The following is a 114,960-nucleotide window of genomic DNA, read 5'->3' as shown; positions in this document are numbered from 1 at the left end:
TTGCCTTTGTCGCCTCGATCACACCAGGCCCTACCAATATCCTGGTGCTGAGTAACAGCGCGCAGTATGGCTTGAGAGCCGCGTTGCCCATTATTTTCGGCGCCTGCGCCGGGGCTGCCGGCCTTGTATTGCTAGTGGGAACCGGCATGGGCCAATCCCTGGTGCATTTGCCCAAGGTGCAAACGGCCATGCAATTGACCGGCGTCGCCTGGCTGAGCTACTTGGCCTGGCAGATCTTCAGAGCACCCGCTCAAGCCATCGAAGTGAATACCCGCGAAAAGCCCCTCGGCCTGATTGGCGCAGCCAGCCTGCAATTGATCAACCCGAAAACCTGGATGATGGCGCTCGCGGTGGTGAGTATATTTGCCGGTCAGGGTGCCGAGCGCCAAAGCCAGGTGGTGCAGTTGTCCCTGGTGTTTTTCCTGATATCGATACCTTGCCTGGGCACTTGGGCGCTGATAGGGGCCGGCGCCTCACGGGTGTTTCGTTCGGCCACGGCCATGCAACGTTTCAACCAGTGTATGGCCCTGCTGCTATTGGCCGCGACCTGGTTGGGTGTGCTGGTCTGAACGTACCGATCATCTGGCCTTGCCCTGCATCTTCTTGACGACTTTGCTGGTTTAGTGTTTTCTTGAAACCGGTTTCAGTCATTCCAATAAGAAAAGAAGGTCGATGACCGTGAACAACTTTTCCGCCGCCCAGCGCAGCCGCGTGACCATGCTCGACGTGGCCCAACACGCCGGCGTCTCCAAAGCCAGCGTCTCGCGCTTTATCGGCGACGACCGTGCCCTGCTCTCCGATGCCATCGCCCTGCGCATCGAACAGGCCATTGACGAACTCGGCTACCACCCCAACCAGATGGCCCGCGGCTTGAAACGCGGGCGCACGCGCCTGATCGGCATGCTGGTGGCCGATATCCGCAACCCCTATTCCATTGCCGTGATGCACGGTGTCGAAACCGCTTGCCGTCAACACGGCTACAGCCTGGTGGTATGCAACACCGACCGTGACGACGAGCAAGAACGCCAGCACTTGGCAGCGTTGCGTTCGTACAACATCGAAGGGCTGATCGTGAACACCCTCGGCCATCACTTGGACCAGTTGCTGGAACTGCAACGGGAAATGCCGCTGGTGCTGGTGGACCGCAAGGTCGAGCCGCTGCGCAGCGACCTGGTTGGCCTGGACAACCCGGCGGCGGTGCGTATGGCTGTAGAACATCTGGAGCGACAGGGTTACCGCGATGTGCTGATGGTCAGTGAAGCCACCGATGGCACCAGTTCGCGCCTGGAGCGCCTGGACAGTTTCAAGGCTGAAATCGCCAGCCGCCCGGCATTGACCGGCGCTGTGCTGGCGTTGGATGAAACACTGCAACAACACCTGCACACCTTTCTTGCCAAACCTGGCCCCAAGGCACTGTTCTGTGCCAACGGCGTCGCGGCGCTGGCCTGCACCCGTGCATTGAAGAACCTGGGTTGCAACCTGTTCGACGACATCGGCCTGATCGCCCTGGATGACCTGGACTGGTACCCGCTGGTAGGCACGGGTATTACCGCCCTCGCCCAGCCGACCGCATCCATCGGTGCAACGGCATTCGATTGCCTGCTTAAGCGCTTGCGCGGCGATACCGAGCCAACACGTACCCTGGATTTCCTGCCCGAGCTGATCGTCCGTGGCTCGACCCGGCACCTCTAAAAAATTTTGAACAAAAATGAAACCGGTTTCAGAGGTAAACAACAATGCATAAATACCCCGTCTCCATCAGCCTTTCCAGCTACGGCGCCGAGCTGGTACGTCAGCAGGGCCAGCTTAGTTTCGTCGAAGTCCTCGCCGCCGCCGGCGCCCAGTGCATCGAGTGGCGCGAAGAGCTTTTAACGGACGAACAGCCCACCGAACTGGCCCAGGCAGCAGCGCAACAGGATTTGAAGTCGGTGTTCTCATCGCCTTTGGAACTGTGGGTCGCCGGCCGCGCCCAAGCGAATGCCGAACTCGCGGCCACCCTGGATCGGGCGCAGGCGTTTGGCTCACGCTGGCTGAAAGTCTCCCTCGGCTACTTCACCGACACCAACGACCTGGACAGCCTGCACGCCCTGCTCAACCGCCACCCGGTGACATTGCTGGTGGAAAACGACCAGACCCTGCACGGCGGTCGCATCGAGCCGATGCAACGTTTCTTCAGCGAAGTGGAGCGCCTGGGCCTGCCGGTGAAGATGACCTTCGATATCGGCAACTGGCAATGGCAAGACCAATCCGCCCTCACCGCCGCACGCCTGCTGGGCCGGCATGTGGATTACCTGCACTGCAAGGCCGTGGCCCGGCGCCCTGACGGCAAGCTGGTCGCTGTGCCGCCGGGCGCCACCGACCTGCATCTGTGGGAACAACTGCTCAAGCATATGACTCAAGGGATTACCCGGGCGGTGGAATTCCCGCTGCAAGGCGATGACCTGGTCGAGGTCACCACCCGGCACATTGCCGCCCTCGCCATCCTTGGCCAACCGCGTGTGGAGAATGCCCATGTCTGAGATCGATATCCTGTCGTTTGGTGAGACCATGGCGATGTTCGTCGCCGAACAGACCGGCGACCTGGCGCAAGTGGCGCAGTTTCACAAGCGCATTGCCGGGGCGGACAGCAACGTCGCCATTGGCCTGTCACGCCTGGGCTTCAACGTGGCCTGGCTGAGCCGGGTCGGCAATGACTCCCTTGGGCGCTTTGTGGTCGATACCTTGAACAAAGAAGGCCTGGACTGCCGGCATGTGGCGGTCGACCCGTTGCACCCCACCGGCTTTCAGCTCAAGTCCCGTGAAGAAACGGGTGATGACCCTCAGGTCGAGTATTTCCGCAAAGGCTCGGCAGCCAGCCACTTGTCCGTCGCAGCCATCAGCCCTGCCCTGCTGCAAGCCCGCCATCTGCATGCCACCGGCATTCCGCCAGCGTTGTCCGCCGCCACCCGCGAGTTGTCCGCCGAGCTGATGACCCAGATGCGCAAGGCCGGGCGCAGCGTGTCGTTCGATCCCAACCTGCGCCCATCGCTGTGGGCCAACCAACAGACGATGATCCGTGAAATCAACGCCCTCGCTGGCCTGGCCGATTGGGTCCTGCCGGGTCTGGGCGAAGGTCGCCTGCTGACCGGCTTCGATGACCCGGCCGATATCGCCGCGTTCTACCTCGACCAAGGCGCCGAAGCCGTGGCGATCAAGCTTGGCCCGGACGGCGCCTATTACCGCACCCAGATGGACCAGGGCTTCGTCGCCGCCGTGCGGGTGGACAAGGTGGTCGACACCGTTGGCGCCGGCGACGGTTTTGCCGTGGGCATGATCAGCGCCCTGCTGGAAAACCTCAGCTTTCCCGAGGCGGTGCAGCGCGGCAACTGGATCGGCAGCCGCGCCGTGCAGAGCCGTGGCGATATGGAAGGCTTGCCCACCCGTTCAGAGTTACCGATTCGATCCGTTGCCTGACCCATTCCCTGTTGCCACAACTACAACAAGCTCAGGAGCAACCCCATGGACACCGTGAAACTCGCCACCCGCCGTTGGTGGTACATCATGCCCATCGTTTTTATCACCTACAGCCTGGCGTACCTGGACCGCGCCAACTATGGCTTCGCCGCCGCCTCCGGGATGGCCGAAGACCTGATGATCACCCCCGGCATGTCGTCGTTGCTGGGGGCGCTGTTCTTCCTCGGCTACTTTTTCTTCCAGGTGCCGGGGGCGATCTATGCGCAGAAGCGTAGCGTCAAGAAGCTGATCTTCGTCAGCCTGATCCTGTGGGGCGGCCTGGCCACCCTGACCGGCGTGGTGTCCAACGCCTACATGCTGATCGTGATTCGCTTCATGCTCGGCGTGGTCGAAGCCGCCGTGATGCCGGCGATGCTGGTGTACCTGTGCCACTGGTTCACCCGTGCCGAGCGCTCGCGCGCCAATACGTTCCTGATCCTCGGCAACCCGGTGACCATGCTGTGGATGTCAGTGGTGTCGGGCTATCTGGTGCAGCATTTCAGCTGGCGCTGGATGTTTATCATCGAAGGCCTGCCGGCCGTGCTGTGGGCGTTTATCTGGTGGAAGCTGGCCGATGAGCGTCCAAAGGATGCCAAGTGGCTGAGCGACGCCGAGAAACAGGACCTGGAAACCGCGCTGGCCGCCGAGCAAGTCGGGATCAAGGCGGTGAAGAACTATGCCGAAGCGTTCCGCTCGCCCAAGGTGATCATCCTGGCGCTGCAGTTCTTTTGCTGGAGCATCGGCGTGTATGGCTTTGTACTGTGGCTGCCGTCGATCCTCAAGCAAGGCTTGCAGATGGACATGGTCGAAGCCGGCTGGCTGTCGGCGCTGCCTTACCTGGCGGCGGTGATCGGCATGCTGGTGGTGTCCTGGGGCTCGGACAAGCTGCAAAAACGCAAGCGCTTCGTATGGCCGCCGTTGCTGATTGCTTCGATTGCTTTCTATGCGTCCTACGTGCTCGGCGCCGAACACTTCTGGTGGTCCTACACCCTGCTGGTCATTGCCGGCGCGTGCATGTATGCGCCGTACGGACCGTTTTTCGCCATCGTCCCGGAAATTCTCCCGGCCAACGTCGCCGGGGGCGCCATGGCACTGATCAACAGCATGGGCGCCCTGGGTTCATTCGGCGGCTCGTACCTGGTGGGCTATCTCAATAGCAGCACCGGTTCGCCCGGCGCCTCTTACCTGCTGATGAGCGGCGCGTTGCTGCTGTCGGTGGTGCTGACGATTTTTCTCAAGCCCGGCGCCAGTGACCGTACGCCGGCGCCCAACCCGGAATTGAAGGTAAAGACCGCATGAAAAAGTCTGTCGTGTTGTACAAGAAACTCTCGGCACCGTTGATGGCCCGCCTGCATGAACAGGCCGAGATCACGCTGATCGAAGCGTTGGACGAGACCGGCCTGGCCAAGTTGCGCGCCGCCCTGCCCGGCGCCCACGGCCTGTTGGGCGCAAGCCTGCGCCTGGACGCCAGGCTGCTGGACCTGGCGCCACGACTGGAGGCGGTGGCGAGCGTGTCGGTGGGCGTCGACAACTATGATATCGACTACCTCACCGAGCGCGGCATCCTGCTCAGCAACACCCCGGATGTGCTCACCGAGACCACCGCCGACACCGGTTTTGCGCTGATCCTGGCCACCGCGCGCCGTGTGGTCGAACTGGCCGACATGGTGCGCGCAGGCCAGTGGAGCAAAAACATCGGCCCGGCGCATTTCGGCAGCGACGTGCATGGCAAGACCCTCGGCATCATCGGCATGGGCCGCATTGGCGAAGCGTTGGCCCAGCGCGGGCATTTTGGCTTCGGCATGCCGGTGATCTACCACAGCCATTCGCCCAAGCCTGCGGTGGAGGCCCGTTTTGGCGCGCAGTACCGCAGCTTGAACGAATTGCTGCAACAGGCCGACTTTGTCTGCCTGACGCTGCCACTCACCGCTGAAACCGAGAAGTTGATTGGCGCCGAACAATTCGCACTGATGGGCGCGGAGACGATCTTTATCAATATCTCGCGGGGCAAGGTGGTGGATGAGGCGGCACTGGTGCAGGCGTTGCAACAACGCACGATTCGAGCGGCGGGGCTGGATGTGTTCGAGCAGGAGCCGCTGGATCATGGCTCGCCGTTGTTACGCTTGAACAATGTGGTGGCCACGCCGCATATCGGCTCGGCCACCCATGAGACGCGGGAAGCCATGGCCAAATGTGCAGTGGATAATCTGTTGCAGGCGTTGGCGGGTGAAAAACCGAAAAACCTGGTGAACCCAGGCGCCTGGAAACAGTAGCGCTGACACAACACAGAACAAATGTGGGAGGGGGCTTGCCCCCGATGGCGGTGTATCAGTCGACTTATCTATAACTGATCCACCCAGATCGGGGGCAAGCCCCCTCCCACATTTAAATCACATTTCAGCCAGCTAAATAACGAACCTGGCCACCATCCCATTCAGGTCCACCGCCAACCGCGACAGCTCATGGCTGGCCGCGCTGGTCTGGTTGGCACCCGCCGCCGACTGGGTCGCCAGGTCACGGATATTGACCAGGTTGCGGTCCACTTCGCGGGACACCTGGGCCTGTTCTTCCGAGGCGCTGGCGATCACCAGGTTGCGTTCGTTGATCAGGCTGATGGACTGGGTGATCTGCTCCAGGGCCACCCCGGCGGCGCGGGCCATTTCCAGGGTGTCCTGGGTGCGCTGGTTGCTCTGCTGCATGGACTGCACGGCTTCACCGGTGCCGTTCTGGATACCGGCGACCATTTTCTCGATCTCCTGGGTCGACTGCGCCGTGCGGTGGGCCAATGCCCGCACTTCGTCGGCCACCACCGCAAAGCCACGCCCAGCCTCACCGGCACGTGCCGCTTCGATGGCAGCGTTAAGCGCCAGCAGGTTGGTCTGTTCGGCAATCGCGCGGATCACGTCCAGCACCTTGCCAATGTCCCGGCCTTGGGTGGCCAGGCCTTCGATCATCGCGGCAGTGTTCTGCACGTCCTGGGTCATGGTCTGGATCGCGCCGACGGTTTCCACCACGCGGTCGCGCCCTTCCCGCGCCGCCTGGTTGGACTGGGTCGACGCCTCGGAAGTGGACACCGCGTTGCGCGCCACTTCTTCCACCGCCGCAGTCATCTCGTTGACCGCCGTGGCGGCCTGGTCGATTTCATTATTCTGTTGTTGCAGGCCCTTGGAGGCTTCCTCGGTGACCGCACTCAGCTCTTCAGCGGCAGACGCCAGCTGGGTGGCCGACCCGGCAATGTGCTGGATGGTCTGGCGCAGGTTGCCTTGCATGGTCGACAAGGCGTTGAGCAAGCGCGCCGGTTCGTCCTTGCCGTCGTCTTCAATGGTCTTGGTCAGGTTGCCACCAGCAATAGTTTCGGCCACCTCCACGGCTTTGCGCAAGGGCGCAACGATGCTGCGGGTCAGCAGCCAGGCCAGCAATACCGTGAGCAATGCGGCGGCAACCGAAACGACAATAGCGCCAGTGATGGCACTGCTGTAGTTTTGCCCGGCTTCCTCGTTGGCTTGCTTGGCATCCGCCGCGTTGATGGCGATCAGCTTGTTCAGCTGTTCGCCCATCTGGTCGGTGCCGTCCTTGATCCGCGTATTGATCAGGGTGCGCATCTCATCGACCTTGTTCTGCCTGGACAGCGCCAGCATCTCGGCCTGAGCCTTGAGATAGTTTTCCAGGGTGGTCGTGAATACCTTGTACAGGGCGGCCTCCTCGGGCCCGGCAGGCAAGGCTGCGTAACTGGCCTGGGCAGTCTTCACCTTGTCGGCCAGCACGCCGATACGCACTTCAGCTTCCTGAAGGCCGGCAGGCTCACGGTTGACCAGCACGCGGAACGAAAGGATGCGCATACGCAGCACGTTTTCGGTGATCACCGACAGTGACGTCACGCTTGGCAGTTGATTGGTACTCATGTCCACCGAGGCCTGGCGGATCAGCGTCATACGGTTGACCGCAAATACCCCCAATACAACCACTAACACAGCAATAAACGCGAAACCGAGAGAAGCGCGAGGAGCGATATTCAGATTACGGATGGACATGGGGGAGCTCTCAAAAGTAGTGTCTGCGCGCGTCCCTGCCGCGAAACGATCTGTCAGCGTCAACGCACTGCCCAGACCTTGGTCACCACCGTTGTCATTAGTATGTGGGCCTGACCACGCTATCGGCAGGCGCTGCGGTTTCCCGCAGGGGCTTTATAAATATTTTTTTACACTTCTGACGACAGGCAGTTTCTGGCATCCTGCGCCTCCATTTTCTGACCCGAGCCCGCATTTTGTCTGACGCTCAAGCCCCGCGCCCCCGCTATAAATCCGACCTGATCTACGGCCTGGAAGACCGCCCGCACTTCACCGCCGCCCTATTTGCCGCGCTGCAGCATGTGCTGGCGAGTTTCGTCGGGATCATCACCCCCACCCTGATCGTCGGCGGCGTGCTGGGCCTGGAAAGCGAAGTGCCATACCTGGTGAGCATGGCGCTGTTCGTGTCGGGGCTCGGCACCTTTGTGCAGGCACGCACCTTCGGCCCGATCGGCTCGGGGCTGTTGTGTCTGCAGGGCACCAGTTTTTCGTTTATCAGCGTGATTCTCAGCGCGGGCTTCATGGTCAAGGCCCGGGGCGGCGGCACTGACGAAATCCTCTCGACGATCTTTGGCATCTGCTTTTTCGCCGCGTTTATCGAGGTGGTGCTCAGCCAGTTCATCGGCAAGCTGCGCAAGCTGATCACCCCGGTGGTCACCGGCACCATCATCACGCTGATGGGCTTGTCGCTGATCAAGGTGGCGGTTACTGACATGGCCGGCGGGTTTGGCGCCAGCGACCTCGGCGCGGCGAGCAACATGGGCCTGGCGGCGCTGGTGCTGCTGACCATCGTGGTGCTCAACCGCTTCAATAACCCCTTCCTGCGCCTGGGTTCGATCGTGATCGGCCTGACCCTGGGCTTCGTCGTGGCCTGGCTGCTGGGCCGCGTGGACATGGCGGCGCTGCCTGAGGTGCCGTTGATCAGTGTGCCGGTGCCGTTCAAGTACGGGTTCTCGTTCGACTGGGTGGCGTTTATCCCGGTGGCGGTGATCTTCCTGATCTCGCCGCTGGAAGCAGCCGGTGACCTGACGGCCAACTCGATGATTTCCCAACAGCCGGTCAAGGGCCCGCTGTATATCAAGCGCATCAAGTCCGGCCTGCTGGCCGACGGTCTCAATTCGGCGATGGCCGCCACCTTCAACAGCCTGCCGATGGTGACCTTCGCCCAGAACAACGGGGTGATCCAGTTGACCGGCGTAGCCAGCCGCTACGTGGCGTACTTCATTGCCGGCCTGCTGGTGCTGCTGGGGCTGTTCCCGATGATCGGCGCGGTGCTGCAACTGATGCCCAAGCCGGTACTGGGCGGCGCCACCCTGATCATGTTCGGCACCGTGGCCGTCGCTGGGATCAAGATCCTTGCCGAAGCCGGGTTGCATCGGCGCAATGTGCTGATCGTGGCGATCTCCCTCGGCATGGGCCTGGGCGTCGCTGCCGTGCCGGAAGTATTGCGCGAGCTGCCCAAGGCGCTGCACAACATCTTCGAGTCGCCGATCACCGTGGGCGCTTTCTGTGCAATCGTGCTGAACATTTTCCTGCCGGAAGAGTTCATAGAGCTGGAAGAAGATGAATTTGATCCGGAGTCCTCTACCCTCAAAGTGATGCAGGACCCGGACGTCACGAAATAGGAGCACCTTTGTATGCGCAGGCTCATGGTTCTATCGCTGTTGCTGCTGACCTTGAGCGCCTGTGCGCTGTTCCCCGACCGTGATCCGGTGAACATCAACGTAGTGGGCATCGAGCCCCTGCAAAGCCAGGACCTGGAAGTGCGCTTCGCCGTGAAACTGCGGGTGCAGAACCCCAATGAAACGGCGATCGACTACAACGGCGTGGCCCTGGACCTGGAGGTCAATGGCCGACCGTTGGCGTCGGGGGTGAGTGACCAGAGCGGCTCCATCCCGCGATTTTCCGAGACGGTCCTGAGGGTGCCGGTGAGTGTTTCGGCGTTTTCCGTGTTGCGTCAGACCCTGGGCCTGAGCCAGACCCAGAGCCTGAACAACCTGCCGTACGTGCTGCGGGGCAAACTGGCGGGCGGGCTGTTCGGCACGATGCGCTTTGTGGACCGTGGCACGCTTGACCTGCCCAATACCGCCACCTGGTAATTGACGCGGCTCACTTGTGGCGAGCGGGCGTGCCCCGCGTTGGGCTGCGTAGCAGCCCCAGCCCAGGCTCCACACAGTGTCAGACAAAAACGGTCGCTGGCTTCAGGGCGGCTTCGCCACCCAACGCGGGGCAAGCCCGCTCGCCACAGGATTTTGCTCAATCCGTCAGGTAGCGCACGCCGGGCTTGGCGCGCTCGTCCACCACCAACTCGAAGATATCCGGCCGGGCATAATGCCCCACCACGTCATAGTCATACCGCGCGCGTACCAAGTCATCCGTATTGATTTGCGCCGTCAGCAGCCCGGCTTCTCCCAGCAGCGGCCCGGCGAGAATGTCGCCCATCGGCCCGACAATCACGCTGCCGCCCGCGATCAACGGGCGGTCTGCCGGCCAGTTGGCGATCTCGACCCCCAACGCCTCGGGCGAGGCCTGCACCTGGCAGGCACTCACCACAAAGCAACGCCCTTCGTGAGCCACATGACGCATGCTCACCTGCCACATCTCGCGCTCATCCACCGTCGGCGCGCACCACACTTGCACGCCCTTGGCATACATCGCCGTACGCAGCAGCGGCATCATGTTTTCCCAGCACACTGCGCCACCGACACGGCCCACTGCGGTGTCGATCACCGGCAGTGTCGAACCGTCGCCCTTCCCCCAGATCAGCCGTTCAGTGCCGGTGGGCATCAGCTTGCGGTGCTTGGCCACCAGGCCGCCCGCCGGCTCGAAGTACAGCACGGTGCAATACAGGGTGCTGCCACTGCGCTCGATCACGCCAAGCACCAGACTGGCGCCGGTACGTGCGGACAAGCCGGCCAGCGCCTCGGTTTCCACACCTGGGACATCGATGGCATTGGCAACGTAACGGGCAAAGGCTTCGCGGCCTTCCGGCAGGCGGTAACCCAACTGTGTGCCGAACGCCTCGCCCTTGGGATAACCACCCAGCAGCGCTTCAGGCATCACCACCAATTGCGCGCCGCTGCGCAGGATCTGGTCCTCATAACTCAGGATTTGCGCCAGGGTTTCACCCTTGCCGCCGGGCAAGGAACCGATTTGCAGGGCCGCCACAGTAGAAACAGGCATCACGATCACTCCAGGTAAAGGGGGGTTGCCCATTCTCCCGCCAGCCTCGATCATGAATAAAGCCCACTTCAGTGCTGAATGATATGAGCCAAACAAATATCGACCAGGTCGATCTCAACCTGCTGAAAACCTTCGAAGCGTTGCACGACGAGTCCAGTGCCAGTCGCGCAGCCTTGCGCCTGGGCGTCACGCAATCGGCGATCAGCGCGGGGTTGCGGCGCTTGCGCGAGGTGTACGGGGATCAATTGTTCGTGCGTACCGGGCGCGGCCTGGCGCCGACGTTGCGAGCCAACCAGTTGAAACCGGTGATCAGTGAGGCGTTGGACCGCTGTCGGCAGAGCCTGGCAATGGTCAACCCGGATAACCAGCAGTATCAGGGCCGCTCAGTGGTGCTGGGGTTATCCGATGATTTCGAGGTGGCCTACGGCCGTCGATTGATCGAAGCGATTGCACAACGTGCGCCCAAACTGCGGGTGATTTTCCGTCAGACCCACAGCCAGATCGTCGCCGGCGCCCTGCTCGACCGCACCCTTGACCTGGCAATCACCGCCGGCGGTTTTGCCCAGGGCAGGCTGAGCCGCCAGGTGCTGGGGGAAGGTGATTATCGTTGCCTGGTGGATTCGGACCAGGCACACATCAGCCTGGACGAGTTTGTCACGCGTGAGCATATTTTGGTGTCGTCAGGCGGGTTTATCGGCATCACCGATGAAGGCCTGGCGGCGCAGGGCCTGAGCCGCCAGGTGTGCGCGTCGACCAGCCACTTTGCCGCACTGCCCTTTTTGCTCAAGGGCAGCCAAGCTGTGGCGACCATTCCAGGGCATGCGGCCCAGGCCATTGCCGAGATGACCGGCCTGCGCGTATTGCCCTGCCCGCTGGCACTGCCGCGCTACCCGGTGGAGCTGGGCTGGCGCACCCAGGCGCAGCTGGATCCGCTGTTGTTGAAAGTGCGTGAAGCCATCGTGGCGGGCTTTACTTGTTGGCCGCCATCAGCTTGTTGACTTCGCTGCGCACCATGTTGGAAAACTCCGGCGGCGACATGCCGTCAAGCTCTGCGCGAACCCATTCGGCCCATTTGCCCTTGCGCTTGGCGCGCTCACCGAACAAGCGTGCAGCTTCGCCCTTGGCCTTGCCCAGGTTGGTCTGCCACAGGTCATAGAGGCGGGACTTTTCATCTTCCAGCTCGGCGCGTTCGGCGAGGGTCTTGTTGGCGAGATTGAAGCTCATGTTGAATTACCTGCTGCACAAATAGGCGACATCTTACACTGTAGGTCGAAATTTCCTGATTCGGATTTTGCTCAAGAACAGGCAGCGGCAAAAAAACTGCAACTTTTGCCGCTGGCCAATACTCCATTGTTCACTGCCACATTCACTCGCAAGGAGTCACACAATGGCCCGCAAAACCGCTGCCCAAGCCGTCGAAGACCAAATCAAGGACCAAGCCTTCAGCGAACTCACCGCGCTGATCGAAGAATCGGACAAACTGCTCAAGAGCAGCGCTTCCCTGGTAGGCGAAGAAGGCGAAACCCTGCGCGAGCAGGTCGCCATCAAGCTCAAGCAAGCCCTGGACTCGGTGTCCAATGTGCGCGAGCGCAGCAAGCCGGTGGTGGATGCCACCGAAACCTACATCGGTGGTCACCCATGGCAGACCGTGGCGATTTCCGCAGGGTTTGGCCTGGTGGTCGGCCTGCTGCTCGGTCGTCGCAACTAAGCGGCTACAGGGGCTGCGCCAGCGGCGCAGCCCTGTTCAACCTTGCGCGATTTCCCGCAAGTGCTCCAACTCTTTGCGATCGACTTCGATCCCCTGCTCCTGCGACTTCGCCCGTGTGCGATGGCGCCGATCCCCCGGTAAACGCCGCAACCCTACCGCATGCATCTGCCGCACCAGCTCCTGGCTGCGCTCGGCAAACGCTTGCCCGGCGGTCTTGCTCGGGTCGATCACGATCAACAGTTGGCCGGTCCAGGGTGTGCGCGCCCCCGGATGATCGGCCCAATTGAACTCGAACGAGAAATTGCCGCCGGTCAACGCTGCTGCCAGCAGTTCGACCATCATCGATAACGCCGACCCTTTGTGCCCGCCAAACGGCAGGAGTGCGCCGCCCTCGAGGATCGCCTTGGGGTCCTGGGTCGGCTGGCCCAGGCTGTCGACGCCCATGCCCGGCGGCAGGCGCTCGCCTTTGCGCGCAGCGATCTGAACATCACCGTGGGCGATGGCGCTGGTGGCCAGGTCGAACACAATCGGCAAGCCATCGGCGCGAGGCGCGGCAAAGGCGATGGGGTTGGTGCCGAACAACGGGCGGTCGGCGCCATGGGGCACCACGCAGGTCATGCTGTTGACCACGCTAAGGGCCACCAGGCCTTCTTCGGCGAACGGCTCGACATCCGGCCACAGGGCGGCGAAGTGGTGGGAGTTATGGATCGCCAGCAGGGCAATGCCGGCACTGCGGGCTTTCTCCACCAGCAGCGGACGTGCGGCTTCGAGCGCCGGCTGGGCAAAGCCGTTGGCGGCGTCCACGCGCACAAACCCTGAGGCGACATCGGTCACCTGGGGCACGGCCTTGCCATTTACCCAGCCACTGGCCAGGGTGCTGATGTAGCCGGGAATACGGAAAATGCCGTGGCTGTGGGCGCCATCGCGTTCAGCACTGGCACAGTTGTGGGCGAGGATCGCCGCGACTTCAAGGGACGTACCGTGCCGTACGAACACCTCTTGCAACAGCGCGACCAGTTCAGCGAAAGCGACCGTGACGCGGGAACCCTCAACGACGTTGGACGGCGTAGACATCTGAAGCTCCGATTTTATGATTGGAAGGCGCAACAAGACGAAAGACCATGATTAAACAACGCGCCGACGGCCTGCTGTCAATCGACTTTATCGGCATGGCCGTCTCCGATCAGTTATGTACCGCAGTCATCGAACCCTTTGCCCCTAACGTGCTGCTCATCATCGTTGCCATCCCCAGGCCCTTACAGAGAGCAGCTCATGGCCCATGTAGATCCCCCGTATTTTTTTGATGAGTACCTGCGTCCGGTTTCGAGAAAACACCCAACCGACCGAGAGCGGGCGCTGGGTTTGACACTCAAGGATGTCAATTGGCTGAGTACGGTGTACGGCGCCACCCATGTCGGGCGCTATAATCGTGACGCGCCGATGACCGTAGAAACCCTGATGTTGAAAAGGCGCGGCAAGCGTGCAGTCGCGCTCGCCGGTGCGTTCATGATGAGTTCGAGCCCCGAAGAGAAAAAGACTGCGCTCTACACCCCCTATGCCGGTATCGAGGTATTCAATCAGCGCAAGGACTGCCTGGATGAGATAACCCGGCGACTCAAAGACCCAACCTCATACCTTGATTTAATCAGGTTTGTACCTATTGAATGGCGCAACCAGTTCAACCCCGGCAGCCCCTTCACGCTCAGCACCGCCACGGTTGAACACGCGGTATTCGAAGACCAGCAAAACACCCTGCGCGCCAACCAGACCCAGGATCTGCAGTGGGCGTTGAAAGAACTGCAAACCCTGCCGACGCTGCCCGACCTGCTGGAAGCGGTCCTCGACCTTGTCGGGGCAGCGAGCCCACACTTTCAAGGGCTCAAGCTCAAAGACACGCGGGTCAACAGTTTCGTCTCATCAACCCCGGACATTCCCGGGAGCACTTCCCACTGGGTGGCTTCGGCCACCCTGGCTGAAACCTTGCTGCAGTACTACGCCAGGCACGATTGGCCGGCGCAGCGCACACGCACTTTCGTCAACCCCAGGCATGACACCAGCCGGTTCAGCGCGGCCCAGCATCAACAAGACCTGCAACGCTGGGAAAGCCTGGTTCAGCAAGCCAGCGCAATCTTCTCCAAGCTGCTGAGCGCCCTGCTGCAAACCTGGTGGAATGCCCCCATCAGCCAGAACATGTCACGCCTGGATTTGTTTACTCAAATCATGAGCGACAAGTTCCGCCTGGACATGCTGCTCAAGCGCCAGTCACAAAGCGACATTTTGTCCTCAGACAACGCCTACCGCCTGCTCGCCGTCTTCCTCCCCGACGAGGCTGAGCGCAACGCGTGGCAAAAAGGCTTGCGCATCGAAAAAATCAGCATCCATGCGCCCTATCAACATCACGTGGAGCTTGCCGCCACATTGTTGATCAGTGACGAGCACGCCTACCTGTACACCCAATCACGCGGGCTGCAGGTGCTCAAGGATGTCGACGACCTGAACGACACGCTGTTGAGCATGCTCAAGGCCGCCGGGCATCAAGACGAATTGTTGAACTTCCTCTCCCTGGAGGAGCGCAGCATTTACCTCGCCATGCGTGGCGTACAGGTTAGCGGGCGGGCGACACAGGGCAGTGTGTTCGGTGGGATGCTCACAGACATTCAAGACAAGCAACTGAGCAACCTGGAGCATGCACTGACGCAATTCCGCCGCAGCGAGGGCACCGTGGACCTGGCTGCTTTGCTCGATTGCTCCCTGGACATCCGCCAGATGCTCGACAGCCGCCTGCTGGACCTCGACGCCAGCGGACGCTGGAGCATGCACCCCGTCAGCAGCGGAAACGGCCGGCCATCCACCGTGCAGGCAGAACGCGCCAAACTGCAACTCCAAGCACTGCAGACCGATGAAAACGCCTTGCTGGCCGCACGGGCCACTCACCCGACGGTGCGTAGCCTGGCCACCAAAGCCCTCAATGAGGAAATGAATAAGCGCCATCTGGGCCTGGATGCCAGCGACGTCTACGTCAATACCTACCCCAGCGAGGCGCAGGACAGGGAAGAGCGACTGCCGCAGTCATCGGTCAACATGGTCGAGCACTTCATCAAGCGCCTGGCCAACGCCGCCGCGGATATAGGCAGCTCACCGCGCATCGGTTTTTACGGCGCGCGGCGCGACGGCGCAGCCTTGAGCTTGAACAACCTCAACAGCCATATTTTCAATGCAGTGATCACGCAGACCACCGCCTACTTCGTCAAACGCGACGTACGTTCGTTGCCCGGGCGATTCATGAAAAACCATGGTGATCAAATGATCGCAAGCCTCCTCCACGGCCTGCGCAGTGAGGCAGAGCTACGGCGGCTCAACAACACCTTGGGCCAAACCCCTTACGCGATGCTGGATACGGTCTTGCGTCGCGACAGCATGACCCGCGATAAACGCCATGGATTGCACGGTTTCTTGCCGGATGTTTTCGAGGTCACGGTCAGCATCAACGGTGACAAGCCGGTTCACCCCCTGGCCAACTGTTTTGTGCTGACGGAACGGGGCGGACTGGACCCGCGCCTCTCCGGTGCAGTCGTGCTGTGGACGCCGCAGCGCGGCCATGAAGCCTTCGACTCGCTGACCAGCCTGCGCAACCGGCTTCAACAGCGCCTGGAACACCCTGGCCGACGCACCGCCCTGCTGCAGAACTTGCCCATCAGCCTGCGCTCCCCGCACCAGCGATACCGACTGGGCCCATTGCAGCGTATCGACGAGCATTTTTTACTCAACCGCCAAAAGAGCCACCTGGTGCATCATCTGGATACCCTCGACTACTGGCTCGCCATGCCTCTGGAACCGATCCAGTTGCAGGACTGCCTGGATGCCGAGATGGGCCGTGTGGCACCGTCAAATATCGGCAGGGCGAAAGCCATTGCCAATGCCATGATCCAACAGCAAGGCCTGCCTGCCTGGCTGGGCATGGCGTCGCCAAAGGATCAGTTGCTGCATGCCGAACTGCTCGAGCAATATCGTCTCAGCGCCCCGGATAACCAAGATTACCTTCATAGCCTGCCGCTTCTGGAGGAACAGGTCGCTGAAACATTGACCGCCCTGCTCAACGCGCGCTTCCCACACCAGGCATTGTCCCCGGACGACATTCTGATCCCGGCACGCTTGGCACTCAATGGGCACACCCAAAGCCTGACTGAGTTTGCCCTGCGCCATTTGCCCGACCTGCAGCCCGATAACCTCACACCGCACGCACGCGGCACAACACCCTTGCCCGCCGCATTGAATGGCGAAGCGATCGTCCAATTGGTACGCCAATTGGACATCGGGAAAATCTACCGCGACCTGTTGACCACCCACCTGACAGCTGACACCGAGGATGCGCGCAAACGCCGCGAGCTATTCTGTCAGCAGCTTCCGTGGCAAGTACTGCTGCATGCCCACGAGGAAAAGCTGGCGGAACGCCTGAGCACGACGGCGTGGGGTTTTATCCAACAGATTTTCGATATGCCAGATGCCGTTGCCCGGGAAGCTGTCAGCGGCGCCACCGCAATGATCCGTCCGCTGGAACTGATTGCCACCCGCGGGGCGACTCCGGCCAGGGTGCCTGGCGTTTATGTGTTAGGCGCGAGGGCCGGAACAAGCGGGCCATTGGTGCTCTATGCACCCTATGCCCCGTTGAGCGTTTTGAAGGAATACGGCGACGAAGAAAAATTGCTGGATGACATCAGCCGCCCAGGCCCACTTCAGGCCTGGATCATCAGCCAGTTGGGGGATCCCGAACAGGCAACATGGCGCAATCTGTTCGAAGCGTCGACCTCGCAGGAAAAAGAAAAAGAAAAAGAAAACATCAGCCTGGCTTCGAATCCGATCAGAGGCAACCTGCTGCGACTGCTGTTTCATGACAATGCCCTCCAGTTGATCAACATGCTTTCCAACCAATTCACCAAAGAGGGCAAGCATCTGTGGGAGGGCGTAACCAGCCTTGTGCGTAAAGGCATTCCCATGGCACTGCAATTCATTGCGGGCAAACTCAAGTTTCCGCTGGTGGTCTGGCGTAGCTTCAGGCTGTTTGAAGCCTCCGCCGAGAATTTGCAAGAGCAGCACTTTGGCGCCGGTCTGCGCCTGTTTGTCCAAGGCGTGGCTTCAATGGCGTCGCTGCGCAAAGAGCTCGACGGTGTGACCGCGGCTGAGACTGACACGCAGCCACCCACGACCTGGGAAGGCCCGGTGCCTGCCACCACCGTAGAAACCCTGGACATCACAGACCCATTGCGCACTCGGTTACGGCGGTTCGAAGACGTCACGGTGGCATTGACCGATTTGTCACTCGACCGCCAGAACCACGTGTACACCCAGCCGATCAACAGCCGCACCTATGTGCCCGTGGCCGGCCGAGTCTACCCGGTCGCCCGCAGCGGCACACAATGGCGAGTCAGCCTTGCTCGGGAACTGGGGCCCTTTGTCGAACGCAACGCACAGGGTCAGTGGGTGTTCGATCTGTCCATGCGCGAGCCGCGCTTCGGGCCAACCGTGTCCCGTATCAGGGACCGGGTCAGCACCCATCTATCAGAACGCGACGCCATCAATATCGAGGCTGTCGGCATGCCGGCCATTCGCGGGCTTGATCGTGACAAAGGGCTGTCTATCGACCGCGCACTCAACGTTGCGCTGTATTACACCAATACCTGCCAGCGCAACCTTGCGGAGTTTGCACTGCAGCGCCTTACCGAATCCACTGTCGGTCGCTTCTTGAGCGAGATGTTCGGCCTGCTGAATTTCAACCCCGGGCAAGTGGAGAAAATCCGCAACCGGGTCATGGAAGTCATGGAGGAGATGACCCGGCAGGATCTACTCACCCTGGACTCCAATCGATTTGTCACCGGCACTTCACGCTGGCCCATCGACGACGAAATCGCTTTTGTGATTCCTGAGGATGCAGAGCGGAAGATCTATCTGCTGGATCGCTTTTTCAATACCGGCATGGATCAATACCGCGAGCACCTCACTGCACCGTTCGATCTCGAGGATCATGCACGGGCTGCTACCCTTATCCATGAGATCAGTCACTTGGCGTCGAACACCGAAGACATTGCCTACATGGACACCATCCGCCCGTTCGTGGACCTGATCCATCGCGGTACGGCCGAGGGCTTGCGCAAGCACACGAGCCTGTCCACTTTGCAAAGCACTGCCCTCTCCGCGCTCACGCCGGCAACGATGCTGTTCAAGAGCTGGGATGCACTAGAACAACGCTGGGAAGACTTCGGCAAGACCGGCTCCACCAAACTGCGCGACAGGGTACTGCACCTCACGGGCGCTAGGACATTGGATGAGGCGCGGCAGACATTCATGAGCAATGCGGACCTTCGGATGGACATCATCCTGGCCAATGCCGACTCGGTGACCTTTCTGATTACACATCTGGGAAGGCGCTTGGAGCCAGGGGCCTGAACAGGCCCCTGGAGGATGTATCAGTCTTTCTGGTCACGCAGAACGTTGCCTGATGCGCCGTCGATACGGGCTTCATACACGGTGCCATCGGACTTGCGGCCTTTGACTTCCCAATAGCCGTCGTTGTCGGCTTCTGCCGAATAGACCTCGACGTAGCCGGCCTTGGTCTTGGCCACTTCGATGGCTTTTTCAATGGTAATCCAGCCTGCGCCCGGCTTGTCCGCCAGGGCAGCGCCTGCACTGAGCAAGGCGGTGGTTGCACACAGGGTGACTAAGGTTCTCTTCAGCATCGTCGTACTCCATTGTGGGAATGTCCTGAATATTTTTTTAGGTAGCAACAAACGAGAATAAGTTCCAATTGATGTGCAATCGCCATGACGGCTGTTCTCGCCGTCCACCTTGGGAGGTTAGAATGTGGGAAATCAGGATGAGTAAATGAGCGAAAAGTCCCTTTCAGAAGCCGAATATGACGCCATCACCGACGCCGCCGCGCATTGGTGCATGCGCCTGCATGCAAGCGATTGCACGCCCGGCGAACGTCAGGCCTTTGCCCAATGGCATGATTCGCACCCCCTGCACGCCTTTGAATACGCCGCGATGCTGGAGATCTGGGACGTCGCCGACCACCTGCCGCGCAGCGACATCCCGCCGGTAACGGTGCCCTCCAAACCCCGCAGCCGGGTGCGCACCTATGCCGTGGCAGCGGCCATCTGCCTGGCCGCCCTGCCCCTCGCCGCCTTCACTGGCTGGGAAGCGGGCTGGCTGCCGAGTTCCTATGAACGCTTCGAGGCTGCCAACGGCTTGCGCCAGGTCACCCTGGGCGACGGCAGCCAGGTGGAACTCAACCTGGGCAGCGAACTGGTCTACAGCAACTACAAGGACCAGCGCCGCGTCACGCTGAACAAGGGCGAAGCGTTTTTCAAGGTCAGCCATGACAGTACCCATCCTTTCATCGTGCACGCCGGCACAGGCCAGGTGCGCGTCACGGGCACTCAGTTCAACGTCTGGAAATATGAAGACCAGGTGCGGGTGATGCTACTGGAAGGCTCGGTGCAGGTCAGCAGCGACCAGGTGCACGGCAGCGTCCCCCTCACCCCCGGTATGCAGGCCAGCTATCAACAGGGCGATGCCACACCGAGCGTGCGTGCAATCAGCCCCAATGACTCGGCCCTGGCGTGGCGCCAGGGCAAGCTGATCCTCGACAACCTGGCCCTGGCCGATGCATTGCCGCTGATCAACCGTTATCTCAGCAAACCGGTGATGTTGGCCGACGCCAACACCGGCACGATTCGCATCGGCGGTATCTACAACATCAACGAGGTCAGCAACCTCGTGCCCTCCCTGCCCAAGGTTCTGCCGGTCTACCTGACCCAGAACCAGGACGGCAATCCCGTCCTCAATTCCATTCCGCGTAAAGCCCCCAAAGGCTGAGTCTGTTGCGTCGTGCTTTAGGCATCCTTGCGCCCGCACTGTCCATTTTTTTTACACACACCGTCCCTGGATCGCCCGTGCGCAGCGGATTCAGCGTTTCGTCATGTTCGGTGTTACAGCGCTGATACAACGGGGTGAAGCGGTTGTGCAGTGGCTGGATAGCCGGGGCTTTCAGGGCGGTTGTCTCACGGCTGATACAGCACGGCTATCATTTTGCCTTGCAGTTATTGCAAGCCTTTGAAAAACCGTAATAAATCAAAAGCGGCACGGCTTCTGCTCTTTCCCTGACAACGCTGTTTAGGGTCAGCGTTAAGAATAAGGAATGCCGCCGTGATCACATTCACTCAAGGTTCGATGAACGTACTGCTGGCCAGCTGTGTACTCAGCGCCAGTATCAGTCTTCCAGCCCTGGCAGGTGACGGCGTGATCGTGACGGGCCGCAACGTACAGGGCCACATGTATGGCCGTTCCTCCTTTGGTCCTGACCCTTATCCCCAGACCGCCAACGCCAATCCCAGCCGAGAAATCAACAGCGCCCTGTCGGGCGAGCTGAGCGACCGTGACTTCGGTAGCGTCAGCAGCGGCCTGGGCATTACCCGCGCCCTCCAGCCCAACAGCAACCTCACCGGCTTGAGTGCCACGCAAAACGGTATGTCCACGCTGGGTGCCGGCGCAGCAGCCAGCCGCTCGGGCGGCAGCGGCAGCATGGGCGGGCAGATCAGCGATTCGATTCAGCGCGGCATGGCGCCCTTGAACAACCTGGGCGGCATGCTGGGTGGCAAACCATGAAACGCGCCCTGTTCATTCTGGCCCTGCTGGGCAGCGCCGTGGCCATGGCCGACAACACCGCCGTGATCAACAACAGCGGCAAGGACTACACCGGCAACCTGATGATCAACCAGGCGGCGGGCAACCAGCAGCAAACGGCAAACAACCGCGCCGTCACGCTGGGCGGCCAGGCCACCACCGGCAATACCCAGAGGATAGACGGCAAGGTCGACCCTTCCCTGAACGCCAAGGCGGCGATCGAGGGCACTTCTTTTACCAATGGCAACGGCATGTTGGGCGTCAACCAGTCCGCCGGGGCCAATAACCAATCAGTCAATGCCGTGCGGATCAGCGTCAATTCTGGCCCGCAAGCCATCGACGACAGCGTCCTGTTGCAACAGAACACGACGACGCTGGCAACCGACTCAGGGCTCACACCCACCACTGGCAGCCGCCAGGTCGTGACAAGCGACCAGGCCTTCACCGGCAGCCGAGGAGTGATACAGGTGAACCAGAGTGCCGGGGTGGGGAACCGAGTGGCTAACACCCTGGGCATCACTATCAAGTAACGGCTTGGTAGCACTAGCTAGACCGTACCAACACTTAACCAACTAATCAGAAGCAAGGAGAAACACCATGAAACCTCAAATGGCTCTGAAACCAATGGTTTTCGCGCTCGCTGCACTCATGGCTGCTGCAGCTCAAGCAGGTGGTGGCTGGCATCCAGCGCCTCAACCTACCGGTGTGGTTGCCTCCGTGGTTACGGACGTACAAAACAGCATCGGCAACAAGTTCGATGACACCAAGACCGAAAATAACGCGTCTAACGACAACTCAGTGAACGGCAACAGCGGTAACGTCGGCGTTAACGTTCAATCCGGCAGCGGCAACCTGGCTGACAACTCTGGCGGGGTCTCCAACGCCAAGGGCGACTTTGCTACTGTTTTCGCGGTAGTCGATGTCAACCAAAACAGCGCGCTGAACAACTTCGTCAACAAAGGCACCCAAAACAACGCCTCCGTGGATAACGGCATCAACGGTAACTCCGGCAACGTGGGTTACAACGGCCAAGCCGGTCAAGGCAACCAGGCTAAAAACAACCTGGTAATCACCACCGCTGATGGCAAAAACATCGCAGCGGCCGCCAACACCGAGCAAAACTCGCTCGCCAACAACTACCTCAACACGGCGGCTACCAGCCACGGCTATGGCTATGGCGGCAAACCTCAGTATGTCTCCAACAACTCGAGCCTCGACAACTCGGTTAACCGCAACTCCGGCAACGTAGGTGTGAACCTGCAATCCGGTGCCGGCAACCAAGGCAGCAACAGCTTCTCTATAGGCCAAGGTTGCAGCGTTTGCGGCAGCGGCGTGCGCTTCTGATCCAACGGGGCCTTGGCAACAAGGCCCCTTTCTTTTTCCAGTGTCCAGCAGGTCACACGATCATGCGCCTCGCGACCCTTTCCCTCCTGATGCTGCTCACCGGCCCGACCTGGGCAGGCACCATGGCGATTTCCGCCATGCCTGGCGGTGCAGTCATCTACAAGAAGGTCGAGAGCATCCGTGAACGCAAATTCGCCAACCTGGTGGAACAGAAAACCGATTTCAGCTGCGGTGCCGCGGCACTCGCCACCATCCTGCGCCAGGGCTATTGGCTCGACGTCGATGAAGACCACGTGATCAAAGGCATGCTGGTCAATGCCGACCAGGACCTGGTTCGCACCCAGGGTTTTTCCATGCTGGACATGAAGCGCTACCTCGAAAGCATCGGCATGCGAGCCCGGGGCTACAAGATTTCGCCGGACACCCTGGTGACCGTGAAAATCCCCGTAGTGGTGCTGCTGGAGATTCGTGGCTACAAGCACTTTGTGGTGTTGCAGCGCGCCGACAAGGACTGGGTCTATATCGGCGACCCGGTGCTGGGCCACAAGCGCTATTCGCGCGACGACTTCGTCAAGGGTTGGAACGGCATCGTGTTCGCCGTGCTGGGTGAAGGCTACGACAAGGCCAATGCCTTGCTGGACCCGCCCACACCGCTGACCGCCAAGAACCAACTGAATGAGTTCAGGCCCGTAGGCGATGCCGAGCTGATGGATTTCGGTTTCATCCAGAGCGACTTCTTCTAAGAAGCGCAATAAGGGGCAGGACGCTCCAGGAGCAGCAGATGAACACTCCCCGTTGGCTGACGGTCTTGTGTCTGGCAGCCTCAATGCCCGCTTATGCTTCATCGGCGTTCAAGCCGATCGAACTCAAGGATTCGGAAATGGCCGAGTTGCGCGGTCGTTATGTAATGCCGGGGCGGATCATCAGCTTCGGTATTGTCATGAGCAGCACCTGGACCAATGCCGTGGGCGACACCCTCACCGGCAAGGCCAGCATGCAAATCGATTCATCGACCATTACACCGCAGTTCTACGTGCAGACCACCGGCTCGACCGGGAACGGCACCAACCCGAACGCCGGCACCGGTAACGTCACCGGAGGTGCCGGCCTGGGCACCGGCACAGGCGTGACCCAGAGCGTGCGCGCTGCCGGCGACAAAAACACCGCCTACAACAATGTCGGGATCAACGTCACTGAAAACGGCTTTGCGCCTTCCAATGCCGCGCAATCGGGGCAGGTGCTGGTGGCCGGCGGTACTGTCACCGGCGACAGCGCGGCAGGTCGCGTGAGCGTCTCGGCCAACAATGGCGGCTTGCAGATGGCGATCCAGGCCAATCATAACCAAGGCAACAGCCTCCAGCAGATTGGTGGCGGCCAGGTGCTGCAAGGCACGGTATTGACTGGAAACAGCAACTTCGTCAACAACATGACCCAACTCAACGTGGTCATGAATAACGCATTGAACAACCCGGCGTTGAACTGCAATCTGGATCAACTCAAAGGCCTACGCACTCTCGGTTATTGAACTACGCTGACCCTCGACACTTACGCATTAGAAAAGGACGGCTTATTTCATGCATCGATCGTTATCGCTACGTGCGGTGGTCTGTTTAAGTACGCTCTTGCCCGCATCCGTGTTGTATGCCGCGCCAGACGCCGATATCGAAACCCTCAAGCGGGAACTTCTGGAGCTCAAGCAGCGGTACGAAGTGCAACAGAAAGCCCTGGCGGTGTTGGAGCAACGGGTGCGCCAGGTCGAGGACACGCCGGCGACCCCCGCGCCCAAACGCCTGGCCAAATCCCCGGCGGACTTTCAAAAGGCCAGCGGTGCCACCGTGGCAGGCACGGGAGCGGCGGCGGCCTCCGGCGGTGCGGGCGGTGGCGGCAGTTCCTATGGGCAGTCGCTCAAGGACGATTCGGCGCCTGCGCAAAGCGTGAGCAACCTCTATAACGAGGCCAGCGGCTTCTTCGGCAATGGCAAATTCAGCTTTGAAACCGGCATCACTTATGCGCGCTACGATGCACGCCAACTGACACTCAACGGCTTCCTGGCGCTGGATTCGATCTTCCTGGGCAATATCAATCTGGACCGGATCAAGTCGGATAACTGGACCCTGGACCTGACGGGGCGCTACAACGTCGACAACCGCTGGCAGTTCGATGTGAACGTACCGGTGGTGTACCGCGAGTCGACCTACCAGTCGGGCGGCGCCGGCAACAATGCCAACGCCACCTCGGAAGAGTCGGTGAGCCGTGACCCGACCATTGGCGACGTCAACTTCGGTGTGGCCTACAAGTTCCTCGACGAAACCCCCACCCTGCCGGATGCGGTAGTGTCGCTGCGCGTCAAGGCGCCAACGGGCAAAGAACCGTTCGGCATCAAGCTAGTCAGGTCAACCGCCAACGACAACCTGTATGTACCGGAAAACCTGCCCACCGGTAATGGTGTCTGGTCGATTACCCCGGGTATCTCGCTGGTCAAGACCTTCGACCCTGCGGTGCTGTTTGGCTCGTTCTCCTATACCCATAACTTCGAGGAGTCGTTTGACGACATCAGCAGCGACGTCAACCAGAAAGTCGGCGGCAAGGTCAGCCTGGGTGACAGTTTCCAACTCGGTGTAGGCGTCGCATTTGCCTTGAACGAGAAGATGAGTATGTCGTTCTCGGTCTCCGATCTGGTGCAGCGCAAGAGCAAGCTCAAGCCTGACGGAGGGGACTGGCAGTCGGTGGTGTCCAGCGATGCCAACGCCGGTTACTTCAACGTGGGCATGACGATTGCCGCGTCGGATAACCTGACGATCGTGCCGAACCTGGCGATCGGGATGACGGATGATGCGCCGGACTTTACGTTCAGCTTGAAGTTTCCGTATTACTTTTAGGGAGAGCCGGGGGTGGGGGGCTGCTTCGCAGCCCAACGCGGGGCAAGCCCGCTCGCCACAGCAAGCCCCCCTAACCACGGCAAGCCCGCTCGCCACAGTACATAAGGAAAAGCCCCGCAACGATAAGGGTCGTTGCGGGGCTTTTCGGTTTACCCGCCCTAGCGGATCTGGTGTTTGTGCAGCAACCGGTAGAACGTTGGCCGGGAAACCCCCAGCACACGGGCGGCGACACTCAGGTTGTCGCTGTGCCGGTCGAGCACATCGCACAGCGCCTGGCGTTCGGCGCGGTGCTTGTAGTCTTCCAGTGTAGCCATCGGCGGGGAAATTGCCTGTTCGGCCTGCAATCCCAGATCAGCGGCTTCGATCTGGCGTCCTTCGGCCAGCACCAGGCCACGGCGCACGCGGTTGGCCAGCTCGCGCACATTGCCCGGCCAGGCGTGCTTGGCCATGGCCACCAGAGCACTCTCGCTGAAACTGCGCGGGCGTCGGCCCGTCTCCTGGCTGTAAAAGCGCGAAAAATGGTTGGCCAGCATCGCCACGTCGCCATGGCGTTCGCGCAACGGCGCCGTCACCACTTGCAGGACGTTGAGCCGGTAATACAAGTCTTCGCGAAAAGCGCCCCTTTCAACTGCGGCCTCCAGGTCGACGTGGGTCGCGGCCAACACCCGTACATCCACGGGAATGGGCTGGCTGCCACCGACGCGCTCGATCTGTTTTTCCTGCAGAAAGCGCAGCAGGTTGGCTTGCAGTTCCATCGGCAAATCACCGATCTCATCCAGGAACAGCGTGCCGCCGTGGGCCGCTTCAATACGCCCGACCTTGCGCTGATGGGCGCCGGTAAACGCGCCCTTTTCATGGCCGAACAATTCGGACTGGATCAAGTGTTCCGGGATTGCCCCGCAGTTGATCGCGACAAAGGGCTTGGCATGGCGCTGGGACTGGCGGTGCAACGTCCTGGCCACCAGTTCTTTACCCGTGCCGCTGTCGCCACGGATCAACACCGGCGACTCGGTGGGCGCCAGCTTGGACAGTAATTTACGCAGTTCACGAATCGCCCGGCTGTCGCCCAGCAGCTCATGCTCAGGCTCATCCACCAGGGTGTGGCCCTTGCCGCGCAAGCGCGCCATGCCAAAGGCACGGCCCAGGGTGACCTGCACCCGGGCGACGTCGAAGGGCAAGGTATGGAAGTCGAAAAACCACTCGCAGACAAAATCACCGACGTTCTGCAGGCGCAGTACGTCCGGGCTGAGCACGGCAATCCACTCGGTGCCGCTGCGGCCAATCAACTCCTTGACCGCTTCAGGGCGTTCCAGGTGAGAGGGTTGCAGGCGCAGCAGGCCGACATCACAGGACCGCTCGCCGACCCCTTCCAGCGGGCAACTGTCGACCGCCCAGCCGGCTGCGCGCAATCCAGGCAACAGGTCGTGGCAATCATCACAGGGATCAACCACTAGCAACCGACGTTGAACGGGAGGCATACCCATGACTGTTCCTTGGCGTCAAAATTGTTAAAGTTATTTAGAAACAACGGTTTGTGACGCCTGCGGCTAACACTAGCAAGATCTTGACGCGCGGCTTGTACCATTTCGCTATAAGTGTGGGCAAAAAGCCACTGGCCGGTGTTTTCAACGAATAAAGTTGCGAACCTGGGAAACTTTCATTCAGCTTTCAAAACAGCCGCTTACATGACGTCAATCACTAAAATACGAAAATAGTTGTTCTAACATGTGACCCGTACCCCGCCATCGTGCATCAGTACAAGTAACCCGCCGCACGGTCAGCCCAACCGCCGGCAATCACTTGAATGGGCATTTAGAGAGACGACCCACATGAACGCCCCGCTCCGCATCAACGAAGCTCTTTTGATCGCAGACCGTGCTTTCCAACCCTTTCAGTGCGTGGCCTGGCATGACGGCAATGGCGCCCTCAGCCTGAGCGTCATCGACCGCACCAATACCCGCATCGGCAGCCAGCAACTGGATGCCGGCGTCTATTCCGATCCAACTCAGTTGGAAAACTTGCTGTTGCAGGCTCGTGCCGAGTTGGACAAGAGCGGCTATCAATTGCAAACCTGGGCCATGCCGAAGTAATTCAGCGCACCGTTGAACTGACGTCTTCGGTGAAGAACACGGTTTCGGCAACTTCGTGATCAATGTTCGAGCGCAGGACATTGATCAGTTGCAGTCGATTATTCGCCGCATAGTCTGTCAACTTCTTATAGCTGATGTTGCGCTCGACAAAGCGTTTGAGATACCCGCGAATGAAGTGGTAGCCGATATCCCGTGCCGCCCGTGTCCTATAGTGGAAACGGGCCAGCCACAGCGGGCGGCCGCTGGACTTTTCGCGCACTTCGAACTCGCGGATCAGTTCGACTGAAGATGGCCTTTCCACTACGTCGACCTTCCAGGCCTTGTACAGTTGCAACAGCCCTTCCGATGTCGGCGAGTACTTCATGATCATACGGTCACGCATCGCCGAACCCTCCTCCATGTAGCGCAAGATCTCGTCATACAGCGCACTGGGGGTATGTCGGAAGAAGTCTTGCAGGTCCCGATGCCCGGGCGAGTCCGGTCGCGCGTTGAGTGCCTTGATGAGTAACTCCCGTTGCGTCCTCATACGCTGGGCATACTTCCACCATTCGCCGCGCGCCAAGCGGGGCGACAACCTCTGGATGGTCTCCAGGCCGCAAAGCAGGTCGTACTCTCGCTGTGCATTGCGCCACAGGCGCAGTGCCTCATTGCCGATGTCAGCGAGCGACTGGAGCGCATCATCGTTGTCGGGCGGCGTTACAAGCCTCGGCACTGCTCTCCACAAGGACTCCTGTTCAACCCCCGGACGCTCGAATGTAAAGACAGGGCGATGGTCGAAAGGCTCCAGCACATCCACATATTCATGGGTGACACTTTGCTCGAGCACACTGCGTGGATTGCCGATCACCGCTCCCAATATGCCGTCATCAATCAGTCGCTTGGGCATGCTGGTAACTTTTGTGGAAATGGCTTCCAGGCTGGCATCCTGGTAGTGCCGATAGCGCTCGATCAGTTCTTCTTCCAGCCTGAGCTGCAGCCGCCTGACATGGCTTCGAAAGTTGCCCAGTGCTTGAGGGACAATATAGGGAGGCAAAGGGGCCAGATGGTAAGCCACGCGCAGGTTGGCCAGCACCACCCCATCCAGTGCGTCATTGGCGACTCGCAGTTGATGGTCCAGGTTAAAACGGCCGGTGGTATATAGCTCCCGATAAGTCAACAGCTTCAGGCTGCATAACGCGGTGAGCTCTTCGATCAGGTCCATCGTCGCATCCCTGAAGGTGCTCACTCGCCCGTTGAAACACTGCAACGCCAGGGTGCGCAGGTGTAATTCTTGCCATTTCAAGGACATGCGACCACCGGCCCAGGCCGCGTTATCCAGCGCGGCAACAGCCGTGTCGCCAATCCTGCCCGAGCGCTTCATGTCTTCAAAACGCCGTTCGGCGTCCAGGCAAGCCTCGATAGCCTCCAGTTCCAGCGCTGCGTAATCGGGCAGCCTTGCGGCGATCCCACCCCAGGTTCGAGTATCCAGGACCCGTTTGCTCAGACTCTGTGCATCGAACCACGCAGCGTTGAAAAGATCGTCATGGAGCATGACCTTGCGTTTGCTGGCAAGCAACAATGTCTGATTGCGCCGCGCCTTGACTGCTCCGGCGGCGAACCGGTTGTACAACGCACTGAACTCCCTGATCAACATCATTTCCCGACGCCGGGTGAGCGCCTCCATCAGCGCGCTGGAACACCAAAACGCGGTGCTCGCATTGGCCAACTCCTCCTCGATCAGTGCCAGCGTGCCGGGCTCGTCACTGCGCTGGGTCAGCACCTGCAGCGTATCGTCGGCGGGATAGACCAGGCCCGCAAACTTCAGCACCAATTGGTTGTATTCATCATCGAGGGCCTTGCGTCGTTGCTCGGCACTTTTCAATTGCGCCAGACGCTGTTTCTCCAGCGCGAGGGCTTCCTGGAAGTCGTGGGGCACGACCGGCCCAGGGGAAAACAACCATTGCCCGTGTTCACCGGCCACCACTTGGGGGCCGAAACGGTTCACCAGGTCGTCGCTGACCACGCGCGTGGCCCCCTGGTGCTGCTCGACCTTGTACATGTCCCCATCGATACTTGCGTATACGGCTCCGCCGGCACGGAACAAGCCACGTTGCTGACCGCTGCTGATGCGCTCGGCATACGGCAGCGGCCTGACCTTGTACAGCGCCAGTTCGGCCAGGCGAATAACCGACAGCCGCTGGAACAGACCGCTCCATAACCGCTCCAGGTCCCCCGCCCCCCGCACCAGCTCTTCAGGCCCCTGCACCGTCGGCAATTGAACCGTCGGCGTCTGGATGCGACTGGTCTGGCCACCTTCGGACGGATGTTCCGCTGCCTCGCTCCAGCTCATTTCAATACTTTGCTCCAGATCCGCGCCCTGGGCCAGGTCCAGCAAATCATCAGTTTTCGATCGCACTCCCGCCTTGGTGGAAATACGACCACGGCTGAGCAGGAGCAAACCGATATTCAACAACAGGTCGGCCACGCTGGAAGCCTTGTCTTCGGCGTGCTCCTGGCCAATCACGCGAACGTCCTGCACCACCGACCACGCCAGGTACAGCCACCCCAATGCCCGGCCAACCGCCCCCCCATAGAAGGTCAGGAGCAGAAACAGGCCTACGCCGAGAAAGCGCTTGATCCAGTCCCAGAACACCTCCAGCGCGGTCGGCTCTACCGGTTCTGTCAGGCTTAACATCGTGTCGACGCTGCTGCTGAACAGCGCCTCCATATAGTCGCCGTCGACCTCCCTGTCAGCCAGGACAATGCCGTCGCCCGACCACAGCGACTGATTGAAGTCGACCGCCTCGAACGCCGCGGGGCTGGGAGCCGTCACGCCCGGTACCAAATAACGCGACCTTGCCGTCTCCGGCAACCAGGCCAACACTTGGTACTGCAATTGCCCGGGACTGGCGATGGCCGCCATCAGTGCGTCGGCCGTGGCAAACTCGATGAATTTCACTGCACACATTGGCCGATACAGTATTTGCGGGCCTGCGTTGAGGTTGCGCGGGCCGATGATGAACGTGTTGCGAACAGTATCGGGTTGTTCGCCTACCTGGGCGTTGAATGCCAAAGGGCGTAGCACGATCGCCTCGGTCTTGGCGGCGGCGCGCGGCTGAAATACGGCGACCACGCTGGTGTAGGCTTTCCGGGAAAACGCCTGGGGGTACTTGAGGTGGTATTCCAGCGCCAGCATGGGTATTTGCAGGCGCACTTGCCGGATGAACTGGGCCTGGCGCCAGCGCCGCTCACTCTCGTTGTCCTTGAACTTTTCCCGGATCAACCGATTGTAGCCGCCGCGAACATCAGCCCGCGCGACCACGGCCAGCGCTTGAGCGGGTGTGAGCGATACATCAGGGTCGCCAGGGGCCGCCGTGAGCGTAAGTCGTGCAGGATCGACGGCCGTCAACGGCAACCATGCAAACTCGCTCAGGGTCCAGCTGCCATGGTTGTATAACGGCGGCAACTGCCACAACAGCGCGGGCTGCGTTTGCAGGTCACGCTCATCAAGTTCGATCATCACCTTGATGCGGTCGGGGTCGAGCACCGGTTCGCCGGGGTGGTCCTTGGCCAATTGCGCCGACAGCCCCTGGCGCGCGTAATCAAGCAACGACGGCACGCCTTCGTCAAAGGCTCGCCAGTCCGGCTGCCGGACCTGTCTGGCCAGGTCCAGGACATGGCGGCTCATTTGCAATTGCAGGTCATTGGGTGCCTGTATCAACCATCCCGGCAGTGCGTTACGCAGACGCTCCAAGAGCGGGGATTCGAGGGCAGTGCTGTCAAAGTCAGCGGTGATGACCTCCATTGCACGTTCCAGTACATATTGTGGTTCGGGAAATGTTCGGACCAAAGACAGGACGGCGTTGATATCTGCCAGTTGTTTGGCCAGGAAGGTCAGGCTGAAACTGTAGAAGATATTGCCAGCAGGCTGGTACAAACGCCATTGCATCGAATGGCCGGACGCTATTGCGCTCAACAGGTTGACCAGCCATTCGCCCAATTGCGCCAGGGAATCAAAGCGTTGAATGCCCTTCGACAGGGTGAAGAGCAACACCGTCGTACGTTCGCCCTGCTGCTTGACCAGCACCAGCCCGCGCAGCATCTCAAGGTTGATTGCCCCGGTTTCGCCCCATTGGTCAACGATGTAGGCCTGCCCGTTGGCCGGCTCCAGGTGCGAAGTCTGCTGTGAGCGGCTGATCAGACTCATCACCAGATCCAACTCAGTCCCGGCCAAGGCTGCATGGGTCGCCGCGTCCATCAACGCATTCCTGAGAATGTCGGCCAGGCCTATGTAGCGAACGACCTGGCCCTCTCCCCGGCTCATCCAGTAATCCACCAGCGCTTCCTGATAGCGCTCGAGCAACACCGGGCCCTGCTGATTGAGCATTCGCTCGACATAACCGATATCGACGTTCAACGGCAGCGGCAAACCCTCGACGTCGCGCACGATGGAATGGTCCTGGGCAAAATCGACGAACCGACCCGTCGCGCAACGCTCGATCAGCGCATCCGGCAGGTTTTGTGCGTCATGGCGTTCAATGGTGTAACTGCCGTTGTCGTAGCGATACACCGGTCGCAACAATATCGGCTCGGTGTGATTGATGGGCAGCCAGGGGTACTGCGTGCCCAGGTGGTGTTGCAGCACGCGCAACGCAACATCCCGCAACGAAGGGGGCTCGGCAAAATGTTGGAGGATGTTCTGCGCAAGCGCCGCGCAACGCTCGCGACAGGGAGGAGTAGACAGGGCGGCCATGGGACATTCCTTGCTGATGAAGCGCCCTGCCATAGCGGGCGCATTAAGTCAGCTTCCATTGTCGGCGCAGTGCCCCGCCTCATTGCTGTATCTGTCTATCGCACGACGTCGGTGCCTTCCCAGCCTGCCAGGATAAACCGCTCGATCGCCTCGGCGGCGCCCTCATCGAGGTTACTACCGGTGACCACACTGGCCTGGCGCTTGACGGTTTCTTCCGCCTGCCCCATGGCAATCGACAACCCGGCCACCTGGAACATCGCCGGGTCGTTACCGCCATCGCCGATCGCCGCGGTCTGTTCCAGCGGTATACCCAGGTGTGCGGCCAGGGCCTTCAAGGCTTCGCCCTTGTTGGCCAGCATCGCCGTCACATCCAGGTAAACCGGTTGTGAACGCGACACCTGGGCCAGCCCCTGTACCTTGGGCTGCAACTGCGCTTCCAGCTCGACCAGCAACGAGGTGTTGTTGCTCGCGGCGACGATCTTGTCGATCCGATCCAGGTAGGGCTCGAAACTCTCCACCACCACCGGCCCGTAGCCCAGGCCATCGGCTTCGCGCTGTACCATCGGCCCGGGCGGGTCGCGGCGCAGCCAGTCACCGTCGGCAAACACCCACACTTCCACATCCGGCTCGCCGGAAAACAGCGCCAGGGTGACCAGCGCCGCTTCCGCCGGCAAATGGTGGGCAACCAGGATGCTGCCATCGGGGTTGATCAGCGTGCCACCGTTGAAGCCTGCCACAGGCACATCGATACCGAGCGTTTCGATCAGATGCAGCATGGCCTTGGGCGGACGCCCACTGGCCAGGCTGAAAAACACCCCGGCGTCACGCAGCGCATGCACCGTGTCGACGGTGCGCTGGCTGAGGCTGTGGTCGGGGTGGAGCAAGGTGCCGTCCACGTCACTGAGGATAAAACGGATGGGATGAATCGCTGCATCACTCATCCGAGGCGGTGCCAGGTGCGGCCATCGCGGGCCAGGAGCGCGTCGGCGGCGGCCGGGCCGTCTTCACCGGCCTTGTAGGCCTGGATGCCGTCGTCTTCCTTCCAAGCATCAAGAAACGGCTGCACGGCGCGCCAGCCATTTTCGATGTTATCGGCACGCTGGAACAAAGTCTGGTCGCCGGTCATGCAGTCATAGATCAGGGTTTCGTACCCGGTCGACGGTTGCATTTCGAAGAAGTCCTTGTAGGCGAAACCCAACTGGATATTGGCCATATCCAGGGTTGGCCCGGGCTTCTTCGCCAACAGGTCGAACCACATGCCTTCGTTCGGCTGGATCTGGATTTTCAGGTAGGTGGGCTTGAGTTCGTCCACCTCGGTGTCTCGGAACTGCGCATACGGGGCCGGCTTGAAGCAGATCACGATTTCAGTGTCGCGCACGCTCATGCGCTTGCCTGTACGCAGGTAGAACGGCACGCCGACCCAGCGCCAGTTGTCGATCATCACTTTGAGGGCGACGAAGGTCTCGGTGCTGCTGTCAGGCGCAACGTTGGCTTCTTCACGGTAGCCCGGCAGTGGCTTGCCGCCGATTTCGCCGGCGGTGTACTGCCCGCGTACCGAGTTGGCCCGCGCATCCTCCAGGGACCAGGGGCGCACTGCACCGATCACCTTGGCCTTTTCACCGCGTACCGCATCGGCACCAAAGGCTGCGGGCGGCTCCATGGCCACCATCGCCAGCAACTGGAACAGGTGGTTGGGCACCATGTCGCGCAGGGTACCGGTCTTTTCGAAGAAGTTGCCCCGGGTTTCAACGCCGACGGTTTCGGCGGCGGTGATTTGCACGTGGTCGATGTAATGGTTGTTCCAGAACGCTTCGAACAGCACGTTGGAGAAACGGCTGATCAGGATGTTCTGCACCGTTTCCTTGCCCAGGTAATGGTCGATGCGATAGATCTGCTTCTCGCTCATCACCTTGAGCAGGCTGGCGTTCAGCGCCTCGGCGGTGGCCAGGTCGGAGCCGAAGGGTTTTTCGATGACCACGCGACGGAAGCTGTCGTCGGTTTCCGTCAACAGGCCGGCACTGCCCAGGCGTTGCACCACTTCACTGAAGAAGCGCGGCGCGGTGGCCAGGTAGAACACCGCGTTGCCGGTACCGCTGTCGGCAATCTTGCGGCCAATGTCGGCGTAGGTGCTGTCGTCGAGGAAGTCGCCCTCGACGTAGCTGATGCCCTTGGCCAACTGCGCCCACAAGGCGGGGTCCAATGCGTTGTCGGCATTGCCCTTGACCTTGCTCGCCGCTTCGGTGCGGATGAAGTCTTCGAGTTTCTTGGCGAAGTCGGCATCGCTGATGGCGTTGTGATCCACGCCGACAATGCGCAAGCCATCGCCCAGCAGGCCATCACGGCTGAGGTTGTACAGCGCCGGCATCAGCAGGCGCTTTACCAGGTCACCATGGGCACCAAACAGAAACAGGGTGGTGGGCGGAGCGGGTTCGGCCTTAGGTTTCTTGCCGTTGGCGGTCATTTTTTGGAAGTCTCCACGTGACCACCAAAGCCGAAGCGCATGGCAGAGAGCATTTTGTCACCGTAAGTGCTCTGCTGGCGCGAACGGAAGCGGGCGAACAGCGAAGTGGACAATACTGGCACCGGCACGGCTTGTTCCATGGCGGCTTCGATGGTCCAGCGGCCTTCGCCACTGTCGGCCACGGAGCCGGAGTAGCCGTCGAGTTTCGGGTCGGTGGCCAGGGCATCGGCGGTCAGGTCCAGCAGCCAGGACGAGACCACACTGCCACGGCGCCAGACTTCGGCGATGTCGGCGACGTTCAGGTCGAAACGCTGGTCTTCGGGCAGGTTTTCCGAGTTCTTGGTCTTGAGAATGTCGAAGCCTTCGGCAAACGCCTGCATCATCCCGTACTCGATGCCGTTATGGATCATCTTGACGAAGTGCCCGGAACCGGCGGGGCCTGCATGAATGTAACCCTGCTCGGCACGCGGGTCGGCGCTGGAGGAACGATCCTTGGTACGCGGGATATTGCCCAGGCCCGGGGCCAGGCTCTTGAAGATAGGATCAAGGCGCTGCACGGTCTCGGCGTCGCCACCGATCATCATGCAATAGCCACGCTCCAGACCCCACACGCCGCCGGAGGTGCCGACGTCGACATAGTGCAGGCCCTTTTCCGCCAGGGCCTTGGCCCGGCGCACGTCGTCCTTGTAGTTGGTGTTGCCGCCGTCGATGATTGCATCACCGTCTTCGAGCAGCGTGCTCAATGCGTTGATGGTGTCTTCGGTGGGCGCGCCCGCCGGCAACATGACCCACACGGTGCGCGGCTTTTGCAGCCCGTCAACCAGCGCCTTGAGGTCGGAAACGCCGGTGGCGCCCTCTTCGCTCAGGCCTTTTACAAATGTTTCGTTACGGTCGTAAACAACGGTGGTATGCCCATTGAGCATCAGGCGCCGTGCAATATTCCCGCCCATGCGGCCTAGTCCGATAATCCCCAGTTGCATGTGCTGATGCTCCTAACTACTAAAAAATGTGTGACATAGTTTATAGCGCAATGCGGCTAATGAGGGTTAGTCCAGCGCGGATACCGCTAGTTTCATGGAAAAAAGTTGCCATCATTTCAGCATCGCGGCACAAAAAGTCACACGACCATCAAAAATAAAAAAGTTCCATTGCCCGCAAAAAGAATTCAGAATTGTCTCCGACTGCTGCCGAGAACCTCGACTCAAGCGTTCTGGCACACCGCGACACACCGGCTATTTGCGAGGTAAGCAATGAGCACTGCACAGATGACACGTCCGCCACAGACCCTCTACGTCACTATCCGTCGCGACGAGTTGCACCAGTTGAAAGACGAGCGCGAACAGCTGCAGCAGGAAGTCCTGCGCCTGCGCGCCCATATCATCCAGGCCCAATTGGACCAGCCCGCCGGTGCGCAACCCGCGCTCTGCTGAGCCCCGTCATCGCTTTGTAAGATAACCGCTACAAAAATCTCACAAAGTTTTCACATGCCTCTCCCGATACTCCAGCCCCCAAGGGCCACCCCATGCAAGGGTGGCCTCTGTTGCGTGCAGCCCCGCGCGTCAACTGAAACATCAACGGGTTGGAGCGCTGGATGGCGATGTTCAAACGCAGCACCACGTCTGCGAAAGGTTTTGATTGGGCCGGCCTTGGCTGGCTGTTCCTGTTTTTCTGGTACTTCTCGGGCATTACCCAACTGCTGATCCAGTTGACTGGGACTTCCGGTTTCAGTGGTTTTCGCCAAGCCTTCTTCATGAGTGCGCTGTGGCTTGCGCCCATGCTGCTGTTCCCCCGCCGTACACGACTGCTCGCCGCCTTGATCGGCGCGGTGCTGTGGGCGTGTTCCATGGCCAGCCTGGGTTATTTCTTCATCTACCAGCAGGAATTCTCCCAAAGCGTCATCTTCATCATGTTCGAGTCGAACATCTCGGAAGCTGGCGAATACGCCACCCAGTATTTTGCCTGGTGGATCGTGCTGGCGTTCATCGCCCATACCGCCTTCGCCGTATTCCTGTGGACGCGGCTACGCCCGGTCTACCTGCCTCGCGGCCAGTCGATGCTGGCGGCGGCAGCGATTGTGCTGGCGGTGGTGGGTTATCCGCTGGTCAAGCAGATCGCCACCAGCGACAACATGGAACAGGCCATCGATCGCTTTGAAACCCGTATCGAACCGGCCGTGCCGTGGCAGATGATCGTCGCCTACCGCCGCTACACCGAGCAACTGGACAACATGCAAGGCATGCTCGACAGCGCCAGCCAGATCCCGCCCCTGACCAACCTCAAGGACACCATGGCCGGCCAACCGTCGACCCTGGTGCTGGTGATCGGCGAGTCCACCAACCGCCAGCGCATGAGCCTCTACGGCTACCCGCGCAACACCACGCCAGAGCTGGACAAACTGCGTGACCAACTGGCGGTGTTCGACAACGTCATCACCCCGCGCCCCTACACCATCGAGGCGTTGCAACAGGTGCTGACCTTCGCCGACGAAGAAAACCCCGACCTGTACCTGAAGACGCCGTCCATCGTCAGCGTGATGAAACAGGCGGGCTACAAGACCTACTGGATCACCAACCAGCAGACCATGACCAAGCGCAACACCATGCTCACGACCTTTTCCGAACAGGCCGACGAGCAGGTGTACCTGAACAACAACCGCAACCAGAACGCCCGCCAATACGATGGCGACGTGCTGGCGCCGTTTTCCAAGGCCCTGGCCGATCCGGCCGAGCGCAAGTTCATCGTGGTGCATTTGCTGGGTACCCACATGAGCTACCAGTACCGCTACCCGCCAACCTTCGACAAATTCACCGACCGCCAGGGCGTGCCGGCGGGCATTAGCGACGACCAGTTACCCACCTACAACAGCTACGACAATGCGGTGCTGTACAACGACTTCGTGGTGTCGAGCCTGATCAAGGACTACGCCAAGACCGATCCCAACGGCTTCCTGCTGTACCTGTCGGACCATGGCGAAGATGTCTTCGACTCGGCCGGCCACACCACCCTGGGACGTAACGAAGGCAAGCCGACGGCGCCGATGTACACCATTCCGTTCATGGCCTACGCCTCACCGAAATGGCGCGAAACCCACGACTGGAGCTTCGCCGGTGACTTGCAACGGCCCTACTCCAGCTCGCAGTTGATTCACACCTGGGCTGATCTGGCCGGTCTTAGCTTCAATGAACTCGACCGTACAAAAAGCCTGGTGAGTGACAGCTTCACGCCGCGCCCGCGGATGATTGGCAACCCTTACGAGCGCCAACAAAAGCCCCTGATCGACTTCAGCCTGATCAAGCCGAAAAAGGCCAATCCGACCGACGTGGTGCTGCAGGAAAAACCAGCCTTGTAACAGAAAGATAACAATCATTCTCGTTTAAGCCTAAAGTTCCCCCTGTCCTTTCGTCTTTGAACCAAGGCCTTTCCCGACCGGAAAGGCCGCAAAGACGACAAGGAGTCTTCCGCGATGTTCGCGCCTTTCACCCGTTCCATGACGTTCACCCTCGGCCTCTTCAGCGTGGTCGCAAGCCCCGACCTGTTGGCTGAAACCGACCCCGAACACCAAGCCCTCGAGCTGCGGGCCACCAGCATCACCGCCGAGGGCCTGGGCACCACCACCGAGCACACCGGGGCCTACACCACCGGCTCGATGAGCACCGCCACGCGGCTGAACCTGTCGGTCAAGGAAACCCCACAATCGATCTCGGTGATCACTCGCCAGCAGATGGATGATTTCAATCTCAATACATTGACCGAAGTGCTACGCCAGACCACCGGGGTCAACGTGCAGCACAACGACTCCGACCGTGTGTCCTATTCCTCCCGTGGCTACGGCATCAACAACTTCCAGATTGACGGGATGCTCAACACCTTCGGCTACATGAAGTCCGATTCCGACACCATCATCTACGACCGCATCGAGGTGGTTCGCGGCGCTACCGGCTTGACCACCGGTGCGGGTGACCCCTCGGCCACGGTCAATATGGTGCGCAAGCGCCCCACCGCCCAGTGGCAGGCGAAAACCGGGGTGAGCGGTGGCAGCCATGACAACTACTACAGCTTCGTGGATGTCGGCGGCCCGTTGGCGTACGACGGCAAGCTGCGCGGGCGTACAGTGCTGGCCTATCGCGACAGCAAATCGTTCCGTGACAACTACGCGCTGCAGCGGGCAGTCGGCTACGGCATCCTTGAAGGCGACCTGTCGGACGACACCGTGCTGGCGGTCGGTTTTGATTACCAGGACAAAAAGGTACAGGGCACATCCTGGGGCACCGTGCCCTACTGGAACAGCCAGGGCGGCAAGGCTGGGTTGTCGCGCTCCACCAATATGGCAGCGCACTGGAGCTCCTGGCCGCTGACCGACAAGACCACCTTTGCCAGCCTCGATCACCGCCTGGGTGGCGACTGGCACTTGAAGGCGGCCTACACCCATCGCCAGAGCGACACGGACGGCAAGGTCTACTACGGCGGCGCGGGGTTCCCCAACGACGACCGCAGCGGCATGACCGCCTGGGCCAGCCATATGCGCGGCACGTCGAGAATGGAGGCGATTGACCTGAACCTGGCTGGCAGCTATGCGCTGCTGGGCCGGGAACATGAACTGATGATGGGTTATGGCGAGGCCACGCAGCGGGACGTCTCGCCCGTGATGCGCAGCAACATCCCGGGCGGCTACTACAGCATCGAAGACTGGAAATACATGGGCGGGATCGGCAAGTTCGCCGACACCGTGACCGGGCTCAAGGGTGAGCACAGCAGCAAGCAACAGAAAGCCGGCTACCTGGCCACGCGCCTGAGCCTGACCGAACGCCTGCATGCGGTACTCGGCAGCCGTTATGGCAGCTGGGAGCTGGAAAGCGCGGCGCCTGAATACACGGCCAATGACCAATTGCTCAGGGCCAACAAGACCCGCCAGACCCACAACGATATGTGGACGCCCTACGCCGGGCTGCTCTACGACATCACGCCGGAGTACACCGTCTACGCCAGCTACACCGACATCTTCAAGCCGCAGAGCCTCAAGGACGTCAACGAGAAGTACCTGGAGCCCGTGGTGGGCAGCAACTATGAAGTCGGGCTCAAGGGCAGCTTGCTGCAGGAGCGCTTGAACGTAGCGGCCGCCTATTTCTGGAGCAAGCAGGACAACGTCGCGGAACGGGATGACTCCGTACCGCCGAACCCGATCACAGGCGAGGAGTACTACAAGTCAGGCGGCAAGGGTAACAAGGTAAGCGGCTTCGAGTTGGAGGTGGCCGGCGAAGTGATGCCGGACTGGAATCTCACGGCCGGCTACACCTATACCCACTCGGTGAATGGCACGCACAAACGCAACAACACCGGCCAACCACTGAACCTGCTGAAGATCTCCAGTACCTACCGATTACCCGGTGCATGGCGCAACCTGACGGTCGGCGGTGCCGTGAACTGGCAGAGCGATATCTACGAATTCAGCAACCGGCCAACGGGGGCTCGTGACAGCAAGGGCAACCGGATCACCACACGGGCAAAGATCACTCAGCAGGCCTACAGCGTGGTCAACCTGATGTCCCGCTATCAGTTCGATGAACATGTTACGGCGTCGTTAAACGTCAACAATCTATTTGATAAAAAGTATTACGAGCGCGTTGGCTTTTATAACGGCGTGTATTGGGGTGACCCACGCTCGATCACCTTGGCATTGGACTGGAAGATGTAGGACCTTTTAACCAAAAGTTAACGAAATTGTTAGCTTTTGGTTTTTTTGGCGTTAATTCCTACTTAATAAACTCCCTCCACACTCGCCCCATGAATCTGATCAAGGACAGAGCGGATACCGATCACACTTACCGGAAACACTGCCATGAAACTCTCCACCCTGATGCTTGCCAGCCTGATGACCCTGACCTCCGCCGCCGCCTTTGCCGAAGGCGGCTCCGAGCGTTCCAAGGCGTTCTACAACGACTTCACCTTCGTGCAGCAAAAAACCCACGGCACCGCGGCACAAACCGCGCTGGCCGATGGAAAGAACGTGAAGAAAGAAACCGCTGACCAGTCCGCTGCCGAGCAACAACCAAACACTTGATTTAGCCGTAATACCCTTTGCCATCCCGCTCCTTTGGTCAAGGTCAACTTGGCGCCATTTAATGGCGCCTTTTTTTTGCCTGTTATTTATTAAAGCGGTTTGCTCCAGAACAACATTCGCCCGTGGGCCGGATCAAACATCGAATCATCAAAACCAAACTTTCGATACGCCGATTGAGCCACCGCATTCCCTTCCAGTACCTCCAGGGTAATTTTGCAGCAGCCACGCTGACGGGCGATTTCCTCGACCTTTTGCAGCATTTTCTGGCTCAGCCCCAAACCACGGAACGCCTCCATCACCGCCACGTCGTGGACATTGACCAAAGGACGGCAGGCAAACGTGGAAAACCCTTCAAAACAATTCACCAGACCCGCCGGTTCTCCGCCGACAAACGCCAGTACGCTGAACGCATGTGGGCGCTTTGCCAGCTCGCCTGGCAGTTGCTCCAGGAGGTCGGCGGGCAGGCTGTGGCCACCGCCCATCGGGTCTTCGGCGTAATGGTTGAGCACGCGGCCGATGGCGTCGGCATGCACGGGGTTGGTGTAGCTGGCTTGCAGCACCAGGATGTCTGGGGTGTCCATGTCCTTCCTCGATCACGATTACAAGGGATTCGGCTCCCTGTGAGGGGCACGATTGTAAGCGTGGAGCAGGCGCCAGATGAAGGAGATTAACTACAAATATGCGCATGAAAGCGCGAAGGTTACGCGGTTGAAAAAGCGCAATCGCACGATTCCTGGATTTTTTCGTACGGCCGTTAGCCGAAACGCTGCAACTGCATTTCTTGCAGGCGGCTGAGTGTCCTGCGGAAGGGAAACTCCAGGTAGCCCTCGGTGTAAAGGCGCTCCAGCGGCATCTGGGCCTCGATGAACAACGGCACTTTACGGTCGTAGCACTCGTCCACCAGGGCGATAAACCGGCGCACGCTGTCATCGTGCACCGACAACTCCGGCAACTCGCGATCACCGGCCACTACGCGTTGCACGCCATCCTCAGTGCCGCGGGCAATCCGGCCAGGACGTTTTTGCGCACTCAGGTTGGGAACTTCACCGAGCAGGATGGCCTTGAAGCGATCGCACAGCAGCATGAAATCCATGGCCGCCAGCGGTTGCTCGCACAGGTCGGCGTAACGGCACCAGAGTACGGTATCGCTGGACTGCACGGCGACGATGGTGCGATGCCCCACCACGAGCGGCCCGCTGCGAGTCAGTTGACCTTGGGCCAAGCGCTGGAACACCCCCGCCAGTGCCTCAGGCTGGTTGACCCAGTAGCGCTGAATACCCGCGCCCGGATGCAACCGGTGATCCTCTCCCCCATCCACCGCAACCACCTGCATATGCTGCTTGATCGCCGCAACGCCCGGCAAAAATCGCTCGCGATTGAAACCCTCGGCATACAGTTGGTCAGGTGGTTGGTTGGAGGTGCAGACCATCACCACGCCCTCTTCGAACATCACCTGAAACAGCCGCCCGAGGATAATCGCGTCACCGATGTCATTAACGAACAATTCGTCGAAGCACAGCACGCGTACGGCCTGGCTCAGCTCCCGGGCCAAGGCCTGCAAGGGGTCGTGGGTGCCGGTGAGTTGGAACAGACGCTGATGCACCCACTGCATGAAGTGATGGAAGTGCTGACGCCGCGCTGGCACCTGCAGGCTTTGGTAGAACTGGTCCATCAGCCAGGTCTTGCCCCGACCCACCGGGCCCCACAGGTACACGCCGGTGATCGGTGCATGGCTGTGGTGCAGGGCTTCGTGGCAGGCTTGCAGGGCGTCCACCGCGCGGCGCTGAGCGGCGTCGGCGACGAAACCCGGTTGAGCAACGGCGTATTGGTAGGCAGCGCGGGGCGAGTCGAAAGTCATGCCCGCCAGTATGAACTACAGCGAAATATCCAGCCGCGAAATCTTGCCCTGCTCGTTCAAGCGAAAGGTGTAGCGCAGCTCCAATGGGCTGCCCGGGAAATTGCCGGAGACGATATTGCTGACCAGCACCTTGCCGGTACGGTGTTGCACCTTGAGCACTTCAACCCGCGGCTGATAACGACGCCCGGTGTCTTCCATCCAGCGCGCAATGGCGGCAGCGCCGACCTGGTGCTGGCCCTCATCGAACACATTGGCATCCTCGGCAAAACACTGGGCGATAGCCGAGGTGTCACGGGTATTGGCCGCCGCGATATAGGCCACGATGGCCGGTGCCAACTCAGGGATAGACATGACACAGCTCCTTTCTGGGTGATTTGTAGTGCCATGCTAAGCCAGGGTTGTGTCAGTTTTTGTCAGGAGTAAACGGCCCGGATTCGTTCTGTTCCATCAACTTGCGCCAGGCCCGCAGCCAATCGCTGCGCCGCCCCGGGTAACGTTCGCCAAGCACCTGTGCACTCGCCACGCGGTCGGTGCGAAAGGTGCGATAGGCACCGCGCAATTCACACCAGGCCACGATCACCCTCACTTCATTCAGAAAGCCCAGGGCCAGGGGCCAGATCAGGCGTTGGCTCTGGGTCTGGCTGGCGTCGGCGTAATCGATCTGCAGCTTGGCCTGGTTGCGAATGGCCTCGCGAAACACATTGAGCGGCACACGGTTTTCCGGGTAGCCGAACCCGGGCGGTCCCGGCAGCAGCGTCGGGTTGCGCAGGGCTTCCTGGGCGGCGGGGTCGAGTACATCGGCGATCTTCGCCAAGGCATTGGCGGCAGCGCGGCTGAGCACGTCGTCGCCGCGCTGGTCGACATAACGCAGGCCGAGCACGATGGCTTCGGTTTCCTCGGCGTTCAGCATCAAGGGCGGCAGAAACAAGCCACTGCGCAACACATACCCGACCCCCGCCTCACCAAAAATCGGCGCGCCCAAGGCCGTCAATTCGGCGATATCGCGATACAGCGTGCGCTCGGACACCTCCAACTGCGCCGCCAGCGCGGCAGCGGTCACCGGACGCTTCTTGCCCCGCAGGGCCTGGAGCAAAGTCAGTAGACGAGTGGTACGCGACACAGGGTTTCCCGCCTGAAAATGGAAAAGTGCAGCAGCATAGCAAAGCCCCCTGTCAGAAATCGTCAGCAGTAAAAAAGTCGCTTGACCCGATAAATTATGCAGATCATATTAAATACATGTTACTAAACATGTAAGAAAATCACTGCCTCTGGAGTCCTTGTATGCGTAATAAAATCTTTGGCCGCCGCAGCGGCCTGCAGGTATCTGAACTGGCCTTGGGCACCGGTAATTTCGGTACGGGCTGGGGCCATGGCGCCGAGCGCGACGAAGCCAAGGCGATCTTTGATGGTTACCTCGAAGCCGGGGGCAACTTCCTCGATACCGCCAACGGTTACCAGTTTGGCCAGGCCGAAAAGCTGCTGGGGGAATTTATCGCCTCGGAACGCGACAACCTGGTGGTGGCCACCAAGTACACCCTGCGCACCGAGCCGTCCGATGAAGGCACGATCCGCGTCGGCAACAACCGCAAGAACCTGGTGCGCTCGGTGGAAGAAAGCCTCAAGCGCCTGAACACCGACCGCATCGACCTGCTCTGGGCACATATGAGCGACAACGTCACGCCCATGGAAGAGATCCTGCGCGGCCTCGATGACCTGGTGCGCGCCGGCAAGATCCACTATGCCGGCCTGTCCAACTTCCCCGCCTGGCGCATTGCCCGCGCCGACCTGCTGGCCGACGTGCGCAGCTTCGCACCGATAATCGGCATCCAGGTGGAATACAGCCTGGTGGAACGCAGCGCCGACCGCGAGTTGCTGCCAATGGCCGAAGCGCTGGGGCTGGGCGCCACGCTGTGGTCCCCCCTGGGCGGCGGTTTCCTGACCGGCAAGTACCGCAACACCCAGGACGACAACCGCGCCAACAAACTCGGGATCCTGGTGCACGCCGAACACAGTGCGCGTGAAACCGCTGTGCTCGATACACTGCTGGCGGTTGCCGGTGAAATCGACGCCACACCGACCCACGTCGCCATCGCCTGGCTGCGGGAAAAGGCCCGGCGCTCGACCACCGCGCTGGTGCCGATCCTGGGTTCGCGCACCCGCGCCCAGTTGGACAACACCTTAGGCGCGCTGAATGTGCACCTGTCGGCCGAGCAAGTCACCCGTCTCGACACCGCCAGCGCTATACCACTGGGTGTTCCTCACGGCATCATCGCCGAGCGTTTCCCCATCGATATCGGCCTGGACACCCCTCGCCCGCCGGTTATCTGAGGCGAAAAAAAACGGCCTGTTCAACAGGCCGTTTTTTATTCAGCGATCCCTCTTAAGCCAGGCTCTTGCTGACCACCTCGAACACATCACTCGACAACTCACCGGACGCCCGAATGCGCTCCAGCTCCGCCTTCATCAGCGCCTGGCGCGCGCTGTCGTATTTACGCCAGCGGGTCAACGGCGCCAACTGGCGCGAAGCGATCTGCGGGTTGAAGCCATTCAACTGGATCACCAGGTCCGCCAGGAAGCGATAGCCCGAACCGTCCGCCGCGTGGAAGTTGATCAGGTTCTGCCCGGCAAAGGCACCGATCAAGGCACGCACCTTGTTCGGGTTCTTGAGGGTAAACGCCGGGTGCTCCATCAACGCCTTGACCCGCGCCAGCCCGCCCGGCAACGTGCTGCCAGCCTGCACGCTGAACCACTGGTCCATGACCAACGGGTTGTCCTTGAAGTTCTCGGCAAACACCGCCAGCGCCTTGGCCTTCTCTGCCTCGAACGGCGAATTCACCAGCACCGCCAGCGCGGTCAGGCGCTCGGTCATGTTGTCACTGGTGTCAAACTGTTCGATGGTCGCCGCCAGCACTTCAGGCTTGCCACTGAGCATCAGGTACGACAGCGCGATATTCTGCAACGCACGACGGGCAAAGTGCTCGGCTGCCGCCACATACGGCGTTTGTTTGGACAACTCGCGGTTGGCCTGGTAACGCAGCCACAACGCTTCGTGCAGGTTGTCCGCCAGTTGCTTGCGCGCAAACTCACGGGCGGCGTGGATGGCATCCACATCTGCCACTTCGCTGATTTCAGTCAGGTAGGCTTCACCCGGTAACGACAGCATTTCCGCGACCATCGCCTGGTCAAGGCTTTCGTCGCTCAGCACGCTGCGCAGCGCAGTGATCAAGCGCTGATCCATCTTCAAGGCCTGGCCTTGCTGATGCTGGCCAATCAGCTCCTGCAACACCTGCACCGACAACTGCTGGCCGGCATCCCAACGGTTGAAACCGTCGCTGTCGTGCTGCATCAGGAACATCAACTGGTCGCGGCTGTACGGGAAGCTCAGCTTCACCGGCGCCGAGAAGCCGCGCAGCAGTGAAGGCAATGGCTGCTCAGGCACATCGACGAAGGTAAACGTCTGCTCGGCCTCGGTCACCGAAATCACCCGCGACGTGCCACCCGCAGTTGCCTCACCGGCCAGGCGCAAGGCAATGCCAGCGCCCTGCCCGTCCAGCAAGCCCAGCTCCACCGGAATCACGAACGGCAGTTTTTCCACCTTGTCCGGGGTTTCCGGGCAGCTCTGACGGAAGGTCAGGCTGTAGGTTTTCGCGGCTGCATCGTAGGACTCGCTCACCGCCAGACGCGGCGTACCGGCCTGGCTGTACCAGCGCTTGAATTGCGTCAGGTCAGCGCCGTTGGCGTCTTCCATGGCCTTGATGAAGTCGTCGCAGGTCACGGCCTGGCCGTCATGGCGTTCGAAGTACAGGTCGCTGCCTTTGCGGAAACCTTCGGCACCGAGCAAGGTGTGGATCATGCCGACCACTTCCGAGCCCTTTTCGTACACGGTCAGGGTGTAGAAGTTGGAGATCTCGATGAAGCTGTCCGGGCGCACCGCGTGGGCCATCGGGCCGGCGTCTTCGGCGAACTGGTGGGTACGCAGGTACGCCACGTCCTGGATGCGCTTGACCGTGGCCGAGTTCATGTCGGCCGAGAAGCCCGAATCACGGAACACGGTAAAACCTTCCTTGAGCGACAGCTGGAACCAATCGCGGCAGGTCACACGGTTGCCCGACCAGTTGTGGAAGTACTCATGGGCAACAATCGCCTCGACCCGTTGGTGCGCGGCATCGGTGGCGGTTTCGGCGCGGGCCAGCACAGCGCTGGAGTTGAAGATGTTCAGGCCCTTGTTTTCCATGGCGCCCATGTTGAAGTCGTTCACCGCGACGATCATGAAGATGTCGAGGTCATACTCACGGCCGTAGGTTTCTTCATCCCAGCGCATGGATTTTTTCAGGCTGGTCATAGCGTGCTGGCACTTGTCGATGTTTTCCGGCTCGACGTAGATGCGCAGCGCCACAGTGCGGTCGGTCATGGTGGTGAAGGTATCTTCGACACACCACAGGTCACCGGCCACCAGGGCAAACAGGTACGCCGGTTTCTTGAACGGGTCTTCCCAGGTTGCCCAATGACGGCCATCTTCACCGGGACCGCTGGCGATCGGGTTGCCGTTGGACAGCAGGATCGGGTAACGGTGTTGCTCGGCGATCACCGTGGTGGTGAAGGTGCTCATCACATCCGGGCGATCGAGGTAATAGGTGATCTTGCGAAAGCCCTCGGCCTCGCACTGGGTGCAGAACATGCTGCCGGACTTGTACAGGCCTTCCAGCGCAGTGTTGGTTTCCGGGTGGATCTTTACCGTGGTGTCCAGGGTAAACGTCGCGCTGTTCGGATGTACCGTCAGGTGGCTGTCGGTCAGTTCGTAGTCATCAGCAGTCAGTGCCTGATCGGCCAGGTTTACGCTCAGCAGCTCCAGCTGCTGGCCGTCCAGCACCAACGGCGGCAAACCAGCGCCACGCTCAGGATTGCGGCGCATCACCAGTTGCGCGTGGACCAGGCTGTGGTCCTCGAACAACTCGAAGGTCAGGTGGGTCTCGTCGATCAGGTAGTCCGGCGCCTGATAGTCCTTGAGGTAAATCATCTTCGGTTGTTCGGTGCGCATGGGTGGCATCCTTCTACTGATGCACGGCGAGCTGGTAGGCCGTGTACTTACGAATATTGATAACGCCGGTGTCGAAGATCAGGTACTGGCCCTTGATCCCCAGCAGCGTGCCTTCGGCAATCGGGTTCTTGTCCAGGTTGAAGCTGACGATCTTGGTCGGATACTGCTCCACCGGGTAACGGATTTCGAGCGGTTCGATGTCGGTGACCGGTTGGATGGCCTGCAGGCCAAAGCGTTCCTGCAAACCCAGCAAGCCGTCGGCGCAGGCGGCGAACAGTTCGTCACGCACCTGCTTGAGGTCGACGGACTGGGCGTCGCCCTTGAGCAGCGCACGCCAGTTGGTCTTGTCGGCCACCTGGCTGCGGAACAGGTCTTCGACAAAACCTGACTGCTGGCGGGTAGCCACGCGCATGATCGGCAGCGCCTGGCTCGCGCCCTGGTCGAGCCAGCGCGTCGGCAACTGGGTGGCACGGGTGATGCCGACCTTGATCCCTGACGAGTTCGCCAGGTACACCACATGGTCGGTCATGCAGAATTTCTCGCCCCAGCCTGGATCGCGGCAGGTGCCGGCGTCGTAATGGCAACGCTCGGGGCTCATGATGCACAGGTCACACTGGGCCAGCTTGGTCATGCACGGGTAGCAATACCCCTGGCTGAAGCTGGTCTTGGTCTTGCGGCCGCAATGGCTGCAATGGATGGCACCGAGGTATTCCAGGCGCACATGGGTGCCGATCAACGGGTTGACCGGCACCTCGGCGTCGCCCAGTCGAAACGCGTATTGAACGGTCGGCTCACCGAGTTGCGCCGACATCTTGCTGACTGCACCGCGACCGATTTCAATCAATGGATCGCATCCGACTTGAACAGGATGTTCGGCACGGTGGTCGACTTCGACTGGCATTCCTGCGGGCCCATGTAGCCGGTGCGCTGGTCTTCCGGCAGGTTCTGGATTTCCCAGGCTATCACCGCCTGCAACGACAGCTCGCGCTGTTCGGCAGTGAGCTTGCGGCCATCGGACCACTTGCCGATTTCCACGGCGAGCTTGAGGCTCTCGTAGATATCCGGGGTGATATTTTCGATCATTTCAGCAAAAGAGGACATGAGGCTCTTCCTTATCAAATAGACGATTTGCGACGGCTGTACAGCCCGCCCAGCAAACCTGTCAGGCAACCGATGACCAAGCCGCCGACATGGGCCGCGTTGGCGATTTCGCCGAAACCGATCATCGAGACCAGCCCCGACAGGCAGAGCAGCAGCCAGACCAGCATCATCACCAGTACCCCACGGGGCAGGCGATAGGCCGGGTTGGGCGACAGCAGTTGAAAAATCCAGCAATGCCCGAGCAGGCCATACAACACGCCGGACAACCCACCGAACAGACCGGGGCCACCATAAGCGTATTGAGCGTAGTTGGAGACCAGGCTGAACAACAGGGTCAGGCCCAGCAAGTTGATACTGCCCTGGCGCGCCTCTATGCGCCGGCCCAACTCCCAGTACCACATGCCATTCATGGCCAGGTGCAGGATGCCGAAGTGGATCAGCATCGGCGTGACCAAGCGCCACCACTGCCCCGCCGCCAGACTGTCGGCCAGCGGCGTGAACTGGATGTACTCGCCGATAATGCGAAACTGCAGGAATGTCAGCCAGCTCATGGCTTGCAGGTTTTCACCGAGCAAGGTCACCGCGCCGACGATGATGCTTGCCAGCAACACCAGTGCGGTCAATGGGCTGTGCCGCAGTTGCTGGACAAATCCAGGGCGCCTGGTCGCTGCCTGTTCGGGAATATCCAGTTGCCGGTCCGGGTCACCGGCGGGAAAGCGCTGGTACAGCACGCGCACGTCGTCGCTGATGGTCTCGGGCACCCATAACACTTGCTCCCCGGCCTCTTCACTGACGCGATGGGGCACCTGCATGCGGTGCAGCAGTTGGATAAAGCCGCCCAGGTCCACACTCAGTGGCAGGCGCAATACGGCCACAGTACTCATTGGATGACCTCGGGCCGCTCAACGTCGACCCAGACGAATTTATTCGGGTCCAGCCGCGTTTCCTGATCCAGGCGGTACGCCACCAGCTTGCCGTACAGCACCGCGCTGTAGTCCAGGCAGGCCAGGTTCGGGCGGATCGGCGCCGGTTTGCCACTGCGCCAGTAATGCCCGACGAACAACAGCGGTTCATCGACGCCGTAGCGCAGCAGGGAATTCTTTTCGGTGGACGACAACGGTGTACGCGCCACCGGCTCGGGCAGTGCATCGGGCTGGAACACGATATCGCCGTAGGTCTTGGGGTCGTCTTCCCAGAACTTGGTGCGGAAGAACGAGCGCGTCAGGCCATCGCCACCGGTCAACGTGAGGCCGTCCGGCAAACGCATGTCGGTGCCGCGCAACAGGCGGTCGAACGCATTGCAGGCAAAACTGCCCGGCACGGCGGCGGCCTGCAGGAAGTGCTGGTCGATGCAGCCGTCCGGGAAGGTGCCACGCAGCGGCTGGATAAAGCCATCATCCCAGCACGCATGCACCACGCGAAAGCGCCCGGCGTCGACAAACAGCGGCATGTCATAGAACCAGCCGAGGAAGTCGTGCCAGTCGGTCGGGTGATGTTCGAACTGGGTCAGGGTCTCGTGGATCAACCGCGCATGCCGTGGGTTGTGCTCACGCACGAACTGCCTGCCACTGCCCGGCGGTGCCGGTGTGGTCCAGCCCAGGGCGTTGAACTCGTGGTTGCCCATGATGCACAGCGCCTGGCCGGCCTCGGTCATGTCGTGGACGATATGCAGCGCCTCGCGGATGCGCGGGCCACGGTCGATGATATCGCCGAGGAACACCGCCATACGCGTTGGATGGCGCCAGGTGCCGCCCTGCTTGTGGTAGCCCAACAGGTCGAGCAAGTGCTCAAGGGTATGGGCGCAACCGTGCACGTCACCAATCAGGTCGTAGCTACGCGCGGGATCGAGCATCAGTCGCCTCCACCCCCCAAGCGGCTGCCCCAGCCCAGCTTGGTGCGGCACACTTCGTAGTAGTTGTGGTCCAGCGGGTGGATCAACCGCAACTTCTGTGCCTTCTTGCTCACGGTGATGGTGTCACCGGGGGCGCAGGTGAAATGGTTCTGCCCGTCACACGAGACCTGCGGGTAGATCTGCATATCTTTGGACACCACGATTTTCAGTTCACTGTTGCCGTCGACCACAATCGGCCTGCTCGACAACATATGGGGATACATCGGCACGATCACAATGGCATCCAGCTTGGGATGCATGATCGGGCCACCCGCCGACAGCGCGTAGGCGGTGGAGCCGGTAGGCGTGGCAACGATCAGGCCGTCGGCCTTCTGGCTGCACACGAACTGGCCGTCGATATACAGTTCGAACTCGATCATCCGCGTGGACTTGCCGGGGTGCAGCACCACGTCATTGAGCGCATCGCCCTGGCCGATGGCTTCGCCGTGGCGGCGCACTTCTGCCTGCAGCAGGAAGCGGTTCTCCACCAGGTAATGACCGTCGAGCACCTTGGCCACTTCGACTTCCAGCTCATCCGGGCGGATATCGGTGAGGAACCCCAGGCTGCCCCGGTTGATCCCCAGCACCGGCACGTTATGCCGCGCCAGGGCACGGGCCGCGCCGAGCAGGCTGCCGTCGCCGCCGACCACGATGACCATGTCGCAGACTTCACCGAGCATCTTGCGCGACGAGGTCTGCAGGCCGTGGCCCGGCAGGATTTCAGCGATGGTGTCTTCGAGGATCACATGCAGGTGACGCTCCAGCAGGAATTTTTTCAGCCGGCGGACGGTGTCCAACACCTGGGTACTGCCCAGGCGACCGATAATGCCGATATTGCGAAATTGCTCCATGGGGCTCCTGCGGGATGTGGAGTGTGGCAAAAAAGAACGATTATGGGCGAAAGGCCGTCTCAGGCAAAATCCTTTGTCGCCGTGAAGCCTTGATGACAACGGTTCTCAGCCACCTTCAGCGCCGTTAAAAGGCTATGCTCGGACCATGACTGTGTTCCCCGATCTGCACAACCTGCCCCGCCAGCTGCGCCACCCCGAGGTGCGCGACCTGGCGTGGGTGATGCTCGCCCCGCCGATGCTCGCGCAAACGCCATGGCCACAACGTCACCCGCTGGCCGGCAGCGACTGGGTGCAGGCGCCGCATCTGCTGGAACGCTGGCTACGCCAACTGGACCAGGACAGCAGCGCCTTGCAGCAGTGGCTGAGCCTGTCACGTACGCGTCGCCTGGGCCTGTATTACGAACGCCTGTGGCAGTTTGCGGTGCAGCATGCGCCGGGCGTGGAATTGCTGGCCGCCAACCTGCCGATCCGCCGTGCCGGGCACACACTCGGCGAGCTGGACATGTTGCTGCGCGACCGCGATGGCGTGCATCACCTGGAACTGGCGATCAAGCTGTATCTGGGCCCGCAGGACGGTAACGGCCAGGACACTGCGCAATGGCTCGGCCCGGGCTGTCATGATCGACTGGACCGCAAGCTAGCGCATCTGGCCCAGCATCAGTTGCCGATATCGTCACGGGCGGAAAGCCGTGAAGTGCTGGCCGCGTTGGATGTCCAACAGTTTGATGCGCATTTATGGTTGGGGGGCTACCTGCTCTACCCCTGGCCCGGCCAGGCCATGGCTCCCAGTGGCGCGCATGCGCAACACTTGCGTGGGCGCTGGTTGCATCAGCGTGACTGGCAGGCGTTTGCCAGCCTCAGCCAACCGGGCCGGTGGCAGCCCCTGCCCCGGCATGCCTGGCTGGCGCCGGCGCACTACCCCACGGAAGAAGTGTGGAGCGAAGAACAGATGCACGGTTGGCTGGCCGACCTGGACCCGATGGCTCCGGCGCAGCTGCTGGTGCGGCTGGTACAGGTGGGTGAGGATTGGGAGGAAGCCGAGCGGTTGTTTCTGGTGGCGGATCTTTGGCCAAATGTGCCGGGGGCGGGCTGACAGTTTTGCGCTGTCTTTTAGGGCCTCATCGGGGGCAAGCCCCCTCCCACACTTGACTCTATTCACAAATACAAATGTGTGAACCCAATCCAATGTGGGAGGGGGCTTGCCCCCGATAGGGCCGGTGCAGGCACTACAACTGGTCGATATGCCGATACTCCAGCTGCAACCCAAAAGCCAACTCCTGAGCCCTGCCCAACCTGATCGGCCCCCGCTCGATATCCACCAGCAACCCAGTGCAATCCAACACCGGCAACCCGCCAATCTCCTTAAGCCGCCCATCGGTAATCACTAACAGCCGCTGCTGCTCCTCCGGATAGCGCTTGCGCCGCAATGCCAGCCAATTTCCGGCCTCGACAAGCGCCGCCAGCAATGGCGTACCGCCGCCCGCGCCCAACTGTTCCAGCCAACCCGCCAAGCCCTTGGCCGCTTTCAACCCTTGCACCTGCCACTTCGGCATTTGCCCGCTGGCAGTCAACAGCGCCATCCGCGCCCGCTGGCGGTAGGCATCGTCAAACAACTGCGCCAACAAACCCTTGGCGTCGGTGAGTGCTCGATGCCGTCGGGTGGACGCCGACGCATCGACAATCACCAACCACAGTTCATGGGCCGCATGGCTGCGCAGGTGAAACAGCAAGTCCTGTCGCGTTTGTGGCCGACCACCGAGCAAGGTGCCCGGCCAGTTGATCGCGCCCTGCTTCGCGCTGCGTGCCTTGCCTTGCCTGCCGTTGCCTAGTCGCCCTGCCTTGGGTCGCGCATCCGCCCCCGCGTCAGGTCGAGGGCGAATGCCTAGGGCTTTTTTGGCCAGGTCGGCACTTCCCGGCGTGCGCCCGTGGGCAGCGCCGGTGCGGGCATATCGCCCCATTGGCCTTGACCGGGCGAGGTGTCGGAGGGTTTCGGCGACTGCCCTTCGCTCGGCGGGCTGGCCGGTGGGGACTGTTCCTGGCGGCGATGGCGCAGGGCAAATTCAGCAACCGCCTGGATATCTTCCTCGGCAATAGCACTGGCTCCCCGCCACGCGGCATGGGCCCTCGCACCGCGCAACCAGACAAGGTCCGCACGCAGGCCATCAACCCCCGCCGCAAAGCAGCGCTCGGTGATCTGCGCCAGCGCCTGGTCATCCAGCGCAATGCTGTCGAGCCGCGCCCGTGCCTGGTTGCAGCGCTCGCGCAATGCCGCTTGTGACACCTCCCACTGCGAGCAGAACGCCGCAGGGTCGCTGTCGAAATCCAGGCGACGCCGGATGATCTGCCCACGCTCGGCCGGCAAGATCTGCCCGCTCAAGGCCACGTTGAAACCGAAGCGGTCGAGCAACTGCGGACGCAACTCGCCCTCCTCCGGGTTCATGGTGCCGATTAGCACGAAGCGCGCCGAATGGCGATGGGAAATGCCGTCGCGTTCGATCAGGTTGGTGCCGCTGGCGGCCACGTCCAGCAGCAGGTCTACCAGATGGTCGGGCAGCAAATTGACTTCATCGACGTACAGCACGCCACCGTCGGCCTTGGCCAACACGCCAGCGGAGAACTGGGCCCGGCCTTCGCCCAAGGCGGCGTCCAGGTCCAGCGTGCCGACCAGGCGCTCTTCAGTGGCGCCCAACGGCAAGGTCACGAACTGACCACTGGCCAGCAGGTCGGCCAAACCCCGCGCCAGGGTGGACTTGGCCATGCCGCGCGGGCCTTCGATCAGCACACCGCCGATCTTCGGGTCGATAGCGGTCAGGCACAGCGCCAGTTTCAGGCCATCGGCGCCGACCACGGCGGACAGCGGGAAATGGGGAATATCAGTCATCAGCTGTCTTCTTCTATATCCAGCAACAGGTTTTCCAACGCCTCGCGGTATGCCCCCGGCTCCTGCCACAGGCCACGCTGCTGGGCTTCGAGCATGCGCTCGGTCATGTCGCGCAGTGCATCGGGGTTGTGCTGTTGCACAAAGGCCCGGGTGTCGGGGTCGAGCAAGTAGGCGTCGGCCAACAGTGCGTATTGGTGATCGTCGATCAGTGCGGTGGTGGCGTCGAAGGCGAACAGGTTGTCCACGGTCGCCGCCATTTCAAACGCACCTTTATAGCCATGGCGCTTCACGCCCTCGATCCACTTGGGGTTGGCGGCACGGGAACGGATCACCCGGTTCAGCTCTTCCTTCAGTGTGCGGATCTTCGGCAAGTCCGGCTGGCTATGGTCGCCATGGTAGCTGGCAGCCTTGTCACCACTCAGGGTTTCCACGGCAGCGAGCATGCCGCCCTGGAATTGGTAGTAGTCATTGGAATCGAGCAAGTCGTGCTCACGGTTGTCCTGATTCTGCAACACCGCCTGCACCTGGCTCAGGCGCTGGGCGAACTGCGCACGGGCGGCGGTGCCTTCGTCGGAACCGCCATAGGCGTAGCCGCCCCAGTTCAGGTAAACCTCGGCCAGGTCTTCGCGGCTTTGCCACAGGCGCCCGTCGATTGCGCCCTGCACACCGGCACCATACGCGCCGGGCTTGGCACCGAAGATGCGCCAGCCGGCCTGTTTTGCTGCTGCCTCTGCATCCAGGCCGGACGCCAGCAACGCCTCGCGCTCGCTGCGCACTTTGGCGGCCAGGGGGTTCAGATCATCCGGTTCGTCCAGCGCAGCCACCGCCTGCACCGCTGCATCGAACAGGCGGATCAGGTTGGCAAAGGCATCCCGGAAGAAACCGGACACGCGCAACGTCACATCAACCCGTGGGCGGTCGAGCAGGCTGATCGGCAGAATCTCAAAGTCATCCACGCGCTGGCTGCCCGTCGCCCACACCGGACGCACGCCCATCAGCGCCATGGCCTGGGCGATGTCATCGCCGCCGGTGCGCATAGTCGCAGTGCCCCACACTGACAAGCCGAGTTGGCGCAGGTGGTCGCCATGGTCTTGCAGGTGCCGCTCCAGAATCAGGTTGGCCGACTGGAAACCGATGCGCCAGGCGGTGGTGGTGGGCAGGTTGCGCACATCCACGGTGAAAAAGTTGCGCCCAGTGGGCAGCACATCCAAACGCCCACGACTTGGCGCGCCACTGGGGCCAGCGGGCACGAAACGGCCGCACAGGGCATCCAGCAAGCCGCGCATTTCCGCCGGGCCACAGGCGTCGAGGCGTGGCGCCACGACGATACGCAGGCTTTCAATTACGGCCTTCACGTCTTCCCAGCCGGGTTCCTCCAGCTGTTCAAGCGGCCCTTCCAGGGCTTGCTCGATCAAACGTGCGGCGTACAGCTCCAGGCGCTCGCGGGTATCGCCGGCGGTACGCCACAACTGCCCATCTATCTTTTGCAGCACCAGCGGCCGGCGTCCGGTCCAGGGTTCGGCCAGGGCGCAGTCGAGCGGGTCGAAACCCAGCTCGAAGGCCTTGGCCAGCACGCGCAGCAAGCTCGACTGCGGGCCACGACCATCGCCACGCGGGATGCGCAGCAGCGCCAACAAAGTGTCGATACGCAGGCGACCCTCGGGTGACTCGCCAAAAATATGCAGGCCGTCGCGGATCTGCGACTCCTTCAAGTCACACAGGTAAGTGTCCAGGCGCGGCAGCCACACGGCAGCATCGGCGTCGCTCTCCAGCTCAAGCTCCTGGTCGATGCGGGTTTCGCGCACCAGCTTGAGGATGTCCTTTTGCAGTTCCAAAGCACGACGTGGATCAAGCAACTGCGCTTCGTAATACTCGTCCGCCAGCAGTTCCAGATTACGCAGCGGGCCGTAGGTTTCGGCACGGGTGAGCGGCGGCATCAGGTGATCAATGATCACCGCCTGGGTGCGCCGCTTGGCCTGGGCGCCCTCGCCCGGGTCGTTGACGATAAACGGGTAGATATTCGGCAGCGGCCCCAGCAACGCGTCGGGCCAGCAGTTTTCCGACAGGCCTACGCCCTTGCCCGGCAGCCACTCGAGGTTGCCGTGCTTGCCCACATGGATCACGCCGTGGGCGCCGTAGGTGTGGCGCAGCCAGAAGTAGAACGCCAGGTAAGCATGGGGCGGCACCAGGTCCGGGTCGTGGTACACCGCGCTGGCGTCCACCTGATAACCCCGCGCCGGCTGGATGCCGACAAACGTCAGGCCCAGGCGCAGGCCGGCGATCATCAGGCGGCCGTCGCGGCACATCGGATCGTTTTGCGGGGTGCCCCAGCGTTCCAGCACCGCCTGGCGATTGGCTTCGGGCAGGCGCTGGAACATCGTCTCGTACTCGTCCAGGCCCAGGCTTTGATGGCAAGGGCGTAGGTCGAGGCTGTCCAGGTCATTGGTGACGCCGCCGAGCAACTCATGGATCAACGCCGTGCCGCTGTCGGGCAATAAGTCCGGCAGCGGATAGCCTTCGGTTTTCAGGGCACGCAGGATATTCAGCGCCGCCGCCGGTGTATCCAGGCCCACGCCGTTGCCAATGCGACCGTCGCGGGTCGGGTAGTTGGCGAGGATCAGCGCAATGCGTTTCTCTGCATTCGGCACTCGCGCCAATTCGACCCAACGCCGCGCCAGCTCAGCGACAAAATCCATGCGTTCGGGCGCGGCGCGGTAGCACACCACATCCGACTGGCTGCGCTCACTGCGCCAGGCCAGGTCCTTGAAACTGATCGGCCGGCTGATGATGCGCCCGTCCAACTCCGGCAACGCGATGTGCATCGCCAGGTCGCGGGGGCCGAGGCCCTGCTCGCTGGCCACCCAGCCGGGCTGGTTATCTTGGGCACAAATAGCCTGGATCACCGGGATATTGCGGCGAAACGGGCGCAAATGCGGCGCTTCGGGGCTGGATTGGGCGAAGCCGGTGGTGTTCAAGATAACCGCCGCGCCGACCTCATCCAGCAGGTCCTCGACCACCGCCAGGCAGCCGGGTTCTTTCAAACTGGCCACCGCCATGGGCAACGGGTTGAGGCCCGCCGCCTGCAGACGCTGGCAAAACACATCGATAAAACCGGTATTGGCCGCCTGCAAATGGGAGCGGTAGAACAACACCGCCGCCACCGGCCAGTCGGCGTTCCAGTCTGCCTGCCAATCGTTCAGGCGGGCGTTGGCATGCTGCGGGTGATAGATCGCGGTGCGCGGCAGGGTTTGCGGCTCGCCCCAGGCATAGTCGCGACCCAGGTAAGCGCTGGCCAGGCAGCGATAGAAATCCAGGGCATTGCTCAGGCCGCCCTGACGCAGGAAATACCACAGCCGATCACGTTCTTCTGCACCGACGGTGCTCAGCCCGCTGAGTTCCGGGTCCGGGCGATCATCCCCCGGCACCAGGATCAGTTGCACACCGCGTTCGGCCAGTTCCACCAGGCGCTCGATGCCGTAGCGCCAGTAACCGATGCCACCATGCAGCGAGATCAGGATGACCTTGGCGTGGCGCAGCACTTCATCGACGTACAGGTCGACCGAGGCATGGTTCTGCACCTGCATCGGGTTGGCCAGGCGCAGGCTCGGGTAGTCGTCGGGCAACTGCTGGGCCGCTTCGGCCAGCAGTGCCAGGCTGGAATCGCCGCTGCACAGGATCACCAGGTCAGCGGGGCTTTGGCCAAGGTCGGCAATATTGTCGTCCGAGACGAAACCACCGGGCTGGGTCCTGAGCAGGTGCATGGGTCAGACGCTGAGCGCGGCGCGCAGTTGCGCTTCGAGGCCCGCCGCGTCCAGTTCCTGGCCGATCAGCACCAGGCGCGTGGTGCGCGCTTCATCAGCTCCCCAGGCACGGTCGAAGTGCTTGTCGAACCGCGTGCCCACACCCTGGATCAGCAGGCGCATCGGCTTGTTCGGGATGGCGGCGAAACCTTTGACGCGCAGGATGCCGTGTTGCACCACCAACTGCGTCAGGGCGTCGAGCAGCAGCGCTTCGTCGGCTTGCGGCAGGTCGATGGAGATCGAGTCGAACGCATCGTGGTCGTGGTCGTCTTCACCTTCGTGGTGATGATCGTGGTGGCTGTGGCGGCCGTCGATGTGCTCCTCGGAACCGGCGCCCAGGCCGATCAGTACGTCCAGGGGCAAGCGACCGCTGCTGGCTTCGACGATCTTCACCGCCGGCGGCAGTTCTTCGGCGACTTCCAGGCGCACGCGGGCCAGGTCTTCGGCGCTGATCAGGTCGGTCTTGTTGAGGATCACCAGGTCGGCACTGGCCAGTTGGTCGGCGAACAGCTCGTGCAGTGGTGACTCGTGGTCCAGGTTGGGGTCGAGCTTGCGCTGGGCGTCCACTTGGTCCGGGAATGCCGCGAAGGTGCCGGCGGCGACGGCCGGGCTGTCGACCACGGTGATCACCGCGTCAACGGTGCAGGCGCTGCGGATTTCCGGCCACTGGAAGGCTTGTACCAACGGCTTTGGCAGCGCCAGGCCGGAGGTTTCGATAAGGATATGGTCAAGGTCACCGCGACGGGCGACCAGTTCGCGCATTACCGGGAAGAACTCCTCCTGCACGGTGCAGCACAGGCAGCCATTGGCCAATTCGTAGACGCGGCCGCTGGCCTCTTCTTCGGTGCAACCGATGGCGCATTGCTTGAGGATTTCACCGTCGATGCCCAGCTCGCCGAATTCATTGACGATCACCGCGATGCGACGGCCCTGGGCGTTGTCGAGCATATGGCGCAGCAGGGTGGTCTTGCCCGAGCCGAGGAAGCCGGTGACGATGGTGACGGGGAGTTTGGCCAGTGTTTTCATCGGATGCCCTTGGGGGCGGGCAGATGGGACGATAGGCCCTGCGACGGCGCGCAGCAGCGGATTTCGTCACCGGATCACCCCGCCCGGTTGAAGTAGAAAATCGGTTGCGAGGCAGGTCTCCTGGCTTGGGGCTTGCAGGTCTTGCGACCGGCGCTGGCTGCGCCTTCCCGCCTTGTCGGCAGTGGCGTGGCAGTCAGTTGGACCCTTTACAGTTGCGGGGGCAGCCGCGGCTTGGACCGCGTTCCCTTCTTAGCTTCGGCCTGGGCCGAAGAACCTCGAGGGTGCAAGGCTACGCAGTGCTTGGGGGATGGTCAATGATGGGGTTGGGTTGGGTTGGCTTGTGTACATATCCGTTGCTGCGGTAACGGCTGATATTGGTTCCGCCCTTACGGCGGCTCACTTTTGAAAAGCCGGAATGCCGGCCCAGTCAAAAGTAAGCAAAACGCTCTTGCCCCAACACTCGGCACCTCCGGCTTAGGCTCGGTGTGCCCGTAATTCGACAGTGATTTGGGGGGCCGCCGCCACGCGCCATCCATGGCGCGGGGCGGCTAAACCGGCATCCCTGCCGGTTTACCCCCCAAATCCCTGCCGAATTCCGGCCAGCGTGTTTGACGGGGCGCCTAAGATCAAAATCAAAAGCAGATCAAAAGCCAGAGCCAGAGCCAGGGCCAGGGCCAGAGCCAGAGCCAGAGCCAGAGCCAGAGCCAGAGCCAGAGCCAGAGCAAACCACCCTTCAACTGATACATGAAGATCAAAGTGTGGGAGGGGGCTTGCCCCCGATGGCGGAGTGTCAGGCAACTCATCAGTGACTGACCCACTGCCATCGGGGGCAAGCCCCCTCCCACACTTTGACCGAGTACCGGCCATACAATCCGGTCGGCTATAAGGCCGCCGCGCTCTTGTTTTTGATCTGGGATCGCCCCGTCAAACACGCTGGCCGAACGCAGGCTTGAATCCGTGGGCCGCCGTAAGGGCGGAACCCTAAGCCGCCGTTACCGCAGCAACGGATATGCCCCCAGAAAGCACATCCCAATTGACTCCCCTCCCACCCCCATGCTCTCCTACACATCTTGTTTCGGGTGCCCTGCAAAGGGTGAAACGGGAAACCGGTGACTCATGCACACACATGACAGTCCGGTGCTGCCCCCGCAACGGTAAGCGAGCGAAACGTCATATCCACTGTGCCAGGCGGCATGGGAAGGCGACGTTTTCAGGCATTGAGCCCCTCGCAAGCCCGGAGACCGGCCCGAAAAAATCAGATAACAAACCCGCGGTGGGCGGGCGCTGTTCAGAACCCTGCGTGCCTGGCTCGCGGGGTTTTCATGCGCTCGTTTCACCCTGACACCTGAAAGGGACGCGCCATGTCGATCATCAGCAGCACTTCGCACTCCGCCAGCAGCACCTCTACCCTGAGCCAACGCCTGACCGCCGCCATCGGTGCGTCGATCCTCGGTGCGTGCCTGGTGTACTTCGCCGGTTTCTCGCACATAGAGGCAGTACACAACGCTGCCCACGATACCCGCCACAGCGCCGCGTTCCCGTGCCACTGAGACCTGCCGACATGATCAAGCGTATTGCGCAAACCGCAGGTTTCACCGGCCTTCTGGCCGCCCTGCTGCTGACCCTGCTGCAAAGCTTCTGGGTCGCCCCGTTGATTCTGCAGGCGGAAACCTTTGAAAAAGCCCCGGCAGCGACCGAGTTGCACGAGCACGCCGAAGGTGCGGCTGCTCACACCCACGACGCCGAAGCCTGGGAACCGGAAGACGGCTGGCAGCGCGTGCTGTCCACCACAGGCGGCAACCTGGTGGTCGCCGTTGGCTTCGCCCTGATGCTGGCCGGCCTGTACACCCTGCGTACACCAACCCGTACCGCCCAAGGCCTGCTCTGGGGCCTGGCGGGTTATGCGACCTTTGTATTGGCGCCTACCCTGGGCCTGCCGCCCGAGCTGCCGGGCACCGCCGCCGCTGACCTGACCCAACGGCAGATCTGGTGGATCGGTACTGCCGCGTCTACTGCAGCCGGTATCGCGCTGATCGTGTTCGGTCGCAACTGGCTGCTCAAGGCGCTGGGCGCGGCAATCCTGGTGGTGCCGCACGTGATCGGCGCGCCACAACCGCAAGTGCATTCGATGCTGGCCCCGGAAGCACTGGAAGCGCAGTTCAAGATTGCTTCGCAGCTGACCAACGTGGCGTTCTGGCTGGCCCTGGGCCTGATCAGCGCCTGGCTGTTCCGCCGCAACCGTGACGATCGATACTCGGCGTGAAACTGGTCGTCGGCCTGGGCTGCCGGGAGGGCTGTGATGTCCACACTCTGCGGGCCTTGTTTGACGCCGCCCTCGTCGAGGGCGGTATCGAGCGCCACCGTATCACTGCGCTGGCCAGTCTTGATCGCAAACAGGAAGAACCCGGGCTACTGGCCTTGGCCGCGCTGCTGAACCTGCCGTTGCAATGTTTCAACGCTGAACGACTGGCGATTTATGCCGACCGGCTGAGCCATAAATCGGACGTGGCTTTTGCCCACACCGGCTGTTACGGCATCGCCGAAAGCGCCGCCCTGGCCCTGGCCGAACAGCTCGCCAACGCCCCTGCGCACCTGCTGATCACCCGCCAGAAAACCGCCCTGGCCACCTTTGCATTGGCGTGCGCCGACTGAAAACCCGATAATCGCCCCTTTCGATCATGAGCAGATTTCATGCTCGCCCGTTTTCATCAGGATTTCCCATGACCGTCTACTTCATCGGCGCAGGCCCCGGCGACCCGGAATTGATCACCGTCAAAGGCCAACGGCTGATCCGCAGTTGCCCGGTGATCATCTATGCCGGCTCGCTGGTGCCGGCGGCGGTACTCGAAGGTCATCAGGCAGAAACGGTGACCAACAGCGCCGAACTGCACCTGGAACAGATCATCGACCTGATCAAGGCCGCCCATGCCAAGGGCCAGGATGTGGCACGCGTGCACTCCGGCGACCCCAGCCTGTATGGCGCGATCGGCGAGCAGATCCGCCATTTGCGCGACCTGGGCATCCCGTTCCAGATCATCCCTGGCGTTACGGCGGTGGCCGCTTGCGCGGCCCTGCTGGAAACCGAGCTGACCCTGCCCGACATTGCCCAGAGTGTGATCCTGACCCGCTACGCGGATAAAACCAGCATGCCGGCCGGTGAGGACTTCGACAGCCTGGCGCGACATGGCACTACCATGGCGATTCATCTGGGGGTTAACCACCTGGACAAGATCGTTGCCGAACTGGCGCCGCACTATGGGGCGGATTGTCCGATTGCCGTGGTGCACCGGGCGACGTGGCCGGATCAGGATTGGGTTGTTGGAACTCTCAGCGACATTGCCGAAAAAGTAGCAGCCAAGGGGTTTCGGCGTACGGCGTTGATTGTGGTGGGTCGGGTGTTGGCGAGTGATAGTTTCAGTGAGTCATCGTTGTATCGGGCGGGGCATGCGCATCTGTATCGACCTTGATGTCCAACATCACAAAACATACACAAAGTACTGATTTTGTTTAATAAATTCATCCACCAAAAATCGAAGTGCCGATTTTCGCAATGAACACTCTACATTAGATAAATGGTGCAACTTACTGAATTTAAAGCATAAAAAACGGCGCTCACGGGGCGCCGTTTTTTTGTCCGCAGTGAACGCCTTACTCAGTAGTAGGCGTTTTCTTTCTGCGTGTGGTCGGTCACGTCACGTACGCCCTTGAGCTCCGGGATACGCTCGAGCAGGGTGCGCTCGATGCCCTCACGCAAGGTCACGTCCGCCTGGCCACAGCCCTGGCAGCCGCCACCGAACTTGAGCACGGCAATGCCATCTTCAACCACGTCGATCAGGCTGACCTGGCCGCCGTGGCTGGCCAGGCCTGGGTTGATCTCGGTCTGCAGGTAGTAGTTGATACGCTCGTTGACCGGGCTGTCGGCGTTGACGTTCGGCACCTTGGCGTTCGGTGCCTTGATAGTCAATTGGCCGCCCATGCGGTCGGTGGCGTAATCGACCACGGCATCGTCAAGGAAAGCTTCGCTGAAGGCATCGATGTACGCGGTGAAGCTTTTCAGCCCCAGGGCGGTGTCTTCAGGCTTCTCTTCGCCAGGCTTGCAGTAGGCAATGCATGTCTCGGCGTATTGGGTGCCGGGCTGGGTGATAAAGACGCGGATGCCGATACCCGGGGTGTTCTGCTTGGACAGCAGGTCGGCCAGGTAATCGTGGGCGGCGTCGGTAATGGTTATGGCAGTCATGGAAACTCCTCACAGGCTTGCCGGCAGTTTACGCCAAAATATTACGCAGGTACAAAGTCCTAGTATTTTTGTCGGGCAATAGATTCCGGCCCCTCTATGTCAAGCCAGCGCTTGAGGGCGCGATAGGTTCCCTTTTCAAGCCATTGGTAGCTCCAATATGAGCCCAACGCTATTGCTGCGATGCACACCAGCAGCATCGCGTAGGGATCTATTCCCATACTCTTGGCAATCAATAGCCCAGCAGCGAGTACCGGCACGTGGATCAAGTAAACCGAGTAAGAGCAGTCTCCCAGCATCTTCAAAAGGCGGGAGCCCTGAAAGTAGGGTTCCAACGCCACACAACTGATCACCAACACAGCGCTTGGCACCCCCCACTCCAACGAACGCGGCAGATTTGCCCCGTGATAAATCGCCACTGACGAGACCAGGATACCCAATAACGGCAACCATGAGCCGGACCGGCACAGGCCACATCGGTACAGCATGCCGATGGCAATACCCATCAGAAAGTCGAGAATAATGTCATTCCTGTAAAAACCGCTGGCTAGACCCAGGGCGGGGCCGATGTAACACACAAGATAAAGCAGTGCCGCGACAACCCACAGCCGATAGGATTGCCGAACGAACAAAGAGAAGGAAAACAGCGGATAAAACAGCATCAAGAAGTTCAGGGTCCACCCGACGCCCAGCAGAGGGTAAACCTCCACACCCGGCGGGCTCGGGGCGGCAATGAACAGCAGCGACATCAACACATAACCCGGCTCGATATTCTCGTACGGAAACATCGCAGGCACAGTCGCAACCAGCAGCATCATGAGCAGGGTATAAAACCAATACGCCGGAACGATTCTTGCCACACGCATGAGCATGAAACGCCAAGGTGTCAGGGTTTTGTCCGCAGTCGAAAGAAAAATCACAAAACCGCTGATAACAAAAAATATATCGACCCTGACCCCGCCTGTTTCGACCAACAGGTCCTCCAGCCAGTTATGCGCCTCAAAGTCGAAAAACAACTGTACGAAGTGAACCCCCACCACCATCCACGCCGCCAAGGCACGTAGCGCTTGCACTGAAATCAACATGATCGGAATACCTGTTCCATTCCCGCAAGATAGATATCCGACCGCTTCAGCACCCGCTCAGAGAGATGACTGGATCACTGTCATTAGTTATAGGTTCTCATAGCGGTTCATGTCCAATACACCCTCTTCCACCGGCGTAGTCTCACGAATGTACCGCGACAGATCATGGAAATACTGCCAGAACAACGGATGACTGCGCCGCACACCCCACCGATCCACAATCTTCTCGAAACCCTTGGCATCCTTGGCCTGCTCCATTTCAGCCACGAACTCAGGCACGTCCTGGGCTGGAATATTGAACATGAAGTTCGGGTAGCTGCTCAGCACACCCGGATAAATCGTCACCGTATCCAGGCCCGGCTGGTAGCGATAAGCCTCCCCCAGCAAAAACGCCACATTACTGTGGGCACGATTGCGCAGCATGCTATAGACCACACGCTTGCCACCGGCGGTTTCAACCCGCAGCATCGTCGCTTCAGGCAATTGATCAATCACCTTGAGCCCGGCAGCTGGGCGTGAGGTCAGGCGGCTCAGGGCCTGCTCCGCATCCTGCAAGGCCGGGTCGATCCCATCGCGAGAGCAATAGGCGCCGCTGCAGCGGTTGATCGGGTCCGGGCTGGCGTTCAAATCGCCGTAACGGGTGAGCAACTGGTTGGCAAAGTCGCGCTTCGGATCGTTTTTGTTCAGGTGCAGACCAGTGGGTTTGTCGTCATCGATCGCCTCGTAATCCAGCCACAGCTTGAGCTTGCCGCTGTTCTGGTACCAATCGTCGAGGAAACCATCACGCGAATCGGCCGGCATCAGGCGCAAAAAGTTCTGCTCGGCACCATTGCGGATCAGGTCGAAATACAGCCGGGTCTGGGCCTGGTGCGACACATTGCCGAACACGTCGAAATTCACCGCCAATTGGTAATAGGTGCGCTCCAGCAGTGGATAGTCGAACAGCCACATCGTTTGCGGCACCTCGCCGATCAGGCCTTTGTTGACCGCGGCACTGTCGAAGTGGCGGAAGATGCTCAGCAAGGCATTGTCATTGCCTGCCCACAGGCTCGACCAACTCGGCGGCGGCAGGTCGGCGTAGCTGTCGCGGCGCAGCGCCTCGTATTCGTTGCGCTTATCGCGGTAGGCCAACCACAGGCTGAGCACGCTGCCCACGTCATCGTTTTGTCCCGGCATGGCCAGCAGCGGCGTGGCCTGGCCGCGATAGCGCGCATCGGTGATGTACAGGTCGTGGTCCGGGTCCTGGAACAGGGTCCAGAAATTGTCGCGGATCACATCCGTGGCGATCTGCCCACGGCACACCGGCCCACGGATAAAGGTACGCACGAAGTATTCGGCGTTATCCAGCATGAACTGGTAGCGCGCCTTGGCCGGGATGGCTTCGAAGGTTTCAAAAGGGTTGGCACGGCGGCCCGGACCGTAGCCCGGCAAGGCGTTGACCTGCCAATTGCCGGCGTAGAACAGCTCTTTGATGCGGGCCATCTTCTCGGCGCTGAACGGGTACGTAATGTGGGTTTTATGCACGATCACGCCCTGCACCGGCCACAGGCGGTAATACACGCGGGTGCCGGGGTCATCATTGGGACGGCGCGTAGCGATCAGGTCAATCGGTTGGCCACTCGGCGTGCGCGAACGCACCCACTGGAAGAAATGCCCCGGCTCGCCATTCTCGAAGTAGATGTGCGCGAGGAATAAATGCTCGAACAACCAGCGCGCCACCAGGCTTTCGCGGGCGCCGGGCTGGTTGAACAGGTTTTCCCACTGCTGCACTTGCAGGGCTTCTTTCGCGCTGGGCGCCAGGCCTTGTTCATCAATCGGCGCGCCGGAGGCAAGCCAGCGTTGCAGTGTCTGGTACTGCTGGTCCGTCAGGCCAGTGACCGCCAGCGGCATGCCTTCCCTGGGGTGGGCGCCGGCATAGGCATTGAACTCGCCGGGCATGGCGCACATGTTCTCGCGGTTCAGGCCCAGCACGATGTCTTCGGGCAGCTTGGCGTTGGGTTGCAACGGCGCGTTGTGGCCCAGCTCCAGCATGCGCGCCATCAGCGCGGCCTGGCTGCCCTGGGCGTCCAGCACCGAATAGAAGCCCTTCTGCTGCCAGGCCTGTTTGCCGAAGGCGTCATAGAACAAGCGGGTGGTCGGCGTGGCCTGGCTGCGTTCGCCATCGTAGACCGGCACTTTGCTCGCGCCACGCGCCGCGCCCTCGGCACTGCCCAGGTTGAGCTGGCAGGCGGAGTCGTAGCAGGCATGGCAGGCCACGCATTTCTCGGTGAAGATCGGTTGAATGTCGCGGGTGTACGAAATCGCCGGGGCGGCTCCGTCGGCCTGTGCGATGCAGGCGACCAGTGCCAGGACGGCGCTGGTGATGAGGCGAAGTGACATGTATCCGGTCCCGATTCAATGCGTGCGCTGGAAAATTGCCGGTGATTCTACCGGGCCATACGGCCCTGCAACATGAGCGATATTCATCTAAAAACCGGGCATGCTGCAAAACCGCACAGGTTTGTTATGATCCACGCCCTCCGTGATGCCTGACCAGAGTAGTCCCATGTCCGATCGTAGCGTTCGTCTGCAAGCCCTTCATCAAGCCCTCAAGGAACGTATCCTGATCCTCGACGGTGGTATGGGCACGATGATCCAGAGCTACAAACTCGAAGAAGAAGACTACCGTGGCAAACGCTTCGCCGACTGGCCGAGCGACGTCAAGGGTAACAACGACCTGCTGGTGATCACTCGCCCGGACGTGATCGGCGGCATTGAAAAAGCCTACCTGGATGCCGGTGCCGACATCCTCGAAACCAACACCTTCAACGCCACCCGCATCTCCATGGCCGACTACGGTATGGAAGAGCTGGCCTACGAGCTGAACGTAGAAGGCGCACGCCTGGCGCGCAAAATCGCCGACGCCAAGACCCTGGAGAACCCGGCCAAGCCACGCTTCGTCGCCGGCGTGCTCGGCCCGACCAGCCGGACCTGCTCGTTGTCACCAGACGTGAACAATCCCGGCTACCGCAACGTGACCTTCGATGAACTGGTGGAAAACTACACCGAGGCCACCAAAGGCCTGATCGAAGGCGGCGCCGACCTGATCCTGATCGAAACCATTTTCGACACCCTCAATGCCAAGGCCGCGATCTTCGCCGTGCAAGGTGTGTTCGAGGAGCTCAATACCGAACTGCCGATCATGATCTCCGGCACTATCACCGACGCCTCCGGTCGTACCCTGTCGGGCCAGACCACCGAAGCGTTCTGGAACTCGGTCGCCCACGCCAAGCCGATTTCGGTGGGCCTGAACTGCGCCCTGGGCGCCAGCGAACTGCGTCCGTACCTGGAAGAGTTGTCGAACAAGGCCAACACCCACGTGTCCGCGCACCCCAACGCCGGCCTGCCCAACGAATTCGGCGAGTACGACGAACTGCCTTCGCAAACCGCCAAGGTCATCGAAGAGTTCGCCCAGAGCGGCTTCCTCAATATTGTCGGCGGCTGCTGCGGCACCACGCCAGGCCATATCGAGGCCATCGCCAAGGCCGTGGCCGGTTACGCGCCACGCGTGATCCCGGACATCCCCAAGGCGTGCCGCCTGTCGGGCCTGGAGCCGTTCACGATTGATCGCAGTTCGCTGTTCGTCAACGTTGGCGAGCGCACCAACATCACCGGCTCCGCCAAGTTTGCCCGGCTGATCCGTGAAGACAACTACACCGAGGCCCTCGAAGTCGCCCTGCAGCAGGTGGAAGCCGGCGCCCAGGTGATCGACATCAACATGGACGAGGGCATGCTCGATTCGAAGAAGGCCATGGTGACCTTCCTCAACCTGATTGCCGGTGAGCCGGACATCTCCCGCGTGCCGATCATGATCGACTCCTCCAAGTGGGACGTGATCGAGGCGGGCCTGAAGTGCATCCAGGGCAAGGGCATCGTCAACTCCATCAGCATGAAGGAAGGCGTCGAGCAGTTCATCCACCACGCCAGGTTGTGCAAGCGCTACGGCGCGGCCGTGGTGGTGATGGCCTTCGACGAAGCCGGCCAGGCCGACACCGAAGCGCGCAAGAAAGAGATCTGCAAACGCTCCTACGACATCCTGGTGAATGAAGTCGGCTTCCCGCCGGAAGACATCATCTTCGACCCGAACATCTTCGCGGTCGCCACCGGTATCGAAGAGCACAACAACTACGCCGTCGACTTCATCAACGCCTGCGCTTATATCCGTGACGAACTGCCCTACGCGCTGACCTCCGGCGGCGTGTCCAACGTATCGTTCTCGTTCCGTGGCAACAACCCGGTGCGCGAGGCGATCCACTCGGTGTTCCTGCTGTATGCGATCCGCAGCGGCCTGACCATGGGTATTGTCAACGCCGGCCAACTGGAGATCTACGACCAGATCCCGGTCGAGCTGCGCGACGCCGTGGAAGACGTGGTGCTCAACCGCACTCCGGACGGCACCGACGCCCTCCTCGCCATCGCCGACAAGTACAAGGGCGACGGCAGCGTCAAAGAAGCCGAGACCGAGGAATGGCGCGGCTGGGACGTGAACAAGCGCCTGGAACACGCCTTGGTCAAGGGCATCACCACGCATATCGTTGAAGACACCGAAGAATCCCGGCTGTCGTTCGCGCGTCCGATTGAAGTGATCGAAGGCCCGCTGATGTCCGGCATGAACATCGTTGGCGACTTGTTCGGCGCGGGCAAAATGTTCCTGCCCCAGGTGGTGAAGTCCGCCCGCGTCATGAAACAGGCCGTGGCCCACTTGATCCCGTTCATCGAGCTGGAAAAAGGCGACAAGCCGGAAGCCAAGGGCAAGATCCTGATGGCCACCGTGAAGGGCGACGTGCATGACATCGGCAAGAACATTGTCGGCGTGGTGCTGGGTTGCAACGGCTATGACATCGTCGACCTCGGCGTGATGGTGCCGGCGGAGAAGATCCTGCAGGTGGCCAAGGAGCAGAAATGCGACATCATCGGGCTGTCCGGCCTGATCACCCCGTCCCTGGACGAGATGGTGCACGTGGCTCGCGAAATGCAGCGCCAGGACTTCCACCTGCCGCTGATGATCGGCGGTGCGACCACCTCCAAGGCGCACACGGCGGTGAAGATCGAGCCCAAGTACAGCAATGATGCGGTGGTGTACGTGACCGACGCTTCGCGTGCGGTCGGCGTGGCCACGCAGTTGCTGTCCAAGGAACTCAAGGCCGGCTTTGTCGAGCGCACCCGCGAAGAGTACGTGGAAGTGCGCGAACGCACGTCCAACCGCAGCGCCCGCACCGAACGCCTGAGCTACCCGGCCGCCATCGCCAAGAAGCCGCAGTTCGACTGGAGCAGCTACACGCCGGTGGTGCCGACCTTTACCGGCGCCAAGGTGCTGGACAATATCGACCTCAAGGTGCTGGCCGAGTACATCGACTGGACACCGTTCTTTATCTCCTGGGACCTGGCCGGCAAGTTCCCGCGCATCCTCGACGATGAAGTGGTCGGTGAAGCGGCCACTGCGCTGTACGCCGACGCCCAGGAGATGCTCAAGAAACTGATCGACGAAAAACTCATCAGCGCCCGTGCGGTATTCGGTTTCTGGCCGACCAACCAGGTGCAGGACGATGACCTGGAAGTCTATGGCGACGACGGCCAACCGATTGCCCGGTTGCATCACCTGCGCCAGCAGATCATCAAGACCGACGGCAAGCCGAACTTCTCCCTGGCCGACTTCGTGGCGCCCAAGGACAGCGGCGTGACCGACTACATCGGTGGTTTCATCACCACCGCCGGCATCGGTGCCGAAGAAGTCGCCAAGGCCTACCAGGACGCGGGCGACGACTACAACTCGATCATGGTCAAGGCCCTGGCCGACCGCCTGGCCGAGGCCTGCGCCGAATGGCTGCACCAGCAGGTGCGTAAAGAGCATTGGGGTTATGCCAAGGACGAGCAACTGGACAACGAGGCGCTCATCAAGGAGCAATACAGCGGCATCCGCCCTGCCCCGGGCTACCCGGCGTGCCCGGATCACACTGAGAAAGCCCAGTTGTTCCAGTTGCTCGACCCCGAGGCCCGCGAGATGCAGGCCGGCCGCAGCGGGGTGTTTCTCACCGAACACTACGCAATGTTCCCGGCGGCTGCCGTCAGCGGCTGGTACTTCGCGCACCCGCAGGCGCAGTACTTTGCCGTGGGCAAGGTCGACAAGGACCAGGTGACCAGCTACACCGCGCGTAAAGGCCAGGACCTGAGCGTGACCGAGCGTTGGCTGGCGCCGAACCTGGGGTACGACAACTAAGCCCGGCTGGATTGTCTATGCTCTCCCTCACACACCTTGTGTCGAGGGATGTATGGACGATCCAGTCAACAACAAACCCCCTACCTTCTGGCAGATGCTGCACAGCGTCGTGGCGGCCGCGTTTGGCGTGCAGAGCGGCAAGAATCGCGCCCGCGACTTCACCCACGGCAAGCCCAGCCACTTTGTGGTGCTGGGCATTCTGTTCACGGCGGTGTTTGCCTTGACGCTGTTCGGCATCGTCAAGCTGGTGCTGCACCTGGCCGGCGTCTAGCGCAGCAGCAGTTGCAGGCTGAAGGGGTAACGGTAGGACGCCGGCTTGCCGACGGCTGACAGTGCGCGAAAATCCACCGGCGCCAACGGACCGAGCAGGCGTTGCGCCTGGGTCGCATCGATCAGCTGGAACAACGCCTCCTGGCGGTCACGCCCGCCATGGGCGTCGATGCAACTGCGCAGCCGAAGTGGTCTTGGTGCCGGAGAACGCCAGCAGTTCGATGGATTGGCCAGCGGCAACGGGACCGTGCAGACGTAGCAGACCTGTGAGCATCAGGTAGCCGGCCTGTTCATCATCGCTGACCATGCTGGCGATCCATAGCGCACGCGCAGATGCAGGCCGAGGTCCTTGGCACCGGCCTGCATGAATTGCGCGTAGCTGACCCGGAAGGTTTCCGTCGACATGCCCGGGTTGAGAAACACCACCGACGTGGCATGGGCCATGGCCCCATACGCCGATCCCAGCAACCACACACACGCAATCAGCACCTTCGATAGGGTTATCAAGCCTTGAACATTGACCGCCATGGATAGTGGCAAGGCGACAGTCAATCGAGGCTCTTTACTGGTGACTCACCCAGAATACGGCGGTTCCCACCACCAGGATGATCAGAAACAGAATGGCCCAGGCATCAACGGTACTATCAGGTTTACGGGCTTTTGTCGGATTGCTCATCGCATCGCCTCTTGTCGGTTTTATAGGAGATAACGCTTAAACACGCTCACAGTAAAGTCGACGATTGCCCGCATGACAAATGTGGGTATGGCGATAACGGTTCTCATTAGTCAATTTGGTTATTTGCATATACTCAAACATCACTTTTGCGCATAAACGCAAACTGGTATCGTGCGCCGGCTCCGTTGGGAGTGCGCGGCCGTGCGCGCAGATTTGCCGAGAACAGGACCTATATGTACGTATACGACGAATACGATCAGCGCATCATCGAGGACCGCGTCAAGCAGTTCCGTGATCAGACCCGACGCTATCTGGCAGGTGAACTGAGCGAAGAAGAGTTCCGCCCTCTGCGCCTGCAAAATGGCCTTTATGTTCAGCGCTTTGCGCCGATGCTGCGGGTGGCCGTGCCTTATGGCCAACTGACGTCGCGCCAGGTACGCATGATGGCCAAGATTGCCCGCGACTACGACAAAGGCTACGCCCACATCAGTACCCGCCAGAACGTACAGTTCAACTGGCCGGCCCTGGAAGACGTGCCGGATATCCTGGCCGAGCTGGCCACCGTGCAGATGCACGCCATTCAGACCAGCGGTAACTGCCTGCGCAACGTGACCACCGACCAATTCGCCGGTGTCGCCGCCGACGAGCTGATCGACCCACGCCCGTGGTGTGAAATCGTGCGTCAGTGGACCACCTTTCACCCCGAATTCGCCTACCTGCCGCGCAAGTTCAAGATCGCCATCAATGGCTCGACCTCAGACCGCGCGGCCATCGAAGTGCACGATATCGGCCTGGAGCCAGTGTACAACGCGGCCGGCGAGCTGGGCTTTCGCGTACTGGTGGGCGGCGGCCTCGGCCGTACCCCGGTGGTCGGTGCATTTATCAATGAATTCCTGCCATGGCAGGACCTGTTGAGCTACCTCGACGCGATCCTGCGGGTCTACAACCGCTACGGCCGTCGAGACAACAAGTACAAGGCCCGGATCAAGATCCTGGTCAAGGCGCTGACCCCAGAGGTCTTCGCCCAGAAAGTCGATGCCGAGATGGAACACCTGCGCGGCGGCCAGACCACCCTGACCGAAGCTGAAGTGCATCGTGTGGCCAAGCACTTCGTCGACCCTGAGTACAAGGTCCTGAGCAATCAGGACGCCGAGTTCGCCGCGCTGGATAAAGAACATCCAGGCTTTGCCCGCTGGCGTGCCCGCAATACCCTGGCGCACAAGAAGCCGGGTTATGTGGCGGTGACCCTGTCGTTGAAACCTACCGGCGTAGCGCCGGGCGATATTACCGACAAGCAGCTGGACGCCGTCGCCGACCTGGCCGAGCGCTACAGCTTCGGTCAACTGCGCACCTCCCACGAGCAGAACATCATTCTCGCGGACGTTGAGCAGAGCCAGTTGTTCACTCTGTGGGGCGAGCTGCGCGAAGGCGGTTTCGCCACGCCGAACATTGGCCTGCTGACCGACATCATCTGCTGCCCGGGCGGCGATTTCTGCTCCCTGGCCAACGCCAAGTCGATCCCGATCGCCGAATCGATCCAGCGCCGTTTCGACGACCTGGACTACCTGTTCGACATCGGCGAGCTGGACCTGAACATCTCCGGCTGCATGAACGCCTGTGGTCACCACCACGTCGGCCACATCGGCATCCTGGGCGTGGACAAGAAAGGCGAAGAATTCTACCAAGTGTCCCTGGGTGGCAGCGCCAGCCGCGATGCGAGCCTGGGCAAGATCCTTGGCCCATCCTTCGCCCAGGAAGCCATGCCCGAGGTGATCGGCAAGCTGATCGACGTGTACATCGAACAGCGCACCGAAGATGAGCGCTTCATCGACACCTACCAGCGCATCGGCATCGACCTGTTCAAGGAGCGCGTCTATGCAGCGAATCATTAAGAACAACGAAGTCCTCGACGAAACCTGGCACCTGCTGCCCAAGGACGCGAGCTTCGACGGCATTTCCAACTGCGACGACCTGATCGTGCCGTTGGCCCTGTGGCGCGAACACGGCCACGCCCTCAAGGCCCGCGACGGCGGCCTGGGTGTGTGGCTGGACGCCGATGAAGAAGCCGAGGAGATCGGCGACGACGTGGAACACTTTCAGGTCATCGCCCTGAACTTCCCGGCCTTCACCGACGGTCGCAACTACTCCAATGCGCGCCTGCTGCGTGACCGCTACGGTTACAAGGGGGAGTTGCGTGCGATTGGCGACGTGCTGCGCGACCAGCTGTTCTACCTGCGCCGCTGCGGGTTCGATGCCTTCGCCCTGCGCGCCGATAAAGACCCGTACGAAGCACTGGAGAGCCTCAAGGACTTCTCGGTGACGTACCAGGCGGCAACGGATGAGCCGTTGCCGTTGTTCCGCCGGCGCTGAGTATCAAAGGTGGGAGGGGGCTTGCCCCCGATGGCGGTGGATCAGTCAATGAATCTGTTGACTGGCCCTCTGCCATCGGGGGCAAGCCCCCTCCCACATTGGCATCTACTTGCTCTGTAGACCGGTCTTGATCGACGCCAGCACCTGCTTCTGCCCCATCGAACACGGCACCCCTTCCGGCTGCGCCTGCACTGCCGCGATCACACCCAGCAGTTGCGCCTTGCTGTGGGCCAACTGCGCCTGCATGGCTTCAATCTGCTCCACCTTGCGCTCCAGCGCTTCAAGCAACGCCTCACGCTTGTGCTCCCCTGGCGCGGGCATCAACGCCTTGAGTTCCTGCAAGGTGAACCCGGCCTGCTGCGCGCTCTGGATCAGTTGCAGGGTCTGCAGTGCTTCGGGTGCATAGCGTCGATAGCCGTTGGCCTGCCGCCCCACTTGGCTGATCAGGCCCTGCGCCTCATAGAAGCGGATACGCGACGCCGCCAGCCCACTCTGTTTTGCCAGTTCTCCAATATTCATCGAACTACCTGCTTGACCTTAAAGTTACCTTTAAGCTTAGCCTGAGGCTTCCCCTGCTCAGGAGTCAACTCATGTCGCCCTTTGAAACCCTGCAACTGCCCAATGGCCAAGTCCTTTCCAACCGTATCGCCAAGGCGGCGATGGAAGAGAACATGGCGGACGCCCGGCAAGCGCCCTCCCCCGAGCTGAAGCAGCTCTACACGGCCTGGGCCGATGGCGAGCCGGGCCTGTTGATCAGCGGCAACGTGATGGTCGACCGCCGCGCCATGACCGGCCCCGGCGGCGTTGCCCTTGAGGATGAGCAGCAACTGCAGCGCTTTCGCGAATGGGCCGACGTGGCGCGGCGCAAGAACGTGCACTTCTGGGTGCAACTCAGCCATCCTGGGCGCCAGACACCCGCCAACCTGCGCCAGCAGGCCATTGCACCGTCCGCCGTGGCGCTCGACCTCGGCGGTTTCTCGAAGATGTTTGCCACGCCCAAGGCCATGACCGAGGCCGACATCCAGGACGTGATCCAGCGCTTCGCCACCAGCGCCCGCCTGGCCGAGAAAGCCGGTTTTACCGGCGTACAGATCCACGGCGCACACGGCTACTTGCTCAGCCAATTCCTGTCGCCGTTGAGCAACCAACGTACGGATCGCTGGGGCGGTTCACTGGAGAACCGTGCACGCCTGCTCCTGGACGTGATCCGTGCGGTCCGCACCAGTGTCAGCCCGTCGTTTTGTGTGTCGGTCAAACTCAACTCCGCTGATTTCCAGCGCGGTGGGTTCGAAGAAGCGGATGCACGCGCCGTGGTCGAGATGCTCAATCCGCTGTCCATCGACCTGCTGGAATTGTCCGGCGGCAGCTATGAAGCACCGGCCATGCAAGGCGAAGCACGGGACGGCCGGACCCTGGCCCGGGAGGCGTATTTCCTCGAATTCGCCAGCGAAGTCGCCGCCATTGCCCAGATGCCCGTCATGGTCACCGGCGGCATCCGTCGCCTGCCCATCGTGCAACAAGTGCTCGACAGCGGTATCGCCATGGCCGGCATCGCCACCGCCCTGACGCTGGAACCGCAACTGATCCAGCACTGGCGCGAAGGCCGCGACCCCAACCCGCAACTCAAACCCCTCAACTGGAAGCGCAAGCCCCTGGCATCCCTGGCCATTCTCGCCGTGGTGCGCTACCAGATGCGCCGCCTCAGCCGCGGCCATCTGCCCAAGGCCCACGTCGCACCTTGCATGGCGCTGGTGCGTGACCAATGGTTTCTGGCCCGGCGCACCCGGCAATACCGCGCGGCCATGACGCAATCTTCACATTAAAGGCGGAGCATTCGCCGTGATCGAACTGTCCCCTATTGATCAGCAGTTTTTAACCTCACTGACGATTGGAGTTCTTCATGGCGAAAATCAACCTGGCCCAGCAATTGGCGACCACCCTTGAACAGGCGGGCATCAAGCGCATCTGGGGGCTGACCGGCGACAGCCTCAACGGCCTCACCGACGCGCTGCGCACCATGGACAGCATCGAGTGGATGCACGTGCGCCACGAAGAAGTGGCGGCGTTCGCCGCCGGTGCCGAAGCGGCTGCTACTGGCGAGCTGACGGTGTGCGCTGGCAGTTGCGGGCCGGGCAACCTGCATTTGATCAACGGACTGTTCGATTGCCATCGCAACCATGTGCCGGTGCTGGCGATTGCCGCGCAAATTCCATCTTCAGAGATTGGCCTGAACTACTTCCAGGAAACCCATCCCCAGGAACTGTTCAAGGAATGCAGCCACTTTATCGAGCTGGTCACCAACCCCGAGCAGATGCCCCAGGTACTGCATCGCGCCATGCGTTCGGCGATCCTCAATCGCGGCGTGGCCGTGGTGGTCATACCGGGCGATGTATCGCTGCTGGAGGTCGAGGACAAACTCAAGCCGTGGCCCGCCCTGCATGCACCGCGTACGCTGCCAGCGGAACAGGACCTGCAACGCCTCACTGATATCCTCGAAAACAGCCGCAAGGTCACCCTGCTGTGCGGCAGCGGGTGTGCCGGAGCCCATGATCAAGTAGTCGCCCTCGCCGACGCACTGGGCGCCCCCGTGGTACACGCGCTACGTGGCAAGGAGCATGTGGAGTGGGATAACCCGTTCGACGTCGGCATGACCGGCCTGATCGGTTTCAGCTCCGGCTACCACGCCATGCTCGACTGCGACACGCTGATCATGCTCGGCACCGATTTCCCTTACCGCCAGTTCTACCCCACCGACGCCAAGATCATCCAGGTCGACCGCAACCCACAGGCACTCGGTCGACGTGCCACGCTGGACCTGGGTATTGCCGCCGACGTCAGCGAAACCCTCGCTGCGCTGCTGCCAAGGTTAACGCGCAAGACTGATCGCAGCTTTCTCGAAACGTCCTTGAAGCATTATGAAAAAGCCCGTCAAGGGCTGGACGACCTGGCCCAGCCGTCGAAAGCCAATCGGCCGATTCACCCACAGTACGTGGCACGCCTGCTCAGTGAGTTGGCGGATGATGATGCGATCTTCACCGCCGATGTCGGCTCTCCCACCGTGTGGGCAGCGCGCTATTTGAAGATGAACGGCAAGCGCCGCCTGATCGGTTCGTTCAACCATGGTTCGATGGCCAATGCCATGCCCCAGGCCATTGGTGCGCAGGCGGCATTCCCGAATCGCCAGGTGATCTCGATGTCGGGTGACGGCGGTTTCGCCATGCTGATGGGCGACTTTATCTCGCTGGCGCAACTGAAGCTGCCAGTCAAAGTCATCGTATTCGATAACTCGTCCCTGGGCTTTGTCGCCATGGAAATGAAGGCGGCGGGCTACCTGGACGCCGGCACCGAGCTGAAAAACCCGGATTTCGCCGCCATGTCCAACGCCATGGGCATCCTAGGCATTCGCGTGGAGCAATCCGAAGACCTGGAACCGGCCCTGCGCCGCGCCCTGGCCCATGACGGCCCGGTGCTGGTGGATGTGGTCACCGCCACTCAGGAATTGGTGATGCCGCCGACGATCAAGCTGGAACAGGCCAAGGGGTTCAGCCTGTACATGCTCAAGGCGGTGATGAGTGGGCGTGGCGATGAGGTGATCGAACTGGCACGCACCAACTGGCTGCGCTGAACCCAGCGTGGGAGCTTGCTCCCACTGCTGGACCTGATTGCCCGATCAAGCGAGCTGTTTTTCGACCCATTTACCGTAGGCATCGATGAAGGCCTGCAGGAACTGTCTGGTCTTCTCGGACACCTTGCCCGCCTCATCGAACACACTGCCCGCGCCGCCCAGGTAGGCCTCCGGCTGCTGCATGCACGGCACATCGAGGAATACCAGGGACTGGCGCAGGTGATGGTTGGCGCCAAACCCGCCAATCGCACCCGGCGATACGCTAATGATCGCCCCCGGCTTGCCACTCCAGGCGCTCTGCCCGTACGGCCGGGAACCCACGTCGATGGCATTCTTCAACGGGGCCGGGACGGAGCGGTTGTATTCCGGGGTCACGAATAACACCGCGTCGGATGAGCTCACCTGTTTGCGGAAAGTACTGTAGGCTGCCGGCGGTGATGCTCCGTCAATGTCTTCGTTGTAGAGCGGCAAATCGCCAATTTCCACAATGTTCAACTTCAGGTTGGCAGGGGCCAGTTCAGCCAATGCCAGGGCAACCTTGCGGTTGATCGAGTCTTTTCTCAAGCTGCCGACCACGACGGCGATGGTGTAGACCTTGCTCATTGGGGCTTCCCGACGTCTGACTAAAGGAGCTTGTAGTTATAAAGTCTTCGCGACGGGTTCACCAGAAGGTTTTTGATAATCCTGCGGGCACCTGCATTGCGCAGCATCATGTAGGAAGCATCTGAAAACATCGGCGAATAGTATTTTTATTCCGTAAGTAAACTACCCAGCTCCATGACGGTCTACAGAACCGCAAATCGAGTGTTTATCTCCAGAGGTTCTAAACAGATGGCAGCAGTACTAGTCGGACAGTTTCATGCCAGAGACGCAGAGGGACGCGTGTATTCGGTGCATGAGTTCCAGGAATCCAACCCGGCGCAAGGCGACCTGGCTGGCTCGGCACCTACCATTACCTACAAGCTGGCCATTGGCGACCGTGTAGAGAAACTGGAAGGCGACGAATTCAAGCTGATCCAGTCGGGCACCATTCTCGTGCGCGAATCGCAAACCACCCTCGCGTCATAAGATCCCGCCTTATCCACCTGCTCAGTCCTGGCCATTGACGGCGTTGACTGGGCTGGGGTGATCACGGGCGACGGATCTCGGTGACTTCAATGCCCTGCTCGCCCTCGACCTTCTTCACGGTCACCACCAATCGCCCCCGCTCACCCTCCACCGCGAACATGGAACGCTGGTAGCCCGCCGTGTTGTAGCCTGGGTGCGCCACCACCTGCCTGACCAGTTCAATACCCAACACCGCCCCCACCTGTTCGATGACCTGTTCCTGGGAACGGATAAACGCTTCAAGTGCCAGGTTTTCCGGCGCGGTTTCGTTTTGACTGTTGAAGAGATAAGCAGCCACGCACCCTACGGTCACCAGGACCAGCAGTTGCTTGACCGTTACCCCGAGGAATATCGAGGGTAGAGGCATGTGAGACCAGACCTGTTTTTGTTGTTAATGCCGGCAGCCGGCTTTGGTCGTTAATGATCAGCGAAGCCATTCTATTGAATACCCGGCGCGCTGCACATAGACTCCGGCGATGCGTTTACGTCATATCGAAGTGATTCAGGCCATCTTGCAGACCGGACACCTCGGCACGGCCGCCGAGTGGTTGCAACTTCCCGTGGGCGATGTGGACGCGGCGCTCAAGGACGCCGAGCAACAGCTCGGCTTCATGTTGTTCGCCAGTGTGCGCGGGCGTTTGCAGGCTACCCGGGAAACCCTGGAACTGCAGGCGGAAATTGCCCATGTGTATGAGGCCCTGGAGCCGGTGCAACGCCTGGCCAGCCGCCTGAAAAACCATCATGCCCCTGCCCTGCGCGTGCTCTGCACACCGCCGCTGGCCAATCAGCTGTTGCCGCACAGTATTGCGGTGCTGCGCCGACGCTTCCAGGACACACCCTGCAACCTGTCGAGCCAACCCACCCGGGAGATCATCAGGAGCCTGCTGCTGCACGAAGCCGACGTGGGTTTGAGCCTGCATGACCCGGAGCACCCGCAGATCCACTGCACCGTACTCGCCCAGGGCAAGCTGCAACTGCTGGCCCCCCATGGTTGGCTCAAACCCAAGCAGAAGTACATTGCGCTGCAGGACCTCGCCGGACAATCGATGATCGGCCTGGAGGGCCAGGACCCGCTCAGCCGCCTGCTGGACGCCAAGCTGCAAGCCTTGCGCCCGCTGCCGGTGGTGCAGACGCGGGTGCAGACCTACCAGATGATGCGCAGCATGGTGGAAGCAGGCGAAGGCCTGGCGGTGGTCGACCCGTTCACCGCGTTCGGCGCCCGCGAGGCCGGGCTGGATGCGTGCCCGGTGTCGCCGCCGATCATGATCAGCCTGTATGCGCTGACCCTCAAGGATGGCCCGACCTCCCCGGCGTTGAATGCGCTGCTGGAGATCGTGACGCAGAAGGCCGAGGGTTTGTTGGCGGGTTAAGCGTTGCCGGCTTCGCTCTTGAACAACCGATACCAGAATATCGCCACTTCGCGGGTCTGCGGGTCGATACCGCGATAGCGCAGATGGTCGATGCCGCCCATCACATAGCCGCAACGCTCGTACAAGCGGCAGGCACCGAGGTTGTTGTTCTGGGTTTCGAGCATCATGCCGGGGAGGTTTTTCTTGCGGCTCCAGAACTGCGCCACATCCAGCAACGCCTTGGCTACTCCGTGGCGGCGCGCAGGCAAGGCCACCGCCAACTCGTCGACATGGGCAAAGCCGTTCCAGTTGGTGCTGACCACGATGTGCCCCACCGCCCGGTCGTCCAGGTAGGCCATGAAGATCGCACTGTCGGGCGCGTCACGGAAACTGGCGAACTCCTCAGGGTCAATGCCGTAGCACTTGCGGTACGGCAAGATACGCTCCACGGGCCATTGATCGACCCGCTTGCCCATCTGCGGCTCACCGTAGGCGCTGACCTCAAAGCTGAAGTCATTGCCCCACACATAGGCATCAAAGCCTTCATCTGCGACCCGCACACTGAGTCCGGGATACTTCGGGTTCATTACAGCCTGCATAAACATCCTTAACCCTTGATGCAATCGACGGTGTAACAACGACCGCTGCCATCATCCTCGTGTTGCAACCCATGAACATCGGCGACAAAACCGGGGAAACTGCTATCGAACGTCCGGGCAAACGCCAGGTAGTCGATGATCGAGCGCGTCGACTCGGTAAAGCGCTCGCCCGGCATGATCAACGGAATGCCGGGCGGATAAGGCACCAGCATCACGGCTGCGATGCGTCCTGGCAAGGCGTCGATGGAAACCGCCTCCACTTCGCCCCTCACCAATTGGTCGTAGGCGTCGGCGGGCTTCATCGCGATTTCCGGCAATACGGTGTACATGCGCTTCAAATGCCTGGCCGTGGCGTTGCTGCGATAACAGCTGTGCAACTGGTCACACAGGTCGCGCAAGCCCAGGCTTTGGTAGCGCGTCGGCCCTTGGGCAAACACCGACGGCAAACAACTGGCCAGGCTGATATTGGCGTCGTAACTGCGCTTGAATTCCAGCAATTCGGTGAGCAAGGTACTCCATTTACCTTTGGTAATGCCCATGGAGAACAGCACGAGGAAGGAATACAGCCCGGTCTTTTCCACTACCAGGCCACGCTCCCAGAGGAACTTGCTGACCACCGCCGCCGGGATCCCGCAATCGCTCAAGGCACCGCCGGCATTGAGACCGGGCATTACCAGGGTCACTTTGATCGGGTCGAGCAGCACGTAGTCCTCGGCTACATCACCGAAGCCATGCCAGTCATCCTGGGGATGCAATAACCAATCGGCGGTGGCGACCTTGTCGATCCCCGACACCGACGGTGGCTGCCAGATGGAAAACCACCAGTCCTCGGCGGCGATATGCTGGCGCAGATTGGCCAGGGCGCGGCGGAAGCTCAGCGCCTCATCAAACATCTCTTGCAACAGCGAACGCCCGGCCGGGCCTTCCATCATTGCCGAAGCCACGTCCAGGGAGGCAATGATGCTGTATTGCGGCGATGTGGAGATATGCATCATGAACGCCTCGTTGAAACGGTCACGGTCCAGTTGGCGGGCACCGCCGTCCTGCACATGGATCATCGAAGCCTGGCTGAAAGCTGCCAGCAGTTTGTGGGTGGAGTGAGTGGTAAACACCAGCGGGCTGTCCGCCGTGCGCGAGGTGCCCATGCCGTAGCGCCCGGCGAAGAACTCATGAAACGCCGCGTAGGCGTACCAGGCCTCGTCAAAATGCAGCACCTCGACGCTGTTACCCAATTGCTGCTTGATCAGCTCGGCGTTGTAGCACAGGCCGTCGTAGGTGGAATTGGTGACCACCGCCATTTTCACTTTCGGCGGGCGGCCACGGGTCAAGGGACTGGCGTCGATCTTGGCGCGGATCGACTCGGGGCTGAACTCGCTCAGGGGAATCGGACCGATGATCCCCAGTTCGTTGCGCTCCGGGCACAGGTACAGCGGGATGGCGCCGGTCATGATGATCGAATGCAGCACCGACTTGTGACAGTTGCGGTCCACCAGCACCAGGTCATCGCGCCCGACCATGGAATGCCAGACGATTTTGTTGGCGGTGGAGGTGCCGTTGATGACGAAGAACGTATGGTCGGCGCCAAAGTTACGCGCAGCACGGGCTTCGGCTTCGGCCAGCGGCCCGGTGTGATCCAGCAGCGAACCCAGCTCGGGCACCGAGACCGATAGATCCGAGCGCAGTGTGTTTTCCCCGAAGAACTGGTGGAACGCTTGCCCCACCGGGCTTTTGCGATAGGCCACACCGCCGCCATGGCCCGGTGTGTGCCAGGAATAGTTCGAATCAGCCGTGTGCTGCACCAGCGCCTTGAAGAATGGCGGCAACAGACCATCCAGATACGTACGTGCCGCACGGGCGACTTGCCGGGCGAGAAACGGCACGGTGTCTTCGAACAGATACAGGATGCCGCGTAACTGGTTGAGTTCGCTCATGGCGTCGGCAGGCGCGTTTTCCAGGGTGACTTGCTCGCCCAGGGCAAAGATCGGCAGGTTGGGCGCCCGCAGCCGCGCCAGGCGGATCAGCTCGACCATGTTCTGTAGAAGGTGGGTGTTTTCGCCAGCGCCTTCGGCGGCGATCAACATGCACGCCAGGCCATGATGGGTAGACGCCACCAGCCTGCCTTCGGCGTAGTCCACCGCGGAAAATATAGAAAAGCCCTCTTGCTCCAACTCCCGGGCGATGCCTCGGACCCGGTCACCGGCAACGGTGTCGGCCTTGATGTCGCGGTGCACGATCAGGACGGGAAACTTCAGGTCTTTATACATGTTTGCTTGTCGTCCTGAGGGCTATGCACTCAAGGGTAGAAGCTTGGCGGCCATGACGCGAATGAAGATTGACAGGCAATTGAAATCAATTGTGGGAGGGGGCCTGCCCGCGATAACGGTACATCAGTCAACACAGGTTTCGACTGGCCTGCCCCTATCGGGAGCAAGCCCCCCCCCACAGTTCCAATCGAGTTCAGCCAGGGGTTATTGCTGGGTCAGCTGGGTCCATAATGCCGGCGCGCCCGCCGATTTGGCGATCGCTTCGAGCCGAGCCGCGTGTTCCGCGAGGTCCTGTTCGCTGGCGCGGATGATAGTGGTCGGCTTGCGATCAGCCGGCAGTCGGCGGATTTCCGAAGGACGGTTGCCCGAGCCTTCCGCCGAACCGCTGCCATCGGAGGCGTTGCCCGCCAGGGACAGGCTGGTCTGCCCGCCGGTCATGGTCAGGTAGACGTCAGCGAGAATCTCGGAGTCGAGCAAGGCGCCGTGGAGCTCACGGCCGGAGTTGTCGACGCCATAACGTTTGCACAGGGCGTCGAGGCTGTTGCGCTGACCCGGGTGGCGCTCACGGGCCATCATCAAGGTATCGAGGATCGAGCAGTGCCGGGAAATGTCCGCGCGATCGGTCTGCCCCATCAGGGCAAACTCGTTATTGATGAAGCCGACGTCAAACGCCGCGTTATGGATGATCAACTGGGCACCGTTGATGAATTCGAAGAACTCATCGGCGACTTCGGCGAAGCGCGGCTTGCCCTTGAGAAATTCGTCAGTGATGCCGTGGACGGCGATTGCGCCTTCGTCACTGTCGCGGTCCGGTTGCAGGTAGACGTGGAAGTGACGGCCGGTCAGGCGACGCCCCATCAATTCGACACAGCCGATTTCAATGATCCGGTGACCGTCGGTCACCGGCATGCCGGTGGTTTCGGTATCGAGTACAACAGATCGGATGGCCATCAGGGTTCAGCTCTCAACGGTTTGGTGTATTTCAAAGGGCGCGATGTTACCACGTGAGTCGCCTTCAACTCTGCTTGTAGCCCCGCACTTCATCCACGCCACGGTTGGCCAACTGGTCAGCACGTTCGTTGCCGGGATGGCCGATGTGGCCGCGTACCCATTTCCAGGTGATGTCATGGCGATTGCATTGCTCATCGAGCAACTGCCACAGGTCGGCATTTTTCACTGGTTCCTTGGCGGCGGTTTTCCACCCGCGTTTCTTCCAGTTGACCATCCACTCGTTGATGCCCTTCATCACGTATTGCGAGTCGGTCACCAGCAGCACATTGCAGCGGCGCTTGAGTTCTTCCAGGCCACGAATGGCGCCCATCAGCTCCATGCGGTTGTTGGTGGTGTTGGCCTCACCGCCCCACAACTCCTTCTCCACGCCTTTGCACACCAGCAACGCGCCCCAGCCGCCGGGGCCCGGGTTGCCCTTGCAGGCGCCATCGGTGAAGAGTTCTACGCTATCGGTCATCGGTTGCTCGGTATCAATTCAAAAAGAGGATTACGCATCGCTTTGCTTGCGGTTGACCTTGGCCATCGGCAATGGCACCAGCTTGCCCATCGGTTCGCGGCGCACCTGCTGCAACGGGCGCAGCCCGACCGCGATCTTGCGCGCCACCAGCAGGTAAAAGCCGCCACCGGACAATTGCCAGGCGCCGGCCCGGCGTTCCCAGCCGGCCAGGCGGCCCTGCCACTTGGTCGACGCAAGCGGCGGACGATAGCACCCGAAGCGGCGTTTCTCCAGCGCGAAGCCCAGCAGGTTCAGCCAGTCGCCCACCCGCTGCGGCGAGATGCAGCGCGCCTGGCGCAGGCCGTCATGGGCGAACACATGGCGCAGGCCCCAACTGCTCCAGGGGTTGATCCCCACGATCAGCAAATGGCCACCGGGCCGTACGCTGCTCGCCGCCTCGCGCAACAAGCCGTGGGGCGACAGGCAGAAATCCAGCCCGTGCTGCAACACCACTACATCGGCAGCATGCTCGCTCAACGGCCAGGCCTGTTCCTCGCACACGATCTCCACGCCTGGCAACGGTGCCCCCAGGCGAACATTGCGTTGCACCTGCGGCGCGCAGGGCGGCGTTTCGGCCGAGGGGCCGTAGTGCACCAGATAGCCACCAAAGAACCGGCCCAGCTCGTCTTCGAGCATGCGCCGTTCTTCGTCCAGCAGAAATTGCCCGATGGGACCGGACAGCCACTCGCGGGCCGCGCCGATCAGGGCCAGCCACTCAGGATCGGCCTGGGCGAACGCTTTATCAGTCATTGCATTCTCCAACTCGCCTAGACGTTCTAAGATGCACCAATGTGTTCAGCTTGGCGAATCGAAGAATGATACAGATCAGTGCCCTGCCCGCCTTCACCGATAACTACATCTGGTTGTTACAGGACCCTCGCACCCAACGCTGCGCCGTGGTCGACCCCGGCGATGCCGCGCCCGTGCTGGCCTGGCTCGAACAGAACCCTGGCTGGAGCCTCAGCGACATCCTGATCACCCACCATCACCACGATCACGTCGGCGGTGTCGAACAGCTCAAGCGTGAGACCGACGCCAAGGTCTACGGCCCGGCCAACGAGAAGATCCCGGCGCGGGACGTGGCGTTGCACGATAACGACCGCATCACGGTACTCGGCTGGGACTTCGACATCTATAGCGTTCCCGGCCATACCCTGGGCCATATCGCCTTTTATCACCCGGGCGTGCTGTTGTGTGGCGACACCCTGTTCGCCGCCGGTTGCGGGCGCCTGTTCGAAGGCACGCCGGAACAGATGCACAGCTCCCTCGAGCGCCTGGCCGCCCTGCCCGCCGATACCCTGGTGTACTGCACCCACGAATACACGCAGAGTAACCTCAAGTTCGCCCAAGCTGTGGAACCGGACAACACAGATATAGCCGAACGAGTGGAGAACGTACGCCAACTGCGGGCCAGAGGCGAGATCACGCTGCCTTCCAACCTGGCCCTGGAAAAGCTGACCAACCCCTTTCTGCGTACCTCTGAAACATCCGTTAAACAAAAAGCGGACGAACGGAATGGCCGTGACAACCGCTCTGGGGCCGAGGTGTTTGCTAGCTTGAGGGCTTGGAAAGATAAGTTCTAAAGGGAAGCAATCTGATACGCAATTTCTGAATGGTTGACCGGAACCCAACGGGTTTCTAGAATCGCCCGACATTTTTGCCCGGAACTTACTTCCAGCCAATGTCGTCATCTATTCGTAAATCCAACCATTCAGACGCATTGACCCGCCTGGCTCAAGCTGTGGCGGTGGCTGTGTCCGCCACACTGGCGGGCTGCCAATCAAGCAATTTCACCGCACAATCCACCGTGCAACCCAAGCCAAACCTCACCGCCAAAATCAAACAGAAACCCGTCATCTGGCTTTCAGAAAAACCGGCTCCCGACGTACCCCAGGATGTTTGGGAACGCATGCGCCGGGGCTTTCAACTGCAGGAGGGTCTAGGTGTCAACCCGCGTATCGAGCAACAGCGCCTGTGGTTCGCCAGCAACCCGTCCTTCCTGGAGAATGCCGGAGAACGCGGCAGCCTCTACATTCACTACATCGTCGAACGTCTCGAAGAACGCAACATGCCCCTGGAGCTGGCGCTGCTGCCAGTGATTGAAAGTGCCTACAATCCGATGGCCTATTCGCGCAGCGATGCGGTCGGCCTCTGGCAGTTCATCCCCTCCACCGGGCGCTACTTCAACCTGCGCCAGACCCGTGCCTACGATGGCCGTCGCGACATCACCGCCTCCACCACCGCCGCACTCGACTACCTGACCCGCCTGCATGACATGTTCAACGGCGACTGGCTGCTGGCCCTGGCCGCCTATAACGCCGGCGAAGGCACGGTGAGCCGGGCCATCGAGCGCAACGAGAAGCTCGGCCTGCCGACCGACTACTGGAACCTGCCGCTGCCCCAGGAAACCAAGGACTACGTGCCCAAGTTCCTGGCGCTGTCCCAGGTGGTGCTGGCACCCGAGGCCTACGGCGTCAACCTGAACCCGATTGCCAACCAACCTTACTTCGAAGTGGTGGAAGTCAAGCAGAGCATGGACCTGTCACGGGTTGCCGCGCTGGCCGAGATCGACGAAGACGAACTGTTCCAGCTCAACCCGGCGCTGAAACAACGCACTACCCTGGACGGCCCGCAGCATTTGCTGGTGCCCAGTTCCAAGGCGCAACTGCTGACCAGCACCCTTTCGACGATGAAGCCTGAAGAATTGCTGGCGATGCGTCCGAAAAAGCAGGTGTTCGACGAGGTCGAGACCGCACGGGTGGCCGGGCGTACTCGCAGCTACAAGGTACGCACCGGCGACAACCTGACGCTGATCGCCAAGGCCAACAAGGTCGACGTACATGACCTGCAACGCTGGAACAAGCTCAACGGCCAGGCCCTCAAGGTCGGCCAGACCCTGGTAATGCAGGACACGCGCAAGCTAGTGGCCAAGGCCGACAGCAAGAAACCGGTGCAATACAAGGTCAAGAAAGGCGACTCGCTGTACATCGTCGCCAAGCGCTTCAATGTCGAGATGCAACACCTCAAGCGCTGGAACCCGCGTACCGGCCAGGCCCTGAAGCCTGGGCAGATGCTGGTGGTATCAGGTCCACGCTGAAACATCTGGAACACTGGGGACCCCATGTGGGAGGGGGCTTGCCCCCGATAGCGGTAGGTCAGCCAATGAATCTGTTGGCTGGTGTGTTGCTATCGGGGGCAAGCCCCCTCCCACATTGTTTCTGCGTCAATCCAACGGCCTTTTTCCAACCGGAACAAGCTGTTACTGTACCGATCATAAAGCCCAAGCCGCCTGGATCGGATCTCTGACTTGAAGCGTCCCCTCCTTCTACTAATAAGTCTGGCCTTGAGCTTTGCAGCGAACGCGACGATTACCGAGAGCCACGGTTATGCGCAGTTCGGCAGCCTCAAGTACCCGGCCAAATTCACCCACTACGATTGGGTAAACCCTGCAGCGCCGAAAGGCGGGACATTGCGGGTCATGGCCTTTGGCACTTTCGACACCCTCAACCCCTATACCTTCAAGGGCTCCAGCCCGGTTTCCACGCCGAACTTCCTGCAATATGGCGTCAATGAGCTGAATGAGCCCTTGATGGTCGGCACCGGCCTGTATGCGCCCTCCGGCGATGAACCCACCTCCAGCTATGGGCTGATCGCCCAATCGGTGGAGTACAGCGAGGACCGCAGTTGGGTGGTGTTCAACCTGCGTCCCGAAGCGCGCTTTCACGATGGCAAGCCGATCACGGCGTATGACGTGGCGTTTTCCTATCGCACCTTGCTGACCGAAGGGCACCCGCAATACCGCACCAACCTGCAGGAAGTGGCGCGGGTGGATATCCTCAACCGCCACCGCATCCGCTTTGTGTTCAAGCGTGCCGGCAACCCCTTGCTGATCCTGCGCCTGGGCGAGTTGCCGGTATTGCCCCAGCACTACTGGAAAAACCGCGACTTCAAGGCCACCACCTTCGAACCACCCCTGGGCAGCGGCCCCTACCGCATCAGCAAGGTCACGCCCGGACGGCAACTGGTGTTCGAACGGGTCAAGGACTACTGGGGCAAGGACCTGCCGGTCAACCAGGGCTTCTATAACTATGACAAGGTCGAGGTGGAGTTTTACCGCGACAGCGATGTGGCCTTCGAAGCCTTCAAGGCCGGTGAATTCGATATCTACATCGAGCACCAGGCCAAGAACTGGGCCAATGGCTACAACTTCCCGGCGGTGAACCGGGGTGACGTGATCAAGGCGCAGATCGCCCACCAAATCCCGACACAGAGCCAGGGTCTGTTCATGAACACGCGGCGGCCCACGTTCAGCCAGGCCAAGGTGCGCGAAGCCCTGGGGCTGATGTTCGACTTCGAGTGGACCAACCGCACCCTGTTCAGCAGCGCGTACAAGCGCACCTTGAGCTACTACCCCAACAGCGAATTCGCCGCCACCGGCGTACCCACCGGCCGTGAATGGCTGATGCTCTCGCCCTACCGCGAGCAGTTGCCGGCCAACCTGTTCACGCAAGCCTTCAGCCTGCCCCAGACCGACGGGCGCGGCATCCCCCGCGAGACTATGCGCCGCGCGCTGGCCCTGCTCGGCGAGGCTGGCTGGAAGCTGTCCGGACAACGCCTGGTCAACAAGGATGGCCAGCCGCTGCGTTTCGAGATCCTGCTGGTCAACCCGAACCTGGAGCGCATCCTGCAGCCCTATGTCGAGAACCTGATCAGCATCGGCGTCGACGCGCGCCTGCGTACCGTCGACCGTGCCCAGTACAAGCAGCGCCTGGACCAATTCGACTTCGACATGATCCTGATCACCCTCAACCAGACCTTGAGTCCAGGCCTTGAGCAGTGGCAGTACTTCCACTCCAGCCAGTCCGCGATCAAGGGCAGCAAGAACTACGCAGGCATCAACAATCCGATTGTCGATCACCTGCTGGAACAACTGCTGGCCGCCAAGACCCGCGAAGAGCAACTGGCCGCCGGCCGTGCCCTCGACCGGGTGCTGCTGTGGCAGCACTACAGTATTCCCAACTGGTACCTCAACTATCATCGCCTGGCGTACCGCAACCGGTTCGCCTTTGTCACCACGCCGCCCTACAGCCTGGGCCTGAGCGCGTGGTGGCTGAAAGCTTCGGAGAAAGCCCAATGATATCTTTGCGTACTGCCCTGCTCGGCAGCCTGCTGCTGTGCACTGCGGCCCAGGCCGCCCCGCAACATGCGTTGACGCTGTACAACGAACCGCCGAAATACCCCGCCGACTTCAAGCACTTCGACTACGTCAACCCGGATGCGCCCAAGGGTGGCACGTTCCGCGAGTCGGCCATGGGCGGCTTCGACAGCCTCAACCCCTATATCAGCAAAGGTGTACCGGCCGACAATCTGGGCCTGATCTACGACACCCTGGCCATGCAAAGCCTGGACGAGCCCATCACCGAATACGGCCTGGTGGCCGGCAAGATCGAAAAAGCCCCGGACAACAGCTGGGTGCGCTTCTACCTGCGCCCGGAAGCGCGCTTCCATGATGGCCACCCGATCCGCGCCGAGGACGTGGTATTTACCTTCCAGGAACTGATCAAGGAAGGTTCACCGATCTACCGCACTTATTACGCCGACGTCGACGAAGTCATCGCCGAAGACCCGCTCAAGGTTCTGTTCAAGTTCAAGCGCACCAACAACCGCGAATTGCCGCTGATCCTCGGACAACTGCCGGTATTGCCCAAGCATTGGTGGGCCACCCGCGACTTCGCCAGGGGCAATCTGGAAATACCGCTGGGCAGCGGGCCGTACAAGGTCGCCGAGGTCAAGGCCGGACGAATGATCCGCTACGAGCGGGTCAAGGATTACTGGGCCAAGGACCTGCCGATCACCAAGGGTTTCTACAATTTCGACAACCGCATCACCGACTACTACCGCGACAGCACCGTGTCCCTGGAAGCCTTGAAGGCCGGGCAGTTCGACTACTGGCTGGAGTTCAGCGCGAAGAACTGGGCCAACGCCTACAACATCCCCGCTGTTGCCCAGGGCCGGCTGATCAAGGAAGAAATCCCCAACGGTAACCCCACCGGGATGCAGGGTTTTGTGTTCAACATGCGCAAGCCGATGTTCCAGGATGTGCGCGTGCGCAAGGCCATCAGCCTGTTGCTGGACTTCGAGTGGAGCAACAAGCAGCTGTTCAACGGCGCCTATACCCGTACGCGCAGTTACTTCGAAAACTCGGAAATGGCCGCCACCGGCCTGCCCGGCCCGGATGAACTGGCGATTCTCGAGCCCCTGCGCGACAAGATCCCGCCCGAAGTCTTCACCCAGGCCTTCGAACCCTCCAGGACCGACGGCAGCGGCATGATCCGCGCCCAGCAACGCGAGGCCTACCAACTGCTGCAGGAAGCCGGCTGGCGCATCGTCGATGACAAGATGGTCGACACCACCGGCAAACCGGTGACCATCGAATTCCTGCTGGCCCAGACCGAATTCGAACGCATCCTGCTGCCGTTCAAGCGCAACCTGGCCGACCTGGGCATCGACCTGGTGATCCGCCGGGTCGACGTGTCGCAGTTCATCAACCGTATCCGCTCGCGGGACTTCGACATGCTGGTGGGCAGCTTCCCGCAGTCCACTTCACCGGGCAACGAACAGCGCGAGTTCTGGAAATCGTCCAGCGCCGACAAACCCGGCAGCCGCAACTACATGGGTCTCAAGGACCCGGCCATCGACCAGTTGGTGGAAGAGTTGATCGACGCCGATTCACGCAAAAGCCTGGTGGCCCATGCCAAGGCCCTGGACCGCGTGTTGCAATTTGGCTACTACGTGATCCCCAACTGGCACATCAAGACTTTCCGCGTGGCGTACTGGGATCACCTGGGCCACCCGAAAGTCCCACCGCGCTACGACGTCGGCACGGCCACCTGGTGGGCCAAGCCCGACGTCAAACCGGCCGTCATCCCGGACACCAACACGAGCGCCGATCCGGCGAGCGGAGGCGATTAAATGCTGGCCTATATCTTTCGCCGCCTGTTGCTGATTATCCCGACGCTGTTCGGGATCCTGCTGATCAACTTCGTCATCATCCAGGCCGCCCCCGGTGGCCCGGTGGAGCAGATGATCGCCAAGCTCGAAGGCTTTGAAGGCGCCACCAGCCGCATTGCCGGCGGCGGCGCCGAGGTATCGGTGGCCGGCTCCAGCAGCTACCGCGGCGCCCAGGGCCTGGACCCGGCGCTGATCAAGGAAATCGAGAAAATGTACGGCTTCGACAAGTCGGCGCCGGAACGTCTGTGGATCATGGTCAAGAACTACGCCCAGCTGGATTTTGGCGACAGCTTCTTCCGCGACGCCAAGGTCATCGACCTGATCAAGGAAAAGATGCCGGTGTCCATTTCCCTCGGGTTATGGAGCACGCTGATCATGTACCTGGTGTCGATCCCCCTGGGGATCGCCAAGGCCACGCGGCACGGCAGCCATTTCGACGTGTGGACCAGCTCGGCGATCATCGTCGGCTACGCGATCCCGGCCTTCCTGTTTGCGATCCTGCTGATCGTGGTGTTTGCCGGCGGCAGTTACCTGGACTGGTTCCCCCTGCGCGGGCTCACCTCCAACAACTTCGATGAACTGAGCTGGGGCGGCAAGATCCTCGATTACTTCTGGCACCTCGCGCTGCCCATCACGGCCCTGGTGATCGGCAACTTCGCCACCATGACCCTGCTGACCAAGAACAGCTTCCTTGACGAGATCAACAAGCAGTATGTGATCACCGCCAAAGCCAAGGGCCTGACCAACCACCGCGTGCTCTACGGCCACGTGTTCCGCAACGCGATGCTGCTGGTGATCGCCGGCTTCCCCTCGGCCTTCATCGGGATCTTCTTCACCGGCTCATTGCTGGTGGAAGTGATCTTCTCCCTCGACGGCCTGGGCCTGATGAGCTTTGAAGCGGCGATCAACCGCGACTACCCGGTGGTGTTCGGCACGCTGTTCATCTTCACCCTGCTGGGGTTGATCGTGAAGCTGATCGGCGACCTTACCTACACCCTGGTCGATCCGCGGATCGACTTTGCCAGCCGGGAGCATTGAGATGAACCTGTCCCCCCTCAATCGCCGCCGGTTCGAACGGTTCAAGGCCAACAAGCGTGGCTGGTGGTCGCTGTGGCTGTTCCTGATCCTGTTCGTGCTGAGCCTGGGCGCCGAGCTGATCGCCAACGACAAACCCCTGGCCGTGCACTACGACGGCGGCTGGTACTTCCCGGCGCTCAAGCGCTACCCGGAGACCACATTCGGCGGCGAATTCCCTCTGGAGGCCAACTACAAGAGCCCGTACATCCAGGAACTGCTCAAGGCCAAGGACGCCTGGACGTTGTGGGCGCCGATCCCGTTCAGCTACCAGAGCATCAACTACGACCTCAAGGTGCCGGCCCCCGCGCCGCCTTCCAGCGTCAACCTGCTGGGCACCGATGACCAGGGCCGCGACGTGCTGGCGCGGGTCATCTACGGCTTCCGCGTGTCGGTGCTGTTTGCCCTGACCCTCACCGTGCTCAGCTCGATCATCGGCGTGATCGCCGGGGCCCTGCAGGGCTTCTATGGCGGCTGGGTCGACCTGGCCGGGCAGCGTTTCCTGGAGATCTGGTCCGGGTTACCGGTGCTGTACCTGCTGATCATCCTCGCCAGTTTCGTGCAGCCCAACTTCTGGTGGCTGCTGGGGATCATGCTGCTGTTCTCGTGGATGAGCCTGGTGGACGTGGTGCGCGCCGAGTTCCTGCGTGGGCGTAACCTGGAATATGTGCGGGCGGCGCGGGCGCTGGGCATGCAGAACGGCGCGATCATGTTCCGCCATATCTTGCCCAACGCGATGGTGTCGACCATGACCTTCATGCCGTTCATTCTCACCGGCGCCATCGGTACGCTTACCGCTCTGGACTTCCTCGGCTTCGGTTTGCCCGCCGGTTCGCCGTCGCTGGGTGAACTGGTGGCCCAGGGCAAATCCAACCTGCAAGCGCCGTGGCTGGGCATGAGTGCCTTTGCCGTGCTGGCGATCATGTTGAGTTTGCTGGTGTTTATCGGCGAGTCCGCTCGCGATGCCTTCGACCCGAGGAAATGAGATGAATCAGGACAATCTGATCGAAGTCCGCGACCTCTGCGTCGAGTTCGTCACGGGCGAACACCACCACCGCGTGGTGAACCATGTCAGCTTCGATATCAAGCGCGGTGAAACCATCGCACTGGTGGGTGAAAGCGGCTCGGGCAAATCGGTAACCGCCCACTCGATCCTGCGCCTGCTGCCCTACCCGCTGGCGCGCCATCCCTCCGGCACCATCGAGTATGCCGGCCAGGACCTGCTGACCCTCAAGGAAAAAACCATCCGCCACATTCGCGGTAACCGCATTGCGATGATCTTCCAGGAGCCGATGACCTCCTTGAACCCGTTGCACACCATAGAGAAGCAGATCAACGAAGTGCTGGGCCTGCACAAAGGGTTGCAAGGCAAGGTCGCCACCCAGCGCACCCTGGAGCTGCTGGAGCTGGTGGGTATTCCTGAGCCGCACAAGCGCCTCAAGGCCCTGCCCCATGAACTGTCCGGTGGTCAGCGCCAGCGGGTGATGATCGCCATGGCCCTGGCCAATGAGCCCGAATTGCTGATCGCCGATGAGCCGACCACCGCACTCGACGTGACGGTGCAATTGAAGATCCTGGAATTGCTCAAGGAACTGCAGGCGCGCCTGGGCATGGCGCTGTTGCTGATCAGCCATGACCTCAACCTGGTGCGCCGGATTGCCCACCGCGTGTGCGTGATGCAAAAGGGTTGCATCGTCGAGCAGGCGGAGTGCGAGACGCTGTTCCAGTCACCCCGGCACCCGTACACCCAGGAGTTGTTGGCGGCAGAACCCAGCGGCAGCCCGGCGACCAACGATGTTGGCCCACCGTTGCTGGAGGTCGATGACCTGAAAGTGTGGTTCCCGATCAAGAAGGGCTTTTTGCGCAACACCGTTGACTACGTCAAGGCGGTGGACGGTATCAACTTCAGCCTGCCCCAAGGGCAGACCCTGGGCATCGTCGGTGAAAGCGGCTCGGGCAAGTCCACCCTGGGCCTGGCGATCCTGCGGTTGATCGCCAGCAAGGGCGGCATTCGTTTCGAAGGCCAGCAACTGGACAAGCTCAGCCAACAACAGGTACGCCCGTTGCGCCGGGAAATGCAGGTGGTGTTCCAGGACCCGTTCGGCAGCCTGAGCCCGCGCATGTGCGTCAGCGAGATCGTCGGCGAAGGCTTGCGCATCCACAAGATGGGCACGCCGGCCGAACAGGAAGCGGCGATTATCGCGGCGCTCAAGGAAGTGGGCCTGGACCCGGAATCCCGGCATCGCTACCCTCACGAGTTCTCCGGTGGGCAGCGCCAACGCATTGCCATCGCCCGCGCGCTGGTGCTCAAGCCACGTCTGATCCTGCTCGACGAGCCCACCTCGGCCCTCGACCGCACGGTGCAACGCCAGGTGGTGGAACTGCTGCGCAGCCTGCAGGCCAAGTACAACCTGACCTACCTGTTCATCAGCCATGACTTGGCGGTGGTGAAGGCGCTGAGTCACCAATTGATGGTGGTCAAGCATGGGCAGGTGGTGGAGCAAGGGGATGCGCAGGCGATCTTTGCGGATCCGCAGCATGCCTATACCCGCCAGTTGCTGGAAGCCGCTTTCCTGGTTCCCGCCTGACACAACCTTGAAAAAGTCTGAGAGGAGGCTTGCCGCCCGCAGGCCTTAACCTTGCGACCGTGGCTGACGCAAGCCACGGCCTTGCAGGAAACACCTGCTACAGAGGCCCCCTCCTCGTGGCGGATGATCCGGGGTTTCATCAGCCGGAACCGACCTCATGGATGACATTCACGCCCTTGCCCTGACCTGGGACAGCCTCCCCGGCGACACGCCGCTGCCACTCAGTCTCAGCCCTTCTATCGCCTACCTGAACGAACGCCAATCCCTGCGCAGCGAAGGCGACACGACCCTGATCGGCCACTTGAGCCGCCTGCTGGCCGTCGCCTCGAACCAATCGTTACCGCCTCCCACGCATCCCGTGCCAATGGTCGCGCATTCTCAGTTGGGCCAATGGTGCGAAGCCTTTTGCAAGGCCATCAATCAGAAAGACTTCATTGACTGGGCCAACGCCGAGGGGTTTGATCTGGCCACGCTACGCGTGCACAACAGCCGACTGAGCGTGACGGCTCACGGGCAGCCCAGGGTCTACACCCTGGCCGACTCGTCCGCCTGGTGGACATTGGCCAACCCGATCATCTACATCAGCCAACTCCTGGACCCGACCGAACTGGGCATGCCGTATATCGCACCTGTGCCTCCCGCCGGTGCGCGCACCTTTCCCTTGAACCTGACGCTGGCGTTCCATGGTTTGCCGATGCCTGCCAACCGCCTGCAGGCGCAGACCATTGTCGAAGAGCTCGACGCCTTGAAGGGTTTTCCCGGCTTTGACGATAACGGGCGCAGCAAGTCGATGAGCTACGCCGAGTCGAGCCAGCAGATGCTCGACTATCGACAGCTGGCAGAGGCCCTGCAACGGTTGGTCAAGGACGAGAACAGCTTTGACGCGTTGGATATCTACCGCACTGTGCTGTATCTGACATCCGATTCGCGGTTGTCCAGAAACCTCAAGGAGGCGGCGGGTCTGTTGCAGGCAATCATCAATAGCAACGACCTGGGCAGCACGGACGACGCGCCAGCGCCCGCTTACTTCGATTACCAGCGGCAAGTGTTGTGTGTGCTGAACCCGGACAGCGGGCGCGAAATAAACACCTTGGTGCCAAAGGCACCCGATGAGCGTTGGAACCGGTTGGCCACACTCGGCGAACAACTGGGCAGCCATGTCTATACCGACCAGCGCATCAGTATGGTCGGGGCTTTGCAGGCGTATGCCATCGAGCGCCCGCTGAGCAGGACGGAGGTCAGCCTCCTGAGCCAGCGCCTGCGCGACTGGCCGGCGCCTGCGGTGCCGGTGATATTGAACAGCGCCCGGTCGTTCGGCGAACTGTACCGCTATCGGCAGTACATCGGTCTGCTCAATGATCGCCACGTACTGCGCAACGCTTTGTCGACGGTGATCGCTGGCGGGAACCTGAATGATGCCGATCGGTTTGAGGTAGGCGCCAGCGTTGACCCGGACACACTCCAGGCAACCGTTAAAAAAGCCTACGCCCAGATCCACGTGCTGACCGACCACCCTGACTTCCTGGCCATCCGCACCCGGGAACGCGTCGACCCTGCCAGCCACGTATTGCTCACTGCCGAGGGTAGCGTTGGCGCCAATGGCCTGGACGGCACCTGGAAAACCCTGACCGACCCAGTGATGAGCAATGTTGAACTTGCCCCTCTGGTGTCGCGCCTGAAGCTGGTAGCGGCCAAGACAGGCGGGTACTTGCGCAGTCATTTCAAGGTGACGCTCAGCCAGGCACTGAACCTCTACCACCTTGTACGCCCCCACACACTGCACGAGGCACGCCTGACGTTGCAGCAACTGACCGTCAGCCAACCCCTGCCGACGCGTCAGGGCCACTACTGGCGAGCGCTCAAGCCGCTGTCTGGTTCACAACCCTCAGCCTGGAAACTGTCGGTGCTCGATCGCACGCAAATCATGCGCATCATCGAGCGCTTCACGGCCGACCAGGACGTGCCGCTGTTCGAGTACCTCGGCCAGCCCATCGTCGCCGGCAAGTCGATAGCCGATGTGCGGGCGGAAGCGGATTTCCTCATGGTCCGCCTGCTCGCAACACCCTTGGCCCAGCAACTGGCAGACGCTTTGTCGAACGCCCTGCACTGGCATGGCGGCCACGCCGGCGAGCGCACGGAAAGTGGCAGCCGCAGTGCACTGATACTGGCAGCACTGATCCTGAGCCTGGACCCCGAGCCCGATGCGTACCCGAACCGGATCAATCTGGTCGACTGGCACGACGATTACTTCTGGGGTGAGCACGTGCCGTTCATACGCCAGTGCATCGACAGCAGCCTGGCCGGGCTCCACCCAGCTACCGCAGCACTGGCCGCGCACCTGTTGCTGAGCGAAAAGGGTCCACATTTGCTCGTACGCGACATACCCGACGCCACGCCTTGCCTGAGCGCCCAGACCTGGGTGCTGTATCATCAATACGTCATGTACATGGAAAAGGTCATGCCGGGGTCTTCCCGTCAATTGACTTACAACCAGATCATGTTCCTGGCCGGGCTGGCGCCACACGGCAGCTGGAAGCGCTTCCTCGAAAGCAGCGAAGCAACGCCGCCGGTGCTGGAATGGGCCGTGGTCAACGGCATGCTGGACCCTCGACCGCGTTACGATGTGCTGGCGATCAATACGGCACTGGAAGGCCTCAATCGACAGCGTGCCAGCCTGGCCGACGCCGTCGAGACGTTTGCACAGCCTGTGGTGACCTTGCGCCAGACCGCGCTGGACGATCTGCGCCGAGTGTATGCCGACAACACCTTGCTTGAAGAGCCAGTGCTGATGTGGCTGCCGGAGCATTCGCCGTTTTCCGAAGACGGCCGCTTCGAGGGCGTGTATACGGGCCCTCTGTACTCGTTCGTCGACCTGCACAGTGCCGGTGCCCTGGATGTCACCTCGAAACGCTGGCACTCGGCAAACGCTGGGGTCAAATATCGGGAATTGGCTCGGCAATTCCACTTGCTCACTCCGATCAATCGGCTTTTTTTCGACACCTTTGATCGCAAGCTCGGGCAGTTGAAAGAAGCCTACGGGACCGCGCTCCGTTACGGCTTGTCGCACCTGACCCTGCCCAGTCGTGAAGCCCTGGAATACGGCCTGGTGCTTTTTTTCGGTCTCACCCAGAGGCACGGCGAAGTCGGCCGGTTCGGTGTACTGATGTATGTCTCGCATTACAGCGACAGAAAGTTCTATGAAGTTTTTCCCCGGCACCTGTTGGTTCGTCCACGTCCAGACCTTGACTACAAGCGGGTCATGCAGGCGGCCAAGGACGGCGCCAGCGGTGCCTGGATGCGTTTCGACTGGCCGGCCTACGCGCAAGGCACCCGACCTGCCGAGGTGGCGCTGACCACGGCGGCGACAGACCTGGTCATCCATCAGCTCGACAACTTCGCACCCGCCGAAATCCCCGCCCCGGACCTCTTCGGACGCAGGGTGCCGCGCACCTTCGACTCACCACGCAGCCGCGCCTTGATGAGTGTCATCGTCGAGCGGCATATGCTGCATGACGGCGAGGCCCTGCGGGAAAAGGCCCGGCAACCGGTCACCCTGGCTGAGGCCGTGGCCGGTTACGATCCATGGGCCGACTACCTGCGCCGCTGTGCACCGCCGGTACGTCAGGGCTTGAACAATGGCGGGTTTTAGCTGACGCTGCTCGCCTGCCCGTTGAACTGCTGCGAGGAAGCGCCCGCCCATGATTGCTGCCACTGCTCCGTATTTCTGGCGTGACCCCGCGCTGGCCTTTATCGAGGCGCGGACCATCGCCGATGGGCGCAAGGTCACCTACAGCCGGCATGCCCACGAGCATTTTTCCATCGGTGCGATCACCACCGGGCGCAGCTATTACCACTATGGCAGCGAGACATTCCAGATCAGCGCCGGCACGGTGGTGTTGATGAATCCGGGCGATGTGCACGCCTGCAACCCCATCGACAATGAACCGTGGTCCTACCAGATGCTGTACATCGACACGCCCTGGCTGACGGAGTTGCAGCATCAGTTGGGCTTCAGCACCGACCAGGGTTACCGACCGTTCAATACGCCCCATACCCAGGACGCCGTGCTGTACCGTGGCTTGCTGGAGTTGTACCGCATCCTGGTCGATGAACAGGCCGAGCACTTGCAGAAACAGGACGCGCTGGTGAGTTATTTCAGCGACGTACAACAGCGCCTCAACCCAGCCGGCACCCCGCTGCGCGAGGTCAACCACAAGCTGGAGCGGGCCGCCGAGTACATCCGCACGCACTGCACCGAAGGGGTGAAGCTGGAAGACATCTGCCTGGCGGCCGAACTGTCGCCGTCTTACCTGATCCGCGCCTTCAAGCAATATTACGGGCTGACACCCCATGCCTTCCTGGTCAACCAGCGCATCCAGTTCGCTCGCGCCCGATTGCGTCAGGGCGCGCCCATCGCCGATGTGGCGCTGGCGGCGGGGTTTGCCGACCAGGCGCATTTCCAGCGCGCGTTCAAACAGCATTTCGCCGCAACGCCAGGGCAATACCGCGACGTGCTCAAGCCATCAGCAAATAACCCACACTGGCCACCAGCAACGCGGCCATTGAACGGTTGAATACGCGCACGCCCTGGGGGTTGCCCAGGTAGCGCCGCAGAAACGTGCCGGCATAGGCCCAGCACGCCACCGACAGATAGCAGATCACCAGGTAGAGCCCGGCAAACAACCACACCTGCCGTGCATCGCCATCAGCGACGAACAACCCCATCCCGGCCACACACGCCAGCCAGGCCTTGGGGTTGAGCCACTGCATGATCGCGCCGTACAGCATCGACGGCGCCGTGGCACTGCCATCGGCGTCCAACCGACCATCGTCCACCGCCAGCTTCCAGGCCATGTACAGCAGAAAAGCTACCCCGCCCCACTGGATCAACTGGGTCAGTATCGGCCAACGTATCAGCACCTCATGCAACCCCAGGCCAATCAACACCAACAGCAAGGTGAAGCCCACGGCGGCCCCCAGGACATGTTTCTGGCTGGCGACAAAACCGAAACGCGCCCCCGTACTCAGTGCAACCACATTCACCGGGCCGGGGGTGATAGACGTGGCGAGTGCGAAGGCAGCCATGGAAATGATCAGACTCATTGCAGTTCCTTTTTATTCGAGCGAGTGACGATGGGACCACGGTAAAGGGGCCGCTCGGTCGAGGTATTGAAGAAAATGCCCCTCGCTCACTTAGATGCTTTTATTCCATTGATATAACTGTATTTTTTTCTTTCGCACTGGCGATTTTGATAGGCAAAAATGCGTATTTGCCGTGCGGGGGCCGATGCTAGAGTTCAATTCCTACTGATCAAAAAAAGGAACCGCCATGTCACGTCGCCTGCTGGCAGCCGCCTGCCTGATGTTGTGTTTTTCCGCCGCCCAAGCCGCTGAGCGCTGGGAAACGCTGCCGCCAACACCCGCCCCCGTGGCCGGTGCCAAGACCGGCTATGCCGCCGTCAACGGCATCAAGGTCTACTACACCCGTACCGGCCATGGCTCGCCGGTGGTGCTGCTGCATGGTGGCCTGTCCAACTCCGATTACTGGGGTAATCAGGTCAAGGCCCTGGCAGCCAGGCACACGGTGATCAGTATCGACAGCCGCGGCCACGGGCGCAGTTCGCGGGATGAAAAACCCTATGGTTATGACTTGATGGCCGATGACGTGGTGGCCGTGCTCGACCACCTGAAAATCCCCCGCGCCGACATCGTCGGCTGGAGCGACGGCGCCATCATCGGCATCGACCTGGCCCTGCGTCACCCGGACCGCCTCGGCAAAGTCTTCGCCTTCGCCGCCAACACGCAGACCGCCGGGGTGAAGGAAGGCGTCGAGAAGAACCCGACCTTCGCCGCCTTCATCGAGCGCGCCGGCAAGGAGTACGCCAAGCTGTCGCCGACGCCGAAAGAGTACGACGCGTTTGTCGAGCAGATCAGCCATATGTGGGCCAGCCAGCCGAACTGGACTGACGCACAATTGCAAAGCATCAAGACGCCGATCCTGATTGCCGACGGCGACCATGACGAAGCGATCAAGCGCGAACACACCGAGTACATGGCCGCAACCATCCCCGGCGCCGGCCTGCTGATCCTGCCGAACACCAGCCACTTTGCGTTCCTGCAAGACCCGGCGTTGTTCAACGCAGCCCTGCTGGGCTTCCTCGACAGCAAGTAGGCACCGCCTCAAGCTCCGGGCATCTGGGTGACGATGTCGCCGATGCCCAACACCCGGCCATCCTCGGCGAGGATCTCGACCTTGCGCAGTGGCTTGAGCGAGCGCGCATCCAAGACTTGCGCGCCGACCTCCTCCGGCTCGGTATAGGCCTGGCCCCACTGCGCCAGCGTCACCAGCACCGGCATCAGCGCACGGCCCTTGTCGGTGAGTTGGTATTCGCTGCGTGCGCCGACTTCGCTGGTCTGCAACAGGCCTTGCTCGACCATGTCCTTGAGCCGTGTGGCGAGGATGTTTTTCGCCACGCCCAGGTGTTTTTGAAAATCACCGAAACGCGTTACTCCGGCAAAGGCGTCGCGGATGATCAACAACGTCCACCAGTCGCCCACCACGTCCAGGGCGCGGGCCACCGGGCAGCCATCGCCTTCCAGGCATTTGCGTTTCATCGTCGGGCCTCCGGGCACTTGCAAAATGAGGTTGCATTATAGGACCAACAGGCTCAGGATAAAAACGGTTTCATTATTAAACCTAACTAACTGTCTGGAGCGCATCATGGATATTCGTGGAAAAGTGGTACTGGTCACCGGCGCCAATCGCGGCCTGGGTAAAGCATTCGTCATTGCCTTGCTGGAAGCCGGCGCGGCCAAGGTCTACGCCGGCGCACGCGATCCAGGCAGCGTGAACATCCCCGGCAGCACGCCGATTGCCCTGGACATCACCGACCAGGCCAGCGTGCAGCGCGCCGCGGAGCAGTGCACCGATGTAGACGTGGTGATCAACAACGCGGGGTTCCTGAAATACGGCGCGCTGCTGGCTGAAGACAGCGTCGAAAACCTGCAACAGCACTTTGACGTGAACACCTTCGGCACCCTGCGCGTCAGCCGCGCCTTTGCGCCGATCCTGGCCAGGCAAGGCGGCGGCGCGCTGATCAATGTACTGTCGGTATTGAGCTGGCTCAGCCCGCCCGGCACTGGCGGCTACAGCGCCTCCAAGTCCGCCCAGTGGGGCCTGACCAATGGACTGCGCGGCGAACTGCGCGAACAGAAGACCCTGGTGATCGGCGTGCACCCCGCCTACATCGACACCGATATGGTGGCCGACGTGCAGGCGCCGAAGAGCACGCCCCAGGACGTGGTCGCCATCACCCTCAAGGCCCTGAGCGAAGACCGCGAGGAAGTGCTGATCACCGACATGACCCTGGCCGTGAAGGCCTCGTTGTCCACTGACAGCCCGGTCTACCTCAACAACTGATCAACCCGATGCCCGCCAGCGGCTTATCACCGCTGCGCGGGAATCCGCACGTCGCCATCGCGGCACTGGGTTTTCACACTGCGCGGGCAACCAGCAAAGGCCAGGTCCTTGGTCAGGCATACCCGCACCTCGGACAGCACTTTGCCTTTGCAGATGACTGCCAGCCCATGATTGCCCATGCGCGGGTTGCTTTCACGGAACAACGCCTCGATCTCACTGGCCTGCAACGCCGGCGGCGTATTGAACGGCTGCAGTTGCTGCGGAATGCTCACCACCCCCAGCGCCTGGTCGGTTTTTTCCAGGTAGGCCGACGGTTCCAGGCCACTGCAGGTGCCATGCTTGGACCATTCATGCTTGAGCAATGCACGGGTCGGAAACAGTGTTGCGCCCTTCTCGATTTCTTCACGACTCAACGGCGACTGCGGCGCACAGGATGCCGGCCAGCCGCCACGCGCATATTGCGGCCACAGGCCATGCAATACAAAACCGTAGCCTTTACCGGAGCACTGTTCATTGTCCGGGTGGGTCAGGCAAAAAGTCGGCGACCACGACAACGACAGCACATAAAAATCAAACTCCCCCGGTGTGCCTTGGCTGCGCGGAGCCGCCATCGCACTGGTGGCCAGCACCAGCCACATCGCCATCCAGTATTTCATTTGTCTATTCCTTGGAAAAAAGACCACCCTAACGCGCCTACTCAGGACGATGGGGGTTACGTTGTAGCACCTTGTCCAGGATCCGATCGGTCTTCAACGCTTCGATGCCCAGCGATGGGTGCTCGGCTTCGCCACGGATATGTGCGTTCATCGCCAACACGTGGTGCCACTGGATATGCGCATGGCACGGCACTTCCAGCACTTCGCACGATTCACCCTCAAGGTGCAGCGGCTGGTCTTCGAAGACCGAGAATCGGATGCGCCCATGGCTGCCGATCAGTTCCACCCGGTCCTCGCGACGGTCCGCGACAAAATTCCAGCAGCCCATGCCCAGTGCGCCCGAACTGAACGTCCAGCACGCCGTCACTGCATCCTCGGCCGCATACCTCCCGGCTTGTCGCGCGGTAAACCCTGTGACCTCAACGATATCCCCGGCCAGGTACTGGAACAGGTCGAAACCATGGCTGGCCAGGTCGGCGAAGTAACCACCGCCAGCGATGGTCGGGTCGGTGCGCCAGTTGGCGGGGCTGGCGTCGTCGGCACCCGGTGGCTTGCACAAGGTCCAGGTCAGGTGGCGCAGTTCGCCGATGCGCCCATCTCGCAACCAGTCGCGCACTTGCTGGAAACGCGGCAGTGAACGGCGGTAATAGGACACAAACAGATGCAGCCCGGCACGCTCGAAGGTGCGCTGCATCAACGCGCTCTGCTCGGCGTTGAGCGACATGGGCTTCTCGACGCAGCAATGCTTGCCGGCCGCCGCGACCATCAGGCTATATTCGAGATGGCTGTCCGGGGGCGTGGCGATGTACACCGCGTCCACCTCGGGGTCGTTGATCAGCGCCTGGGCGTCGGTGTAGAAACGCGCAATGCCATGGCGTGCCGCATAATCACGCACCGCCGCTTCGCGGCGCCCCATCACGGCCACCAGCGCAGAACCTGGCGCTTTGTAGAAAGCCGGTCCACTCTTCAATTCAGTGACACTGCCACAGCCGATCATGCCCCAGCGTACGGTGCTCATCTGCCCTCCTCGTGCGTTTTGATCAATCGGGCAGTATCCACATCCCCACACGTCAGCGCCATAAGCACTTAGCATGACAATTGCATTACACTTTTATGACACTCATCCCGCTGCGGGGCACAGACGATGAAAATACGTGCAACGGTCATTTGCGAACACGAGGGGCATATCCTCTTCGTGCGCAAGGCCAGATCCAAATGGGCATTGCCGGGAGGCAAGGTCGAACGCAACGAGCGCCCGGTCGGCGCGGCCGAACGCGAGCTGGAAGAAGAAACCGGATTGAACGTGGACGGCTTGCTGTATTTGCAGGAACTCAAGGCCCGCGACACCGTGCACCACGTGTTCGAAGCGTCGGTGGTGAACGTCGCCGATGCGAAACCTTGCAATGAAATAGTCGATTGCCAGTGGCACCCCTATGGCGCCATGGACGAGTTGGACACCACCGATGCCACCCGCCACATCGTCAAATCCTTCCTGCGTCGCCTGTAGTTCAGCGCTCCGGGCGCAGACCTACAAGCGCCACGTTCAGGACTGAGGCTTGCGGCCTGCCGCCTGCCCCCGCAGATACAACGCCTCCACTAACTTCTGCCGCTCCTCCCGAGGCAGGGTGCTGGCGAACTGCGCCAACGTCGTGTCCACCAACGCACGCAGCGCCATATCGGCTTCACGGGCCTTGGCCAGTTCCGCCACCAGCACATCCCGATCCAGGGTCGGCGCTTCCAATTGCTTGATCACGCCCATGCGCGCTTCACGCCCGGCCATGATCAGCGGCTGGCTGTCGGCCCGGTTGTGCCGCAGCAGTTGGCGCAATTCCCGGCGGCGCTCCGGCGGCAGCTTGATCATCGCCTGGCGCAAGCCGTGCTGATTGACCACCGCCTCCGCGGGCTTTGCACTGGCCATCCAGTGGTAGAGGCCACCGCCGACGCCGCCGATCAGGAACACGTTGAGCAAGGCCGAGGCCAGCAGCCAGGGTTTGAGGGACTTCAGGCTCATTGCTCGGTGTCCTCGGCATTGACGGTAAAGATGACTTGCGCATCGCCTTGATCGAAGACGCTGGGCAACACCTCGGACGACAGCATCGGCAGCGGCACGCTCAGGGATGCCACCAGCATCCCGGTGACAATGCCCGCAACACCCACGCCTACCAGGCCGGCCGGCGACAACCAGCGGGCATAGCGCGACCAGAACGAATGGCCGCGCGGGGCCGACAGCTGAATCTGCCGCGCCAGCGAAGGATCGACGTAGGCCAGTTGATGGCTGTCCAGTTGACCGTCGAGCCAGCGCGCCTGTTGCTGGGCCTCATGCGCAAGCACATTGCCGCTGTCCAGCAAAGCCTGGGCTGCGGGCTGTTCAGCGCGGGGCCAGCGGTGCAGGTCGGCGCCATAGGCGTCGGCCAGGTAAGCAAAACGTTCGGGTGTCATGGTTTTCCCCTTCCTGGGCGGGCAAGCCCGGGTGTGTCGGCAAGTTGGCTGCGCAACTGGCGTCGGGCCCGCGACAGCAGGCTCTCCAGTGCCTCGACGCTGATGTTCATCAGGGCCGCGGCGTCGATGTTCGACAGCTCCTGGTAGTACTGCAACACAATCGCTTCGCGCTGACGCTCGGGCAGCGCCGCCAGGGCGGCAGCCATCCGGGCGCTGCGATCGGCGGCTTCCAGCTGTTCATCCGGCGTCAGTGCGCTGTCTGTCAGCGCCAACGCTTCCTCGTCCTCCAACGGGCGCTCCTTGCGCCGGCGCAGACGGTCGTGGCACAGGTTGAGCGCCACCCGGTGCAGCCAGGTGTCGAAGCGCGCCTCGCCACTGCGCCAACTGGCGGCGTGGCGCCAGATGCGCAGGAAGCTTTCCTGGGCCACGTCCCTGGCTTCGTCGGCATCCCCCAGGATCCGGCCGGCGAGCGCCAGCAGACGCGGCAGTTTGCGCGTCACCATTTCGTTGACGGCCGCTGGTTCGTTGTTACCGATGCGCGCCAGCAGTTCAACGTCCGGATCAGTGTCTTTCAATCGGGCAATTCTCGGTCAGCGGATCCAATGCCCTTCACGCCAGTACCAATTGGGGCCGTGAGCCTCCCAATGGCCCGGTTCCCAACGCGCATTGCGCATCACCGGCTGCCAGTGCCCAGGCACCCACCCATAGCCGTGCCCTTCCCAGCGCCAGTGGCCGCGGTCCCAGGCGTAACCCGGGCGCTCCACGGGGATCACTTCCACGCGTTCCGGTGGCGGTGCCTGGCGGATGATGATTTCGGTCTGGGCAAACACAGGGGTGCTGACAAGCGCGGCAAGGACCAGCGGAGCAAGCAAGGCATAGCGCAATTTGGCCAGGGGTCTCATGGCAACTCCTTCATGCAACACGCGAAAGTGCGGGTGCTGATGGGTTGAACGGCGGGGGCCGGAAAATCCGTCGCAGATTTTTTGCGCAGTATTGCTCAGGGGGTGGCAGGGCTTGATGAAATGTTTGAAAGCTTTGCGACGGATTTATGCCGGTGGCCGCGTTGAAGGATTGACGCTGATCAACCCAAGAGGAAACACCATGTATCGCCGACTTTACATGCTGGTTGCCGCACTGCTGATCGTCAGCCTCAGTGGCTGCGTGATCCTGCCGGAACATCGCCATTGCTGCTGGCGCTACTACGGCGCGCTCGATGCCCCGAGCCACACCGTCGATGCCTGACCCAGCGCAGTACACCGGATACCCCGGTCAACAGAGGGTCGCCCCGTCCGGCGACCTCTCGTCTGCTGCGCCGCCGAAGGCTTGACTCGGCGCCCCGATCGAAAGACGCTCTTGGCTTTTCGCCATCATCCAGAGCAGCCGCCCCATGAGCATCGACCCTCCGAGCCAGCCCGACAGCGATGTGTACAAGACCTTGCTGGAGTCGACCAAGGCCATCCCCTGGCGTATTGATTGGCAGAGCATGACCTTCAGCTATATCGGCCCGCAGATCGAGGAGTTGCTCGGCTGGACCCCGCAAAGCTGGGTCAGCGTGGACGACTGGGTCGAGCGCATGCACCCGGACGACCGTGAATATGTGGTGGATTTCTGCGTATCGCAGTCCCGCGCCGGGGTCGATCACGAAGCGGATTACCGCGCGCTGACGGTGAATGGCGACTACGTGTGGATCCGCGATGTGGTGCACGTGGTGCGCAAGGACGGCGAGGTCGAGGCGCTGATCGGTTTCATGTTCGATATCAGCGAGCGCAAGAAGACCGAAGAGCACCTGGTGCGCTTGCAGAAACAACTCGAGGAGTACTCCTACCAGGATGGCCTGACCGGCATCGCCAACCGCCGCATGTTCGACACCGTGCTGGAACGGGAGTGGGCCAGCGCCCAGCGCAGCCAGTTGCCACTGTCGTTGATCATTCTGGATATCGATTTTTTCAAGCAGTACAACGACCACTACGGCCATATCAAGGGCGATGAGTGCCTGCGCCAGGTGGCACACACCTTGTCCCAGGCGGCCAATCGGCCACGGGATTTCATTGCGCGCATCGGCGGCGAAGAGTTCGTGTGGTTGCTGCCGGAAACCGATGCGCAATCGGCCAGGCAGGTGGCGCAACGCTGTCTGCACCTGATCCGCCAGCAGCAGATCGAGCATGGTCATTCGGCGGTATCGAACCTGCTGAGCCTGAGCCTGGGCGTGGGTACACGTATCGTCAAACCTGATACGCCGATGCTGGGGTTCGTCGAAGAGGTCGACAAGTTGCTGTACCAGGCCAAACGCAATGGACGGATGCGCGCGGAGTTCGGCGACAGTGAAGTTTGACGCGAAGGTCAAATCCCGGGCAAAAAAAATCCCAAGTAGCTGATGGAAACTTGGGATTTAAAAATGCATAAACCGTGGGAGGTGAACGCCCGGCTATAGTAACGATTGTAAAAAGCTGTAACAAGATTATTTTAATCCTTTCGTCGGATTAAAAGCGCTGTAAGTCATTCAATAACCACACATTTTTTAAGGTAGCCAACCCTATAAGTGCCACTTTTTGGTGCAACTTCTGGTGCTATTTCCACTGATAAGAAAGGGTTATTGAGTTAAGGCGACTTCACACTTTCCGATATACGCTCGCTCAACTGTTCGCAGGCATCTTGTGTATCGAGGCTATTGGGCAACACCGAGCGCGCCACACTTTCCACCTGTCGGCACAGCGCCAAGCGCTCATTGGTCGCATCCCGCTCGCGGTCGACCTGGGCATTGAGCTGCACAAAATAGACCCCCAGCAACACCGCCACGCAAAGCACTCCGATCACGAAGTAGCGAAAGTTGTTGGACGGCGGCTCGGATGGACTCATGGCTCACTGCGCCCTGCTCTTCTCATACTCAGATGGTTTTGCACCACCGAGGTGCGAAGGGTGAAGAGCGTGTCGACATCGTCCTGCGTCGCCGCGCGGATAAGCGTTTGCATACTGGCCTCCCAATGAAGGACCCAATTGTATGTAAATTGAAACACAGCGATTGTCGTGGATTTGTAAAACCGCCGCCCTACAAGGCCTGGCCATGTTGCTGGCGACGGAATTGCCCTGGGGCCAGGCCATGGGCCTTGCGGAAGCAGCGGGAGAAGTACGCTTCATCGGTAAACCCGCAGCGGTGCGCAATGGGACCGATCATCTGCGCACTGTTGAGCAACAAGGTGCGCGCCAACTGCAGGCGGCGGTCGAGCACCAGTTGCGAAAACGGCTTGCCAGTCTCCTTGCGCAACAGGTGCGTGAGGTAGTTGGGTGACAGGAACGCCGCCGCCGCCGCGTCAGTAAGGTTGAGGGTCGGCTCGTGCAGATGCTCGCGGATGTAGCGTTGCACCCGCGCCAACGCATCCTTGCGCCCGCGCCGGGTGGCGTTGTTGGCGGCGTACGCCTGCAACGGCTCGGCATACTGTCCGCAGACCAGGCCGATCAGTTGAAACAGGTAGCCCTTGAGACGCTCGCGGGCGCCAAAGGAACGGCGGGCATCCAGTTCGCGCATGTGAGCGAGCCAGCTTTGCACCTGCTCAAACGCCGCATCATCGAGGATGAAGTCCAGGTGTTCCTGGAAGCGAAACGGCGAAAGCTCCGGCGCCTGGCCGATGGGAATGTCTTCCAGGTCGAGGGGGTCGCAGGTCAGTTGCGGCAGGAGAAACCCCTGGCTGAAGTTGATCAGCATGAACTCGCCGTCTTCGGGGTGGGGGATCACATGCAGGCGATGGGGCAGGATAAAGGCAAGGGCCTTGCGCGGGAACGGCCGCACAGCGCCGCCAATGTGCTGCACAGTGTCGCCGCCGAGGTTGACCTGGATCTGGAAGTATTCATGCCGATGCGGGCTGGTCAGCGCCGCCCGCCCGCGCTTGTCGCGGATGTAGAAGTCGGGGCGGTCGCTGCGCTGCTGCATGCCGTAGGTGGTAACGCGGGTGCCTGGCATAACGGTCTCTCGGGTGGCCGGGTCACCACTTTAGCCTCAAGCCTGGCCGAGGGTGAACTGCAACTCGCCGATGCCCTCGATGCCCGCCGTGACCACATCGCCCGGCTGCAAGGCACCGACACCTGCGGGGGTGCCGGTGAAGATCAGGTCGCCCGCCTTCAGCGCGACAGACTTTGAGGCATGGCTGATCACTTCGCTGACCGACCAGATCTGGTCGGCCAGGTCGCCCACCTGGCGCTGTTCGCCATTGACATCAAGCCAGATTTTTCCGCTGGACGGATGCCCTACCGCGCTCACCGGGCGCAATGCGGTACTCGGCGCAGACGCATCAAACGCCTTGGCCCACTCCCACGGCCGCGAGAGTTTTTTCGCATGGGCTTGCAGGTCGCGGCGGGTCAGATCGACGCCGACGCCATACCCCCAGATGTGGGAAACCGCCTGTTCCGGACTGATATCCACGCCGTCCTTGCCGATGGCCACCACCAGTTCCACTTCGTGGTGCAGGTCGGCGGTCAGCGGTGGGTAGGCGATCACACCTTCGGCGGGCACCACGGCATCCGCCGGTTTCATAAAGAAAAAGGGCGGCTCGCGGTCCGGGTCGTGACCCATCTCACGCGCATGCTCACTGTAGTTGCGGCCCACGCAGAACACACGGCGCAGCGGGAAGCGCGCATCGCTGCCCTGTACTGCGAGGGATGGGGTTGGTGCGGGGATGAATACGTAGTCAGTCATGGCCTGTGCCTCTGGATTTGCCTGGCGCCAGTATGGCCAGGGGCGCCGAGGGAAAGTTGGACAGGCTTACGCAGATTTTGCACGGGGCGGTGCTTGCTCGATCATTTGCGTGCGACCTTGTAGCGCACGCAATCCTGATAGAAACCCTGGCGAATCGCCTCGGGCTTGAGCCGCGAACGGCTGTCGTAGGTCTGTTCGGTGATGCCCATGGCCATCATGCGCATCCAGGATTTGTTGAACTTCATGCTCTGGATCTTCTGCCGCGCCGCGTACAGCGACACCCCCGACAGTTTCAACTCCTGGGCCCTGGCCGCGGTGCCGGCGCCCCAACTGCACATGTACTTGTCACCCTCGCGCAGCTCCCGAGCCTGCACGGCTGCCGCGCCGCCGGCCAGGGAGCAGGCGATCAGCATGATTCCAACAGTGCGCATTTGCATCCCCACCTAACCACCTGAAAATAAAAGCGATTCTGGCGAGGATTTAGTTACAAAGGGGCCATTAAATTGCCTTATCACCACTGATAGGTTGCGCTCGCCTGCACGGTACGCTGCGAGCCATACCAGCACCACGAATAGGAGTAGCAGGACGCGACATACTCTTTATTCGCCAGGTTAGTGGCATTGAGCGCCAGGCGCAGGTTGTCCTTGAGGCTGGTGATGTTGGGGATGTCGTAGTGCACGGCGGCATCGAACAAGGTGTAGCCCGGCACCTTGAGGGTGTTGGCGGTATCGCCCCACGAAGACCCGACATAACGCGCTCCTGCGCCGGCGCCGAAGCCTTTGAGTTGACCGTCATGGAAGGTGTAGTCGGCCCACGCCGAGGCGGTGTGGCGCGGCACGCCGTAGGTGGTGGTGCCTTCGGCGGGGATGGCCGGACCTACGCCGATATCGCTGATGGGCGCGTACCGCACGGTGTTGTTGGATTTGCTGATGCGGTTGTCCAGGTACGCGTAGGCCGCCGTGATGTCGAGGTTGTCGTTGAGGCTGGCCTTGCCTTCCAGCTCGAAGCCACGGGATTGCACTTCGCCGTCCTGGCTCTGGCAGCGCCCGGTGCCGCACAGGTGGGTGGGGTCCGGGTCGGTGGTCAGCACGTTGGTCTGGCGCAGGTCGAAGATGGCCGCAGTGATGAAGCTGTTGCTGCCCGGCGGCTGGTATTTGATGCCGATTTCATACTGCTTGCCTTCCGTCGGCTTGAACACCGAACCGCCGTAACCGGTACCCGATTGCGGGTTGAACGACTCCGCATAACTGGCATACGGCGCCAGGCCATTATCGAAGAGATAGACCAGGCCGATACGACCGGTAAACGCCTTGCTGTCCAGGGACGACTCGGATTTGGCGCCGGTGCGCAGGGTCTTGGTGCTGCTGTCGGTGCTGGCCCAGTCATAGCGACCGCCCAGCAAGAGCACCCATTTGTCCCACTTCATCTGCTCTTGCAGATACACCCCGGTCTGTTCGCTGCGCGAGGTGCCATCAGTGGTGTAGGCCGGCACCGGGACGGCTGCGCCGTAGACCGGGTTGAAAATATCCAGGGTCGGACCTGCGGTGTACACGCCGGAGCCGGACTTGGTGTCGGTGCTGGTGTTCTGGTAGTCGAGCCCCATCAACAAGGTGTGCTGCAACGGGCCGGTGTCGAACTTGGCCTGCAGCTGGTTGTCGAGGGTGTAGGCATCCAGGTCGACATCGCTGGCGATGGTCGAACGGCGAATGGTGCGGTAATCCGCCATCAGGTAGTTGCTGTACAGGCTGCGGTACTGGCCTTCGCTGCGCAGGTAACGCGCATTCTGGCGCACAGTCCACACGTCATCGAAGTGATGCTCGAACGCCCAGCCGATCGAGTAGTACTCGCGGTCGCTTTTCTCGAAGTTCTTCTCGCCATCGTAGAAATCCACATCGATGCTGCGTCCAGTCGGGCTGTGCAGCACCGAACCCCAGGCCGGCACCGAGCCGTAGGAAGCCCCCTTGGGGTCCTTCTGGAAATGCCCGAGCAGGGTCAGAGAAGTGGCATCGTCCGGACGCCAGGTAAAGGCGCTGGACAATGACTGACGGCGCGTCTCGGTGTGCTCCACCTGCCCATCGGCATCGTCGAAAAGCCCGGCCACACGGTAGGAATACACGCCCTGATCATCCAGGGGGCCACTCAAGTCGAAGGTGGTGCGCTTCTTGTTGAAGGTGCCGTATTCCACGCCCACTTCATGAAACGGCGTGTCCAGCGGGCGCTTGCTGACCATGTTGATTACCCCGCTCGGCGTGCCCTGCCCGTACAGCACCGACGCAGGGCCGCGCAGCACTTCCACGCGTTCCAGGTCGAAGGCATCTTTCTGCGGCAAGGCGTCACGGCTCGACGGCATGCGCAGGCCATCGAGGTAGGTGGCCGGGGAGAAACCGCGGATGGTCAGTTGATCGAGACGCGATGCGGTGGCGCCACGGGTTTCCGGGATGACGGCGGCGCTGTAGCGCAGGATCTGGTTGAGGCTCTCGGCGTTCTGCGCACGCATCTGGTCTTTGGTGACGATGGAAATCGACTGCGGGGTTTCGATCAGCGCGGTGTCGGTCTTGGTACCCGAAAAGCTGCGCGTGGCCACATAGCCGGCCACCGGCCCGGTCGGGCTTTCGGCCTGGTACGCGCCGCTGATGGTGGTGGCCTGGAGTTCCATGGCGCCACCGTTATCCGGGATGGCTTCGAGGCGGTAGCGGTCGGCGGAAATCTTCAAGGCTTGCAGGCCGCTGCCGGCGAGCAATTGGCTCAGTGCCACGTCGGTGTCGTATTGCCCGCTCAAACCCTTGCTGCGCTTGCCCCGGGTCAGGCCCGCATCGAAGGCCAGCACCAGACCCGCCTGCTCGGCCAGGCTATTGAGTGCCTGGCTCAAGTCACCCGCAGGAATCGAGAAACGGCGCAGCGCGCTGCTGCTCTCTTCGGCATAGGAAGACTGAACGGTCAGCAACGGCACGGCGGCAAAAGCCATCGCCACTGACAGAGCCAGTGGGTGCAAGGGACGAGCAAGGCGCGACATGGGAAATCCTGCGTAAGGGAGGTTCTATTAACCATGACGGCCATGTCGGGAAATCGGGCAAGGATGCGAGCGATTTTTATTTGGCGGGCAATTTTGCAATCAGGTTTATCGCTTTTCGGTGTAGCACTTCGAGCTGACTTTTCGCGGTTTTTCCCCCTGCGTAGTGGGCTCTTTCTGAATTTTCCAACCGTTCATCCAGCCGCATTTTGCTGCGGCATGCTCCGACGCCTTGCCCTTTGCCGAGACGTCACGGATGACCCACGCTGCCCACATTGCCCTGATCGAATTTGAGCTGGATGGCTTTCATCAGAGCCTGGTGATTTATCGCCAGCAGATGAACGCCTGGTATTCGCGCGCGCTGGATTCAGTGAGCCATGCGGCTGACATGCCGTCGTTGCTGGGGATGGACCGGGTATTGCGGGTTGGCGATTCGCAGCGTTCGGTGAGTCTTTCCGACACTGACCTTTCGACCGTGACCCGCTGCCCGATGGGCGGTGAATTGAAGATCGAGAGCAAGTTCGAGTCGGTATATGACGTGCCGATCGGCAATATCCCGGTTGAGGTCATCGGCCTGGATGACGGCAGTTCCAGCGTAATCATGCTGGATGAACAGGGTAAGGGCTCACACCACTGCGCGGCGGGTGGGCGCTATCAGGTGCGGGTGCAGGGCGGTGTTTCCAGCGAGCAAGTCGACGCGTTGTTTGCCTCCTACGACGGGTTGATGGGGGATCTGCAGCAGTGGCTTCGGGAGCAGTGGTCTGGCTTTAAACCGCACTGGGAGCGCTCGACCGCCAGTGCGATTGGCAGCGGTCTGTTGGCGGGCAGTTGGGCGGCAATTCACGACGTGTGGGACAGCATCAAGCTGGTACAGGCGATTCTTGAAGACCCGCTGCAGTTCGCCGACCAGTTAGGTGATCAAGCCGCCAAGTTGGCACAAATCGCCACCGATACGCCAAAGGTCATGGAGCAGGCCATGTTGCTGGCCAGTGACGAGGCGGCGCTGTACCTGATGGTACGCACGGCGATGCTCTGGCTGGACGCATTACCGCCCAGTGAAATGGCCGAGGTAGCGGCAGGGTTAGTGGTGTCGCTGCTGATTGACCTGGTGATTGGCGCCGTGTTGACCATCGCCTTGCCGGCGGCGGGTGTGGCGTATCTGAGCTTGCGGTTGGTCAAGTATGGAGCGGCGATTCTTGAGGCGGCGGTGGGTTTTGTTAAGGGCCTGTTGGCGATTCTGACCAAATTCATGCAGGCGGTGGATCGCTACAAGGCGGTGGCGGTTCGCGGGGTAGTCGGCGGGCTCAAGCAAGGCACGATGCAGATACGCTGGAAGGCGCGGCAGAACGCGGTGCTGAAGCAGAAAGAGCATGTGGATGACGTGCCGGTTTCTGCTCGCAACCCGAATGGGGATGCTGCCGCCTCTTCGGACAAGACCGCCACCAACGGCTGCCCGGTGTCGATGGTCACCGGCGAGGAACTCCTGACCCTCACCGATGGGACGCTGGACGGGATCTTGCCGTTTGAGTGGACGCGGTTGTATCGCACCAGTGCGGTGGAAGTGGATGTCGGGCTGGGGTTTGGCTGGAGTCAC

General features: G+C 61.2%; 100 protein-coding genes, 1 pseudogene and 2 riboswitches (1 of these 103 only partly in view). Of the genes and pseudogenes, 52 read left to right on the top strand and 49 right to left on the bottom strand.

All coding sequences use genetic code 11. From position 1 onward, the window contains the following. From BM017_RS23740 to BM017_RS23715, 6 genes are all read left to right on the top strand, one after another. A protein-coding gene (locus BM017_RS23740) for a LysE family translocator (protein ID WP_092249012.1) crosses the window boundary here: on the top strand, positions 1-569 show its 3' portion. The gene continues 19 nt to the left of window position 1, outside the view; the window shows 569 of its 588 coding nt (coding positions 20-588); its start codon lies beyond the left edge, outside the window; it ends in the stop codon at positions 567-569. Between the two features lie 109 nt (positions 570-678). Next, a complete protein-coding gene (locus BM017_RS23735) occupies positions 679-1,692 on the top strand; it encodes a LacI family DNA-binding transcriptional regulator (RefSeq protein WP_092249139.1) in 1,014 nt (337 codons plus the stop codon). Positions 1,693-1,736: 44 nt separating this feature from the next. Further along, positions 1,737-2,519, top strand: a complete 783-nt coding sequence (locus BM017_RS23730; protein ID WP_092249009.1) for a sugar phosphate isomerase/epimerase family protein — start codon at positions 1,737-1,739, stop codon at positions 2,517-2,519. Beyond that, the gene (locus tag BM017_RS23725) at positions 2,512-3,453 is read left to right on the top strand and encodes a sugar kinase (RefSeq protein ID WP_092249006.1); all 942 of its coding nucleotides are present in this window, start codon (positions 2,512-2,514) and stop codon (positions 3,451-3,453) included. The genes BM017_RS23730 and BM017_RS23725 overlap by 8 nt, the downstream gene beginning before the upstream one ends. Before the next feature lie 45 nt (positions 3,454-3,498). Then, entirely contained in the window at positions 3,499-4,791 is a 1,293-nt protein-coding gene (locus BM017_RS23720) for an MFS transporter (protein WP_071490628.1), read from the top strand. Next, on the top strand, positions 4,788-5,765 hold the full coding sequence (locus tag BM017_RS23715; RefSeq protein WP_092249003.1) for an NAD(P)-dependent oxidoreductase: 978 nt from the start codon (positions 4,788-4,790) through the stop codon (positions 5,763-5,765). Before BM017_RS23720 ends, BM017_RS23715 begins: the two co-directional genes overlap by 4 nt. 132 nt (positions 5,766-5,897) lie before the next feature. Here the strand turns inward: BM017_RS23715 and BM017_RS23710 are convergent, their stop codons facing one another. Next, positions 5,898-7,523, bottom strand: coding sequence for a methyl-accepting chemotaxis protein (locus BM017_RS23710; RefSeq protein WP_092249001.1), 1,626 nt, complete (start codon positions 7,521-7,523; stop codon positions 5,898-5,900). Between the two features lie 233 nt (positions 7,524-7,756). Here BM017_RS23710 and BM017_RS23705 point away from each other — a divergent pair, with 233 nt between their 5' ends. After that, complete coding sequence (locus BM017_RS23705; protein ID WP_092248998.1) at positions 7,757-9,184, top strand: nucleobase:cation symporter-2 family protein; 1,428 nt, start codon at positions 7,757-7,759, stop codon at positions 9,182-9,184. Between the two features lie 12 nt (positions 9,185-9,196). Continuing rightward, positions 9,197-9,658 carry an LEA/WHy family protein gene (locus tag BM017_RS23700; protein WP_092248995.1) on the top strand — a complete coding sequence of 154 codons (462 nt, stop codon included), beginning with the start codon at positions 9,197-9,199 and terminating at the stop codon, positions 9,656-9,658. A 157-nt stretch (positions 9,659-9,815) separates the two neighbouring features. Here BM017_RS23700 and BM017_RS23695 read toward each other — a convergent pair whose 3' ends face one another. Next, positions 9,816-10,742, bottom strand: a complete 927-nt coding sequence (locus BM017_RS23695; protein WP_092248992.1) for a carbon-nitrogen hydrolase family protein — start codon at positions 10,740-10,742, stop codon at positions 9,816-9,818. An 83-nt stretch (positions 10,743-10,825) separates the two neighbouring features. On the opposite strand from BM017_RS23695, the gene BM017_RS23690 reads away from it, so the two are divergent. Then, a complete protein-coding gene (locus BM017_RS23690) occupies positions 10,826-11,740 on the top strand; it encodes a LysR family transcriptional regulator (RefSeq protein WP_092248988.1) in 915 nt (304 codons plus the stop codon). On the opposite strand, the gene BM017_RS23685 is transcribed toward BM017_RS23690, so the two are convergent. Then, a complete protein-coding gene (locus BM017_RS23685; protein WP_058424873.1) occupies positions 11,712-11,966 on the bottom strand; it encodes a hypothetical protein in 255 nt (84 codons plus the stop codon). The two genes, BM017_RS23690 and BM017_RS23685, sit on opposite strands and share 29 nt — an antisense overlap. 163 nt (positions 11,967-12,129) lie before the next feature. On the opposite strand from BM017_RS23685, the gene BM017_RS23680 reads away from it, so the two are divergent. Beyond that, positions 12,130-12,450 (top strand): ElaB/YgaM/YqjD family protein, encoded by a 321-nt coding sequence (locus BM017_RS23680; protein ID WP_016979401.1) that lies wholly within the window; start codon positions 12,130-12,132, stop codon positions 12,448-12,450. 36 nt (positions 12,451-12,486) lie between these two features. Here the strand turns inward: BM017_RS23680 and BM017_RS23675 are convergent, their stop codons facing one another. Then, positions 12,487-13,524: an Ldh family oxidoreductase gene (locus tag BM017_RS23675; RefSeq protein WP_092248985.1), complete on the bottom strand. Its 1,038-nt coding sequence runs from the start codon at positions 13,522-13,524 to the stop codon at positions 12,487-12,489. Between the two features lie 288 nt (positions 13,525-13,812). Between BM017_RS23675 and BM017_RS23670 the strand changes: the two genes are divergently transcribed. After that, on the top strand, positions 13,813-18,891 hold the full coding sequence (locus BM017_RS23670) for a dermonecrotic toxin domain-containing protein (protein ID WP_371914602.1): 5,079 nt from the start codon (positions 13,813-13,815) through the stop codon (positions 18,889-18,891). A 20-nt stretch (positions 18,892-18,911) separates the two neighbouring features. Here the strand turns inward: BM017_RS23670 and BM017_RS23665 are convergent, their stop codons facing one another. Next, positions 18,912-19,181 carry a PepSY domain-containing protein gene (locus BM017_RS23665; protein WP_092248979.1) on the bottom strand — a complete coding sequence of 90 codons (270 nt, stop codon included), beginning with the start codon at positions 19,179-19,181 and terminating at the stop codon, positions 18,912-18,914. A 145-nt stretch (positions 19,182-19,326) separates the two neighbouring features. Here BM017_RS23665 and BM017_RS23660 point away from each other — a divergent pair, with 145 nt between their 5' ends. The 7 genes from BM017_RS23660 (at position 19,327) to BM017_RS23630 (ending at position 25,352) form a co-directional block, all read left to right on the top strand. Continuing rightward, positions 19,327-20,322, top strand: a complete 996-nt coding sequence (locus tag BM017_RS23660) for a FecR family protein (RefSeq protein ID WP_092248976.1) — start codon at positions 19,327-19,329, stop codon at positions 20,320-20,322. Positions 20,323-20,676: 354 nt separating this feature from the next. Next, the gene (locus BM017_RS23655; protein ID WP_092248973.1) at positions 20,677-21,111 is read left to right on the top strand and encodes a hypothetical protein; all 435 of its coding nucleotides are present in this window, start codon (positions 20,677-20,679) and stop codon (positions 21,109-21,111) included. Beyond that, positions 21,108-21,659: an adhesin gene (locus BM017_RS23650; RefSeq protein WP_092248971.1), complete on the top strand. Its 552-nt coding sequence runs from the start codon at positions 21,108-21,110 to the stop codon at positions 21,657-21,659. Before BM017_RS23655 ends, BM017_RS23650 begins: the two co-directional genes overlap by 4 nt. A 67-nt stretch (positions 21,660-21,726) precedes the next feature. Further along, positions 21,727-22,473, top strand: a complete 747-nt coding sequence (locus BM017_RS23645; protein ID WP_092248968.1) for a hypothetical protein — start codon at positions 21,727-21,729, stop codon at positions 22,471-22,473. Between the two features lie 62 nt (positions 22,474-22,535). Further along, positions 22,536-23,216 carry a C39 family peptidase gene (locus BM017_RS23640; protein ID WP_071490642.1) on the top strand — a complete coding sequence of 227 codons (681 nt, stop codon included), beginning with the start codon at positions 22,536-22,538 and terminating at the stop codon, positions 23,214-23,216. Positions 23,217-23,254: 38 nt separating this feature from the next. Continuing rightward, positions 23,255-23,998 carry a hypothetical protein gene (locus tag BM017_RS23635; RefSeq protein WP_092248965.1) on the top strand — a complete coding sequence of 248 codons (744 nt, stop codon included), beginning with the start codon at positions 23,255-23,257 and terminating at the stop codon, positions 23,996-23,998. Positions 23,999-24,047: 49 nt separating this feature from the next. Continuing rightward, positions 24,048-25,352: a hypothetical protein gene (locus tag BM017_RS23630; protein WP_092248962.1), complete on the top strand. Its 1,305-nt coding sequence runs from the start codon at positions 24,048-24,050 to the stop codon at positions 25,350-25,352. Between the two features lie 158 nt (positions 25,353-25,510). On the opposite strand, the gene BM017_RS23625 is transcribed toward BM017_RS23630, so the two are convergent. After that, on the bottom strand, positions 25,511-26,836 hold the full coding sequence (locus tag BM017_RS23625) for a sigma-54 dependent transcriptional regulator (RefSeq protein ID WP_092248959.1): 1,326 nt from the start codon (positions 26,834-26,836) through the stop codon (positions 25,511-25,513). Positions 26,837-27,181: 345 nt separating this feature from the next. Between BM017_RS23625 and BM017_RS23620 the strand changes: the two genes are divergently transcribed. Further along, complete coding sequence (locus BM017_RS23620) at positions 27,182-27,442, top strand: hypothetical protein (protein ID WP_071490646.1); 261 nt, start codon at positions 27,182-27,184, stop codon at positions 27,440-27,442. Between the two features lies 1 nt (position 27,443). On the opposite strand, the gene BM017_RS23615 is transcribed toward BM017_RS23620, so the two are convergent. From BM017_RS23615 to gnd, 4 genes are all read right to left on the bottom strand, one after another. After that, entirely contained in the window at positions 27,444-32,174 is a 4,731-nt protein-coding gene (locus BM017_RS23615) for a dermonecrotic toxin domain-containing protein (protein ID WP_092248956.1), read from the bottom strand. 95 nt (positions 32,175-32,269) lie between these two features. Beyond that, positions 32,270-33,115 (bottom strand): HAD family hydrolase, encoded by an 846-nt coding sequence (locus tag BM017_RS23610; RefSeq protein WP_092248954.1) that lies wholly within the window; start codon positions 33,113-33,115, stop codon positions 32,270-32,272. Next, positions 33,112-34,635 (bottom strand): glucose-6-phosphate dehydrogenase, encoded by a 1,524-nt coding sequence (gene zwf / locus BM017_RS23605; protein WP_071490649.1) that lies wholly within the window; start codon positions 34,633-34,635, stop codon positions 33,112-33,114. The genes BM017_RS23610 and zwf overlap by 4 nt, the downstream gene beginning before the upstream one ends. Then, entirely contained in the window at positions 34,632-35,615 is a 984-nt protein-coding gene (gene gnd, locus BM017_RS23600; protein ID WP_071490650.1) for a phosphogluconate dehydrogenase (NAD(+)-dependent, decarboxylating), read from the bottom strand. The genes zwf and gnd overlap by 4 nt, the downstream gene beginning before the upstream one ends. A 270-nt stretch (positions 35,616-35,885) precedes the next feature. On the opposite strand from gnd, the gene BM017_RS29190 reads away from it, so the two are divergent. From BM017_RS29190 to BM017_RS23585, 4 genes are all read left to right on the top strand, one after another. Beyond that, positions 35,886-36,065: a DUF6026 family protein gene (locus tag BM017_RS29190; RefSeq protein ID WP_256573001.1), complete on the top strand. Its 180-nt coding sequence runs from the start codon at positions 35,886-35,888 to the stop codon at positions 36,063-36,065. 161 nt (positions 36,066-36,226) lie between these two features. Then, the gene (locus BM017_RS23595; RefSeq protein WP_092248952.1) at positions 36,227-37,984 is read left to right on the top strand and encodes a phosphoethanolamine transferase CptA; all 1,758 of its coding nucleotides are present in this window, start codon (positions 36,227-36,229) and stop codon (positions 37,982-37,984) included. 114 nt (positions 37,985-38,098) lie between these two features. Then, on the top strand, positions 38,099-40,327 hold the full coding sequence (locus BM017_RS23590) for a TonB-dependent siderophore receptor (RefSeq protein WP_092248950.1): 2,229 nt from the start codon (positions 38,099-38,101) through the stop codon (positions 40,325-40,327). A gap of 144 nt (positions 40,328-40,471) precedes the next feature. Further along, a complete protein-coding gene (locus BM017_RS23585) occupies positions 40,472-40,693 on the top strand; it encodes a hypothetical protein (RefSeq protein WP_092248947.1) in 222 nt (73 codons plus the stop codon). Positions 40,694-40,782: 89 nt separating this feature from the next. Here BM017_RS23585 and BM017_RS23580 read toward each other — a convergent pair whose 3' ends face one another. From BM017_RS23580 to BM017_RS23565, 4 genes are all read right to left on the bottom strand, one after another. Next, on the bottom strand, positions 40,783-41,274 hold the full coding sequence (locus tag BM017_RS23580; RefSeq protein WP_092248944.1) for a GNAT family N-acetyltransferase: 492 nt from the start codon (positions 41,272-41,274) through the stop codon (positions 40,783-40,785). Positions 41,275-41,447: 173 nt separating this feature from the next. Next, positions 41,448-42,551, bottom strand: coding sequence for a cell division protein ZapE (zapE, locus tag BM017_RS23575; RefSeq protein WP_092248941.1), 1,104 nt, complete (start codon positions 42,549-42,551; stop codon positions 41,448-41,450). A gap of 15 nt (positions 42,552-42,566) precedes the next feature. Beyond that, entirely contained in the window at positions 42,567-42,902 is a 336-nt protein-coding gene (locus tag BM017_RS23570; RefSeq protein ID WP_071490655.1) for a nuclear transport factor 2 family protein, read from the bottom strand. A 52-nt stretch (positions 42,903-42,954) separates the two neighbouring features. Beyond that, positions 42,955-43,671 carry a helix-turn-helix transcriptional regulator gene (locus BM017_RS23565; RefSeq protein WP_092248938.1) on the bottom strand — a complete coding sequence of 239 codons (717 nt, stop codon included), beginning with the start codon at positions 43,669-43,671 and terminating at the stop codon, positions 42,955-42,957. A 161-nt stretch (positions 43,672-43,832) separates the two neighbouring features. On the opposite strand from BM017_RS23565, the gene BM017_RS23560 reads away from it, so the two are divergent. Next, positions 43,833-44,879 (top strand): aldo/keto reductase, encoded by a 1,047-nt coding sequence (locus BM017_RS23560; protein WP_092248935.1) that lies wholly within the window; start codon positions 43,833-43,835, stop codon positions 44,877-44,879. 52 nt (positions 44,880-44,931) lie between these two features. Here the strand turns inward: BM017_RS23560 and pepN are convergent, their stop codons facing one another. The 6 genes from pepN to BM017_RS23530 are packed head-to-tail and all read right to left on the bottom strand — an operon-like array spanning position 44,932 to position 51,432. Further along, positions 44,932-47,589, bottom strand: coding sequence for an aminopeptidase N (gene pepN / locus BM017_RS23555; RefSeq protein WP_092248933.1), 2,658 nt, complete (start codon positions 47,587-47,589; stop codon positions 44,932-44,934). Between the two features lie 13 nt (positions 47,590-47,602). Then, complete coding sequence (locus BM017_RS23550; RefSeq protein ID WP_092248930.1) at positions 47,603-48,433, bottom strand: DUF2797 domain-containing protein; 831 nt, start codon at positions 48,431-48,433, stop codon at positions 47,603-47,605. After that, positions 48,430-48,690 carry a YeaC family protein gene (locus BM017_RS23545; RefSeq protein WP_017528545.1) on the bottom strand — a complete coding sequence of 87 codons (261 nt, stop codon included), beginning with the start codon at positions 48,688-48,690 and terminating at the stop codon, positions 48,430-48,432. The genes BM017_RS23550 and BM017_RS23545 overlap by 4 nt, the downstream gene beginning before the upstream one ends. Before the next feature lie 14 nt (positions 48,691-48,704). Further along, a complete protein-coding gene (locus BM017_RS23540; protein ID WP_071490660.1) occupies positions 48,705-49,574 on the bottom strand; it encodes a rhomboid family intramembrane serine protease in 870 nt (289 codons plus the stop codon). Continuing rightward, entirely contained in the window at positions 49,571-50,545 is a 975-nt protein-coding gene (locus BM017_RS23535; RefSeq protein ID WP_170856116.1) for a metallophosphoesterase, read from the bottom strand. The genes BM017_RS23540 and BM017_RS23535 overlap by 4 nt, the downstream gene beginning before the upstream one ends. Further along, positions 50,542-51,432 (bottom strand): NAD(+) kinase, encoded by an 891-nt coding sequence (locus BM017_RS23530; RefSeq protein ID WP_003217892.1) that lies wholly within the window; start codon positions 51,430-51,432, stop codon positions 50,542-50,544. Before BM017_RS23530 ends, BM017_RS23535 begins: the two co-directional genes overlap by 4 nt. A 145-nt stretch (positions 51,433-51,577) precedes the next feature. Between BM017_RS23530 and BM017_RS23525 the strand changes: the two genes are divergently transcribed. Continuing rightward, positions 51,578-52,525, top strand: coding sequence for a DUF1853 family protein (locus BM017_RS23525; protein ID WP_092248924.1), 948 nt, complete (start codon positions 51,578-51,580; stop codon positions 52,523-52,525). Positions 52,526-52,658: 133 nt separating this feature from the next. Here BM017_RS23525 and BM017_RS23520 read toward each other — a convergent pair whose 3' ends face one another. From BM017_RS23520 to cobW, 4 genes are read right to left on the bottom strand one after another with little or no spacing between them, the layout of a single operon-like run. Beyond that, on the bottom strand, positions 52,659-53,390 hold the full coding sequence (locus BM017_RS23520; protein WP_092248921.1) for a vWA domain-containing protein: 732 nt from the start codon (positions 53,388-53,390) through the stop codon (positions 52,659-52,661). After that, on the bottom strand, positions 53,315-54,313 hold the full coding sequence (locus BM017_RS23515; RefSeq protein ID WP_092248918.1) for a magnesium chelatase ATPase subunit I: 999 nt from the start codon (positions 54,311-54,313) through the stop codon (positions 53,315-53,317). The genes BM017_RS23520 and BM017_RS23515 overlap by 76 nt, the downstream gene beginning before the upstream one ends. Next, positions 54,313-58,074 carry a cobaltochelatase subunit CobN gene (gene cobN, locus BM017_RS23510; protein ID WP_092248915.1) on the bottom strand — a complete coding sequence of 1,254 codons (3,762 nt, stop codon included), beginning with the start codon at positions 58,072-58,074 and terminating at the stop codon, positions 54,313-54,315. The genes BM017_RS23515 and cobN overlap by 1 nt, the downstream gene beginning before the upstream one ends. A gap of 3 nt (positions 58,075-58,077) precedes the next feature. After that, positions 58,078-59,139: a cobalamin biosynthesis protein CobW gene (gene cobW / locus BM017_RS23505; RefSeq protein WP_092248911.1), complete on the bottom strand. Its 1,062-nt coding sequence runs from the start codon at positions 59,137-59,139 to the stop codon at positions 58,078-58,080. Positions 59,140-59,231: 92 nt separating this feature from the next. After that, positions 59,232-59,432: riboswitch (cobalamin riboswitch) on the bottom strand. Positions 59,433-60,199: 767 nt separating this feature from the next. Next, positions 60,200-60,404: riboswitch (cobalamin riboswitch) on the top strand. Between the two features lie 96 nt (positions 60,405-60,500). On the opposite strand from cobW, the gene BM017_RS23495 reads away from it, so the two are divergent. From BM017_RS23495 to cobM, 4 genes are all read left to right on the top strand, one after another. After that, complete coding sequence (locus BM017_RS23495; protein WP_012723860.1) at positions 60,501-60,689, top strand: CbtB domain-containing protein; 189 nt, start codon at positions 60,501-60,503, stop codon at positions 60,687-60,689. 11 nt (positions 60,690-60,700) lie between these two features. Further along, the gene (locus BM017_RS23490) at positions 60,701-61,402 is read left to right on the top strand and encodes a CbtA family protein (RefSeq protein WP_092248904.1); all 702 of its coding nucleotides are present in this window, start codon (positions 60,701-60,703) and stop codon (positions 61,400-61,402) included. Continuing rightward, positions 61,399-61,791: a cobalamin biosynthesis protein gene (locus BM017_RS23485; RefSeq protein ID WP_092248901.1), complete on the top strand. Its 393-nt coding sequence runs from the start codon at positions 61,399-61,401 to the stop codon at positions 61,789-61,791. The genes BM017_RS23490 and BM017_RS23485 overlap by 4 nt, the downstream gene beginning before the upstream one ends. Positions 61,792-61,859: 68 nt before the next feature. After that, positions 61,860-62,606: a precorrin-4 C(11)-methyltransferase gene (gene cobM / locus BM017_RS23480; RefSeq protein ID WP_092248898.1), complete on the top strand. Its 747-nt coding sequence runs from the start codon at positions 61,860-61,862 to the stop codon at positions 62,604-62,606. 185 nt (positions 62,607-62,791) lie between these two features. On the opposite strand, the gene nfuA is transcribed toward cobM, so the two are convergent. The 3 genes from nfuA to BM017_RS23465 form a co-directional block, all read right to left on the bottom strand. Further along, entirely contained in the window at positions 62,792-63,376 is a 585-nt protein-coding gene (gene nfuA / locus BM017_RS23475) for a Fe-S biogenesis protein NfuA (protein WP_003173594.1), read from the bottom strand. A gap of 59 nt (positions 63,377-63,435) precedes the next feature. Further along, entirely contained in the window at positions 63,436-64,458 is a 1,023-nt protein-coding gene (locus tag BM017_RS23470; protein WP_092248895.1) for an acyltransferase family protein, read from the bottom strand. Positions 64,459-64,545: 87 nt separating this feature from the next. Then, positions 64,546-66,837, bottom strand: coding sequence for a fatty acid cis/trans isomerase (locus tag BM017_RS23465; RefSeq protein WP_092248892.1), 2,292 nt, complete (start codon positions 66,835-66,837; stop codon positions 64,546-64,548). 166 nt (positions 66,838-67,003) lie between these two features. Between BM017_RS23465 and metH the strand changes: the two genes are divergently transcribed. Both metH and BM017_RS23455 read left to right on the top strand, forming a co-directional pair. Next, positions 67,004-70,714 carry a methionine synthase gene (gene metH, locus BM017_RS23460; RefSeq protein ID WP_092248889.1) on the top strand — a complete coding sequence of 1,237 codons (3,711 nt, stop codon included), beginning with the start codon at positions 67,004-67,006 and terminating at the stop codon, positions 70,712-70,714. A 52-nt stretch (positions 70,715-70,766) separates the two neighbouring features. Continuing rightward, on the top strand, positions 70,767-70,985 hold the full coding sequence (locus BM017_RS23455) for a DUF2970 domain-containing protein (protein WP_058426282.1): 219 nt from the start codon (positions 70,767-70,769) through the stop codon (positions 70,983-70,985). On the opposite strand, the pseudogene BM017_RS23450 reads toward BM017_RS23455, so the two are convergent. Further along, positions 70,982-71,428, bottom strand: a pseudogene (locus BM017_RS23450) (hypothetical protein). The gene BM017_RS23455 and the pseudogene BM017_RS23450 sit on opposite strands and share 4 nt — an antisense overlap. A 465-nt stretch (positions 71,429-71,893) precedes the next feature. Here BM017_RS23450 and BM017_RS23445 point away from each other — a divergent pair. Beyond that, positions 71,894-73,552: a nitrite/sulfite reductase gene (locus BM017_RS23445; RefSeq protein ID WP_071490673.1), complete on the top strand. Its 1,659-nt coding sequence runs from the start codon at positions 71,894-71,896 to the stop codon at positions 73,550-73,552. Next, the gene (locus BM017_RS23440; RefSeq protein WP_048727764.1) at positions 73,536-74,030 is read left to right on the top strand and encodes a DUF934 domain-containing protein; all 495 of its coding nucleotides are present in this window, start codon (positions 73,536-73,538) and stop codon (positions 74,028-74,030) included. Before BM017_RS23445 ends, BM017_RS23440 begins: the two co-directional genes overlap by 17 nt. 105 nt (positions 74,031-74,135) lie before the next feature. Here BM017_RS23440 and BM017_RS23435 read toward each other — a convergent pair whose 3' ends face one another. Continuing rightward, complete coding sequence (locus tag BM017_RS23435; protein WP_092248886.1) at positions 74,136-74,549, bottom strand: MerR family transcriptional regulator; 414 nt, start codon at positions 74,547-74,549, stop codon at positions 74,136-74,138. A gap of 71 nt (positions 74,550-74,620) precedes the next feature. Between BM017_RS23435 and BM017_RS23430 the strand changes: the two genes are divergently transcribed. Continuing rightward, positions 74,621-75,853, top strand: a complete 1,233-nt coding sequence (locus tag BM017_RS23430) for an NADH:flavin oxidoreductase/NADH oxidase family protein (RefSeq protein WP_092248883.1) — start codon at positions 74,621-74,623, stop codon at positions 75,851-75,853. A 77-nt stretch (positions 75,854-75,930) separates the two neighbouring features. Beyond that, entirely contained in the window at positions 75,931-77,655 is a 1,725-nt protein-coding gene (poxB, locus tag BM017_RS23425; protein ID WP_092248880.1) for a ubiquinone-dependent pyruvate dehydrogenase, read from the top strand. Positions 77,656-77,700: 45 nt separating this feature from the next. Here the strand turns inward: poxB and BM017_RS23420 are convergent, their stop codons facing one another. Further along, the gene (locus tag BM017_RS23420) at positions 77,701-78,258 is read right to left on the bottom strand and encodes an NADPH-dependent FMN reductase (protein WP_092248877.1); all 558 of its coding nucleotides are present in this window, start codon (positions 78,256-78,258) and stop codon (positions 77,701-77,703) included. Positions 78,259-78,486: 228 nt separating this feature from the next. Between BM017_RS23420 and BM017_RS23415 the strand changes: the two genes are divergently transcribed. Beyond that, positions 78,487-78,723 carry a hypothetical protein gene (locus BM017_RS23415; RefSeq protein ID WP_058426290.1) on the top strand — a complete coding sequence of 79 codons (237 nt, stop codon included), beginning with the start codon at positions 78,487-78,489 and terminating at the stop codon, positions 78,721-78,723. A 61-nt stretch (positions 78,724-78,784) separates the two neighbouring features. Here BM017_RS23415 and BM017_RS23410 read toward each other — a convergent pair whose 3' ends face one another. Beyond that, positions 78,785-79,129 (bottom strand): hypothetical protein, encoded by a 345-nt coding sequence (locus tag BM017_RS23410; RefSeq protein WP_092248874.1) that lies wholly within the window; start codon positions 79,127-79,129, stop codon positions 78,785-78,787. Positions 79,130-79,238: 109 nt separating this feature from the next. Here BM017_RS23410 and BM017_RS23405 point away from each other — a divergent pair, with 109 nt between their 5' ends. Continuing rightward, complete coding sequence (locus BM017_RS23405; RefSeq protein ID WP_092248871.1) at positions 79,239-80,132, top strand: LysR substrate-binding domain-containing protein; 894 nt, start codon at positions 79,239-79,241, stop codon at positions 80,130-80,132. Here BM017_RS23405 and BM017_RS23400 read toward each other — a convergent pair. The 5 genes from BM017_RS23400 to BM017_RS23380 form a co-directional block, all read right to left on the bottom strand. Beyond that, positions 80,129-80,710, bottom strand: coding sequence for a GNAT family N-acetyltransferase (locus tag BM017_RS23400; RefSeq protein WP_083351445.1), 582 nt, complete (start codon positions 80,708-80,710; stop codon positions 80,129-80,131). The two genes, BM017_RS23405 and BM017_RS23400, sit on opposite strands and share 4 nt — an antisense overlap. Positions 80,711-80,718: 8 nt before the next feature. Next, complete coding sequence (locus BM017_RS23395) at positions 80,719-82,974, bottom strand: Orn/Lys/Arg family decarboxylase (protein WP_092248868.1); 2,256 nt, start codon at positions 82,972-82,974, stop codon at positions 80,719-80,721. A 204-nt stretch (positions 82,975-83,178) separates the two neighbouring features. Further along, positions 83,179-83,919: a DNA polymerase III subunit epsilon gene (gene dnaQ / locus BM017_RS23390; protein ID WP_165447934.1), complete on the bottom strand. Its 741-nt coding sequence runs from the start codon at positions 83,917-83,919 to the stop codon at positions 83,179-83,181. A gap of 70 nt (positions 83,920-83,989) precedes the next feature. Beyond that, on the bottom strand, positions 83,990-84,442 hold the full coding sequence (gene rnhA / locus BM017_RS23385; protein ID WP_003173571.1) for a ribonuclease HI: 453 nt from the start codon (positions 84,440-84,442) through the stop codon (positions 83,990-83,992). 30 nt (positions 84,443-84,472) lie between these two features. After that, positions 84,473-85,231, bottom strand: a complete 759-nt coding sequence (locus BM017_RS23380) for a class I SAM-dependent methyltransferase (RefSeq protein ID WP_071490683.1) — start codon at positions 85,229-85,231, stop codon at positions 84,473-84,475. A gap of 65 nt (positions 85,232-85,296) precedes the next feature. Here BM017_RS23380 and gloB point away from each other — a divergent pair, with 65 nt between their 5' ends. From gloB to BM017_RS23335, 9 genes are all read left to right on the top strand, one after another. After that, a complete protein-coding gene (gene gloB, locus BM017_RS23375; protein ID WP_092248864.1) occupies positions 85,297-86,064 on the top strand; it encodes a hydroxyacylglutathione hydrolase in 768 nt (255 codons plus the stop codon). 98 nt (positions 86,065-86,162) lie between these two features. Then, the gene (locus BM017_RS23370; RefSeq protein WP_092248861.1) at positions 86,163-87,578 is read left to right on the top strand and encodes a lytic transglycosylase domain-containing protein; all 1,416 of its coding nucleotides are present in this window, start codon (positions 86,163-86,165) and stop codon (positions 87,576-87,578) included. 210 nt (positions 87,579-87,788) lie between these two features. Continuing rightward, entirely contained in the window at positions 87,789-89,618 is a 1,830-nt protein-coding gene (locus BM017_RS23365; protein WP_092248858.1) for an extracellular solute-binding protein, read from the top strand. Next, on the top strand, positions 89,615-91,453 hold the full coding sequence (locus BM017_RS23360) for an extracellular solute-binding protein (protein ID WP_092248855.1): 1,839 nt from the start codon (positions 89,615-89,617) through the stop codon (positions 91,451-91,453). The genes BM017_RS23365 and BM017_RS23360 overlap by 4 nt, the downstream gene beginning before the upstream one ends. Next, positions 91,454-92,530, top strand: a complete 1,077-nt coding sequence (locus tag BM017_RS23355; protein WP_025857226.1) for a microcin C ABC transporter permease YejB — start codon at positions 91,454-91,456, stop codon at positions 92,528-92,530. Position 92,531: 1 nt separating this feature from the next. Continuing rightward, entirely contained in the window at positions 92,532-93,551 is a 1,020-nt protein-coding gene (locus BM017_RS23350; protein WP_012723835.1) for an ABC transporter permease, read from the top strand. A 1-nt stretch (position 93,552) separates the two neighbouring features. Then, positions 93,553-95,154, top strand: coding sequence for an ABC transporter ATP-binding protein (locus tag BM017_RS23345; RefSeq protein ID WP_092248852.1), 1,602 nt, complete (start codon positions 93,553-93,555; stop codon positions 95,152-95,154). A gap of 157 nt (positions 95,155-95,311) precedes the next feature. Further along, positions 95,312-98,803 carry a hypothetical protein gene (locus BM017_RS23340; RefSeq protein ID WP_092248849.1) on the top strand — a complete coding sequence of 1,164 codons (3,492 nt, stop codon included), beginning with the start codon at positions 95,312-95,314 and terminating at the stop codon, positions 98,801-98,803. Positions 98,804-98,852: 49 nt separating this feature from the next. Continuing rightward, positions 98,853-99,728 carry an AraC family transcriptional regulator gene (locus BM017_RS23335; protein ID WP_092248846.1) on the top strand — a complete coding sequence of 292 codons (876 nt, stop codon included), beginning with the start codon at positions 98,853-98,855 and terminating at the stop codon, positions 99,726-99,728. Here BM017_RS23335 and BM017_RS23330 read toward each other — a convergent pair. Next, positions 99,670-100,257 carry a LysE family translocator gene (locus tag BM017_RS23330; RefSeq protein WP_092248843.1) on the bottom strand — a complete coding sequence of 196 codons (588 nt, stop codon included), beginning with the start codon at positions 100,255-100,257 and terminating at the stop codon, positions 99,670-99,672. The two genes, BM017_RS23335 and BM017_RS23330, sit on opposite strands and share 59 nt — an antisense overlap. A 226-nt stretch (positions 100,258-100,483) precedes the next feature. Between BM017_RS23330 and BM017_RS23325 the strand changes: the two genes are divergently transcribed. Continuing rightward, complete coding sequence (locus BM017_RS23325) at positions 100,484-101,326, top strand: alpha/beta fold hydrolase (protein WP_092248840.1); 843 nt, start codon at positions 100,484-100,486, stop codon at positions 101,324-101,326. Positions 101,327-101,334: 8 nt separating this feature from the next. Here BM017_RS23325 and BM017_RS23320 read toward each other — a convergent pair whose 3' ends face one another. Continuing rightward, complete coding sequence (locus BM017_RS23320; protein WP_092248837.1) at positions 101,335-101,769, bottom strand: winged helix-turn-helix transcriptional regulator; 435 nt, start codon at positions 101,767-101,769, stop codon at positions 101,335-101,337. 106 nt (positions 101,770-101,875) lie between these two features. On the opposite strand from BM017_RS23320, the gene BM017_RS23315 reads away from it, so the two are divergent. Continuing rightward, on the top strand, positions 101,876-102,574 hold the full coding sequence (locus BM017_RS23315; protein ID WP_092248834.1) for an SDR family oxidoreductase: 699 nt from the start codon (positions 101,876-101,878) through the stop codon (positions 102,572-102,574). 26 nt (positions 102,575-102,600) lie between these two features. On the opposite strand, the gene BM017_RS23310 is transcribed toward BM017_RS23315, so the two are convergent. Beyond that, entirely contained in the window at positions 102,601-103,230 is a 630-nt protein-coding gene (locus BM017_RS23310) for a ribonuclease T2 family protein (protein ID WP_092248831.1), read from the bottom strand. 37 nt (positions 103,231-103,267) lie between these two features. Continuing rightward, the gene (locus tag BM017_RS23305) at positions 103,268-104,248 is read right to left on the bottom strand and encodes a Gfo/Idh/MocA family protein (protein WP_092248829.1); all 981 of its coding nucleotides are present in this window, start codon (positions 104,246-104,248) and stop codon (positions 103,268-103,270) included. Between the two features lie 126 nt (positions 104,249-104,374). Here BM017_RS23305 and BM017_RS23300 point away from each other — a divergent pair, with 126 nt between their 5' ends. Further along, a complete protein-coding gene (locus BM017_RS23300; RefSeq protein ID WP_092248826.1) occupies positions 104,375-104,737 on the top strand; it encodes an NUDIX hydrolase in 363 nt (120 codons plus the stop codon). Positions 104,738-104,773: 36 nt separating this feature from the next. Here BM017_RS23300 and BM017_RS23295 read toward each other — a convergent pair whose 3' ends face one another. Genes BM017_RS23295 through BM017_RS23280 form a run of 4 tightly spaced genes read right to left on the bottom strand, consistent with a single transcriptional unit; the run spans position 104,774 to position 106,571 of the window. Further along, on the bottom strand, positions 104,774-105,241 hold the full coding sequence (locus tag BM017_RS23295) for a periplasmic heavy metal sensor (RefSeq protein ID WP_092248823.1): 468 nt from the start codon (positions 105,239-105,241) through the stop codon (positions 104,774-104,776). Further along, complete coding sequence (locus BM017_RS23290) at positions 105,238-105,669, bottom strand: hypothetical protein (protein ID WP_092248819.1); 432 nt, start codon at positions 105,667-105,669, stop codon at positions 105,238-105,240. The genes BM017_RS23295 and BM017_RS23290 overlap by 4 nt, the downstream gene beginning before the upstream one ends. Next, positions 105,666-106,244, bottom strand: coding sequence for an RNA polymerase sigma factor (locus tag BM017_RS23285; protein WP_071490701.1), 579 nt, complete (start codon positions 106,242-106,244; stop codon positions 105,666-105,668). The genes BM017_RS23290 and BM017_RS23285 overlap by 4 nt, the downstream gene beginning before the upstream one ends. Before the next feature lie 15 nt (positions 106,245-106,259). Continuing rightward, on the bottom strand, positions 106,260-106,571 hold the full coding sequence (locus BM017_RS23280) for a YXWGXW repeat-containing protein (RefSeq protein ID WP_092248816.1): 312 nt from the start codon (positions 106,569-106,571) through the stop codon (positions 106,260-106,262). A 199-nt stretch (positions 106,572-106,770) separates the two neighbouring features. On the opposite strand from BM017_RS23280, the gene BM017_RS29185 reads away from it, so the two are divergent. Both BM017_RS29185 and BM017_RS23275 read left to right on the top strand, forming a co-directional pair. Beyond that, positions 106,771-106,911 carry a hypothetical protein gene (locus BM017_RS29185; RefSeq protein WP_170856113.1) on the top strand — a complete coding sequence of 47 codons (141 nt, stop codon included), beginning with the start codon at positions 106,771-106,773 and terminating at the stop codon, positions 106,909-106,911. A gap of 145 nt (positions 106,912-107,056) precedes the next feature. After that, positions 107,057-108,001 carry a GGDEF domain-containing protein gene (locus tag BM017_RS23275; RefSeq protein WP_092248812.1) on the top strand — a complete coding sequence of 315 codons (945 nt, stop codon included), beginning with the start codon at positions 107,057-107,059 and terminating at the stop codon, positions 107,999-108,001. 266 nt (positions 108,002-108,267) lie between these two features. On the opposite strand, the gene BM017_RS23270 is transcribed toward BM017_RS23275, so the two are convergent. From BM017_RS23270 to BM017_RS23245, 5 genes are all read right to left on the bottom strand, one after another. Continuing rightward, complete coding sequence (locus BM017_RS23270; RefSeq protein ID WP_092248809.1) at positions 108,268-108,525, bottom strand: hypothetical protein; 258 nt, start codon at positions 108,523-108,525, stop codon at positions 108,268-108,270. 190 nt (positions 108,526-108,715) lie between these two features. Then, positions 108,716-109,624, bottom strand: coding sequence for a helix-turn-helix transcriptional regulator (locus tag BM017_RS23260; protein ID WP_092248806.1), 909 nt, complete (start codon positions 109,622-109,624; stop codon positions 108,716-108,718). Positions 109,625-109,660: 36 nt separating this feature from the next. Continuing rightward, positions 109,661-110,356, bottom strand: a complete 696-nt coding sequence (locus BM017_RS23255) for a fumarylacetoacetate hydrolase family protein (RefSeq protein WP_092248803.1) — start codon at positions 110,354-110,356, stop codon at positions 109,661-109,663. A 101-nt stretch (positions 110,357-110,457) separates the two neighbouring features. After that, complete coding sequence (locus tag BM017_RS23250) at positions 110,458-110,787, bottom strand: hypothetical protein (protein WP_043206222.1); 330 nt, start codon at positions 110,785-110,787, stop codon at positions 110,458-110,460. A gap of 80 nt (positions 110,788-110,867) precedes the next feature. Then, entirely contained in the window at positions 110,868-113,369 is a 2,502-nt protein-coding gene (locus BM017_RS23245; protein WP_092248800.1) for a TonB-dependent siderophore receptor, read from the bottom strand. 253 nt (positions 113,370-113,622) lie between these two features. Here BM017_RS23245 and BM017_RS23240 point away from each other — a divergent pair. Beyond that, on the top strand, positions 113,623-114,960 hold a 1,338-nt coding region (locus BM017_RS23240), incomplete at its 3' end, for a DUF6531 domain-containing protein (RefSeq protein WP_256575671.1).

The sequence above is a fragment of the Pseudomonas sp. NFPP04 genome (assembly GCF_900113815.1).
GTDB classification, from domain to species: Bacteria; Pseudomonadota; Gammaproteobacteria; order Pseudomonadales; family Pseudomonadaceae; genus Aquipseudomonas; species Aquipseudomonas extremorientalis.
This window is presented reverse-complemented; position numbering and strand designations above follow the sequence as displayed.

What these genes read in the sequence shown, in the direction of transcription:
- BM017_RS23730 (WP_092249009.1), top strand. Translation starts at nt 1,737, where the DNA reads ATGCATAAATACCCCGTCTCCATCAGCCTTTCCAGCTACGGCGCCGAG.
- BM017_RS23725 (WP_092249006.1), top strand. Translation starts at nt 2,512, where the DNA reads ATGTCTGAGATCGATATCCTGTCGTTTGGTGAGACCATGGCGATGTTC.
- BM017_RS23720 (WP_071490628.1), top strand. Translation starts at nt 3,499, where the DNA reads ATGGACACCGTGAAACTCGCCACCCGCCGTTGGTGGTACATCATGCCC.
- BM017_RS23715 (WP_092249003.1), top strand. Translation starts at nt 4,788, where the DNA reads ATGAAAAAGTCTGTCGTGTTGTACAAGAAACTCTCGGCACCGTTGATG.
- BM017_RS23710 (WP_092249001.1), bottom strand. Translation starts at nt 7,523, where the DNA reads ATGTCCATCCGTAATCTGAATATCGCTCCTCGCGCTTCTCTCGGTTTC.
- BM017_RS23700 (WP_092248995.1), top strand. Translation starts at nt 9,197, where the DNA reads ATGCGCAGGCTCATGGTTCTATCGCTGTTGCTGCTGACCTTGAGCGCC.
- BM017_RS23695 (WP_092248992.1), bottom strand. Translation starts at nt 10,742, where the DNA reads ATGCCTGTTTCTACTGTGGCGGCCCTGCAAATCGGTTCCTTGCCCGGC.
- BM017_RS23690 (WP_092248988.1), top strand. Translation starts at nt 10,826, where the DNA reads ATGAGCCAAACAAATATCGACCAGGTCGATCTCAACCTGCTGAAAACC.
- BM017_RS23685 (WP_058424873.1), bottom strand. Translation starts at nt 11,966, where the DNA reads ATGAGCTTCAATCTCGCCAACAAGACCCTCGCCGAACGCGCCGAGCTG.
- BM017_RS23680 (WP_016979401.1), top strand. Translation starts at nt 12,130, where the DNA reads ATGGCCCGCAAAACCGCTGCCCAAGCCGTCGAAGACCAAATCAAGGAC.
- BM017_RS23675 (WP_092248985.1), bottom strand. Translation starts at nt 13,524, where the DNA reads ATGTCTACGCCGTCCAACGTCGTTGAGGGTTCCCGCGTCACGGTCGCT.
- BM017_RS23665 (WP_092248979.1), bottom strand. Translation starts at nt 19,181, where the DNA reads ATGCTGAAGAGAACCTTAGTCACCCTGTGTGCAACCACCGCCTTGCTC.
- BM017_RS23660 (WP_092248976.1), top strand. Translation starts at nt 19,327, where the DNA reads ATGAGCGAAAAGTCCCTTTCAGAAGCCGAATATGACGCCATCACCGAC.
- BM017_RS23655 (WP_092248973.1), top strand. Translation starts at nt 20,677, where the DNA reads ATGAACGTACTGCTGGCCAGCTGTGTACTCAGCGCCAGTATCAGTCTT.
- BM017_RS23650 (WP_092248971.1), top strand. Translation starts at nt 21,108, where the DNA reads ATGAAACGCGCCCTGTTCATTCTGGCCCTGCTGGGCAGCGCCGTGGCC.
- BM017_RS23645 (WP_092248968.1), top strand. Translation starts at nt 21,727, where the DNA reads ATGAAACCTCAAATGGCTCTGAAACCAATGGTTTTCGCGCTCGCTGCA.
- BM017_RS23640 (WP_071490642.1), top strand. Translation starts at nt 22,536, where the DNA reads ATGCGCCTCGCGACCCTTTCCCTCCTGATGCTGCTCACCGGCCCGACC.
- BM017_RS23635 (WP_092248965.1), top strand. Translation starts at nt 23,255, where the DNA reads ATGAACACTCCCCGTTGGCTGACGGTCTTGTGTCTGGCAGCCTCAATG.
- BM017_RS23630 (WP_092248962.1), top strand. Translation starts at nt 24,048, where the DNA reads ATGCATCGATCGTTATCGCTACGTGCGGTGGTCTGTTTAAGTACGCTC.
- BM017_RS23625 (WP_092248959.1), bottom strand. Translation starts at nt 26,836, where the DNA reads ATGGGTATGCCTCCCGTTCAACGTCGGTTGCTAGTGGTTGATCCCTGT.
- BM017_RS23620 (WP_071490646.1), top strand. Translation starts at nt 27,182, where the DNA reads ATGAACGCCCCGCTCCGCATCAACGAAGCTCTTTTGATCGCAGACCGT.
- BM017_RS23615 (WP_092248956.1), bottom strand. Translation starts at nt 32,174, where the DNA reads ATGGCCGCCCTGTCTACTCCTCCCTGTCGCGAGCGTTGCGCGGCGCTT.
- BM017_RS23610 (WP_092248954.1), bottom strand. Translation starts at nt 33,115, where the DNA reads ATGAGTGATGCAGCGATTCATCCCATCCGTTTTATCCTCAGTGACGTG.
- zwf (WP_071490649.1), bottom strand. Translation starts at nt 34,635, where the DNA reads ATGACCGCCAACGGCAAGAAACCTAAGGCCGAACCCGCTCCGCCCACC.
- gnd (WP_071490650.1), bottom strand. Translation starts at nt 35,615, where the DNA reads ATGCAACTGGGGATTATCGGACTAGGCCGCATGGGCGGGAATATTGCA.
- BM017_RS29190 (WP_256573001.1), top strand. Translation starts at nt 35,886, where the DNA reads ATGAGCACTGCACAGATGACACGTCCGCCACAGACCCTCTACGTCACT.
- BM017_RS23595 (WP_092248952.1), top strand. Translation starts at nt 36,227, where the DNA reads ATGGCGATGTTCAAACGCAGCACCACGTCTGCGAAAGGTTTTGATTGG.
- BM017_RS23590 (WP_092248950.1), top strand. Translation starts at nt 38,099, where the DNA reads ATGTTCGCGCCTTTCACCCGTTCCATGACGTTCACCCTCGGCCTCTTC.
- BM017_RS23585 (WP_092248947.1), top strand. Translation starts at nt 40,472, where the DNA reads ATGAAACTCTCCACCCTGATGCTTGCCAGCCTGATGACCCTGACCTCC.
- BM017_RS23580 (WP_092248944.1), bottom strand. Translation starts at nt 41,274, where the DNA reads ATGGACACCCCAGACATCCTGGTGCTGCAAGCCAGCTACACCAACCCC.
- zapE (WP_092248941.1), bottom strand. Translation starts at nt 42,551, where the DNA reads ATGACTTTCGACTCGCCCCGCGCTGCCTACCAATACGCCGTTGCTCAA.
- BM017_RS23570 (WP_071490655.1), bottom strand. Translation starts at nt 42,902, where the DNA reads ATGTCTATCCCTGAGTTGGCACCGGCCATCGTGGCCTATATCGCGGCG.
- BM017_RS23560 (WP_092248935.1), top strand. Translation starts at nt 43,833, where the DNA reads ATGCGTAATAAAATCTTTGGCCGCCGCAGCGGCCTGCAGGTATCTGAA.
- pepN (WP_092248933.1), bottom strand. Translation starts at nt 47,589, where the DNA reads ATGCGCACCGAACAACCGAAGATGATTTACCTCAAGGACTATCAGGCG.
- BM017_RS23545 (WP_017528545.1), bottom strand. Translation starts at nt 48,690, where the DNA reads ATGTCCTCTTTTGCTGAAATGATCGAAAATATCACCCCGGATATCTAC.
- BM017_RS23540 (WP_071490660.1), bottom strand. Translation starts at nt 49,574, where the DNA reads ATGAGTACTGTGGCCGTATTGCGCCTGCCACTGAGTGTGGACCTGGGC.
- BM017_RS23530 (WP_003217892.1), bottom strand. Translation starts at nt 51,432, where the DNA reads ATGGAGCAATTTCGCAATATCGGCATTATCGGTCGCCTGGGCAGTACC.
- BM017_RS23525 (WP_092248924.1), top strand. Translation starts at nt 51,578, where the DNA reads ATGACTGTGTTCCCCGATCTGCACAACCTGCCCCGCCAGCTGCGCCAC.
- BM017_RS23520 (WP_092248921.1), bottom strand. Translation starts at nt 53,390, where the DNA reads ATGGGGCGATATGCCCGCACCGGCGCTGCCCACGGGCGCACGCCGGGA.
- BM017_RS23515 (WP_092248918.1), bottom strand. Translation starts at nt 54,313, where the DNA reads ATGACTGATATTCCCCATTTCCCGCTGTCCGCCGTGGTCGGCGCCGAT.
- cobN (WP_092248915.1), bottom strand. Translation starts at nt 58,074, where the DNA reads ATGCACCTGCTCAGGACCCAGCCCGGTGGTTTCGTCTCGGACGACAAT.
- cobW (WP_092248911.1), bottom strand. Translation starts at nt 59,139, where the DNA reads ATGAAAACACTGGCCAAACTCCCCGTCACCATCGTCACCGGCTTCCTC.
- BM017_RS23495 (WP_012723860.1), top strand. Translation starts at nt 60,501, where the DNA reads ATGTCGATCATCAGCAGCACTTCGCACTCCGCCAGCAGCACCTCTACC.
- BM017_RS23490 (WP_092248904.1), top strand. Translation starts at nt 60,701, where the DNA reads ATGATCAAGCGTATTGCGCAAACCGCAGGTTTCACCGGCCTTCTGGCC.
- cobM (WP_092248898.1), top strand. Translation starts at nt 61,860, where the DNA reads ATGACCGTCTACTTCATCGGCGCAGGCCCCGGCGACCCGGAATTGATC.
- nfuA (WP_003173594.1), bottom strand. Translation starts at nt 63,376, where the DNA reads ATGACTGCCATAACCATTACCGACGCCGCCCACGATTACCTGGCCGAC.
- BM017_RS23470 (WP_092248895.1), bottom strand. Translation starts at nt 64,458, where the DNA reads ATGTTGATTTCAGTGCAAGCGCTACGTGCCTTGGCGGCGTGGATGGTG.
- BM017_RS23465 (WP_092248892.1), bottom strand. Translation starts at nt 66,837, where the DNA reads ATGTCACTTCGCCTCATCACCAGCGCCGTCCTGGCACTGGTCGCCTGC.
- metH (WP_092248889.1), top strand. Translation starts at nt 67,004, where the DNA reads ATGTCCGATCGTAGCGTTCGTCTGCAAGCCCTTCATCAAGCCCTCAAG.
- BM017_RS23455 (WP_058426282.1), top strand. Translation starts at nt 70,767, where the DNA reads ATGGACGATCCAGTCAACAACAAACCCCCTACCTTCTGGCAGATGCTG.
- BM017_RS23445 (WP_071490673.1), top strand. Translation starts at nt 71,894, where the DNA reads ATGTACGTATACGACGAATACGATCAGCGCATCATCGAGGACCGCGTC.
- BM017_RS23440 (WP_048727764.1), top strand. Translation starts at nt 73,536, where the DNA reads ATGCAGCGAATCATTAAGAACAACGAAGTCCTCGACGAAACCTGGCAC.
- BM017_RS23435 (WP_092248886.1), bottom strand. Translation starts at nt 74,549, where the DNA reads ATGAATATTGGAGAACTGGCAAAACAGAGTGGGCTGGCGGCGTCGCGT.
- BM017_RS23430 (WP_092248883.1), top strand. Translation starts at nt 74,621, where the DNA reads ATGTCGCCCTTTGAAACCCTGCAACTGCCCAATGGCCAAGTCCTTTCC.
- poxB (WP_092248880.1), top strand. Translation starts at nt 75,931, where the DNA reads ATGGCGAAAATCAACCTGGCCCAGCAATTGGCGACCACCCTTGAACAG.
- BM017_RS23420 (WP_092248877.1), bottom strand. Translation starts at nt 78,258, where the DNA reads ATGAGCAAGGTCTACACCATCGCCGTCGTGGTCGGCAGCTTGAGAAAA.
- BM017_RS23415 (WP_058426290.1), top strand. Translation starts at nt 78,487, where the DNA reads ATGGCAGCAGTACTAGTCGGACAGTTTCATGCCAGAGACGCAGAGGGA.
- BM017_RS23410 (WP_092248874.1), bottom strand. Translation starts at nt 79,129, where the DNA reads ATGCCTCTACCCTCGATATTCCTCGGGGTAACGGTCAAGCAACTGCTG.
- BM017_RS23405 (WP_092248871.1), top strand. Translation starts at nt 79,239, where the DNA reads ATGCGTTTACGTCATATCGAAGTGATTCAGGCCATCTTGCAGACCGGA.
- BM017_RS23400 (WP_083351445.1), bottom strand. Translation starts at nt 80,710, where the DNA reads ATGCAGGCTGTAATGAACCCGAAGTATCCCGGACTCAGTGTGCGGGTC.
- BM017_RS23395 (WP_092248868.1), bottom strand. Translation starts at nt 82,974, where the DNA reads ATGTATAAAGACCTGAAGTTTCCCGTCCTGATCGTGCACCGCGACATC.
- rnhA (WP_003173571.1), bottom strand. Translation starts at nt 84,442, where the DNA reads ATGACCGATAGCGTAGAACTCTTCACCGATGGCGCCTGCAAGGGCAAC.
- BM017_RS23380 (WP_071490683.1), bottom strand. Translation starts at nt 85,231, where the DNA reads ATGACTGATAAAGCGTTCGCCCAGGCCGATCCTGAGTGGCTGGCCCTG.
- gloB (WP_092248864.1), top strand. Translation starts at nt 85,297, where the DNA reads ATGATACAGATCAGTGCCCTGCCCGCCTTCACCGATAACTACATCTGG.
- BM017_RS23370 (WP_092248861.1), top strand. Translation starts at nt 86,163, where the DNA reads ATGTCGTCATCTATTCGTAAATCCAACCATTCAGACGCATTGACCCGC.
- BM017_RS23360 (WP_092248855.1), top strand. Translation starts at nt 89,615, where the DNA reads ATGATATCTTTGCGTACTGCCCTGCTCGGCAGCCTGCTGCTGTGCACT.
- BM017_RS23355 (WP_025857226.1), top strand. Translation starts at nt 91,454, where the DNA reads ATGCTGGCCTATATCTTTCGCCGCCTGTTGCTGATTATCCCGACGCTG.
- BM017_RS23350 (WP_012723835.1), top strand. Translation starts at nt 92,532, where the DNA reads ATGAACCTGTCCCCCCTCAATCGCCGCCGGTTCGAACGGTTCAAGGCC.
- BM017_RS23345 (WP_092248852.1), top strand. Translation starts at nt 93,553, where the DNA reads ATGAATCAGGACAATCTGATCGAAGTCCGCGACCTCTGCGTCGAGTTC.
- BM017_RS23340 (WP_092248849.1), top strand. Translation starts at nt 95,312, where the DNA reads ATGGATGACATTCACGCCCTTGCCCTGACCTGGGACAGCCTCCCCGGC.
- BM017_RS23335 (WP_092248846.1), top strand. Translation starts at nt 98,853, where the DNA reads ATGATTGCTGCCACTGCTCCGTATTTCTGGCGTGACCCCGCGCTGGCC.
- BM017_RS23330 (WP_092248843.1), bottom strand. Translation starts at nt 100,257, where the DNA reads ATGAGTCTGATCATTTCCATGGCTGCCTTCGCACTCGCCACGTCTATC.
- BM017_RS23325 (WP_092248840.1), top strand. Translation starts at nt 100,484, where the DNA reads ATGTCACGTCGCCTGCTGGCAGCCGCCTGCCTGATGTTGTGTTTTTCC.
- BM017_RS23320 (WP_092248837.1), bottom strand. Translation starts at nt 101,769, where the DNA reads ATGAAACGCAAATGCCTGGAAGGCGATGGCTGCCCGGTGGCCCGCGCC.
- BM017_RS23315 (WP_092248834.1), top strand. Translation starts at nt 101,876, where the DNA reads ATGGATATTCGTGGAAAAGTGGTACTGGTCACCGGCGCCAATCGCGGC.
- BM017_RS23310 (WP_092248831.1), bottom strand. Translation starts at nt 103,230, where the DNA reads ATGAAATACTGGATGGCGATGTGGCTGGTGCTGGCCACCAGTGCGATG.
- BM017_RS23305 (WP_092248829.1), bottom strand. Translation starts at nt 104,248, where the DNA reads ATGAGCACCGTACGCTGGGGCATGATCGGCTGTGGCAGTGTCACTGAA.
- BM017_RS23300 (WP_092248826.1), top strand. Translation starts at nt 104,375, where the DNA reads ATGAAAATACGTGCAACGGTCATTTGCGAACACGAGGGGCATATCCTC.
- BM017_RS23295 (WP_092248823.1), bottom strand. Translation starts at nt 105,241, where the DNA reads ATGAGCCTGAAGTCCCTCAAACCCTGGCTGCTGGCCTCGGCCTTGCTC.
- BM017_RS23290 (WP_092248819.1), bottom strand. Translation starts at nt 105,669, where the DNA reads ATGACACCCGAACGTTTTGCTTACCTGGCCGACGCCTATGGCGCCGAC.
- BM017_RS23280 (WP_092248816.1), bottom strand. Translation starts at nt 106,571, where the DNA reads ATGAGACCCCTGGCCAAATTGCGCTATGCCTTGCTTGCTCCGCTGGTC.
- BM017_RS29185 (WP_170856113.1), top strand. Translation starts at nt 106,771, where the DNA reads ATGTATCGCCGACTTTACATGCTGGTTGCCGCACTGCTGATCGTCAGC.
- BM017_RS23275 (WP_092248812.1), top strand. Translation starts at nt 107,057, where the DNA reads ATGAGCATCGACCCTCCGAGCCAGCCCGACAGCGATGTGTACAAGACC.
- BM017_RS23270 (WP_092248809.1), bottom strand. Translation starts at nt 108,525, where the DNA reads ATGAGTCCATCCGAGCCGCCGTCCAACAACTTTCGCTACTTCGTGATC.
- BM017_RS23260 (WP_092248806.1), bottom strand. Translation starts at nt 109,624, where the DNA reads ATGCCAGGCACCCGCGTTACCACCTACGGCATGCAGCAGCGCAGCGAC.
- BM017_RS23255 (WP_092248803.1), bottom strand. Translation starts at nt 110,356, where the DNA reads ATGACTGACTACGTATTCATCCCCGCACCAACCCCATCCCTCGCAGTA.
- BM017_RS23250 (WP_043206222.1), bottom strand. Translation starts at nt 110,787, where the DNA reads ATGCGCACTGTTGGAATCATGCTGATCGCCTGCTCCCTGGCCGGCGGC.
- BM017_RS23245 (WP_092248800.1), bottom strand. Translation starts at nt 113,369, where the DNA reads ATGTCGCGCCTTGCTCGTCCCTTGCACCCACTGGCTCTGTCAGTGGCG.